Raw genomic sequence first — 110,355 nt, 5'->3', positions numbered from 1 at the left:
CTGGCCGTTGGAGGGGCCGGATGCAATGGGAAACGCGATTCGGGAAACATGGTTAACGCCGGCGGATCGTGGGAAATCGGAACGTCGGTATTGCGTCGGTATTCGGGTGGTGCGCCGACGGTGCGGATTTTCGCGATCTGGCGCGTTAACAGGGCGGGCGTTGCAAAAGCCTTGAGAAGGCTTTTGCCAAGACTTTTCTGAAAAGTCTTGGCGCGGATGGCGGGGCCGGGTTCTACGGCTTGCTCCTTGGAACGCTGGCACCTATAACGCCCCCCATCATGACCCGCTTTGCGATCATCATTCGAATTACATGCCCGGCGCTCTGAGACAGACGAGCCGCCGGGATCATAGGCGTATGGACCACCGCGCCGCCCCCACCCAGAGATTGAAATGCCAGTGACAAAGGACGTCACAGATGTGTTCTGACACACCCGATTACAAAGACACGCTGAACCTGCCCCAGACCGATTTCCCGATGCGCGCGGGTCTGCCCAAGCGCGAGCCCGAGTGGCTGGAGCGGTGGAATGGGCTGGGGGTTTACGACCGCCTGCGCGAGAAGGCGACAGCCGAGACGCGCCAGCCGTTCACCCTGCACGATGGCCCCCCTTACGCCAACGGGCACCTGCATATCGGCCACGCGCTGAACAAGATCCTGAAGGACATGGTGGTTCGCTCCCAGCAGATGATGGGGCGCGATGCGCGCTATATCCCCGGCTGGGACTGTCACGGCCTGCCGATCGAGTGGAAGATCGAGGAGCAGTACCGCAAGAAGGGCCAGAACAAGGACGCGGTGGATATCGTCGATTTCCGCGCTGAGTGCCGCAAGTTCGCGGAAGGCTGGATCGACATCCAGCGGGATGAGTTCAAGCGGCTGGGCGTGACCGGCAAGTGGGAGAAGCCTTATCTGACGATGGATTTCCGCGCCGAGCGGATCATCGCGGAGGAGTTCCAGAAGTTCCTGATGAACGGCACGCTGTACCAGGGCTCGAAGCCGGTGATGTGGTCGCCGGTGGAGAAGACCGCGCTGGCCGAGGCGGAGGTGGAGTACCACGACAAGGAGAGCTTTACGGTTTGGGTGAAGTTCGCCGTGGCCGAAGGCGATCTCGAAGGTGCGCATGTGGTCATCTGGACCACGACGCCCTGGACCATGCCGTCGAACAAGGCGGTAGTTTATGGTGAGGATATCTCTTATGGCCTTTACGAGGTCACGGGAACGCCGGACGAGTGCTGGGCCAATGTGGGCGACAAATTCATCTTGGCCGACAAGCTGGCCGGGGACGTGATGGGTCGGGCGCGGCTGAATGACGACCAGTGGAGCCGTGTGCGCGACGTGAGCGCCGACGAGTTGGCTGGTCTGAGCCTTAAGCATCCGTTGCACGGCGCTGAGGGGTCGAATGGCGAGTGGGACGATCTGCGTGATTTCCGCGCGGCCGATTTCGTGACCGACGAGGAAGGCACCGGGTTCGTGCATTGCGCGCCCAGCCACGGGATGGAGGAGTACGAGCTTTACCGTGGCCTCGGGATGCTGGACCAGGTCATCACCTATAACGTGATGGACGATGGCGGTTTCCGTGCCGACCTGCCGTTCTTTGGCGGGACTTATATCCTTGACCGCAAGGGCAAGGAGGGCAACGCCAACAAGACGATCATCGACAAGCTGGTCGAGGTGGGTGGCCTGCTGGCGCGGGGCAAGATCAAGCACTCCTACCCGCATTCCTGGCGCTCGAAGGCGCCGGTGATCTATCGCAACACGCCGCAATGGTTCGCCGCGATCGATCGCGAGGTTGGCGACGGGCAGGACAAGAGCGGCACGACGATCCGCCAGCGGGCGCTGACCGAGATCGACAAGGTGCAGTGGACGCCCAAGACCGGGCGCAACCGTCTGTATTCCATGATGGAATCGCGGCCGGACTGGGTCTTGTCGCGGCAGAGGGCGTGGGGTGTGCCGCTGACCTGTTTCGTCAGGAAAGGCGCGATGCCCACCGACGAAGGCTTTCTGCTGCGGGATGAGGCGGTCAACGCACGGATTCTGGAGGCGTTCGAGGCCGAAGGCGCGGATGCGTGGTACAAGGAGGGCGCGAAGGAGCGGTTCCTGGGCAATGACTACGATCCGAACGAGTGGGAGAAGGTCGACGACATTCTCGACGTCTGGTTCGACTCCGGCTCGACCCATGCGTTCGTTCTGCGCGACCGCGAAGACGGGTCCGAGGACGGTATGGCGGATCTGTACCTTGAGGGCACCGACCAGCACCGGGGTTGGTTCCATTCGTCCATGCTGCAATCCTGCGGCACGACGGGGCACGCGCCCTATCGCGGCGTGCTGACCCACGGGTTCACGCTGGACGAGAAGGGCAACAAGATGTCCAAGTCGCTCGGCAACACGATCGTGCCGGACGAGGTGGTCAAGCAATACGGTGCCGATATTCTGCGGCTGTGGGTGGCGCAGACCGATTACACCAATGATCAGCGGATCGGGCCGGAGATCCTGAAAGGGACCGCCGACAGCTATCGCCGGTTGCGCAACACGATGCGCTTCCTGCTGGGGGCTTTGAGCCATTTCAGCGACGCGGATCGGGTGGAGCCCGAGGACATGCCCGAGCTGGAACGCTGGGTGCTGCACCGGCTGGCGGAGCTGGATCACCGGGTGCGCACGGGCTATGCCGCCTATGATTTCCAGGGGGTGTTCCAGGCGCTTTTCAACTTCGCGACGGTGGAGTTGAGCGCGTTCTACTTCGATATCCGCAAGGATGCGCTGTATTGCGACGGGGACACGCCCCGGCGGCGGGCGGCGCGGACGGTGATGGATATCCTGTTCCATCGCCTGACCACGTGGCTGGCGCCGGTGCTGGTGTTCACCATGGAGGAGGTCTGGCTGGAGCGGTTCCCGGGCGACGAGAGCTCGGTGCACCTGGTGGATATTCCCGAGACGCCGAAGGAATGGCTGAACGAGCCGCTGGCGGCGAAATGGGCCACGGTGCGGCAGGCGCGGCGCGTGGTGACGGCGGCGCTGGAAGTGCAGCGGACCGACAAGGTGATCGGGGCGTCGCTGGAAGCGGCACCCGTGGTGCATGTGCAGGATTCCGAGGCGCTGGAGGTGCTGAAATCGGTCAATTTCGACGATATCTGCATCACGTCCGATATCCGGCTGACCGACGATCCCAGCCCGGCGGAGGCGTACCGCCTGCCCGAGGTGGACGGTATTACCGTGGTCTTCGAGCGCGCGGAAGGCGAGAAATGCCAGCGCTGCTGGAAGATCCTGCCGGATGTGGGGACGCACACGCATCCGGGTGTCTGTGCGCGGTGTAACGAGGCGTTGGGGTGACGGTGGGGTGAAACCCCACCCTACGGCCATGACGGATGACGAGATCGCCGATGTGCTTATGCGGCTGGCGCGGGAGCGTGGAGCGGGTAAGACGTTTTGCCCGTCCGAGGCGGCGCGGGCGCTGTCCGAGGATTGGCGAGATTTGATGCCGCGGGTGCGTGCCGTGGCGGCAGGGCTGCCGCTGGTGGCGACGCAGAAAGGTCAGGCCGTTGATCCGTTGGAGGCCAAGGGGCCGATCCGGCTGGGTTTGGCCGAAGGAGAGACGTGATGCCACCCATCCAGACGATTTCGACCGGCTTTGTCGTGGCCATGGTCGGGTTCTTCAGTTCCTTTCCCATCGTGTTGCAGGGGCTGGCCGCGGTTGGCGCGAGCGATGCGCAGGCGGCCTCCGGCCTGATGGCGGCGGCGCTGGCGATGGGGCTGGCGGGGATCGTTCTGAGCCTGTGGACGAAGATGCCGGCCTCGGTGGCGTGGTCGACGCCGGGGGCGGCGTTGTTGGCGGTGACGGCACCGGTAGAGGCTGGGTTCGCAGGCGCGGTGGCCGGGTTTCTGGTGGCGGGCGCGCTGACCGTGATTTCAGGGCTTTGGCGGCCTCTGGGACGGTTGGCGGCGGGAATACCCGCGCCGCTGGCACAGGCAATGCTGGGGGGCGTGCTGATGCCGCTGGTTGTCGTGCCGGTGCTGGCGGTGGCCGAGACGCCACTGGTGATCGGACCGATCCTGGCGACGTGGTTCGTGCTGGGCCGGATCAACAAGCTGTTGGCGGTGCCGGGGGCGGTCGTGGCGGCGGGGATCACGGTGCTGGCTTATGGGGACCTTGGCGCGTTTGACGCCGGGGGCTGGGTGACGGCGCCGGTCTTTGTGATGCCGGAGTTCTCGCTGGCAGCCGTGGTGGGGATCGGACTGCCGCTTTATGTGGTTACGATGGCGACGCAGAACGTGCCGGGGCTGGCGGTGATGCGGGCGCATGGATACGCGCCGGAACCGGGGCCGTTGTTGAGTGTCGTGGGCGGGTTCAGCGTGCTGTCGGCCCCGGGAGGCGCGCCGCAGACCTGCCTTGCGGCGATCACCGCGGCGATGTGCGCCGACGAGGACAGCCACCCGGACCCCGCGAAGCGCTATTGGTCGGCGGTGATGGCGGGGGTCTTTTACTGCATTCTGGGCGTTTTTGCCTGGGTAATCACGACCTTCGCAGGCCTTGCGCCGCCGATGGTGATGGCGAGCGTCGCGGGGGTGGCCCTGTTAGGCGTCTTCGCCAATTCCACCGCCGCCGCGCTGGAGGATGCGGAGTATCGCGAGGCGGCGGTGATCACGTTTGTAGTCACGGCCTCGGGCGTGACGGTGTTCGGGCTGGGCGGGGCCGTGTGGGGGCTGTTGGCCGGGGGGCTGGTGCAGGTCGTGAAGTGGGTGAAGGGGTAGGCCGAGGAGTGGCGCGCGGGTTTTCACCCACCCTACGCGAAGCCGTGTGGGGGCTGTTCGCCGGGGGCTGGTGCAGGTGGTGAAGGTCGCGCGGACAGGGCGCACCCGCTAGGACAAGGCGAAACGTGTGCGTGACCGCTTTGCGGACAAAGCCGCCGATCACGACGGAGGCGAGCGGCAGCCCCTGGGGTGGCGATCCGACGGCAACTATGAAGCACTTGATGCTTGCCAAACACGTCCTCAGAATGATCGTTGCGCCCAGCCTCAGCCAAATCGCCAGCCCAAGGGAGGGGCTGACGATGGCCGGGCCGCTTCGCGGCTGTTAACCGGCTGGGGGCTCGATACCAGTGTCTTACATGGGCTCGATCCCGGCATTCGTTGCAGTAGGGACGAATGTCGGCAGTGCGGACGAGACGGACGTCAGCCTCACAAGCCGCGTGATTGCCAGACCGCGGGATGGCGTTCCAACGGGTCTTCAATGCGCTTTATGGCAGCCATGTCCGCAAGACTTTCAATCGAAGCACCAACGTCACCCAATCGCCAGCCCGGGGGGCGGTCTGGCGATCGCGCGGCGGCCTCCGGCCTTGATTCCGCGCGACACGTGTCTTTCTTCACGTCGGATATGCCGGACATGAAAGACGTTTGATCTACAGCCCCGACGCGGAGACAGGCCGCAGGCCCCGAACCACCGTCGGATTGCCGCGCCGCGGCCCGTCGATGGCGCTCGGGGCTATGGATCACACTTGAGCACTCAGGGCTCGAAGCCGCCCTTGTGGACCTTGCGCTTCGGCTAGTCCCTCCAAGTCGGGTGGAAGCGGCCACCCGGGGACAGGGTGAAGATCTCGCAGCCCTCCGCCGTGACGCCGATGGAATGTTCGAACTGGGCCGAGAGCGAGCGGTCGCGGGTCACCGCCGTCCAGTCGTCGGAGAGTACCTTGGTTTCGGGGCGGCCGAGGTTCACCATCGGCTCGATGGTGAAGAACATGCCTTCCTCGAGCGTCGGTCCGGTGCCTTCGCGGCCGTAATGCAGCACGTTGGGCGGCGCGTGGAACACCCGGCCGAGGCCGTGGCCGCAGAAATCGCGTACCACGCTCATGCGGTGACCTTCGACGAAGCTTTGGATGGCATGGCCGATATCGCCGAAGGTGTTGCCGGGCTTGACCGCCTCGATTCCCTTCATCAGGCTGTCATGGGTGACCTCGATCAGGCGCTCGATCTTGCGATTGCGCTTGCCCGCGACATACATGCGCGAGGTGTCGCCGTACCAGCCGTCGACGATCACGGTGACGTCGATGTTCAGGATATCGCCATCCTTGAGCTTCTTGTCGCCGGGGATGCCGTGGCAGACCACGTGATTGACGCTGATGCAGCTGGCGTGCTGGTAGCCCTTGTAACCGATGGTGGCGGATTTCGCGCCGGCCTCGGTAACCTTGTCCTCGATGAACTTGTCCAGAACGGCGGTGGTCTGGCCCACCTCCACCAGGTCGGCTACCTCGTCCAATATCTCGGCGGCCAGCGCACCGGCCTTGTGCATACCGGCGAAATCCGCCCTCTCGTGGATGCGGATGCCGTCGCGGGTCAGTCTGCCTCGGTGCTGTTCGTTCACGTCTGGGTCCATGTCAGCCTTGTATTTCGAGTGTATGTAGGCTGAAACCCGGCCAAGGACCAGAGGGGCGGCTTATCGCAGGGGCAAACTGCGTCGAATTTCGACCTCTTCGGGCGTGATTGCACAATCATAGGCCAGAACCTCGACCCCCGCGAGGCGGGCCATCAGCAGCGCCTCGGCATAGACGTGGTCTATGTCGGCGGCCACGGTCAGCCGCGTGCAGTCGGTGCGCTGGACGAGGTAGAAGAGCACTGCGCGGTGGCCGGACGTAGCCATGTCTGCCAGCTCTCGCAGGTGTTTGGCGCCGCGGGCGGTGACGCTGTCGGGGAACTCCGCAAGGCCCTTTTCGCGGCTGAGCGTGACGGATTTGACCTCGACATAGGCATCGGGCAGGTCCGGGCCGCGCAAAAGGAAGTCGATCCGGCTGTTTTGCCCGTATTTCTGTTCGGGCAGGACGGTGTCGTAGGCGGCAAGCTCGGGGATGTCGCCGGCGGTCAGCGCGGCCTTGAGGGCCTTGTTGGGCAGGCCGGTGTCGACGCCGGTGAAATGACCGTGCCCATGATCGACCAGCCGCCAGCCGTATTTCAGCTTTTTCTTCGGATCGTCGTTGGGTTCGACCCAGATGCGCGTGTCCGGATCGGCCAGCCCCATCATCGAGCCGGGATTGGCGCAATGGGCCGTGACCTCGCGCCCGTCCTCGAGCCTGATATCGGCGAGGAAGCGTTTGTAGCGGCGGATCAGCGTGGCCGGTTCAAGAGGGGTTTGAAAGCGCATCCGCCATGCCTATACCGGAGCAAGACCTGCCGCAAGGAGAGCCGCCATGCCCAACCCAACCGCCGCGATGCTGGTGATCGGTGACGAGATCCTGTCGGGCCGCACGCGCGATGCCAACATGCATCATCTGGCCGGGCGGCTGACCGAGCACGGGATCGACCTGAAGGAGGTGCGCGTGGTGGCGGACGATCCGCGTGCCATCCAGGAGGCGGTCAAGGCGCTGGCGGGAGCGTATGATCACCTGTTCACCTCGGGCGGGATCGGACCCACCCATGACGATATCACCGCCGAAAATGTGGCGGCGGCCTTTGGCCTTCCCATCGGGGTGCGCGACGATGCGCGGGCCATCCTGGAGGCGCACTACGAGAAGCAGGGGCTGGAGATCAACGAGGCGCGGCTGCGCATGGCGCGGGTGCCGGAGGGTGCCACGCTGATCGATAACCCGGTGAGCGGGGCGCCGGGGTTCACCCTGGAGAACGTGCACGTGATGGCCGGCGTGCCCAAGATCTTCGAGGCGATGGTGGAAGGGCTTTTGCCGACGCTGACGGGCGGGCAGCCGGTGGTGTCGCAGACCCTGCGCGTGGAGCGCGGCGAGGGCGATATCGCGGGGCCGTTGGGGGCATTGGCGGAGCGGTACGACGCGCTGTCCTTCGGGTCGTACCCGTTCATCGTGAACGGGCGCTTCGGCGTGAACGTGGTGATCCGGGGACAGGACGAGGCGGAGGTGACGCGCGCGATGCAGGACCTGGAAAAGGCGTTTCCGGCATGAGCGGGCTGCCGGATGCCAAGAGGCTTTACGCGGTGACCGAGGCCACGTGGCCCGCCGCCGCGATGCATGAGGCGGGACCGTGGACCCTGCGCGACGGCAGGGGCGGGGGCAAGCGGGTGTCGGCGACGACGCTGCGCGAGCCGGGCACGCCGGTCAGCCGCGAGGCGCTGCCCGAGGCCGAAGGCATGATGCGCGAGATGGGGCAGAACCTGTTGTTCATGATCCGGCATGGCGACGAGTCGCTGGATGCGATGCTGCGGGCCGCGGGGTATGACGTGATCGACCCCGTGAACATGTATGTCTGCCCGGTCGATACGCTGACGGGCGAGGACCCGCCGCCGGTGACAACCTTCGATCTGTGGGAGCCGATGGCGATCCAGCTGGATATCTGGGACGAGGGCGGCATCGGCCCGGCGCGGGTGGACGTGATGCGCCGGGTCGAGGGGCCCAAGACCTCGCTGTTCGGACGGACCGCGAACCGGCCCGCCGCCACCGGGTTCGTCGCCATATCGGACGGTGTGGCGATGATCCACGCGCTGGAGGTGCGGCAAGGTGAGCGGCGCGGCGGGCAGGGGCGGCACCTGACGCATCACGCCGCGCATTGGGCCGCGGCGCAGGGGGCCACGCATCTGAGCGTGCTGTGCACCATCGCCAACGACGCGGCCAACGCGCTCTACTCTTCCCTCGGGATGACGCTTGTGGGACAGTATCATTACCGCATCAAGAAGGATGGCCGCACCGCATGAGCCACGACAATCTGCCCACCGCCCTGAACCTGCCGATGGCGGACCCGCTGCCCGACGACACGAAGAAATATTTCGATGTCTGCCAGGACAAGCTGGGCATGATCCCGAACGTGCTGCGGGCCTATGCGTTCGATATCGAGAAGCTGAATGCTTTCACCGCCATGTATAACGAGCTGATGCTGGGCGAGAGTGGCCTGAGCAAGCTGGAGCGCGAGATGATCGCGGTGGTGGTCAGCTCGATCAACCGCTGCTGGTATTGCCAGGTGGCGCATGGTGCCGCCGTGCGGGCGCTGTCGGGCGACCCGGCCCTGGGCGAGGCGATGGTGATGAACTGGCGGGCCGCCGGGTTGGATGCGCGGCAGACGGCGATGCTGGAATTTGCCGAGAAGGTCACGAAGGCCAGCGCCGAGACGGTCGAGGCGGACCGGCAGGCGCTGCGCGATGCGGGCTTTTCCGAGCGCGATATCTGGGACATCGCCGCCGTGGTGGGGTTCTTCAGCATGTCGAACCGGATGGCCAGTGCCGCGGGCATGAAGCCCAACGCCGAATACCACGGCCAGGCCCGCTGATCGGTGGGGCGGCGGGCAACCTCGGTCGGTCTGATCTTGGGTCTCGGGGCCGCGGCGGAGGCCGGGGCGCTGGAGCTGAGCCTGCCCGCGGGGGCCACGCTGACCGGCGAGGTGCGCCGGGCCGCCGAAGCCTATCTTGTGCCGACGGACGTCTATTCGGACGGGCAGATCCCGGCGATCGACGCGGAGGGGTTCTTGCTGCAACAGGCGTGGCGGCTAGATGCGCCGGGGCTGACCAGCCTGCAATTGCAGCGCCCCTTGCGGCGACAGGTCGTTGATGCGGGGTATTCGATCATGCTGGACTGCGCGGCGCGGGAATGCGGCGGGTTCGATTTCAGGTTCAACACCAGCATATTGCCCGCGCCGGACATGTTCGTGGACCTGCGCGACTATCGCTTCCTGTCTGCGCGCAAGGAGGGGGCGGGAGGCGTCATGGATTACGTGACCGTGCTGGTCAGCCAGGTGTCGGGCAGCGGCTACATCCAGGTGATCCGGCTGGCGCAGTCGGAGACGGCGACCGGAAGCCTGACCGCAGAGGAGGCGACGCCGCCGGAGGAGACGGTCACCACCGGCGGGATGCCCGCAGCGGAGACCGGACCGCTGGCGGAGCGGCTGACGCAGGTCGGGCACGCGGTCCTGTCGGATCTGGATTTCGAGACCGGGACGGTGTCGCTGGGGCCGGGGCCGCACCCGTCCTTGCAGGCGCTGGCAGCGTTCCTGCGAGAGGATCCGGAGCGGCGCGTGGCGCTGGTGGGGCATACCGACACGGTGGGCACGCTGGAGAACAACACCGCGCTGTCGCGGCGCCGGGCGGCGGCGGTGCTGGAGCGGCTGGTGTCGGAGTATGACATCCCGCGCAGGCAGCTTGCGGCGGAGGGAATGGGGTATCTTGCGCCCATCGCCTCGAACCTGACGGAAGAGGGGCGCGAGGCCAACCGGCGGGTGGAGGCGGTGTTGCTCAACACCGAGTGAGGCGCGGGGCCGAGAGGGCGGGATTTGAGTATTTTTGGCAAGACAAAGCCGGGAGCGGTTTACGAGGCCGGGATGGAGAGCCCGGTGGGACCGCTGCGGGTGACGAGCGACGGGACGTCGATTGTCGGTTTGAGCTGGGGGCGGGCCGGAGCGGAAGAGGCGCGGCCCGAACTGGAGGACGCCTGCGCGCAGCTGACGGCGTATTTCGAGGGCCGGTTGCAGGCGTTCGATCTGCCGCTGGCGCCCGAAGGCTCGGAGTTTCAGCGTGAGGTCTGTGCGGCGATGCTGGCGATCCCGTGGGGCGAGACGCGGGAATATGGCGATATCGCGAAGGCGCTGGGCGTGCCCGCGCAGGCGGTGGGCGGCGCGTGCGGCGGCAATTCGATCCCGGTGATCATCCCGTGTCACAGGGTGCTGGGCGCCGCTGGGCTGGGCGGCTATTCCGGCGCGGGCGGGATCGAGACCAAGGTCTGGCTGTTGCGCCACGAGGGGGCGGCGGGGCTGTTGATCTAGGCGTTGCGCTCGGGGATCAGCTGTTGCGCGATGCCCGCGAGGGTGAGGTAGACCGAGGTCACCACGAGGCCCCAGTGGGCCCAGCTTTCGGGGTGGAAATCGACCCAGGCGGCCCAGCCGGCGAAAAAGGTCCAGGCGACGATCATCGGCAGGGAAATCCAGCGCCAGCGTTCGGTGCGCACGGGGTGGATGAATTTCAGGGGCAGGAACATCGACACCGCCAGCAGCGTCACGATGGTCAGCGAGACCCAGAAATTGGGCTCGATCGCGAAAAGCACGAGCGCCAGCATGTTCCAGCAGCCGGGAAAGCCGGAAAACGAGTTGTCCTTGGTCTTCATCCGCGTGTCGGCGAAATAGAGCGCCGAGGCGAAGGTGATGATGATGATCGCGACCCAGCCGGTCCAGCCCGGCAGCAGGCCGAATTCAAAGAGCGCGAAGGCCGGGATGAAGACGTACGTAAGATAGTCGATGATCAGGTCGAGCAGCACGCCGTCAAACAGTGGAAAATTGTTTTTCACGTCGTATTTGCGCGCCAGCGGGCCGTCGATGCCATCGACCGCGAAGGCCACCACCAGCCACAGGAACATCAGCGACCATTTTTCTTGGATGGCGGCCAGCATCGCGAGCATGGCAAAAACCGCACCAGTGGCGGTCAGCAGATGCACGAGAAGGGCTTTCATACGCAGGCTCATGGCACCCGTGATGGGCGATCGGGGCGATGGATGCAATTGCTAATCCGGCACGGGCGGCAGACGCGGGCGGCCTGTGGCTTTGGTCCGACAGCGCGGCCGGGGGGCTTACCGCGCCTTGGGATGCGCCTGGTTGTAGACGTCCATCAGGCGGGCGGTGTCGATGGCGGTATAGGCCTGGGTGGTCGAGAGGGTGGCGTGGCCCAGCAGTTCCTGTATCGCGCGCAGGTCGCCGCCGGCGTTCAGCAGATGCGTGGCGAAGCTGTGGCGCATGGCGTGGGGTGTCGCGGTGGCGGGCAGGCCAAGCTGCATCCGGACGCTGGCCATCAGTTTCTGCACCGCGCGGGGCGAAAGCGCGCCGCCGCGCGCGCCGCGAAAGAGTGGCGCGTCGGGCTCGGTGGGATAGGGGCAGAGGTCGATGTAGCGGGCCAGCGCCGTGCGGGCGGGGGCGATGACCGGCACAATGCGTTCCTTGCCTCCCTTGCCGATGATCCGCAGGCTGTCGCCCACGGGCAGGGCGCGGCCCGTGAGGCCCAGCGCCTCGGAGATCCGTAGCCCGCAGCCGTAGAGCAGCGTGACGACCGCCTGGTCGCGGGCGGCTATCCACGTGGTGGGGTGCTGGGTCTCGGTCGTGTCGATGACCGCGCGCGCGGCGTCGGGCGAAAGTGGCCGGGGCAGCTTGCGCTGGAACTTGGGCGCGCGGGCGGCGAGGACTGCCGCCGGGTCTACGCCCTCGCGCTCGGCCAGCCAGCGGAAGAAGCTTTTGACGGCCGAAAGCTTGCGCGCAAGGCTGCGGGCGCCCACGTCGCGGCCCCGGGTGAAGGCCATCCAGGACCGCATGTCGGAGACGGTAAGCTTGGCCAATGCGCCGAGGCCCTGGGACGCGCCCTTATGTTCGGTCATGAAGGCCAAAAAGCCCGCGACGTCACGGGCGTAGGCGTCGAGCGTATGGGGGGACGCGCCGCGCAGGGACTTGTGATGATTGAGCCAGCCCTGAAGCGCGTCGCGGGCCGCGGCCGAGATCATGACAGCCAGCGGCGCATCGCCCGTTCGAAGATGCCCGCGAAGAAGGACAGAAGGTCGGTGCCCTGTTGCGGGCTGAACTGGTGCGGGTCCTCGGACCCCATGACCAGCAGGCCGGGCAGGCGGTTCTCGCCGAAATCGAGCAGGAGGCACGCCTCGGAGCGCATGAACTCGGCCTCGCGGCCATAAATGCGGGCGTCGCCCTCGTGGACCTGGCGCAGGGTGACCTGGCGCACGGGACCGGAGCGCCCGGCGCCGAGATATTGTTCGATGAAGCCGGGTTCGGCCACGGACAGGACATCGCCCAGGCGCTTGACGGCGGGGTCGTCGTCGTTCTGGACCGACTCCAGCACCAGTTTCACGCAATCGACACGCAGGATGGTGGCGACGTCGCCACCGAGATCGCGCAGGAAGTCCTCGAACTCGACCGGGTCGAGCATCCTCAGGATGGCCCGGTGCACCTGATTGGTGCCGGCGAGGTTTTCGTAGGCGGCGGCGATGACCGAGCGGTGGGTGTCTTCCAGCCGTTCCAGCCGCGCCTCGAGCCGGTCCATGGCGATGCCGCGCAGGTCGACGATATTGTTGCCCATCGCGCGTTCGTTGGCGGCGATGAGAGCGCGCATAAGGTCTTGATCTTCAAGGATGACATCGGGTTGCGCGATGATCTTGTCGCGCATCTGGTCGTTGATCTCGGGCTTGCTGCTCATGTCTGCCTCTGATTATTTTTAGCAAGCTTATCAGACGCGGCAGGGTCGTGCCGCAATAATTTTCTTGGAAAAGGTCGGATTTTTACGGATCGCGTGGCGCTTGGGTGCGCGGTAATCGGGCAGGTCCGCAGACTAGGTCAGTGGGTTGCTCCATTCTGGCGTCTGCTTTCGGAACACAGCGATCATTCGGTCTCGAGGCGAAATTTGAGAAACCTTGCGCCGTTGTAGTCGACTTGGCCGACGGGCCTGGCCCCCAGTCGGTCGAGCGCTGCCATTTTCTTTCGAGACGGCGGCAGCAGAAAGGTCACAAAGGGGATGCGTTGATCGGTTCGGGCGAAGGCGAGGGCCTGCTGCGTTATGCGCCGACCGAGGCCGAAAGCGTCCGGCTTCAGGACCAGTCCAAAATCCCACTCGGCGCCTTCTTTCTGAAAACCGCCCCAGCCGACATAGCGGTCGTTTTGCAGGATGGCCCAGTGCCCGAGGCCGTCACGGGCCCAGCACGCTTCCTTTGCTGCCACGAAGCGCGCCACGGTTGCGGCATTCCATGCGGTTGTCAGGAGGGGCATATGTTCCGCCATCCGCGGGTCGGACATGTGCCTCTCGATCTCGGTCGGCTCTATTTCAGGCAAACGGGCGAACGTGATCTCGCCGTTCAACCTGGTGTCTTTGGTGTCCATTTTTAAGGTGATTTTGTCCTGTGACCGCGCGCGGCGTGCGGGCCATTGCCACGTGTCAGGCCGCGCGCCGGTACGCGCGACCTTTGAAACCGTCCGTAACGGATCTGGCCCAAGCCGGCCGACCTTACAAAATCTTCTGCCCAGTTTTTTCCCAGTCCGCCAGGAAGGCTTCCAGCCCCTTGTCGGTCAGCGGGTGGGCGGCCATTTTCTTGATCACGTCCGGCGGGGCGGTCATCACGTCGGCGCCAATGAGGGCCGATTGGGTGGCGTGGTTCACCGTGCGGATCGAGGCGGCGAGAATCTGGGTCTCGTAGCCGTAGTTGTCATAGATCGTGCGGATGTCGCCAATCAGGTCCATGCCGTCGAGGTTGATGTCGTCGAGCCGCCCGATGAAGGGCGAGATGAACGTGGCCCCCGCCTTGGCCGCCAGCAGCGCCTGATTGGCGGAAAAGCAGAGCGTGACGTTGACCATGTTGCCTTCGCCCGCGAGCACTTTGCAGGCTTTCAGCCCGTCCCAGGTGAGCGGGACCTTGACGGCGATGTTGTCGGCGATCTCGGCGAGTTTGCGGCCCTCCTCGATCATCTGGTCGGCCTCGACGGCCACGACCTCGGCCGACACGGGGCCTTCGACGATGCCGCAGATTTCCTTGGTCACTTCGAGGATGTCGCGGCCCGACTTGAGGATCAGCGAGGGGTTGGTGGTGACGCCGTCGACCATGCCCAGCTCGTTCAGTTCCTTGATGGCGTCGACGTCGGCGGTGTCTACGAAGAATTTCATCTCGAAAGGCCCTCTCATGGCCGCGTTGGGGTTTCCTGTCGGATGCTTTACCTCATAAGGTATGCGCCCGAAACCCCTGTCCCGGGCCTGACCCGGGACCTCGTGACGAAGGTCGCCGTTCTTGACGTATTCCGGTGCAAGTTTTTTCGAGACCGGCCAGTTGGTGGGCGTTCTGACGACGCAGCCGCTGGGCCGGGTGCTGGATTACAAGGCGCCGGAAGGGGGGTGCCACCTGGGGGCGTTCGTCGAGGTGCCGTTGGGGCCGCGCAAGGTGCTGGGCGTGGTCTGGGGCGCGGGGGCCGGGGATTATGAACTCAGCAAGGTGCGGTCGGTCATCAGGGTGCTGGATGCGGCGCCGATGCGCGAGGAATTGCAGGCGTTCATCCAGAAGGCCGCCGATTACACGCTGACGCCGCTGCCCGCGATGCTGCGGCTGGCGACGCGGGCGCCGGGGCTGGGCGATCCGCCGTCGATGCAGAAGATCTATCGACTGGGCGAGGGGCGGCCGGACCGCGACACCGAGGCGCGGCGCAAGGTGATCGCGGTGCTGGAGGAGTATGGCGGGCTTGGGTTCACCCTCAAAGAAGTGAGCGACATGGCCGGTGTGACGTCCTCGGTCGTGAAGGGGCTGGTGAAGCAGGGTGTAGTCCGCGAGGAAGATACGCCGCGCGATGCGCCCTTCCCACGGCTCGATCCGGGGCGTCCGGGGGCGGAATTGACCGAGGATCAGGCGGTGGCGGCAGAGGCGCTGCGGGCGGGGCTGCGGGAAGGCGTGTTCGGCACGACGCTGCTGCGGGGTGTCACGGGATCGGGGAAAACGGAGGTGTACCTGGAGGCGGTGGCGGAATGCATCGCGCAAGGGCGGCAGGCGCTGGTGCTGTTGCCGGAGATCGCGCTGACCTCCGAGTTCCTGACGCGGGTGCAGGCGCGGTTCGGGGTGAAGCCCGCCGAGTGGCATTCGGGCGTGACCATGACCGAGCGGCGGCGCATTTGGAAAATGGTTGGACAGGGGCAATGCCAACTGGTTGTGGGCGCGCGTTCGGCGCTGTTCCTGCCGATTCAGGACCTGGGCCTGATCGTCGTCGATGAGGAGCACGACACCTCCTACAAGCAGGAAGATGGCGTACTGTACAATGCGCGCGACATGGCGGTGTTGCGCGGCAGCCTGTGTTCCGCGCAGGTTGTGCTGGCCTCGGCGACGCCCAGCCTGGAGACATGGGCCAACGCGGAGGCCGGCAAGTACAGGCGGCTGGACCTGACCTCGCGCTTTGGGCCGGCGGTGATGCCGGACTTGCGCGCGATCGACATGCGCGACGAACGGCTGGCCAGCAATGCGTGGGTTTCACCCACCCTACGGGCCGCGGTCGAGGCGCGGCTGGCGCGGGGCGAACAGTCGCTCTTGTTCCTCAATCGGCGGGGCTATGCGCCGGTGACGATCTGCCGGGCCTGCGGGCATCAGGTGGGGTGCGACCATTGCGACGCGCGGATGGTGGAGCACCGGTTCCTGAAGCGGCTGGTCTGTCATCAGTGCGGCGAGACGAAGCCCATGCCCGAGGCCTGCCCGGCCTGCGAAGTGGAAGGCAAGCTGGCCGCCGTTGGGCCGGGGGTGGAACGCATGGCGGAAGAAGCGGTGGCGCTTTTCCCTCAGGCGCGGGTGGCGACGCTGTCGTCGGACATGTTCGGATCGGCGCGCGCTTTGAAGGCGCAGATCGAGGAGATCGCGGCGGGCGGGGCGGACATTATTGTGGGCACGCAGCTGGTGGCGAAGGGGCATAATTTTCCCAACCTCACATTGGTCGGCGTGATCGACGCCGATCTGGGTTTGCAGGGGTCGGACCTGCGTGCGGCGGAACGGACGTTTCAGTTGATGCGGCAGGTGGCGGGCCGCGCGGGGCGGGCCGAGAAGGCCGGGGTCGCGCTTTTGCAGACCTTCCAGCCTGAGCATCCGGTGATCCGGGCGATTCTGACCGGCGACGAGGAAGGGTTCTGGCGCGCAGAGGCCGGGGAGCGGCAGCACGCGGGCGTGCCGCCTTTTGGCCGTATGGCGGGGATCATCCTGTCGTCGACGGACATGCAGGAGGCGTTCGATATCGGGAATGCACTCGCGCGCAACGATGCACCGATCCGGGCGGTGGGGGCGCAGGTCTTCGGCCCGGCGCCGGCGCCGGTTGCACGCATCCGCGGGCGGCACCGGGTCCGGCTGTTGGTCAAGGCACCGAAGGGCGTGGCGTTGCAGGGGGCGCTGGCGCAGTGGATCGCGCCGGTGAAGGGATCGACCCAGTTCCGGCTGGCGGTGGATATCGATCCGCAGAGTTTCATGTAGGCGTGGCGGAAGGTGGGGTGGAACCCCACCCTACGCGGTGCACGACCGACAGGAAAAGGGCCGCCCCGGTGGGGACGGCCCTCGTCGTTCGCAAGGCCCAGGCTTAGCCGGCGATCAGGCCCATTTGTTCGAGCTTCAGCACGACTTGGTGGGCGCAGTTGTCGACGTCGACATTCTCGGTCTCGACGCGCAGTTCGGGGTTTTCCGGCACGTCGTAGGGGTCGGAGATGCCGGTGAATTCCTTGATCTTGCCTTCGCGCGCCAGCTTGTAGAGGCCTTTGCGGTCGCGGCGTTCGCATTCCTCAATCGAGGTGGCGACGTGGATCTCGACGAAGGCGCCGAAGCTTTCGACGTCTTCGCGCACGGCGCGGCGGGTGGCGGCATAGGGCGCGATGGGGGCGCAGATGGCGATGCCGCCGTTCTTTGTGATTTCGCTTGCCACGTAGCCGATGCGGCGGATGTTGAGGTCACGGTGCTCTTTCGAGAAGCCGAGTTCGGAGCTGAGGTTCTTGCGGACGATGTCGCCGTCGAGCAGCGTCACCGGACGGCCGCCCATTTCCATCAGCTTGACCATCAGTGCGTTGGCGATGGTGGACTTGCCCGAGCCGGAGAAGCCGGTGAAGAACACGGTGAAGCCCTGCTTGGCCCGCGGCGGACGGGTGCGGCGCAGTTCCTTGACCACTTCGGGGAAGGAGAACCATTCGGGGATTTCCAGCCCTTCCTGCAGGCGGCGGCGCAGTTCGGTGCCCGAGATGTTGAGGATGGTGACGTTATCCTTGTCCTCGATCTCGTCCATCGGCTCGTACTGGGCGCGCTCCTGCACGTAGACCATGTGCTTGAAGTCGACCATTTCGATGCCGATCTCGTCCTGGTGTTCGCGGAAGAGGTCCTGGGCGTCGTAGGGCCCGTAGAAATCCTCGCCGGCCGAATTCTTGCCGGGGCCGGCGTGGTCGCGGCCGACGATGAAGTGGGTGCAGCCGTGGTTCTTGCGGATGATCCCGTGCCACACGGCCTCGCGCGGGCCGGCCATGCGCATGGCGAGGTTCAGCAGCGACATGTTGGTGGTGGAGGCCGGGTACTTGTCGAGCACCGCCTCGTAGCAGCGGACGCGGGTGAAGTGATCGACGTCGCCCGGCTTGGTCATGCCGACGATGGGGTGGATGAGCAGGTTGGCCTGCGCCTCTTTCGCGGCGCGGAAGGTCAGTTCCTGGTGCGCGCGGTGAAGCGGGTTGCGGGTCTGGAAGGCGACGACCTTGCGCCAGCCCATCTTGCGGAAGAAGGCGCGCAATTCGTTGGGCGTGTCGCGACGGGCGCGGAAATCGTAGTGCACGGGCTGCTGGATGCCGGTGACCGGACCGCCGAGATAGACGGGGCCCGCCGTGTTGTGCAGGTAGTTCACGGCCGGATGCGCGGAATCGTCGGCGCCGAAGACCTTTTCGGCCTCGTGCGATTTGTCGGGCGACCAGCGGTCGGTGATGGTCATGGTGGCAAGGATGACGCCTTCCTGGTCGCGCAGGGCGATGTCCTGGCCTGGTTCGATGCTGTCGGCGAAATCCTGGGAGACGTCGAGCGTGATGGGCATGGGCCAGAGCGTGCCGTCGGCCAAACGCATAGTGTCGACCACGGAATTGTAGTCTTCTTCGCCGAGGAAGCCCTTGAGCGGGTTGAAGCCGCCGTTCATCAGGAGTTCGAGGTCGCAGATCTGGCGAAGCGTGAGATCCCAGCTGACGAGATCTGCCGCTTCGACCTTCAGTTTCTGGGCGCTTTCGTAAGAGACGTAAAGTTCGGGGATGGGGGCGAGGTTGTTTTGCACTAGTCTGGTCCTGTGTTTGAGGGGGTCGAGCCCGCTTCGCGTGCCGGTCAGTTCGGCATGAAGCGCGTCGTATTCGGCGAACTTCCGGGCGAGGAAGTCGTCGGTGAGGCGCAGCATTTCAGCAGCACCCCGGGTGGTGAGCGCATAGGCGAAACGCTGGCGCTTGTCGGGGCCGGAGCGGTCGCCGACCTTGACGAAGCCGGCCTCGGTCGCCTGGCGGAGCAGGGCGTTGAGCCGGCCGAGGGACACGTCGAGCGCCGCCGCGAGCGTGCGCTGGGAGGCCTCGGACGACCGGTCCAGCTGCCGCAGAAGGCGGAAGAGCAGGTCCCGGTCGGGGAGGTTGGATTTGGCGTCAGGGGCGGACATGCGGCGACTCAAGGTGTGTTCACGCGTGAACAAATATGAGAGGTGGCTTGCCTTGTGAACCCCCTTTCGGGTCCGCGAGGTGAATGTTGCCGAAATGCCGTGAGCGAGGCGCGCCGACGCTATTGCGCGGCGGACATGGGTGCGGTGGCGGCTTGGGTCTGCCGAACTTCTTCGAACAGCCAGTCGCGGAAGGATCGGATCATCGGGTCGTCGGCGCGCGCCTCGGCCCAGGCGACCGAGTAGATCACGCTGGGAATGGTGTCGGTGTCGAAAAGCCGCACGAGGCGCCCGGAGGCCAGCGTGCCTTGCACCATCGCGTCGAAGGCCATTGCCACGCCGTGCCCCTGTTCGGCGGCAGTGGTGGCCAGTTCGCAATTGGGGAAGGTCGGGCCGGGCGGCAGGTCGGGCGCGCCAAGCCCGGCGGCGGCAAACCATTCCTGCCAAGAATCGTCGGTTTCGTCATACATCAGCCGCTGGCGCAGAAGGTCGCGGGGGTTGCGTACATTTTCGCGCTCTATCAGGTCCGGGTGACTCACCGGGTAGCGGCTTGAGGTCATCAGCGGCTCGGTATGGACACCGGGATGGCGCGCGTCGCGCCACTGGATCACCACGTCGCTGTCATTGGACGAAAAATCGATGTCGGGCGCGCCGTTTGAGACGCGCAGGCGGATGCGGTCGCCGAAGGATAGCCCGCCCAAGCGTGGCACCAGCCAGCGGGCGGCAAAGCCCGGAGTGCAGAGGACGCGCAGGGGCTTCTGGCCTGCGTCGCGCACCGAGCGGGTTGTGTCGTCGAGCACGTCCAGTAGGCCGGTCAGCTTGCCTGCATAGGCGCGGCCCGTGAGCGTCAGGTCCATCTGGTTGCCACTTCGTTCGAACAGCGCGGTGTCGAGATACTCTTCCAACGCGCGGATCTGGTGGCTGACGGCAGAGGGCGAAAGGCACAGCTCCTCGGCTGCGTGCTTGAAGCTTTTGTGGCGCGCGGCGGCCTCGAACGCCTTGACCGCGGCGAAGGGGGGCAGGTGCCGTCCCATGGCAGATGAAATTCCTTCATTGGCACATGAAAAATGGCCTTTTGCGCCGGGGCGCAGACGCAGCTTAGCATTTTCGGGACATCAAACCAAATTTCCAAAAGGAGGTTGCCATGCGCATCCTGTCCCGAGCCGGCCTGTGGTCGGCGCGTAATGGTCTTTTCTGCCTTGTTCTCAACGCATTTTGCGGCGGCGCCTGGGCGGCTGATCTGCTGGCCTGGCGCGAGGCGCAAGCGATGCCGGATCTGGTGGAGCATATGGAGGTCTGGCTGGACCGGCATACGGATTTGCCGCGACGGGCGGTGGCGCCGGAGATCCGGTTGACCTCGACGGCCACGGTGGCGCGACTGGCGCCGATGCGGGCCGCGTCGGACGCGTCGCATACGCGCGGGCTTTACGATCCCGACAGCGAAACGATCTGGCTGGTGCGGCCGTGGAATGCGAAGAATCCCTATGACGTGAGCGTGCTGTTGCACGAGCTGGTGCATCACCGGCAGGCGGTGCATGGGCATTGGTATTGCCCGGGCGCGCAGGAATTGCCGGCCTACCGGGCGCAGCAGGCGTGGTTGAACGCATTGGGGCTGGAACCGGACGTGAACTGGGTGGCGGTCGTTCTGGAGTCGGGATGCACGACGCGGGACATTCATCCGGAGTGAAGGGGCGCGCGTGGGTTTTCACCCACCCTACGAGGTCCCGGATCAGGTCCGGGACGGCTGGAGTGGGATCGCGCCGGTGGACGAGAATTCCCGGGGGTGGGGGCCAGTCCCCAATCACAGGTTCAAATGGGGGCCAGCCCCCAAACCCCCGGGATATTTAGGGCCAGAGGAAGACGGGGGCGGAAGGACAATGCGGCTCAGGCTTGCGGGGCGTAGGCCTCGGGGGCGGGGGCGTCCTCGGGCATCTCGGCGATGAACTTTTCCGCGTCGAGGGCGGCCATACAGCCCATGCCGGCGGAGGTCACCGCCTGGCGGTAGATGTGGTCGGTGAGGTCGCCCGCGGCGAAGAGGCCGGGTATCGAGGTGCGGGTGGAGCCGGCCTCGACCTTGACGTAGTCGCCGTGATGCATCTCGACCTTGCCCTTGACCAGTTCGCTGGCCGGCGCGTGGCCGATGGCGATGAAGACGCCCTTGCAGGGGATTTCTTGCGTCTCGCCGGTTTTGGTGTGTTTGACGCGGACGCCGGTGACGCCCTTGGGGTTGTCCTCGCCCAGCACCTCGTCAAGTTCATGGAACCACAGGGGCTCGATCTTGGGGTGCTTGAGCAGGCGGTCCTGCAGGATCTTCTCGGCGCGCAGCTCGTCGCGGCGGTGGATGAGCGTGACCTTGGAGGCGAAGTTGGTCAGGAACAGCGCCTCTTCCACGGCGGTGTTGCCGCCGCCCACCACGACGATCTCGTCACCGCGGTAGAAGAAGCCGTCGCAGGTGGCGCAGGCCGAGACGCCGAAGCCCTTGAACGCGTCCTCGGACGGCAGGCCGAGCCACTTGGCCCGGGCGCCGGTGGCGAGGATCACGGCGTCGGCGGTGTAGGTGGTCCCGGAATCGCCCTTGGCCGTGAAGGGGCGTGCATCGACGTCAAGCGACGAGATGATGTCGCCCACGATCTCGCAGCCCATGGCCTTGGCGTGGGCTTCCATGCGGACCATGAGGTCGGGGCCTTGTACCTCGGTATCGCCGGGCCAGTTCTCGACCTCGGTGGTGGTGGTCAGCTGGCCGCCGGGTTCGATGCCCTGTACCAGGATGGGGTCCAGCATGGCGCGGCTGGCATAGACCCCGGCGGTATAGCCTGCGGGCCCCGAGCCGATGATCAATACCCTGGTGTGACGTGTCTCGGCCATGTCCGATCCCCCTTGATCCGTGGAGCGGGGCATGAGACGCCCCGCGTGAGTCCGGACAGATATAACGGGGACGGGCGGGGGTGTGTAGCCCCGCAAGCCCGGTATGCAGGCACCGGGACGACATTTTCTTTCCCGAAAGGATGTTGCGCTGCGGCGAAACAATATTGCGCATTTTGGCGGCAATGGTATAACAATCGCGAAACGAACCGGAGGAACCGATGCCTGCGACCCGCCTTGACGACATCGACCGCATGATCCTGGCCGAATTGCAGGCGGACGGGCGGATGACCAACGTCGAACTGGCCCGCCGGGTGGGCATTTCCGCGCCGCCTTGCCTGCGCCGGGTGCGCACGCTGGAGGAGCAGGGGTACATCAAGGGCTATCACGCCGACGTGGATGCGCGCGAACTGGGATTCGAGGTGCAGGTCTTTGCCAGTGTCGGGCTGGTGAGCCAGGCCGAGGCGGACCTTAGCGCGTTCGAGGCGCGGTGCCGGGCATGGCCGCTGGTGCGGGAGTGCCACATGCTGAACGGCGAGGTGGATTTCATCCTGAAATGCGTGGCGCCGGATCTGAGCACCTTTCAGAGTTTCCTGACCGGCGAGTTGACGGCGGCGGAAAACGTGGCATCGGTGAAGACCTCGCTGGTCATTCGTGGGGCCAAGGACGAACCGGGCGTGCCGTTCGAGATATTGGAAGAGCGGCTGAGCCGGTCGGCGTGACGCGCGCCTAGAAGCCGCAGTAGTCGGAGCCGTAGTAGCGGTAGCGGAACGGGTTGCGGTCGAGCACCTCGATATCCTCGCGGTTCGACACGGCGATGACGGCGTTGTTGGCGCCCATCAGGCCGTGGCCCGCGTCCTGATAGATTTGTAGCAGTTGCGCCTCGGTCAGGACGCAGTCGTTGACCTCGAAGATGTAGCGGACGAAATCGTCCGGGTCGTTTTCGCGGGGCGGGGGGCGGTCGTTCGCGGCGGCGGTCTGGGCAAGCATCAGAATGGCAAGGCAGGTCAGGGGAAAATGGCGCATGTGGACACCTGTTTTGGCTCAATGAGCAAAGTTTGTGCCGTTTGCCGAGTCGCGGCAAGCGGGCTTGCCCGAGTTTAGTCGACCTTGAGCACGTGGTACATGTCTCGGGTCAGCAGGAGCTGGCCGTCGATGACCTCCCACAGGTGCATGTAGCGCCCGACGATGCGCTGTTCGCCCACCATGACGACGGTTTCGCCGATTTCGACCGCGCTGGTGTCGAAGGCGCGGATGTCGAAGGTCTTGAACTGCAGCTCGCGGGCGCCGGCGGCGAAGGCCTGGGCGTAGTGCCGGGTGATGGCCTCGCGTCCGAGGATCGAGGCCTGGCCGGGCGGCAGCAGGGCCGCGTCGGGGGCGTAGAACCCGGCGAGGCTTTCGGCATCCTGCGCGTTGTAGGTGGCGACGAAGGCGGTCATGCGGGCGATGACGGGATTATCCTGGGCCTGGGCCGGGCGTGTCAGGATCAGGGCGGCCGCGAGGGCGAGGCAGGTGGTGAGGCTGAGCGCGAAAAGGCGGGGCATGGGCAAAGGCTTTCCTTAGGAAATGGACCGGACGGTCAGGGCGTGCCGGAACGATAGCGGTGTTGCCCGGATCTGCGCAACGGGCGCGCATCCGAAGCGGCGTCAGAGGTGTTTCGTCAGTCCCGCGATCCAGGCTGGGGCGTCGCGGGCATCGACCACGGCCTCGCGGATCAGCCAGTCCATGTGGCCCGACAGCAGCTTCAATCGCGACTGTTCGCGGAAGGCGAGGTAGAAGCGGCCCACGTAGAGCACGCCCATGAGCGGCCCGAAGAGGGTGACGGGGGCGGAAAAGAGGTTGTGCGCGTCAAAGAAGTTGAGGCGCAGGGACGGAAAGAAGGTTTCGGCCTGTTCGGCAAGGTGGAGGATCTGTTCGCGCCGCGCGTCGCGGTCGAGCCCCTGCCAGTAGCCGGTGCCCTGGGCGAACGCCTCGAGCTCGTGCCGGGGCATGGCGATCTCATATTCGGTTGCCTCGTGCCGGAGCCAGTCGAGATTGTCCTGCATGGCACGCACGGCCTGGCCCGGCGTCTTGCCGAGGAAGGCGGCGTATTCCCAGCGCATGACCGCCTCGGTCTTGAGCATGTCGGGCAGGGTGGCGGGGACGTGGCGGATCTTGTAGCCGCTGGCCTCGCGGTGCCAGTCGAGCAGCTGGGCGTCGGCGGATGTGCGATCGGCCTCGGTCATGCTGAGGGCGGCCTCGATCACGTCGCCGGGGCGTTCGGGGCGGTCGGTGAGACCGAGCAGCCAGTCGGAACTGACCCCAAGCGCCTCGGCGCAGCCGGCGGCGAGATGGGCGTTGGGCATCCGGGCAGCCTCGGTATCGAGCAGTTGCGACACGGTGGAGCGGCTGACGCCGGTCTGACGGGCGAGCGCGCTGAGGTTGGTGCCGGTCATCGTCATGGCGCCGGTGAGCCGGTCGCGGAAAATCGTGGCGCGGGCCTGTTTGTTCATATTAGTGTCGTTTGTCATGTTTTATGGACATTCGTCAGGTTTGTTAAGCAAAAACGGAATACACGACAGGGTGCTGCGATGCTAGCTGATCGAGAGATGAAAATCGTGACGCGGGCAGGGAGCATAGGACATGGAAACGAGCAAACGCACGTTGGCCAAGGCGGCAACCTGGCAGGTGCTGGGCCTGATGGTGATGACGTTGATCGGGTTTTTCATGACCGGATCAGTGGCCGAGGGTGGCGCCTATGCGATGATCACGGCGACGATCGGATTCGTTACGTTCTTCGTGCACGAGCGGATCTGGGCCAGGATCGGCTGGGGTCGCGGCGGATGACCGGGCCAGCGGCGACGCCCGGCGTCAGGATGCCAGGCCCTGCAACGGCAGGCGGGGATGGCAGATGCTGCCGAAATCGGCGGGTTTCTTCACGTGCGGAAAAAGCGACAGGAAGAGTGCCAGCATGTTGGGACCCATGGCGCGCTCAAACCCGGGACCGGGATGGAAACTTTCGACCTCGATGCCCGAGGCGCGCAGGATGGCATGGTGGCGCAGGCAGAGGTGATAGACCGTCACGGGCCGGGGCGGCACCAGTTCGATCACGTTCATACCGTCGACAAGATCGCTGGCCGGGGTCAGCACGCGTTCACGTCCGAAGCTGTCGCGCAGACCGGGCGGGCGGCTGAGGATGCGCGCGCCGGGACCGGCGGTGAGGTTCGCCTCGGGTCGGCCCAGCCCGAACGTGTCGGGCATGATGCGGGTCAGGCGGCAGGCCGAATGGTCAAGGCCGGCGGCGGCGGGAACCAGCGTCATCGACCCGATCCAGAGCACGCGGGAGGGGCCGTGTTCGGCGGTGGAAACGCTCATGCCCGGTTCGAGATCCTGCACGGCGACCTGACCGTCAGGCGTATGCAGGAGCGTGCCGTGGGAAAAGGCGGAAAATGCGCTGTCGAAGATCGGGGTGGCCGGGGCGATCTGGTCGGTCCAGCCGGCGGTTCCGTCGGGGCGCAGATACGCCATCTGGAACTTGCGCATGGGCCGGGGCGACCGGGCGGCGGGAGGGACCTGTGCCGTGCCGGTGCGACCGTATGTGCCATCTGTGTTGCGCGCCACCGAGAGAGAGGTGGCGATGGTAGGGGTGCCCATCGTGCGATCCTTTTCAGGGTCATCACAACCGCGTCGGCCCCCACCGACAACGACAGAGGGATGGTCCGTCATCTGCGTTAATGGCTCGATAAAGGCAGAAGGGGCCAATTGTAGTCAAATTTTGGCGGGTATTGTCTGGCGCAACCGGACAATTTCCCGAGAATCAGGGATATTGTCTGTCAAGGCGGAACGGACCCGCCACAATTCGAATTAGAGACGTATTCGAATCAACAATGGCCACCTCCTGAAAAGAGGCGGCCATTGGTGGTGTCGGGGGATCGGGGTGTGGCGAGGATCAGGCGATGCGAAGCGCCGACGGCTTTGGTGCCACGCGGTTGGCATGGCGCACCCGGCGCGAGAAGGGCAGGTCGGGGGTGGCCTGCTGGCTCGTTTCGATCAGGGATTTCATCCAGCGCTTCTTCATGGTCTTTCCTCTCAACTCTTTTCTGCCTCGCCGCCTTGTGGGGCGTGTTGTTCTGATGACCTCATATTCCTCCCGGTTTTGGGCCATGGTTTGGCGGCGCGAAAAAAATTTCGAAAATTTTTGGGGTGGCGCGGACCGGAATGTGGTCTCTTCGTCCCAATCGTTTAGCCCCAGTAAAACAAGGTTAATCGAGGTTGGTGCTGCAGCAATCACTTGCGTGTCAGGGCGATTGTTTCCGGGATTGAGGCAATGTTGTGGGCGCAATTGCCCAGATCGCGACAGAATTTGCCTGCCGGGCGCGTTAGAGCCGGATGGCCGAGATCAAACGGCCATAATCGGCCTCGCCGTTATGGGTGGCGCGGCGGTAGGAAAAGAAGCGCTCGGCGTCGCTGTAGGTGCAATGGCGGGTCCATGTGGCGTCGCCCACGCCTGCGGCCCGCAAGCGGTGCAGGCCAAAGCCAGGCAGGTCGAAGTGGTACTTGCCGGGCTTGCCGTTGGTGAAGAAGCGGGTGTTGTCGGGGTTGTCGTCGGCGAAGCGTTCGAAGAATTCTTCGCCCACCTCGTAGGCGGGCTGGCTGATCGCGGGGCCGATCACGGCGGTGGTGTCGGCGCGGCTGGCGCCGAGGTCTTCCATCGCGTCGAGCGTTGATTCCAGCACGCCGTCGAAGGCCCCGCGCCAGCCGGCATGGGCGGCGCCGATGACCCCGGCCTTGCGGTCGGCGAAAAGGACGGGCTGGCAATCGGCAGTCAGGATCGCCAGCGCGAGGCCCGGCGTGGCGGTCACGATGGCGTCGGCCCTGGGCCGGGTGTCGGAGGGGCCCGTGGCCACGTGCACATCGGTGGAATGGGTCTGGTTGACGGTGATCAGGCGATCCTCGGCCACCTCCATGGCGCGGGCGACGCGGGCGCGGTTGATCGACACGATTTCGGACTGGTCGGACGAGCCCCGGCCGCAGTTCAGCCCGTGGAACACGCCCGAGGACGCCCCGCCCTTGCGGGTGAAGAAGCCGTGGGTGACAGGCGCGAGGCTGTCGTCGGTGAGGATTTCCAGTGTCATGGGTCCAGTCCGGGTGGGGGTGCGGCACCATCGGGATAGAGCGCCATCACCTTGAAGAGCGTCCCCATTTCATCGCGCCCGGTCAAGCGGTGAAACGCGGCATGGTGCGCCTCTAGCGTGGGGCCGCTCATTTGCGCGGCAAGCGCCTCGGCCCGTTGGGTGATGCCGAGGCGCGACAGGAACAGTGCCTGCGGTGTCAGGCGGGTGGTCTTGCAGGTGCCGTGCGCGGCGTCGGCCAGCGCCTCGAAATCGACATGGGCGGAGAGGTCGGCCGAGCCCGGCGCGGCCAGAATGTCGGCACGGTCATGGCCCTGCACGGCTTGCAACGTATCGCCAAGCGAGCGCCAGTCGCCGTAGTCGATGACGAGCGCCGCGCCGCCATGGGCCGCGATGCGGCGGGCCAGCGCATCGACGACGGGGGCGGCGGCGGGGCAGGTCTCGACGATGTCGCCTTGGGATGTGTCGTCGAGGCGATGATCGAGGGCCGGTTCGATACGCTTGGAATTGAGGCCGAGGGTCAGAGTGTCGTCAGAGACACCCACGACACGTTCGCACCAGCCGTCGCCCTGACGCTGGAACTGGCGGATGGGCAGCGCGTCGAAGAATTCGTTGGCGATTGAGAGCGTGGGCAGGTCGGGCAGCGTGCAGGCGCTGTCGTGCCAGGTGGGGGCATGGGAGGACAGGGTGTCGGCCTGCCGGGCGCGCAGGGCGGGGGAGGTTTCCACCAGGTGCGGTTGCAGCGCGTCGTGAAAGCCGGGTACGCCGCGCGTGGCGCGTAGGGCATCGGCCATCAGAGTGCCACGGCCGGGGCCGAATTCGACCAGCGACACGGGCGATGGCGCGCCCTGATCGAGCCAGGTCTGTGCAAGGCAGAGCCCGACGAGTTCGCCGAACATCTGACTGATTTCGGGCGCGGTGATGAAGTCGCCCGCCTTCCCGAACGGATCACGGGTGGCGTAATAGCCGTGCTGGGGGTGCATCAGGCACGCGGCCATGTAGGCGTCGAGGCGCATGGGTCCGGTCGCGGCGATCTCGGCCCGGAGGATTTCCGCCAGAGCGGTCATCCGGTGGCAGAGGCGCGGGCGTACTTGCGGTAGGCCAGCACCAGCGTGATCAACCCCATGGCGACCATCGGGATGCAGAGGATCTGGCCCATGGTCAGGCCGTAGCCGTTCACGTGCCACGCCAGGCCCAGCGGGTTGCCGGGGCTGACGAACTGCGCGTCGGGCTGGCGGACGAATTCGACGATGAACCGCCCGATGCCGTAGCCGGCGAAGAAGATGCCCGTGGCCGCACCGACGCGCTTCAGCAGGCCGCGGCGGAAGACGAGGTAGAGCAGGATCGCGCCGAGGATCAGCCCTTCCAGCGCGGCCTCGTAGAGTTGCGACGGGTGGCGGGCGCAGATGCCCACGGCGACACCCGCGCAATCCTGCGCCGCAGCCCCCGGGAAGATCACGCCCCAGGGCAGGTCGGTGGGACGGCCCCAGAGTTCAGCGTTGATGAAGTTGGCGATGCGGCCCAGGAGCAGGCCGACGGGGGTGACCGCGCAGAGGATGTCGGCGACGGTCAGCCAGCGGATGCCCTGCAGCTTTGAATATGTGATGCAGGCGATGATGACGCCCAGAAGCCCGCCGTGGAACGACATGCCGCCCTGCCAGATCAGCAGGATCTCGGCCGGGTTCTGCAGGTAATACATCGGCTGGTAAAAGAGCACGAACCCCAGCCGCCCGCCCAGAATGACGCCGAGGATGACCCAGGTGGCCAGATCCTCGACCTGTTTCACGGTCATGGGGGCCACATTGTCCTTCCACAGATGCGGACGGTTCACGGCCATCACGACCAGCCGCCAGCCGATCAGGATGCCCGCGATGTAGGACAGGGCGTACCAGCGCAAGGCGATCTCGAACCCGAAGACGGAGAACGAGAAAAGCTCGGACGAGATATCGGGGAAGGGGATCGCTGCTTTCATGAGCGCCTGTCTGCTGTTGGTGCGTGTCGAAGTCAACCTTGCCCCGACGCGGTTTGGTGCCCATATAGAGGTCAAGTGTAACGGAAGGTAGAGCGATATGCAGACGCGCAACAAGGTTCTGGACGATATCAGCCAACTGATGACGAACGCCATGGGCGTGGCGCAGGGCGCCAGGCAGGAGGCCGAGACGGCAATGTCGTCGATGGTGGACCGCTGGCTGACCGACCGCGATTTCGTCACCCGCGAGGAATTCGACGCGGTGCGCGCCATGGCGCAAAAGGCCCGCGAGGAGAACGAGGCGCTGAAGGCGCGGCTGGACGCGCTGGAGAAAGGCGCGAAGTAAACTCCTTTGAAGGGCTGGAGTATGTGGCGCGGTTCGGCAACGAGCCGCGCTTTTTCGTGTGGATGGGAAAACTTGGCCGCCCGCGCAGAAAACCGGATATAGGAACTCGGAAGGGCTGTGGGGAGAGGGATCATGCGCAGTTTAGTGGTATGGGCGGCAGGTGTCTTGATGGCAGTGCCGGTCGTTGCGCAGGAAGGCAGCGTCGACTGCCAGGCGGTGCTGAACGAAGTGCTGGCGGACCGGCCCACGGATTTCCAATCGTGCGTGGTTGAGATCGAGCCGGTTGATTTGCGCCAGTGCGACGCGCCGGAGACGGCGACCGGACGGCCAAGTAGCCATATCCTGCTGGCGATTGACGCCTCGGGCTCGATGGCGGGGCGCGTCGGGGGCGAGACCAAGATGGCGGCGGCCAAGCGCGAGGCGCTGGGGTTCCTGCGGGACATGCCGGAGGAAATGTCGGTGGGCCTGGTGGTTTATGGCCACAAGGGCAACAACGAGGAGTCCGGCAAGGCGGAATCTTGCGCCGCATCGGAGCTGGTGCACGGGTTCGATGCGCCGCGATCGGCGCTGCAAGCCAGCATCGGGGCGTTGGAGCCTGTAGGCTGGACACCGCTGGGCGGTGTGCTGGCTTACTCGGGCGAGGTGGTCGCGGGGCTGGAGCCGCTCAAGGAGGGCGATCTGGCGCCGGTGGTCTATCTGATTTCGGACGGGGAAGAGACCTGCGACGGGGATCCGGCTGCGCAGGCGGCGGCGCTGTACGAGGCCGGTGTGCGCACGACGGTCAACACCATCGGGTTCGATGTGGATGCCGAGACGGCGGCGCAGCTGGAGGCCATCGCCGAGGCGGCGGGCGGCACGTATTATCCCGCCGACGATGTGGCCGCGTTGCGCCGGCAGCTTGATGCGATCAAGGCGGCGGAGGCGTCACTGGCGCGGTACCAGAATTGCGTGAATGCCAATTTGGGCCGGATCGGGGTGCCCTATCAAAACGCGCGGGTCGCGCTGGCGGGATGCTATGCGCGGAACGATCCGATGAAGGCGAAAGCGGCGCTGATCAACCGCGCGCGCAAGGCCGAGCGTGATACGACGCCAGAGGCGGCGTGCGCGGAGATGCTGACGGCGCACGCGCTGGCGATGGAGTCGGACGACGGCTTCTTGAATCGGCAATTCAAGGCGTGGAGCGCAGAGGCGGATGCCACGATGGAGGCCTATCGCGAGGAGATGCGGCTGGACGCGGAGTAGGGGGCGGTCGTGGGTTTTCACCCACCCTACGCGGTTCCGAAGAACGTGATTGCCGGTAAGAGTCCGCGCGTCGGGTGGCTGGATTTCGGCACGATGCTGCTGATGTGCCGCGTGCCAGCGTGTTCGGGAAATCCGTATGGAACACGTGGCGCGGTCGTTGCATTTCCCCGGTACATTCACGCGGGCCAGACGCCCGCAAGATGGAAAGAGGAGAAGTCCTTATGAAGACGACGTTCACATCCGCACTGGCAATCGCTGCCTTGGCATCTGCACCTGTCATGACTTTCGCCGCGAGCGACGAGGCAAACAAGGTCAAGACTGAGAACGAAGCGAGCGTGACGGAACAGGTTGGTGATACTGTCTATGCCATCGGAGAAAGCACGACGGACACCGCGCAAGCCGGGTTCGATGCCATGGGTGGCGTGGCCGAAGACGCCTATGATGCCGCCAGCGACGTGACGGCGGAGCTGGATGCCGCGCTGACGGGCGATGCGAAGGTTTACACCACCGATGGTGAGCTGATCGGCACGTATAACGACGCGGATTCCCAAGGCAACATCGCGGTCGTCGATCTGGACGGCGAGATGGAGGGTGCTGACAATCGCGCCGTTGAGCGTGCAGGCATTCCGCTGAACGCGCTGATGGTGGGCGACGACGGTGTGACCGTCAACATGACCAAGGCCCAGTTCGAGACGGCGCTGAAAGCGAACGCACGGACAAGCTCGGGCGGTTAAGTCGCCGGATACAGGTTGAAATTCAATTCAATGGCTGCCTTCGGGCAGCCATTTTCATGTTGACGCGCCCGCCTTTGATCGATGTGACGCGGCTTCAAGCGTGAGGGATGTCGGCGGGATGACGCCAGTTTATCCGCACCCATCGCTTGATGAAATTTTCATGTCATCCACAACTTATTGCGGTTATCCCCAAGAAATAGCTTTACAGGTCGTAAATCCGCCCTCACCATATCTTGTAGGAAAAGCGGGAATGAACCCCTTTCCTAGAGCAGGCAGCTAGCGTTTGGGGCGCTGCCAGCCCCCGCTACAACACACGAGGTGGCGCCATGGCACTTTCCGAGCAGTACTTTTCAGAAGACCTTCATCCCATCGACATCGTCGAACACCTGGCCGAGCATCACGACTGGGATTTCGACCGGATCGGCGACGACCAGATCGCGATGGCGGTGGAAGGACAGTGGCGGACCTATTCGATCACGCTGGCCTGGTCGGCCTATGACGAGACGCTGCGCATGGTCTGTACCTTCGAGATGGAGCCGCCCGAGGACAAGCTGCCGGTGCTGTATCACGTGCTGAACGACGTCAATGACCAGTGCTGGGCCGGTGCGTTCACCTTCTGGGCCGAGCAGCAGCTGATGGTCTATCGCTATGGCCTGGTAATGGCGGGCGCGCAGGCGATCAGCCCCGAACAGATCGACACGCTGATCGGGGCCGCGGTGATGAGTGCCGAGCGGTTCTATCCGGCGCTGCAACTGGTGGTGTGGGGCGACCGCACGCCGAAGGAAGCGATGCAGATCGCAATTGGCGAGGCTTACGGCCGGGCCTGACCGCGCAACACGGCATAGTTATGCAATGCAAGATCGGGGGCGTGCCGCAGGGCGCGCCCTTTTTATGTTGTGAACCGCATCCGGGGCGGGCCGTCTTCTCGGTGCCATATTTATGCCGGATCGGGAAGGTTAACCTCTTGCACGTGGAAAGTGAGGCGTATCGAAGGAGGTGCGCGATGTCGTTTTTCCCGAGTGCGCTTGGCCTATTGGTCGGTGCCTGTTTCATTCTTGTCAGCGTCATTCCGGACGCGCTCGAGATCTCTCCCGTGCCGGTGCCACTGCGGGTCTTTATCTTCGCCATCGGCACGGCGCTGCTGGTATTTGCCGCAGGTGCCCTGCGACACGCTATCAGGGCACGCGAGGTGTTGGCAACGGACACGCCGCAGCGCGTTGTGGCCAGCGTGACCGTCGACAGCGGCTGTGACACCACGACCTACACGGTGCACACGACGATAGACGGTGAGGCGTGGGCTGTTCCGGCCTATTACGGCAAAGGCGTGGCGCGGCTGGAGGACGGAAGCGCGGGGGAGGTGCTGGCGTGGTGTGATCCGGTCTCGGGCGCGCCAGTGGCCTTTTCGGTGGATGGGCACATGGTGCGGACATATCCGCGTCCGTTGAAGCGGCTTTCAGGCGCCGCACAGGGTTGAGCCGCCAGCGCTTCTATGAGACGCGGGGGTGGTCCTGCAAATTTCGTTAACATCTCGGCGATAAAGCCCGGTGGTTGAGCATGTCGCCCGGTCTTTTGCGCGGGCTGTGGCCGAGGGGGCGATGCCGTATTGCAGGGCCGCAATACGGGGACTATCAACCCCGTGAAAGACAAGGAAAGAGGGGCGCACCGGAATGGATATGCAGCATGTGGCCGACAAGGGCCTGGTCCTGTTGGGCTGTGGCAAGATGGGGTCGGCGATGCTGGCCGGGTGGCTGGAGCGCGACTTGCCGCCTGCCTCGGTCTGGGTGATCGACCCCAAGCCGTCGGACTGGCTGAAAGGGACGGGCGTGCATCTGAACGCCGATCTGCCAGAACGTCCAGCCATCGTGCTGATCGCCGTCAAGCCGCAGATGATGGGCGAGGCGCTGCCCACTATCGCGGCGATGGGCGGCGGCGGGACGCTGTTCGTCTCGGTCGCCGCGGGCACGCCGATCGAGGCGTTCGAGGCGGCGTTCGGCAGCGACAGCCCGATCATCCGCGCCATGCCCAACACGCCTGCCGCCGTGGGCCGGGGCATCACGGCCATCGTCGGCAATGACGAAGTGAGCGGCGATCAGATGGACCTGGCCGAGGCGTTGTTGAAGGCCGTGGGACAGGTTGTGCGGCTGGAGGGCGAGCACCAGATGGACGCGGTCACGGGCGTGTCGGGGTCGGGGCCGGCGTATGTGTTTCACATGATCGAGTGCATGGCACAGGCGGGCGAGGCCGAGGGACTGTCGCCGGAGCTGGCGATGCAGCTGGCGCAGGCCACGGTCGCCGGTGCGGGCGCGCTGGCCGAGGCTGCGGACGAGACACCTGCGCAGCTGCGCGAGAACGTCACCAGCCCGAACGGCACCACGCAGGCGGGGCTGGAGGTGCTGATGGACGAGGACACCGGGCTGCCGCCCCTGATGAAGGCGACGGTGAAGGCCGCCGCCGACCGCTCGAAGGAGCTGCGCCGTGGCTGACGAGATCACGTTCGACGACTTTCTGAAGGTGGATATCCGGGTGGGCAAGATCACGCGGGCCGAACCTTTTCCGGAGGCGCGGAAACCCGCGATCAAGCTGTGGGTCGATTTCGGAGAGGAGCTGGGCGAGAAGAAAAGCTCGGCCCAGATCACCAAGCATTACAGCCCTGAGGGCCTTGTGGGTAAGCAGGTGATGGCTGTTGTGAACTTTCCGGCGCGCCAGATCGGGCCGGTCATGTCCGAGGTGCTGGTGCTGGGTGTCAGTGACGCGGACGGTGGAATCGTCCTGTTATCGCCGGATCTCGCTGTGCCTCTTGGAGGGCGGATGCATTGAAACGGGTCTATTTCACGCGGCCCCTGCCCGAAAGCGTGGCCGACATGGCGCGCGCGCATTTCGAGGTCGAGATGCGCGAAGAGAACACGCCGCTGAAGATCGGGCAGATGCGCGCGGCGCTGAACCTTTATGACGGCGTGCTGATGATGTTCGGCGACACGTTTTCGTCCGAGGTGTTCCGCGAGGCGCAGAACCCGCGCTGCAAGGTGCTGGCGAATTACGGCGTGGGGATCAACCATATCGACCTGGCGGCGGCGCGGTCGGCGGGGGTCCTGGTGACCAACGTGCCCGGTGCCGTCACCGAGGCCACGGCGGATATCGGCATGACGCTGATCATGATGAGCGCGCGGCGCGCGGGCGAGGGCGAGCGCATGGTCCGTGCGGGCAAGTGGCCCGGCTGGAACCCGACGCAACTGTTGGGGACGCATGTGACGGGCAAGACCGTGGGGATCATCGGCATGGGCCGGATCGGTGCGGCGATTGCGCAGCGCTGTCATTACGGGTTCGACATGGACGTGATCTATTGGTCGCGGAGCGAGAAGGAACTCAGCTTTCCGACCGAGCGGGTGAGAACGCTCGAAGAGCTTTTGGCGCGCGCCGATTTCGTTGTGGTTGCCCTGCCTGTCAGCCCTAACACGCATCATCTGATCGACGCAGAGGCGCTGGCATTGATGTCCCGCCACGCGCATTTGATCAACATCGCGCGGGGTGACATCGTGGACGAGGCGGCGCTGATCGCCGCGCTTCAGGAAGGCCGGATCGCCGGCGCGGGCCTTGATGTCTACGAGAACGAACCGGAGGTGCCCGAGGCGCTGAAGGCGCTGGAGAATGTGGTGCTGCTGCCGCATATGGGCACCTCGACGCTGGAGGTGCGCGAGAAAATGGGGCGCGTGGCGGTGGAGAACCTGCGCGCGGCGCTGGCCGGGGAGACGCCGCCGAACCTGGTGAATTGACGGGGCCGGCGAGTGGTGGGGTGAAACCCCACCCTACGGCAGACGAACAATTCGGTTCATGAGGCGACTTGGGCGGGAACGGGTGACCGCGGGCAGAGCGGATGCGTATCCGCAAACGCCGGTGCGACGCCTGCGGCCGTTCGCACAGCCAGTGTATCGCCGCGTTTCGCTTGACCTTGCGGCAGGGTTCTGGCGTGGTGGCCGCCACGTCGAGGGAGAGAGACATGTTCAAGCCTGCGATTACCGGCACGGGTGTTTTCACGCCGGAAGAGACCATCACCAATGATGAGCTGGTCGTGGCGTTCAACGCCTATGCCGAGCGGTTCAACGCCGAGAACGCGGACGCCATCGCGGCGGGCGAGGTGGAGCCCAAGGCGCCGTCCTCAACGGAGTTCATCGTCAATGCCTCGGGCATCGAGCAGCGCTACGTAATGGACAAGTCCGGCGTGCTGGACCCTGACGTGATGCACCCAAGGCTGCGCGAGCGGTCGAACGACGAGCCGGGCATCATGGCGGAAATGGCGCTGGATGCCTGCGGCAAGGCGCTGGCGCAGGCGGGGCGCGAGGCGGGCGAAGTCGATCTGATCATCTGTGCCGCCAGCAACCACGAGCGGCCTTATCCGGCGGTGGCCATCGAGATTCAGCAGTTGCTGGGCGCGCAGGGCTTTGCCTTTGACATGAACGTGGCCTGTTCGTCGGCCACGTTCGGCATTCAGGCGGCGGCCGACATGGTGCGGTCGGGCAGCGTGCGCTGTGCCATCGTTGTCAGCCCCGAGATCTGTTCGGGCCACCTGGAGTGGCGCGACCGGGATTGTCATTTCATCTTCGGGGACGTGTGTACGGCAGTGGTGATCGAGCGGGCCGAGGACGCCAAAGGCGCGCATTTCATCGTGCAGTCGACCCGTTGTGCCACGCAGTTTTCCAACAACATCCGAAACAACAACGGCTTTCTGCGGCGCACTCGCGACCCGGAGTTGCACGACCGGCGCGACATGCAGTTCGTGCAGGAGGGACGCAAGGTGTTCAAGGAAGTGCTGCCGCTTGTCAGCGCGCATATCGCGCAGCATTTGGCGGACGAGGGTGTGGAGGCGGATCGTCTGAATCGCCTGTGGTTGCATCAGGCGAACAAGACGATGAACGATTTCATCGGGCGCAAGGTGATGGGGCGGGTGCCGGAGGCGGACGAGCAGCCGAATATCCTTCAGGATTATGCGAATACGTCGTCCGCGGGGTCGATCATCGCGTTTTCGAAATACTCCGACGACTTGCAGCCGGGCGATACCGGGCTGATCTGTTCGTTCGGTGCCGGGTATTCAGTGGGTTCGGTACTGGTCGAGCGGGCCTAGACTTCGGGTGCGTCCGGTCTTGGGATCACGCCCTGGTCGCGGGGATCTGCCTCGGGGCTCCATTCCGGATCCTGGCGTTTGATCCGCTGCGAGATCATGTAGCTGGTGGGCCAGGCGAGCAGGAAGCCCGCGACAGCGCCGATAGCGACAGTCCAGACGGAATAATACCCCAGCGAAAAGCCGGCAATCACGATGGCGCCGGTGATGAAACTGCCGCTGAGAAGCGTGAGGTAGAGGGACAGGCGGTCCATGTCGGTCTCCTTTGCGTTACGTTGGGGAAACGTGCAGGTAGCAGGCCGGGTTCCCTCTGCCGGGCCGCGCGCGTCATTCGGCGCAGGTGGAGCCGGGGCCGGAGGCGTATGACCAGTCGACGGCGCAGCCTGCGTTGTCGAAGGCGAATATCTGGGCGTTCTCATCCTCCGTCGAGAAGGGCAGCGCGGGTTCCACCGTCACGCGCAGCCATGTCTGCACGGTGTCGGGGGTGACGCACCAGTCGAAATGCGGTTCTTGCACCGCGTTCCAGCCGCGGGCGCGGGCAACGCCGGTGATGTCGGCGGCGCGCACGCAATCGGTGTCGGGCAGGTCGGCCAGGAACGCCTGCCGCGCCTCGGTATGAGCGGCGGTGGTGTCAACGGGGGGAACCAGGTCGAGTGTCTTGACCGCGTAGACAAGATACCCTGCGACGACAAGAAACACGACGCCAAGACCGAAAGCGATATATTTGATCGAGTTATACATTCCGGAACGTATCACCCGTAGCCTCGCGCCAGTGGCGGCGGCAGAGGCTTTGATATGTCTCGTTTCCGCCAATTTGGATCTGGGCGCCGTCCGTCACCACGTTTCCCTGCGCGTCGCGGCGCACGACCATGGTGGCCTTCTTGCCGCAATGGCAGATGGTGCGGACCTCGCGCATCTCGTCGGCCAGCGCCAGAAGGGTGGCGGAGCCGGGAAAGAGATGACCGCGGAAATCGACGCGCAGGCCGTAGCACATGACTGGCACGCCCAGGTCATCGACAACGCGGGCGAGTTGCCAGACCTGTGGCTCGGTCAGGAACTGCGCCTCATCGACAAAGATGCAGGCCAGCGGGCCCGTGGCCAGGAGCGCGTCAAGGCGCGCGAACAGATCGTCGTCGACGGTGAAGGTGTCGGCTTCGGCCCCGATGCCGATACGCGAGCCGATCCGCGCGGGCCCGGCGCGATCATCGAGCGCGGCGGTCAGCAGGTGGGTGTTCATGCCACGTTCGCGGTAGTTATGACTGGCCTGCAACAACAGCGTGGACTTGCCGGCATTCATTGTCGAGTAATGGAAATAGAGCTTGGCCATGGGCTGAGTTATCCGCATGAAAGGCGCGGGATCAAGCCTGCCGCAAGGTACGTGACATCCGGGAACGTAAGGTTTTCCACCATTGCGGCGCCGACAGGCAACCCGGATAACGGCCCGAAGAAGGGAACGCGTGCGATGTCGAAGGCTGGATCATACCTCAAGAAACACACCGAGGCGCTGGTCAAGGACGTGGGCGTCGAGCCTGCGTGCACACTGACCGGCAAATCCAAGGCGACGTTGGGGCGCTATTATTCGGATCATGACGAACATGCCGACCGGTTCATGCCGGTCGACGCGGTGGCCGCGCTGGAGGCGGCGGCGTCCTATCCGCACGTGACCGCCGCGCTGGCGGAGCTGAACGGCACGCAGCTGAGCTTTGACGACGCAAGGCGCAACGACAGCGGCACGGGCGGTGTCAACGCGGACGTGATCGCGTTGTCACAGCGGTTCGCGATGCTGATGGCGGAGTATCATCAATCGATCGGGGACGGAGTGATTTCGGCCGCAGAGGCCAGGCGTTTGCTGAAGGAGACTCTGGCGCTTCAACAGGTGCTGGTCGACATCAAGCTGCACCTGGAAGACGGGTCTCATTAAGTGGCGCTTCAGCCGGTCGTGTCCGCCACCCGGTCCCACACGGTTTCGGCGGCAGTGGCGCCGATGAAGTGGCCGCCTTCGATGGTGGTGACTTTGCCGGCAAGGGTGGCGGGCAATTGGGCGGACATCTCGGCCGATGACAGCATCGGGTCGTCGCGCCCGTGCAGGATGGACATCGGCATTTTCAACGCCTGCATCTCTTGGTGGACACTGCGGAAGTCGAAGCCGAAATCGGCGGCCACGCCGCGCAGCGAACTGGTGTAGATGTCCGAGAACATCGCATAGCTGCTGTCGCCATTGGCGAAGGGCCGTTCAAGCACCGCGTGATCGCTGGCGTTGCCGCCGAAAAGCTGGATCAGTGCGGCGCGGCAGGTCTTTTCGCTGAGATAGTATTTCTTGAAACGCCAGGTCACGGCCTTGAAGAGCCGCGAATTGGTCACGAGACCACGGACCGCGTCGAAGAAGCCGCCAAGTTTGCCCTCGCGCAGGGTTTCGGCCTGAAGCAAGGTCGGCGAGACGAGGGTCAGCGCGGTCACGTCACCTGGCGCCTCGTAGGCAAGGCGCACAGCGGCACGGGCGCCGGTGGAATTGCCCAGCACGGCGCAGGGGTGACCGATATATTCGCGGATCAGCCCGTGGGCGTCGTCGACCCACTGACGCAGAAGATCGTCCTGTCCGAATAGCGACGAGGTGGGCCGGATTTCAAGATAGCCCTCGCGGATCGGCGTGATCACCCGCAGCCCCAGCTGGGCCAGGTGCGGGGAAGCGTCGCGCATCAGCAGGGCGAAAAGCACGCCGTGGCATAAAAGCACCGGCGTGCCTGTGGCGGGGCCGAACTCGACGAAGTTGACCAGCCGCCCGCCCGACAGGCGGCGCGACAGAAGGCGCGCATCCTGCGACAGGTAGCGGGCGAAGAAGGGTTCGACAAAGCCGGCATGGCTGGCCTCGCCTTCGGAGATCGAGATGAAGTGGACCATCTGGCCCAGCAGCTTGGTGATCAGCTCGCGCTGGCCCGAACACATCAACTTGCCGCAGGCGTTCTTGAGATGGGCGCGCTTGGTCTCGTACGACAGTGCGTCGAGATCGGCCGCGGCGCGCAGGCTGGCGCCGCCGATCACCTGGAACACGGTGCGGATCTCGGCCTGGGTCAGCCCGCTTTCGTCGTTGAAGATGTCGAGGAACTCGGAAAAGAGCAGCTGGGTGACGGCGAACCCGCGCAGCCGGCGCTTGCCCACCGAATCGCGGTTGGAGGGCGTGATCGGCACGTACCAGAACAGCATCTGTGCCTTTGCGTTCCACGAGATCTGGCCCGCCGCAAGCCCGTGCCGTGCCACGTTGTCCAAGATTGCTGCCACCGCCGGGTTGTCGGTGCCGGCTGGCAGAATGCGCGTGGAATGGTCGGTAATGCTGGACAATCCGCCACGCAGGGGCTTGCCGGACATATCGAAGTCTGCCCACGCCAGATCATCCTCGATGGCGGCTTCGGCGACCTTGAGACGTTTGGCGACATAGTCGCGCGCTTCGCGGGCCTTGTCCCGCGGCAATATCGAAAACACCGACGCGAGGTCGGCGTCATAATCCCCAACTGGCATGGTCTTCCCCAAAACCAGCCCTGACCTTATCGGGCCGTGACGGTGCCAAGATACCCAATTGGGTGATGTGCGCCTAGTCAGATTCTGTGAGCCTTGGGCTTTGAGATGGTCAGCGGGGCGTTGGGTATGGAATCATTGGGGAAAATCGCGGCACGGCTGCTGGGGGCACTGGTGCTGTGCGTCGGGATCTGGCTGGTCCCGATGCCTGCGGCCGCGCAGGAGTTGCCCCCGCTCGAAGGATATTACGTCGTCGAGAACGGTCAGGCGGTCGGGCCGCTGCCGGCCTCGGAGATAGAGGCGCGGGTTCGCGACGGGCGTCTGTCGGAACGCTCGCTGGTGTGGCGACAGGGCATGAACGACTGGGAGGAGGCCCGCTTCAGGCCGGACCTGGGGCCGCTTATCGGCTCGCCCAGAGCCGCCGAGGCCGACCCGGCCTTCAACGTGCGGGATTTTGGGACGTACCTTCAGGGCAGTTGGACAAGCGACCCCGCCCAGACCGATATACCGGATATGGGACAGGCCAGCGTCGTCAACACCATCGCCTTCGGCGCCGACGGAACGTTCAGGTCGCTGACAAAGATGAGCACGGTTCCGGGGGCGCCGCAGCCGATGTCGGTGAATGTCGAGGGCACCGGAACCTACACGCTGAGCGGCGCGAATGGCGAGACGGTGACGATCAGCTTTCTTGGCACGTCGCTGACCAAGATCGAGGGGCAGCCCGGCAACGGTTTTCCCGACCAGTTGCAGTTCGACGCCACGATCAAGGCGATGGACCAGAGCACGTTCATTGAGGACGGCAGCACTTATCGAAAGGCGGCGCAATGACACGGTCTTGTGAAATCGAGCAGAAGACCTATTCGGTGCGCCATCATGGCGCACGTCTTGTTCTGGCTCTTGCGACGACACTGATGCTGTTGGGCTGGGGCGGGCCCGGTGCCGCGCAGCAAATGACAGCGGACGGACTTTACGTGGTCGAGAACGGTCAGTCGGTGGGGCCCTTGACCCATACCGAAGTTCAGCAGCGCGTCCGCGACAAAAGACTAACCCGCGAGACCATGGTGTGGATGCCGGGCATGGCAGATTGGCGCCCGGCCCGGACGTTGAAGGAAGTGGCGCAGATCTTCAGCGACATGGAGCAGGCGCCGCCGCCGCCGCCCCAGCGCGACTATGTCGCCTTTCTCGAGGGCGATTGGGAAAGCGGACCGAAACAGCAGACGGTCGAGGGCGTCGGGCTGGGCACGATGACGCTGCGGATGACCTTCAACAAGCTGGGATCGTTCGATCTGTTGCAGCGGTTCGACGTGCCGACATCGGGTGGCATGTTCAGCGCCAAGACGACCGGCAAGGGCAGCTTCGAGGTGACGAAACCGACGCCCCAGAGCTTTGACCTGGAATTGTCGGGCACCAGCGAGACGACGTCGAACCACCCTCAGGGCAGTGTGCCGGAAATCGGCAACATCTTTCGCCGTGTGACCATCAAGGTGATAGACGAGAACACGATCGACGATAACGGCACGATCTTGCGGCGGTCGAATTTCTGAAGGGTATCGAAACGCAACTGATTGGGGATTGCGATGACGAAAACGGATTTCCTGCGGCCGATGCGGGCGCATATAGTGGCTGTGATTGTCGGCCTGGCACTGGCGCTGGCGCTGACCGTGCCTGCGGGCATGGCGGAGGCGCAAAGCTCGTCCTCGGTCACGGTGAACGGTGTGAAGATCACCATCACCGGGGGCGGCTCGCAAAGCATATCGACCACGTCGAGCGGTGCGGAGATCGTGATCGACGGGCGCGAAATCGTCATCGACGGCACGACGATTTCGCTGGACGGGTCGTCGGTCGACAGCGGTGAATTCGAGGAGGTCGAGATCATCGTCGAGGGCAACACCACCCGGATCGTGGTCGACGGCCGGGAGGTGATCACCAGCACACGCTCGGGCGCGCCTTCGAATGACGGCGACGGAGAATTGAGCGAAGCGGCCAAGCTGAACAACCTCGGCGTGGCCTATTACCGCGGCGACGGGGTCGAGCAGAGTTTCGAGAAGGCGATCGAGTATTACGAACAGGCCATGGCGCTGGGCAGTACGATCGCCGCCGACAACCTGGCCAACATGTTCTGGTACGGGGTCGAGGGCATCCCCGAGGACGAGCCGCGGGCAGTGGGCTATGCCAAGGTGGCGGTCGAGGACGACCATCCGAACTCTGTATACATCATGGGGATCGCCTATCTTCAGGCGATCACGGTCGAAAAGGACGTTGATCTGGCGCTGGAGCTTCTGAACCGCGCGGGGGACGAAGAGCGCACCGATGCGCTGAACCAGCTGGGCGTGGAATATGCGCGCGGCGAGCACGTGCCCAAGGACGATGCCAAGGCGGCAGCTTATTACCTGCGTGCCGCGGACCTGGGAAACCGCGTATCGCAGTCCAACTATGCCTGGTTCCGCTGGCAGGGCCGCGGCGGCGAGAAAGATGCCGCCGAAGCGCTGCGCTATGCGCTGATGTCGGCCGAGCAGGGCAACACCAGCGCAACCTACCTGGCTGGCGTGATCTACTATCACGGCGGCGAGGGTGTGGAGGTGAACATGGCCGAGGCCGCACGGATGTTCGAGGTCGCCGCGCTGGACGGCCACCCGACTGCGGCCTTCAACCTGGGTGTGATGTATCGCGATGGCGACGGGGTGGAAAAGAGCCTCGACCGGGCGATCGAGTGGATGCAGGTGGCGCTGGACCGCGGGCACGAGGATGCTGCGGGCGAGCTTGAGCGGTTGAAGAAAAGCCGCGGCGAGGCGCAGCCCCCACAAGAGGCAATTTGGTGGTTCGCCGAGGGCCAGCAGCAGGTCGGGCCGATGACGCTGAATGACCTTCGTGCCGAGATGGCGGCAGGTCGGGTCGGAGACCAGACGCTGGTGTGGCGCAAGGGCATGACGGACTGGGCCATGGCCGGCAGCATCGGGGAACTGGCGCAGTAGCGCGGGCCGCGTTATGACGGGGCGAGTATAGGCAGAGGAGCCCCGTCATGACAGATATCATCCGCCACCACACCGCCGCCCGCATGAGCCAGATCGTGATCCACGGCGAGACGATCTATCTCGCCGGCCAGGTGGGCAATCGCGGCGACAGCGTGGCCGACCAGACCCGCACTTGTCTTGAGAAGGTCGAGGCGCTGTTGGGCGAGGCGGGGTCTGATGCGACGCGGATCCTGCAATGCACGATCTGGCTGTCCGACATGGCCGATTTCGCCGAGATGAACGAGGTGTGGGACAGCTGGGTTCCCGAAGGTCATGCGCCCGCAAGAGCCTGCGGCGAGGCGAAGCTGGCGCATCCCGAGTTGAAGGTGGAACTGCTGGTCACGGCTGCGGTGCGCCCGCGCGACGGCAAGTGACTTAAAGGAGTGGCTGCGCCAACCAGGTTTGGTTGATTTGGGGGGCAGCCCCCAAACTCAGTTAAGATTGGGGGCCAGCCCCCAAACCCCCGGATATTTATGGCCAGAGGAAAGGCACGATGGACGCTGCCCGGGGGCTGCGTTATCAGCGCATCAGGTTTTGAAAGAAGGATCTCCGATGTCTGGTCATGGCGCGCCTGTTCCTATGCAATCCAGCCTGTCGTCTGGCCTGAAAGGCGAGGCGCATGTGCCGGGCGACAAGTCGATCTCGCATCGTAGTCTTATATTGGGCGCGCTCAGCGTCGGCGAGACCGTGGTGACCGGCCTGCTGGAAGGCGAGGACGTGCTGGATACGGCCAGGGCCATGCGGGCCATGGGCGCGAAAGTGGCGCGCGACGCCGATGGCGTGTGGCGCGTGCATGGCGTGGGTGTCGGCGGGTTTGCCGAGCCTGGTCAGGTGATCGACTGCGGCAATTCGGGCACGGGCGTGCGGCTGATCATGGGGGCGATGGCGACATCGCCCATCACCGCGACGTTTACCGGCGATGCCAGCCTGAACGGGCGGCCCATGGCGCGGGTGACCGACCCTCTGGCGCTCTTCGGCGCGCGCGCCGTGGGGCGCGCGGGCGGGCGGTTGCCGATGACCATCGTCGGCGCGCGCGAGCCGGTGCCGGTGCGTTACGTGGTGCCGGTGCCGTCGGCACAGGTGAAGTCGGCCGTGCTTTTGGCGGGGCTGAACGCACCGGGGCAGACCGTGGTGATCGAGCGCGAGGCGACGCGCGATCATACGGAGCGGATGCTGGCCGGGTTTGGGGCCGAGATCTCGACCGAGGTCACCGAGGAGGGCCGGGTCATCACACTGACCGGGCAGCCCGAATTGACACCCCAGACCATTGTCGTGCCGCGCGACCCGTCGAGCGCGGCTTTCCCGGTCTGCGCGGCGTTGATAACCGAAGGGTCGGACGTGCTGGTGCCCAATATCGGGCTGAACCCGACGCGTGCGGGGCTTTTCACCACGCTGCGCGAGATGGGTGCGGACCTGACCTATGAGAACGAGCGCGAGGAAGGCGGCGAGCCGGTGGCGGACCTGCGGGCGCGGTTTTCGCCGGACATGCAAGGCATCGAGGTACCGCCCGAGCGCGCGGCGAGCATGATCGACGAATACCCGGTGTTGTCGGTCGTTGCGGCCTGCGCGACGGGGCGGACGGTGATGCGCGGGGTCAAGGAACTGCGCGTCAAGGAAAGCGACCGGATTGACGCGATGGCCGCGGGACTGCGTGCCTGTGGCGTGACGGTCGAGGACGGCGAGGATTGGTGGATCGTCGAAGGGATGGGCGCGGGCGGCGTGCCGGGCGGGGCGACCTGTGCCAGCCATCTGGACCACCGGATCGCGATGTCTTTTCTGGTGCTGGGTCTGGCCAGCCGGGATCCTGTGACGGTGGATGATGGCGGGCCGATCGCCACCTCCTTTCCGGTATTCGAGGCGCTGATGGCGGGTCTGGGCGCGGAGATGCGGCGGGTTTGAGTGCGGGCCCAAGATTATTCGTACGAATAATCTTGGGCGGCCAAAATTCGTATGAATTTGCGGGGTCGCGGGCGTGCCAAATTCTGCCGGTCGCAGGCTTTCGGCGGCGCGGGAAAGCGGTATGGTGCCGCTGGGACGTGCTTTGGCCAAAGGCGATGCAAGATGAACGAGACTGATCCACTGGTGGTATTCACGCCCTCGGGCAAGCGCGGGCGGTTCCCGAAAGGCACACCGGTGCTGACCGCGGCGCGCCAGCTGGGCGTCGACCTCGATTCGGTCTGTGGCGGGCGGGGTATCTGTTCCAAGTGCCAGATCACGCCCGGCTATGGCGAGTTTTCCAAGCATGGCGTGACGGTGCGTGAGGGCGCGCTGTCTGAGTGGAACGCGGTTGAGGAGCGCTATGACCAGAAGCGCGGGCTGAAGGCCGGGCGGCGGCTGGGCTGTCAGGCGCAGGTGATGAGCGACATCGTGATCGACGTGCCGCCCGAGAGCCAGGTCCACAAACAGGTGGTGCGCAAGGCGGCCTCGGCCCGGGTGATCCAGATGGATCCGGCGACGCGGCTTTACTTCGTCGAGGTGGACGAGCCGGACATGCACGAGCCCACCGGCGATCTGGAACGGCTGGAACGGGCGCTGCGCGAGCAGTGGGAGATCGCCGAGATCACAGCCGACCTTACGCTTCTGGCCAAGCTTCAGCCGGTGCTGCGCAAAGGCAAGTTCCGGGTGACGGTGGCCTTGCACAAGTCGCACCTGGACCCGGTGCCGCGGGTGATCGAGATCTGGCCGGGGCTGCATGAAAGCGGCCTATACGGGCTGGCGATCGATCTTGGGTCGACCACGGTGGCGGCGCATCTGACCGACCTGGAAAGCGGCGAGGTCAAGGCGTCGTCGGGTATCATGAATCCGCAGATCCGGTTCGGCGAAGACCTGATGAGCCGGGTGAGTTACGCCATGATGAACCCCGGCGGCGACCAGGAGATGACCCGCGCGGTGCGCGAGGCGATCAACACGCTGGCCGAGGAGATTGCCAAGGAAGCCGAGATCGACCCGAGCCTGATCGTCGAGACGGTGTTCGTGTGCAACCCGGTGATGCACCACCTGCTTCTGGGGATCGACCCGGTGGAACTGGGGCAAGCGCCCTTTGCGCTGGCCACGTCGGACAGCATGGCGCTGGAGGCACGGGAACTGGAGTTGAGCGCGATCAACACGCGGGCGCGGGTCTACGTGCTGCCCTGCATCGCGGGGCATGTGGGTGCGGATTGTGCCGCCGTGGCCTTGAGCGAGGAGCCGGGGAAATCCGAAGACCTGGCGCTGATCGTGGATGTGGGCACGAATGCCGAGATCCTCTTGGGCGACAAGAGCCGGGTGCTGGCCTGCTCCTCGCCCACCGGACCGGCCTTCGAGGGCGCGCAGATTTCCAGCGGGCAGCGGGCCGCGCCGGGGGCGATCGAGGCCATCCGGATCGACCCGGAGACGAAAGAGCCGCGCTTTCGCGTGATCGGATCGGACAAGTGGTCGGACGAAGAGGGCTTTGCCGAGGAGGTGGGGCCAGGCGGCATCACCGGCATCTGCGGCTCGGGCATCATCGAGGCGGTGGCCGAGCTGCGCATGGCGGGACTGATGGATGAAAGCGGGCTGATCGGATCCGCCGAGGCGACCGGGACGGCGCGGATGGTGCCGGAAGGGCGGACGCATTCCTACCTGGTGCATGACGCGACGGCCGAGGGCGGGCCGCGGATTACCGTGACGCAAGGCGATATCCGGGCGATCCAGCTGGCGAAGTCGGCGCTTTACGCCGGCGCGCGGCTGCTGATGGACCAGCGCGGCGTGGACAAGGTGGACCGCGTGGTGCTGGCCGGGGCCTTCGGTGCGCATATCAGCGCGAAACATGCGATGGTGCTTGGGATGATCCCGGACGTGCCGCTGGACAAGGTCACGAGCGCGGGCAACGCCGCAGGCACGGGCGCGCGCATCGCGCTGTGCAATGTGGGCGCAAGGCGGGAAATCGAGCGGGTGGTGCGCGAGATCACCAAGGTGGAAACCGCGATCGAGCCGAAATTCCAAGAGCATTTCGTGGCCGCCAACGCCATTCCGCACAAGACCGATCCGTTCCTGGAACTGGCCAAGGTGGCGCCGCTGCCGAACCCGTCGTTCAACACCGGCGGCGGAGACGAGGGCGGACGGCGCCGGCGGCGGCGGGGCTGAACCGACGGTCGACAATGGGATTGCGCGGCACCGGGTGATTGCGCAAAGTGGAGCCAAAGCGCCGGCGCGCCCGACGTGGCGGCGTGTTTCGTCCTTTCCTGCCCAGCGTGGCGCAACCGATTGATCTGGCCGATATGACACCGAAATCTCTTCTGTTTCCCCTTGTCCTTGCAACCGCCGCTACAGCCTTGCCGGCAATGGCCTGCCCGGGCCCCGAAGCGCTGGACACCGGCGTGGTGTTCGAGACCCGCGACGGGATGATCGAGACGCACCGGCGCTTTGCCCCGGAGCAGATCCTGATCCAAGCCGAGTTTCCCGACGGCTCGGGCTCGATCCTGGAGACGCGCCACGGGCTTTACCTGGCCAGTTCGACGCCGATCGAGGACGGGGTCGTGAAGGTCGGCCAGAAGGATGTCTTTGCCAGCTACGCCGACCTGGAGAAATGGGATGAACCGCGTCCGGATGCAGCATGGAGTAACGACAGCAGCGGCGGCGGGACGGCGAAATCGGGGCCGCTGACGACGATCAAGCTGGGGCCATGCGCCTACCCGGCCTTCGAGATCGACCTGACCTTCAACGATGACCCGACCTATACCGAGCGCTATCATTACCTGCCGAAAATGGGGATTGGCCTGTTGGTGGCCAGCACGTCGGACGGAGACGAGGAGACTTACACCTATACCGAGGTGCGGGCCGCCGAATGAACCGGCGCGGCGCCGAATCTGTCTTGACCGGACAGGACCGGCGTCATACCTAGACGGTCGCGCAGGCGGGTATGATGTAATGGTAGCCTGTCAGCTTCCCAAGCTGAACGCGCGGGTTCGATTCCCGCTACCCGCTCCAAGCTTCATCCCCGCATGATGCCCGAAAGACCGCCGCGCCTGCTAGCGCGTGTAGGCGTTCTGAACGGACGCTGCGGCATCGGTCGTGGCATGGCCGTGGTCGATGGTCAGGAACATTCCCGCCGACATCAGAAAGCCCGCCAGCAGGATCACCTCGGCAAAGGGCAGGCCGGACAACAGCCCCCGACCCCAGGCGCGGCGCACGCAGGTGCGCGCGCGCGGCTTCGGTGCGGGAGGACTGAGGCGGATTTCGGAAGTATCGTCAGGTTGATCGTTACACATGGTTTTGGCAGCATCCGGTATTACAAGCCCGCTTTGCGCGTCAAAGATGCCAGCAATAGGGAGGTTTTGCCTTTTTCTTGCCGTACTGGGCTGTTTTGGCCGATAAAGCCGGGCGGAATGCGGAAACAGAGTGTTCGCGGGCGGATCACGCGCAGCGGACGGAACAAGGCAGGGTAAGAGATGGGTTTCACGGTGGCGATCGACGGGCCGGCGGCGGCGGGCAAGGGCACGGTGGCACGCGCGGTGGCCGAGAGGTTCGGTTTCGCGCATCTGGACACCGGGCTGTTATACCGTGCAACGGGACGGCGGACGCTGGACGGGACCGAGCCTGTCGAGGCGGCACGCGCACTGACGGCCGAAGACCTTCAGGCGGACGACCTGCGATCTGCCGAAGTGGGGCAGGCCGCCAGCCGGGTGGCCGCGGTGCCCGAGGTGCGTGCCGCGCTGGTGGAGTTCCAGAGGGCCTTCGCGGCGCGGTCCGGTGGCGCGGTGCTGGACGGGCGGGACATCGGCACGGTGATCTGCCCCGAGGCGAACGTGAAGCTCTTCGTGACGGCAAGCGACGACGTGCGGGCGCAACGGCGGCTGGAAGAGCTGGTGGGCAAAGGTGCCGACACTACATATGACGAAGTTCTGGCCGACCTGCGCCAGCGCGACGAACGCGACTCGGCGCGGGCCACGGCACCGCTGAAACCCGCGCCGGACGCGATTTTGCTGGACACGACGACCTTGTCGATAGACCGCGCCGTCGAAGCCGCCTGCGCCGAGGTGGCGCGGGTGCGCGCGGCGTCATGACCGCAAAAATCACCTTTCATCGGGGCGGCGGCTGGATGGATATCTTTCGCGCCTACCGCCTGATGGTGACGGGCGAGGAGGTGGGGCGTATCAAGCGTCACAGCCGGCTTACGGTCGAGGTAACGCCGACCCAGCACATGTTGCGGGCCAGCATCGATTGGTGCGGCAGCAATTTGCTATACGTGGACCTGTCGGACGGCGGGTCGGTGGAGGTTGACGTCTTCAACCCCAACGGGCCGTTCCGCGGGCAAGGCAAGATGATACGCACGCCGGGCGAGTACCTGGAACTGCGGCTGCGCGAGGACGGGCCGGAGAGCGAGCAAAAGCAGGATACCCCTTGATTGTCATGGCCGCGCGGGCTATAGCGCCCTTCGTCGACAAGGCGGAACCGCCGCAGAGCATTGAGAGCGAGCAGGGTCGGGAATACCGGCCCTCTTTGTTTTGCGTTCCTGGCGGACCCGTCTGACCAACGAAACCTTGAAGACCGGCGGAGACAACCGCGCGGCCGGACACAACGAAACGTTAGGATTGAAACGCCACATGGCTCAAAACGCATCGATGGAGGAATTCGAGGCCCTCCTTAATGAAAGCCTCGAAATGGACACCCCCCAAGAGGGAACGGTTGTCAAAGGCAAGGTCATCGCTGTTGAAGCGGGACAAGCCATCATCGACGTCGGTTACAAGATGGAAGGCCGCGTCGAGCTCAAGGAATTCGCAAATCCCGGTGAAGCGCCCGAAATCGAAGTGGGCGACGAGGTCGAGGTGTTCCTGCGTTCGGCAGAGAACGCCCGTGGCGAAGCTGTCATTTCCCGTGAAATGGCCCGCCGCGAGGAAGCCTGGGACCGCCTGGAGAAAGCATACGCGGACGACGCCCGTGTCGAAGGCGCGATCTTTGGCCGTGTCAAAGGCGGCTTTACCGTCGATCTGGGCGGTGCCGTGGCCTTCCTGCCCGGCTCTCAGGTTGATGTGCGCCCTGTGCGCGACGCCGGCCCGCTGATGGGTCTCAAGCAGCCCTTCCAGATCCTGAAAATGGACCGTCGCCGCGGTAACATCGTTGTCAGCCGCCGCGCCATTCTGGAAGAGAGCCGCGCCGAGCAGCGCGCCGAGGTCATCGGCAACCTTTCCGAAGGTCAGGCCGTGGACGGCGTGGTCAAGAACATCACCGAATACGGGGCCTTCGTGGACCTGGGCGGTGTCGACGGCCTGCTGCACGTCACCGACATGGCATGGCGCCGTGTCAACCACCCCTCCGAGATCCTGAACATCGGCGAGACCGTCAAGGTCCAGGTGATCAAGATCAACAAGGAAACCCACCGTATTTCGCTGGGCATGAAGCAGCTGCAGGACGATCCGTGGGATCTGGTGGCCGCCAAGTACCCGCTGGAATCAGTGCATACCGGCCGTGTCACGAACATCACCGATTACGGTGCCTTCGTTGAGCTGGAGCCCGGTGTCGAGGGCCTCGTGCACGTCTCGGAAATGTCCTGGACCAAGAAGAACGTCCATCCCGGCAAGATCGTGTCCACGTCCCAGGAAGTCGAGGTCATGGTGCTGGAGATCGACCAGGCCAAGCGCCGCGTGTCTCTGGGCCTCAAGCAGACCATGCGCAACCCGTGGGAAGTGTTCGCGGAAACGCACCCCGAGGGCACCGAGGTCGAGGGCGAAGTCAAGAACATCACCGAGTTCGGCCTGTTCATCGGTCTCGATGGCGACATCGACGGCATGGTGCACCTTTCGGACATCAGCTGGGACGAGCGTGGCGAAGACGCGATCCAGAACTACAAGAAGGGCGATGTGGTCCAGGCCGTCGTCTCGGAAGTGGATGTGGAGAAAGAGCGCATTTCGCTGTCGATCAAGAACCTGGGCGGCGACAAGTTCGCCGAGGCCGTGGGCGGCGTGAAGCGCGGCTCGATCATCACCGTCGAGGTCACCTCGATCGAGGATGGCGGCATCGAGGTGGAATACGAAGGCATGAAATCCTTCATCCGTCGCTCGGACTTGTCGCGTGACCGTTCTGAGCAGCGCCCCGAGCGGTTCTCGGTCGGTGACAAGGTCGATGTGCGCGTGACCAATGTCGACGGAAAGACCCGCCGTCTGGGCCTGTCGATCAAGGCGCGCGAGATCGCCGAAGAGAAAGAAGCCGTGCAACAGTATGGCAGCTCGGATTCGGGCGCCTCGCTGGGTGATATCCTTGGCGCCGCGCTGAAAGGCGACGACGACAAGTAAGCCGGAGCCGGCTTGCAGATTGGAAAGGCCCCGCTGCGATGCGGGGCCTTTTTTCTTTGGCGCGCCGGGCCGATATGTCGGGCTAGGATACAAGGTCCTCGCTCAGCACCTTGCCGGCCATACGGGCGGTGGTGCGCAGCCGTTCGGCGTCGTGGCCCTCGCGGGCGCTGGAGGAGAGGCCGGCCATGACGGTGACGACGAAGTCGGTCACGCGGTCTGCCGCCTGCGGGTGGCGGCGGGCGACGAAGGCGCGAATCCTGTCCTCGGCGCCGTGATAGAAGGCGCAGGCCGCCGCGCGCGCTTCGGCGTCGTCGCAGCGCCGGCCCTCCAGCACCAGACAGCCGGGTGCATCGGGATTGGCGCCGTATTGGTGTGCGGCCTCTTCCAGCAGGTCCGTCAGGCAATCCGCTACCCGTCGGTCGTCCCGCAGAAGATCGGTCAGCGCGATGGCACCGTTTTCGGCATAGCGGTCCAGCACGCGGGCATAGAGCCCGATCTTGTTGCCGAAAGCGGCGTAGAAACTGGGCGGCTTGATCCCGATGGCACGGGTCAGGTCAGCCACGCTGACGGCGTCATAGCCGCGGGCGTGGAACAGGTTCTGCGCGGTAGCGACGGCCTTGTCCGGGTTGAAACGGCGGGGCCGCCCGCGTGTTTGGTCTTTTTTTGTATCGTTCATTACATAAATACCTTGAACCGGTGGTCCAAGTATTTATGTAGCTCTCGTTACATTAAACATCAAGGAGGGGCAGATGCCCACATTCAAAGGAAAATCCGTACTGGTCCTCGGCGGCAGCCGCGGTATCGGAGCGGCCATCGTGAGACGCTTTGCCGGGGACGGCGCCGATGTGACGTTCACCTATGCCGGATCGCGCGATGCGGCCGAGAAGTTGGCCGAGGAAACCGGCAGCACCGCGGTTCAGACCGACAGTGCCGACCGCGACGCGGTGATCGCGCGGGTGCGTGACAGCAGCCCGATCGACGTGCTGGTGGTCAATTCCGGCATCGCGATCTTCGGGGATGCGCTGGAGCAGGACCCCGATGAGGTGGAGCGGCTGTTGCGGATCAATGTGCATGCGCCCTATCACGCGGCGGTAGAGGCGGCACGGCAGATGCCCGAGGGCGGGCGGATCATCGTGATCGGGTCGGTCAACGGGGACCGGATGCCGATCTCGGGAATGGCGTCATATGCCGTTAGCAAGTCTGCTCTTCAGGGGCTGGCGCGGGGGTTAGCGCGCGATTTCGGGCCGCGCGGGATAACCGTGAATGTCGTTCAGCCGGGGCCGATCGACACCGATGCCAACCCGGCGGACGGGCCGATGAAAGACCTGATGCACAGCTTCATGGCGATCAAGCGTCACGGCACCGCCGACGAGGTGGCCGGCATGGTTGGCTGGCTGGCCGGACCAGAAGCGGGTTTCGTGACGGGCGCTATGCACACGATCGACGGCGCTTTCGGCGCGTGACGCGCGAAAGTCATCGGCAAGGCAGGGCGCAGTCCGTCCTGCCGGGCCAAACGCGCGCGGTACCGCCCGGTGGCGATGCCTATCCGGGGCACGTCGGATGGGCATCCCTAGGCCGGCCCGGGTGGCGCCGAATCAATCTACGGAGGTCCGCACGATGCCCGGACAGAGGGGCGCCGGGCTCGCCACTCGGATAGGAAAAGAGCCGCGCGTGGTGAAGCGTCGCCGGAATTCGCGGTGATTTTCCGAGTTTATCCGGTAGGTTGCAGTTTCTAATTGCGCTTTTTCTATCTATAGTCGTTAAAGTCGATACGCTGCGCGAACCAAGAACAACGCCGGGGGGAACCGATGATACGGTCGGAATTAATCCAGAAGATCGCCGACGAGAATCCACATCTGTATCAGCGCGACGTTGAGCGCATCGTGAACACCATTTTCAACGAGATCACCAATGCCATGGCCGAAGGCAACCGCGTCGAGCTGCGCGGGTTCGGCGCGTTCTCGGTCAAGAAGCGCGATGCGCGGACCGGGCGCAACCCCCGCACCGGCGAGTCGGTGCAGGTCGAGGAAAAACATGTGCCGTTCTTCAAGGCGGGAAAGCTCTTGCGTGAACGGCTGAACGGGAAATCCTGATGCGTTACATCCGCTATGCCTCTATCGCCATCTTCGCGCTGGCTCTCATTCTGATCGCCCTGGCCAACCGGCAGGTTGTCGAGGTTCAGATCCTGCCAAGCGAACTGGGCGGGATGGCAGCCGTAAACCCATCGTACCAGTTGCCGCTGTTTCTGGTGATGTTCGGCGGGATCCTTGCCGGTCTGGTGATCGGGTTCATCTGGGAATGGATCCGCGAGGCGAAGGAACGTGCGGCGGCGGCCCGGCAGGCGCGCGAGATGCAGCGCCTGCGCGCCGAGGTGCGGCGTCTGAAAGGCGAGCGCAACAAGGATCAGGACGAGGTGCTTGCGCTTCTGGACGAGGCCAGCTAACCGGCTGCGTCATGGCGCAGGACATTCGGATCAAGATGTGCGGGCTGACCCGGCCCGAGGATACCCCCGCCGCGGTTGCGGCAGGGGCGGCCTATGTGGGCTTCGTGTTTTTCCCACCATCGCCCCGCTATGTAAGCCCTGAACTGGCACGCGAGATGGCGCTGGCGGTGCCGCCGGGCGTGGCCAAGGTGGCGCTGGTGGTCGATGCGGATGACGCCTTGCTGGACGAATTGACCAACCGCGTGCCGCTGGACATGTTGCAGTTGCATGGACAGGAGAGCCCCGAACGGGTGGCCGAGATCAAGGCCCGCTATGGCTTGCCCGTCATGAAGGTGGTGGGCGTGCGCGAGGCTAGCGACCTTGAGGCCATCGACCGTTACGCCGGGGTGGCCGACCAGATCCTGCTGGATGCCAAACCTCCGAAGGATGCAACCCGCCCCGGGGGGAATGCCGAGAGTTTTGACTGGAGCCTGATTGCGGGGCGCGAGTGGAACGTGCCGTGGATGCTGGCCGGGGGCCTGACCGTGGAGAACGTGGCCGAGGCGATCCGGGTGACGGGGACGCGGCAGCTCGATCTGTCCTCGGCGCTGGAAAGCGCGCCGGGGGTGAAGGACCACGGAAAGATGCGCGCCTTTGCCGATGCGGCGCGGGCGTGATCCGGTTTCGTGAGGCCGGAGAGCCGGATGTCGCCGCCGTGGTGGCGCTTTTAAGCGATGATATGCTGGGGCAGGGGCGCGAAGGGGCCGACCTCGCGCACTACGAGGCGGCTTTTGCCCGGATGCAAAGCGAGGGCAACAACCAGCTGATCGTGGGCGAAGACGATGCGGGACGGATCGTCGCCAGTTACCAGATCACCTTCATCAGCGGGCTTTCGCTGCGCGCCGCACGCCGGGCGCAGGTGGAAAGCGTGCGCGTGGCTGGCCACTTGCGCGGGCAGGGCGTGGGTGAGGCGATGTTCGAGGACGCCAAGGCGCGAGCGAGGGCGGCGGGCTGCACGCTGATGCAGCTGACGATGAACACGGGCCGAAAAGATGCCAACCGCTTCTACGAGCGTCTCGGCTTTGTCGCGTCGCATACCGGGTTCAAGATGCCACTTGATTGACGCCTCGGCCCGCTTTGCCCAAGCTGAGGCAAAGGAGAGACGCATGAACCATCAAGATCTGGACGACGTTTACGGCGCGAAGAGCGCAGATGAATCGAGGGCGATCTATGACACGTGGTCAACCTCCTACGATGCGGACTGCCTGAGCAAAGGGTTCCGATTGCCCGCGCTGGGGGCCGGGCTGTTGGGGCGGTACCTGGGCGACGCGGACGCGCCGGTGCTGGACGCGTGCTGTGGCACCGGGTTGGTGGGAGAGACGCTGCGGCTGATGGGATATGACCGGATCGTCGGCTGCGACCTGTCGCCGGACATGCTGAAGTTCGCCGACCGGACCGGGGCCTACGAACGGCTGGAAGAGGCCGATACCGGCGTGGGATTGCCGTTCGACGACGACGCCTTCGCGGGATTTGTCTGCGTCGGGGCGTTCGGGCCGGGCCATGCGCCGCCGGTGACTCTGGATCATCTGGCGCGGGTCACGCGGCCCGGCGGCATTGGTGTGTTCAACCTGCTGGATGCCACATGGGAGGAGCAAGGCTTTCCACCGGTCCTGGACAATCTTGTCGCGTCGGGCGCGTGGGAGGTGATTTATACCACGCCGTCCTTTCGGCCCTTCCTGCTGGCGGAGCCGGACTTGCTGAGCACCGGCTATGTCGTGCGAGTGAGGTGAGCGCCCGAGAATATTCGTACGAATATTCTTGGGGCCGCGTGTCGCAGAGGAATGCGCTGGAAACCGGCGGGCCCGTGGCCTATTGAGGCGCTAAAGCGTTTCGCGATAAACCTGAAATACAGCTTACCCGCGAAACGCAGCACAACAGCCAATCGTTGCACGCGTTTCGCCTTTCGCTGATGGCTCAGGTTAATGGCGAAACGCTTTAGCAAACAGGGATGATGACCATGAACGATCTCTTCAACTCCTTCATGACCGGCCCCGACGAAAAAGGGCGTTTCGGAGAATTCGGCGGGCGCTTCGTGTCCGAGACGCTGATGCCGCTGATCCTGGAACTGGAAGAGCAGTACGAGAACGCCAAGACCGACCAGAGCTTCTGGGACGAGATGGATTTCCTGTGGAAGCATTATGTCGGCCGGCCAAGCCCGATGTACCATGCCGAGGGTCTGACCGAGCGGCTGGGCGGTGCCAAGATCTACATGAAGCGCGACGAGCTGAACCACACCGGTGCGCACAAGATCAACAACGTGCTGGGGCAGATCCTGCTGGCGCGGCGCATGGGCAAGACGCGCATCATCGCCGAAACCGGCGCGGGCCAGCACGGCGTGGCCACGGCGACGGTCTGTGCCAAGTTCGGGCTGAAATGCGTGGTCTACATGGGCGCGCATGACGTCGAACGGCAGCGGCCCAACGTGTTCCGCATGAAGCTGCTGGGCGCCGAGGTGATCCCGGTCACCAGCGGGCGTGGAACGCTGAAGGACGCGATGAACGATGCGCTGCGCGACTGGGTGACCAATGTGCGCGATACTTTCTACTGCATCGGCACGGTGGCGGGGCCGCACCCCTATCCGGCGATGGTGCGCGATTTCCAGTCGATCATCGGCAAGGAGGCCAAGGAACAGCTGCAGGAGGCCGAGGGCCGTCTGCCCGACACGATCATCGCGGCCATTGGCGGCGGGTCGAACGCGATGGGGCTGTTTTACCCGTTCCTGGACGACAAGGACGTGAACATCATCGGAGTCGAGGCCGGTGGCAAGGGCGTAAACGAGAAGATGGAGCATTGCGCGTCACTGACCGGCGGGCGACCCGGGGTGTTGCATGGCAACCGGACCTACCTGTTGCAGGACGATGACGGGCAGATCCTGGAAGGCTACTCGATTTCCGCCGGACTGGATTATCCGGGAATCGGACCCGAGCATTCCTGGCTGCACGAGATCGGGCGCGCGAAGTACGTGTCGATCACTGACAAGGAAGCGCTGGAAGCGTTCAAGCTGTGCTGCGAAGCGGAAGGGATCATTCCGGCGTTGGAGCCGTGTCACGCGCTGGCGCATGTGATGAAAATCGCGCCCGACCTGCCGAAAGATCACATCCTGTGCATGAACATGTGCGGGCGGGGCGACAAGGACATCTTTACCGTCGCGCGGCACCTGGGCTTCGAGATGGGCGAGGGCGACTAGGGCGCCACTCGTCCGGGGGGTGGCGTGAGGACGGTCAATCGTCGTCCTCGTCGGCCTCATCCTCCTGGCCATTGTCATCCTTGGACGTCTCCCGGTCTTTGATGCGGTCGTCGTCCGTTTGGTCCTCTTCGTCGTCGTTCTCGCCGACATCTTCACGGTCTTCGTTGCCGTCTTCACGAAGTGAATCGTCGAAAAGAAAACCGGCCGCGTTGAGTTGGATCTGATCCGAGGTCATGGGCCGTTTCGGGTCGGATGCGCCGGTGTCGTCGGCCATGACCGCACTGGAAAGCATGATAGCGGTAGCGGAGAAAGCAAATATGCGGCGCATTCGAAACCCCTTCGCTTACTGGTATTGACGCGCCGACGGGCGCGGCATCATTTCATTGAGATAGCGTTGGGCGGATGCAGAGCAAGTCGGCGGCAGGGGCGCACGCGGTTGTGGCGAGAGATTGCCACGTGCCGGGCGCGGCCGCGAGAGCGCATGGCGAGGCGTGCGAAAAAACGCGCCAGACCGTTTGGTCCGGCGCGCTATCAACATGTCGTGCACCACGCTGACTCTGATCAGCTTACACGAGCGAGTAGTAATAGATCACGACGGGAACCGTCGTTTCGTCGCTCGCGCTTTGCGCGGCGCTGTCGCTGGTATCGCTGCTGCCCGAGGCATCGGCACTGTCGCTATCCACATTTTGGCTTTCGGACGTGCCTGCGGTCATGTCCAGCGCCTTGGTTCCGGCGCCGCGGTATTCTTGCGGTGACAGAGCGCCCGAACCGTCGGCATCCATCGCGTCGAAGCGCTTCTGAAGAGCCTTGTCGCTCCAGTCCTTGTCGACCTCGCCCTCATACTCCGCTTGGGTGACCACGCCGTCACCATTTCCGTCGTACATCTGGAACCGCTCAACGGCCGTCTTGGCAAAGCGCTCTGCGTCGTCGGTATCCTCGGCAATAGCTGACTTCATGTCAGAGTCGCCGCTCTTCCAGATCTTGTTGGTCGTGTTCTGCCATTCGTCGACCGTCATCTCCGATTTATCGCCGGCGCCAAGATCGGCCCAATCACGCGACGTGCCGTCGGTCTGCGACGTGTCCATCGCGGCCTGCTGCTTTTCCTGTGCGTTGCCGATGCAGTTGACGATTTCCTCGCGGTCGACCGAGCCGTCCTTGTTGAGGTCGAGCGCCGCAAATTCGGCGTCGCGTGCCTCCTTGATTTCCTGCTCGCTCATGAAGCCGTCCTTGTTCTGGTCGGCGGGCATGAACGCGGTTTCGCAAAAGGCGGGCATGTCGGTTTCGCCCTCACTTTGCTGGGCCAGCGCGGGGCCGGCCGTGGCCAACGCGGCGGATGTCAGGATGGTTGTCGTCAGGGTCTTCATGTTGCGTCTCCTTTCGTTTTTGCAAACGGTCGGGAGGACGGTGTGGCGTCTCTCCTCCGATTTTGACGTCTCGGAGTCAGAACGTGTCTTGGCGGTGTGAGTTCCTTATTTTTCAACGGTCGCAGCTCCGGATGTCGCCCGGCCGTCAGTGCATCGGCTGATCTTGAGAGGCGCGACCGGACCCTGTGATGCGTGGCAGTGCGCCGGACAAACCGTCTTAGGACGTTGCGTCCGAGGCGTGCTCTTTGAGGATGTCGATGGTCACGATGTCGAGCGCGCGGGCGTGGGTGGCCTCGAGCCGTACCTGGGGAGCGCAGCCTTCGTCATGGGCTTGCAGGAAGCGGCCCGCGCAGAGGCACCAGTGGTCGCCGGGCTTGAGCCCCGCAAAGCCGAATTCGGGGCGCGGTGTGGAGAGGTCGTTGCCCACATATTTGGAGTAGGCGAGGAATTCGGCGGTCATCAGGGCGCAGACCGTGTGGCTGCCCTGATCCTCGGCGCAGGTGTTGCAGCGCCCGTCGCGGAAAAAGCCGGTCATGGGCGCGGTTGAGCAGCTTTCGAGCTTGCCGCCCAGCACGTTGACGGAGGTGTCCATTTCGATAGCCATGCGATGCTCCCTTAACCGGTTGGGCATATCCTGCACGTGCCGTGCCCGCGGGGCAAGGGAGGCGGGGTGTCGCGGGTTCAGAGGGCCTCGGCGATCTGCCGGAACATGGCAATGTTGGCGTCATTGACGCCCGGCTCGCGAAAGGCGCGGTCGGCGGCGGTGGTGACGATGACCACATCGCGGCCCTGGTCGATATAGATGTACTGCCCGTAGATGCCGCGCGCCATGAACTGGCCCGGTTCAGCGCCTTGGGGGATCCACCATTGGTAGCCGTAGCCGATCCGGCCCGGCTCGGTGGGTGCGCTGGGTTGCGTGGAGGCGGAGATCCAGCCGGCGGGCACGACCTGCTGGCCGCCCAACTGTCCGTTCTGTTCGATCATCAGGCCAAAGCGGGCGTAGTCGCGGGTGGTGAGGTTGAGACCGCCGAGGACGAAGGCGACGCCTTCGCCGTCGGTGATGTAGTAGGGATCGGACTCGAGCCCCAGGGGCGCGATGATTTTTTCCGACATGAGCGAGGGGATGTCGCGCCCGGTGGCGCCGCGGATGATCATGCCAAGGACATGCGTGTCGATGGAGACATATTGCCAGCGCTCGCCGGGGGGCGTGTCGCGGGCGTCCAGCCCGGCGGCGAAGCCGTCCATCGTGCCGCCCAGGGCCAGCACGCGGCCCATGCGGTTGATGTCGGAATCGTAGTCCAGGTAATCCTCGTCGAAGCGCACACCGCTGGTCATTTGCAGCACGTTGCGGATGGTCGCGCCGTCATAGGCGCTGCCGCTCAGCAAGGGGGCGTATCGCGTGACCGGATCGTCGAGCGAGGCGATCTGGCCCTCGTCCACCACTACGCCCATGAGCGCGGAGAGAAAGGATTTGGCCACGGACCAGCTGATCCTGCGGTCGTCGGGTCCGGTGCCGAGGTGATAGCTTTCGTGAACGATCTGGCCCTGGTGCAGCACCAGAAGCGAGGTGACGGCGCGGTCTTCGATCCAGTCTTGGGTGCCTTGGGGCAGGGTCATCGCGTCGCCCTGCGGCAGGGGCATGACGGGCGCGTCGCCACGTGGCACGGGCGTGTGCAAAAAGGCGCGGTCCATGTTCGAGAAGTTCTCGACGATATGCTCGGCCTCGAAGAGCGTGTTGACCGCCATGAGCCGAGCGATTTCCTCGCGCTTCCAGACGCCAATGGCGATGGCGACGATGGCCAGCACGGCCACGATCCGGAGTGCCCATTTCAGGATGCCGCGCATGATATGATCCTCCCTGCGGATCACGAAACCATCCAGCGTTGAAACCGGCAAGGAAAACGCAGCGTTACCGGAACTTGTCGATCAGCTTTTGCAACGGGCTGCGGTCCTCGGTGTCGTCAGGCGCGGGGGGATCGTCGGGCTTTGGTGCCGGACGTTCGTTCCCCTGCGGTTTCTCTGCGGACTTCGAGGAACGAGCGGGCGCGGTGCGCAGGGAGACGGCATTCAGAAACTTGTCGTTGCGGCCTGCCGCAAGCTCTGGCGCGCCGTCGGAGAGGCCGCGGACAAGCTCGTCGAGCCACTCGCCATCGGCCTTGGCGAAATCCTGAAGCACGTAGTGCGACACCAGGTCCTTGCGGCCCGGATGGCCGATGCCGAGGCGGACGCGGCCGTAATCCTCGCCGATATGGGCGTGGATGGACCGCAGGCCGTTGTGCCCCGCATGACCGCCGCCCTGTTTGACGCGGCATTTGCCGGGAGCAAGGTCCAACTCGTCGTGGAAGACGATGACATCCGACGGGTCAAGCTTGTAGAAGCGCATAGCCTCGCCCACAGACTGGCCGGACTTGTTCATGAAAGTTTCGGGCTTGAGCAGCAGCACTTTTTCGGAGCCAAGTTTGCCTTCGGTCAGCTGACCCTGAAACTTGGAGCGCCACGGCGCGAAGCCGTGATCAGCGGCGATGCGGTCAAGCGCCATGAACCCGATATTGTGGCGGTTCTTCTCATATTTTCCGCCCGGATTTCCCAGGCCCACGAAAAGCAACATTGCCGATCACCCGTTCTTTGGTGAGGATGGTCTACGCGGCGGGGCGCGCTGAATCAACACGAGAGCGGCAGGGACGGGTAGGACAAGATGGGCGAATACGCGGTGAACGGGGTCACGCTGGTGGTGTCCGACGACATGCTGAATGAGCGCGTGGCGGGCAAGCTGGAGACCGGCACCTATGAGGCGCACGAGGCCCATGCGGCGCAGATGCGGCTGCGCGAGGGGATGCGGGTGCTGGAGCTGGGCGCGGGTGTGGGGTATATTGCCTCGATCTGTGCGGGCGTGGCCGGCGCTGCGAACGTGGTCACGGTTGAGGCCAACCCCGCGATGCTGCCCGTGATCCGCGCCAACCTTGATCGCAACGGGCATCAGGCGACACGGCTGATCCACGGGGCGGTGACAGGCGAAACGTCGGGCGAAGAGATCGCGTTCGATCCCAAGAAGGTGTTCTGGGCCGGGCGGATCGCGGACGAGGAGACTGACCCGGAAAAGCTGGTGACTGTGCCTATGCTGCCGCTTGCGGGCTTGTTGCAGGAGCACCGGCCTCACCTGGTGATCATGGACGTCGAAGGCGCCGAGCGGCATTTGTTCGACGCGCCCTGGCCCGAGCATGTGCGCGCGGTGATGATGGAGCTGCACCCAAACCAATATCCCGACCGGGTGATCAAGCAGATCGTGGATTGCATGTCGGACTCGAACCTGACCTACGATCCCGGTCCGTCGCGGGGACGGATCCTGTGTTTCCGCCGCTTGCGGCACGGCTAGCCTGCACGCGTCGTGGCAAAGAAAAACGCGAGGGCCGGGACCCTCGCGTTGATGATTTTGCAAAGCGGAGGAAGAGCTTAGTCTTCGCCGCCTTCCGCTTCTTCGACACTGTCCGGACCGGCTTCTTGCTCGGTTGCCGGAACTTCGTCGGCTGCGACGTCCTCGTCTTCTTCTTCCTCGGCGTCGGATTTCAGGGCCGAAGGCGCCGCGATGTTGCAGATCACGAAGTCACGGTCGATCGTCGGTTTCGCGCCCTCGGGCAGCTGAACCTGGCTGATGGTGATCGTGTCGCCGATGTTTTCCATCAGGCTGAGGTCGACGGTGATGCTCTCGGGGATGTCGCCGGCGGTCACCACCAGTTCGATCTCGTTGCGGATCACGGTCAGAACACCGGTTTTCAGCGCCTCGCACTCTTCCTCGTTGATGAACTCGACGGGGATGAAGAGGTTGATCTTGGTGGTGCGGCGCAGGCGCATCAGGTCGAAGTGGGTCGGAAGGTCCTTGACCACGTCGCGCTGAACGTCGCGGCAGATCACGCGGACGTCATCGTGTCCGTCAACCTTGAGGTTGAACAGCGTCGACTTGAACCGGCCCTGCTTCAGCCGCTTCAACAGGACGTTGAACGGAATGTTGACGGGCAGCGGTTCGACGTCGCCCCCGAATACGATCCCCGGAACCATGCCGTCGCGGCGTGCAGCACGAGCGGCGCCCTTGCCCGTCCCCGTGCGTTCCTGGGCGTGAAGATCAGGAATTTCTCCAGCCATGTGTGTTCTCCATATGCAAAGGCGGGGCTCCTCCAAGGCTGTAGCCCCGCGTGAAGCCGTCCCTGTAGAGGATTAAGGGCGGCTTGAAAAGCCCAAATATGCAAGGTTTTGCGGGATTCAGAGGATCAGGTGTGCGCGTTCCCGGCGGGTGGCGTCACGCGACCCCAGGAGACGCCTTTGAGCAGCGACGGGTCGAGCCGGTCGCCGTGCAGGACGCTGACGTCGCCGGTGGCTTCCATCACAACGGCGCGGACCTGGTCGGGCTCAAGCGCATTGGCCTCGCGCAGCTTGGCGCGGATGTCGGCGCGGGTGACGCGGGCGAGGCGCAGGTTGTCGTCGAGGATGCGGCCCTCGTGCATCAGGATGATGGGCCGTGTGTCCACCAAGTGTTCCACGGCGCGAAAGTGCACTCGCAGGGCCGAGATGGCAAAGCGCAGGGCGAAGAGTGCCGCCAGGGCGATGATGCCCGGCAGGAAACGGCTGGAGGTGGTCATCAGCGTGGCCACGACCGAGCCGCTGGCGAGTGTCAGCGCGAAGTCGAAGCTGGACATCTTGGAGAAAGAGCGCAGCCCGTTGACGCGTGCCAGCAGGATGATGACGGCGACCGCCACGACGGTTTGCAGGATGGTATCGGGCATGTCGGAAATCGCTCCTTGGTCGTGCGGTGATGCGACACGCGCGAAACATGCACAGACGCTTTTCCCGCTGGCGTGGCCGCCTTACAACGTGCGGACGGGCGGCGATGTTCCGTTGCTGTCGAAATGGCTGCCGGTTCAGGTCTGATGTGCGGCTTTGCTGCCCTACGCCAGGGGCTGGCTTGCATTGCCGATGGAAATCGGAGAAGGGTTGACGCAAGGACGCGGGGGATAACGTATGCCGCCGCGAGACAGAGAGGATGTAGAGACTTTGACGCCGGAACTTCGCTATTCAGACAAGTACCGCAGGATATTCGCGGAGATCGTGCCAAGGTTTCAATTGCTGGAGATCGACCCGATCTTCAAGGAGATCGGATATGCGCCGGAAACCCCGCTGACCGTCGTGGACGTCGGTGCCAATGGCGGCATCTGGAGCCTCGCCCTGTTGCATCATTCTGGACCATGGGTCGACAAGATACACATGTTCGAGCCGATGGAGGGCAACCTTGCCGCGATCCGCGATGTCATGAAGGACGGGCTTTATGGCGAACATGCCGACAAGCTGGTGATCAACGAATACGCGCTGTCCGAAAGCAAAGGATCGGTGGAGATCCATTTCGAAAGCGACGTGACGGGGCTGGCCTCGATCGACAGTGCGACCGCGCATTTCCCGATGCGGAACATCCAGTTGGAGCGCACCCGCGCGATCCAGACGGACCGGTTGGACACCTATTGCGCCGAGAATGGGATCGAGACGATCGACATTCTGAAGATCGACGTGGAAGGGCATGAGTTGTCGGTGCTGAAGGGTGCCGAGAACCTGCTGCGCGAGAAACGCATCCGCGCGGTGGCCTATGAGATCGGTCCGCACCAGATGGCGCGGCGGGACTTCTACAAGGATTTCTTCGAATTTTTCAACCAGTACGGCTATACGAACCTGCGGTATCGGGAGCCCGGTTGGAAAGCGCTGCCGATCCCCGAGTACCGGTCGTCGCTGGAGCAGTTTGACAACGTGTGCATGAGAATGGCGACGTGCCTGGATGGACGCCAGGAAACCCCGATCAAGGAGAGCGCGCGCAGCTGGCCGGAGCCGATGAAAGGACGCTGATCACGCCTGCCAGTCGCCGGAAAAATCCTTTGGGATCATAAGGATATCCCGGTCCACCTTGGTGATGTCCGTATGGCCGCAGAAGGCCATGGACACATCAAGCTCCTTGTGGATGCACTGGAGCGCCTTGGTCACTCCCTCTTGCCCCATGGCGCCAAGGCCATAGACATAGGCGCGGCCGATATAGGTGCCTTTTGCGCCGAGGGCGATGGCCTTGAGCACATCCTGGCCCGAGCGGATGCCGCTGTCGAAATGGACCTCGATCTTGTCGCCCACGGCATCCATGATCTGGGGCAGGGCTCGGATGGCGGAAAGCGCGCCGTCGAGTTGCCGGCCGCCATGGTTCGACACGACGATGGCGTCGGCGCCGACGTTCAGCGCCTCGCGGGCATCGCGGGGGTCGATGATGCCCTTGATGATGAGCGGGCCGTCCCACATCTTGCGGAACTCGCGGATACGGTCCCAGTTGAGCGCCTCGTCAAACGCCTCGGCGGTCCATGAACTGAGCGAGGACGGGTCAGAGACCCCCTTGGCGTGGCCGACGATATTGCCGAAGAAACGCCGTTTGGTGCCTAGCATTCCAAGGCCCCACTGCACCTTGGTCATCATGTCGGCAATGGACTTAACAGTTAGTTTAGGCGGAGCACTGAGGCCGTTCTTGAGGTCCTTGTGGCGCTGGCCCAGCACTTGCAGGTCGACGGTGATGACCGCCGCCGAGCAGTTGGCGGCCTTGGCGCGGTCAAACAGGCGCTGCATAAAATCGTTATCTTTCAGGGTGTAAACCTGAAACCAGAACGGCTTTTCCGTGTGGGCGGCCACATCCTCGATCGAGCAGATGGACATCGTCGAAAGCGTGTAGGGCACGCCGAATTTCTCGGCGGCGCGGGCGGCCTTGATCTCGCCATCGGCGTGCTGCATCCCGGTCAGGCCCACGGGGGCGAGCGCCACGGGCATCGAGACGTCCTGACCGATCATCCGGGTCGCCGTCGAGCGGTTCGACATGTCCACGGCGATGCGCTGGCGCAGGTATATGTCACTGAAATCGCTGGTGTTCTCGCGGAAGGTCTGTTCCGTCCAACTGCCCGATTCCGCGTAGTCGTAGAACATCTTGGGCACGCGGCGGCGGTAGATCTTTTTCAGGTCGTCGATATTGGTGATGACGGGCATGGGCAAAGGCTCGGGCTTTGGTCAGGTTTGTTGACCAGTAGCCGGGATCGGCGCCCGAGTCCATGCGGCGCACCGTCCTGCGCGGGAGAGGTTAACGGCGCCGGGGAGGGGCGGCAGCAGGGGGGTGACATGCGTGCACCCCGCGTGCACCGGGCGTGCACCGCCGCAGTGCGGCGAAACTGTTGCGCGAAAGGCTTAACGCGCCGCGCGGCGGGACGGCACCTCAGGCGGAATGCGCGCCGTCGGCGAGACCCTTGACGAAGTCGAGCACCTGCGCCGGGCTGTCGCCGTCGGCCAGCTTGCCGACGATGGCCGAGCCCACGACGCAGCCATCGGCGACCGAGGCGATCTCGCGGCTGGACTCGGGCGTGCGGATGCCGAAGCCGACGACGATGGGCAGGTCGGTCTGCGACTTGATGCGTTTCACCTCGGGGCCGACATCCGCGGCCTCGGCCGCCGCCGCCCCGGTGATGCCGGTGATCGAGACGTAATAGACGAAGCCCGAGGTGTTGGTCAGCACCTTTGGCAGGCGCTTGTCATCGGTGGTGGGGGTGGCGAGGCGGATGAAGTTGAGCCCGGCCTTCTGCGCGGGGATGCACAGCTCGTCGTCTTCCTCGGGCGGCAGGTCCACGACGATCAGCCCGTCGATGCCGGCCTCTTTGGCGTCTTTCAGAAACGTCTCGACGCCGCGATTGTAGATCGGGTTGTAGTAGCCCATCAGCACGATGGGCGTGGTGTCGTCGCCCTTGCGGAATTCGGCGGCCATGTCGAGCGTGCGTTGTAGGGTCATCCCGCCTTCGAGCGCGCGCTGGCCGGCGAGCTGGATCGTGGGCCCGTCGGCCATGGGGTCGGTGAAGGGCAGGCCCAGTTCGATGATGTCGACGCCCGCGGCGGGCAGCCCCTTGACCACCTCGAGCGAGGTGTCGAAATCGGGGTCGCCGGCCATGACGTAGGCCACGAAGGCCTTTTTGCCCGCCTGGCGCAGTTCCTCGAATTTGGCGTCGATCCGTGTCATGTCGCGTTCCCGTCCTGATGTTCCGGCATGGTTTGGCGAATACGGCGCGGAAATGCAATGGGATGTGCGGGTGGGACGCGCCTGAAATGCGTATCGGGTCCGGGAAAAGCAGGGGCGTTGCGCTGAGCGCGGCTTGGGCATAGAAGGCGCCGGAACGAGGCAAAGAGGTGCATCATGGGCTTCAAGATGGGAATCGTGGGGCTGCCCAACGTGGGCAAGTCGACGCTGTTCAACGCGCTGACCCGGACGGCGGCGGCGCAGGCGGCGAATTTTCCGTTCTGCACGATCGAGCCCAATGTGGGCGAGGTGGCGGTGCCGGATGCGCGGCTGGACAAGCTGGCGGCAATTGCGCAGTCGAAGCAGATCATCCCGACGCGCATGACTTTTGTCGATATCGCGGGCCTGGTGAAGGGCGCCAGCAAGGGTGAGGGGCTGGGCAACCAGTTTTTGGCCAATATCCGCGAGACGGATGCGATTGCCCATGTGCTGCGCTGTTTCGAGGATGGCGACGTGACGCATGTCGAGGGCCGCGTGAACCCGGTGGAGGACGCCGAGGTGATCGAGACCGAGCTGATGCTGGCCGACCTGGAAAGCATCGAGAAGCGGCGCGCGGGGCTGGTGCGCAAGCTGAAGGGCAACGACAAGGAGGCGGTGCAGGCCGACCGCCTGCTGGCGGCGGCGCAGGCGATGCTGGAAGAAGGCAAGCCCGCGCGGCTGGTCGAGGTGGATGCCGAGGACGCCAAGGCGTGGAAGAACCTGCAGCTGCTGACCTCGAAGCCGATCCTGTATGTGTGCAACGTCGACGAGGCCAACGCGGCGGACGGGAACGATCATTCCGCCGCCGTGGCGAAGATGGCCGAGCAACAGGGCGCGGCGCATGTGATCATCTCTGCCCAGATCGAGGAAGAGATCAGCCAACTGGACGCCGAGGAAGCCGAGATGTTCCTGGAGGAAATGGGGCTGGAGGAGGCGGGTCTCGACCGGCTGATCCGGGCGGGGTACGATCTGTTGCATCTGGAGACGTACTTTACCGTGGGCCCCAAGGAGGCGCGGGCCTGGACCATTCGCACCGGCACGGCAGCGCCGCAGGCGGCGGGCGTCATCCACGGGGATTTCGAGAAGGGGTTCATCCGGGCCGAGACGATCGCTTACGACGATTTCGTCAGCTTGGGCGGCGAGCAGGCGGCGAAGGAAGCGGGCAAGATGCGGGCCGAGGGTAAAAGCTATATCGTCAAGGATGGCGATGTGCTGCACTTCTTGTTCAACACCTGAGGCGTCAGCGGCGCCCCGGTGGCAGTGCACGCTTTGACGTGACACGTCTGCGCGCCGAGCGGGAATGGGCTTTTCGCACCGGAGCCTGGTCGTGTACCGATTGGCGGGCATGTATTGAACCGAGAGAAGGTTTTTCGCCAAGCGGGCAGAATGGCCTTGTAATTCGTAGGTTTGCTTGGATATACGCGTCGGCGGAGACGTGGCCGAGTGGTCGAAGGCGCTCCCCTGCTAAGGGAGTAGGCCCGGAAGGGTCTCGAGGGTTCGAATCCCTTCGTCTCCGCCATTTATCACCACATATAGTGAAGCATTTTTCGCATAAGCTCTTGTTTTGACCGAGGTTTGACCTCGTCTGTACTGCGCAACGTTCTGGATTCGGGGCGGTTTGTTACAGAAGTTGCTTCATGTCGAAAGCTGACGTGAAATGCAGCAGCAGGAAGATGACGTCACCCTGCGCAGCCGGATTTCAATTGCCTGCTCTGCGACAGCCTGCGCTCTTGAGCGTTCGCATTCGTATCCGTTTGCGCCTTCTGTATCTCGGCTGAAGCATCGCGCAGCGTCCGCCCCGTTGGTGTCGCGCATCCGACTGGGGGAATTGGTGCCGCGCGGCTTTCCGACAAAGATATCCGGGCCACCGCAAGGGTTTTGGCGGTGCGAACGGACTGCTCAATCCTTGGGCCATTGGGCGACGCGGCGATGGCGCGTGACCGGCCCGTGCGGATTGCTATGGATAAACTGAACGGAAGGGTCTAGTAAGCAGGCCATATCGCATCGCGGCAAGCATTCGCCATCGGGGGTCGAAACGCATGATGAACCGTTCCATCTTAGCCATCGCGGCCCTGCTGCTGGGTCTGGCCGTGTCGAGCCTGACCGCGGAACGCGCGGTGTCTCAGCAGGCGCAGGAGCCGGTGCCTGTCGTCGTTGTCACATTGCAGGAGCAGACGGTGACGCTGACCTCGACGCTGCCCGGACGGGTTGCAGCTTCGGCGGAGGCCGAGGTGCGGCCGCAGGTGAATGGGATCATCACCGAACGGCTGTTTCGCGAAGGCGGCTTTGTCGAGGAGGGGGACGCGCTTTACCGCATCGATTCCGCCACCTATTCCGCCGCCGTCGAACAGGCGCAGGCCGCGGTGACGCAGGCCCGCGTGCAGCTGGATGCGGCGGAGGTCGAGGCCGAACGCCTGGTGGAGCTGCGCGAGCGCAACGTGACCAGCGAGCGGGCCTTTGACGAGGCCAAGGCGGTGCGCGACACCGCCGCGGCGGCGGTCGAGGTGGCCGAGGCGCAGTTGCGGTCAGCCGAGATCGAGCTGGAACGCACCACGATCCGGGCGCGCCTGTCGGGCGAGATCGGCCTTGCGCGGACCAGTCCGGGCGCGCTGGTGACGGCCAGTCAGGCCGAACCCTTGGCGGTGATCCGGGATATCGACCCGGTTTACGTTGACGTGACACAGTCGGCCGCCGATCTGCTGCGGTGGACCCGTGGGCAGACCGAGGACCAGCTGAGCAATGCCGATACCACGGTGCGTCTGACGCTGGCGGACGGGTCGGATTTCGAGGAGACGGGCACGATCACCGCCGCGGAGCCGAATGTCGATCCACAGACTGGCGTGGTGGTGTTGCGGATGCAGTTCGACAATCCCGACCGCCTGCTCTTGCCGGGGATGTACGTGCAGGTCGAGCTGCCGGTGGGCACCGCCGAGAACGTTCTGTTGGTGCCACAGGAAGCGGTACTGCGCGACCGGCGCGGACGCCCCATCACCTGGGTCGTGACCGCCGAAAATGTCGTCGAGGAGCGCCAGGTGACCATCCTGCAGGACCGCGGGTCCGACTGGGTGGTCGGCGGCGGGTTGCAGGACGGCGAGCGGGTGGTTGTCGCCGGGTTCCAGAAAACCGGGGTCGGCGCGACCGTCGCCCCGGAGGAGCGCGAGACGCCCCAGGCCGAGGCGACCGACGACGCGAATGAAGACTCCGCCGAGGCGGACGACCAGAAATCCCCATAAGGATCCACTGCGATGGCGCGCTTTTTCATTGATCGCCCGGTCTTTGCCTGGGTCATCGCGATCCTGATCATGGGGGTCGGGGTGCTGGCGATCCGCATTCTGCCGATTGCGCAGTACCCGGAAATCGCGCCGCCCTCGGTGACGATCAGCGCGAGTTATCCCGGCGCCTCGGCCGAGACGGTCGCCAACACGGTGACGCAGGTGATCGAACAACAGATGACCGGGCTGGACGGGTTGCGGTATTTCTCGTCCAACTCGACATCGGCGGGGCAGTCGAGCATCACGCTGACCTTCGAGACCGGCACGGATGCCGACATTGCGCAGGTGCAGGTGCAGAACAAGCTGTCGCGCGCCACGCCGCTGTTGCCGGAAACGGTGCAGCGGCAGGGCGTGACGGTCGAGAAATCCTCGGCAGGGTTCCTGATGGTGATCGGGATGATCTCGCGCGGAGACGGGTTCGACCAGGTGGACCTGTCGGATTACATGGTCACCAACCTGGTCGACGAGCTGAGCCGGGTCGAGGGGGTCGGATCGGTCCAAGTGTTCGGCGCGCAATACGCCATGCGGATCTGGCTGGATCCGTCCAAGCTTGCCGCCTTTGAATTGACGCCTGCGGACGTGGTGAACGCCGTGTCGGCGCAGAACGCCCAGATTTCGGCGGGGGCGTTCGGGTCGCGGCCCACGGTCGAAGGGCAGCAGCTGAATGCCACGATCACCGCGCAGTCGCTTTTGAGCACACCTGAGGATTTCCGGCAGATCGTGCTGCGGGCCGAAACCGATGGTGGGCTGGTGCTGCTGGACGATGTGGCGCGTGTCGAGATCGGTGCCGAGAATTATGCCACCATCGCGCGCTTCAACCAGGATCCGGCGGCGGGCCTTGCCGTCAGCCTGGCGCCGGGGGCCAACGCGCTGGACACCGCCGAGGCGGTGAAGGCGCGGATGGCCGAATTCGCCGAGTTCTTTCCTGAAGGCGTGGAATACGTCATCCCCTATGACACGACGCCGTTCGTGCTGATCTCGATCGAGGAAGTGATCAAGACGCTGTTCGAAGCGATCCTGCTGGTGTTCCTAGTGATGTTCCTGTTCATGCAGAACCTGCGTGCGACGCTGATCCCGACGCTGGCGGTGCCGGTGGTCCTGCTGGGCACGTTCGGCGTTCTGGCGGCTGCGGGGTTTACCATTAACACGCTGACGATGCTGGCCATGGTGCTGGCGATCGGCCTCTTGGTCGACGACGCTATCGTGGTGGTCGAAAATGTCGAGCGGATCATGGAGGAAGAAGGCCTGCCCCCGCGCGAGGCGACCTACAAGTCCATGGGGCAGATCACCGGCGCGCTGATCGGGATCGCGCTGGTGCTGTCGGCGGTGTTCGTGCCGATGGCGTTCTTTCCCGGCTCGACCGGGGTGATCTACAAGCAGTTCGCGATTACCATCGTGTCGGCGATGGCGCTGTCGGTGGTGGTCGCGCTGACCCTGACGCCGGCGCTGTGCGCGACGATCCTGAAGCACAAGGACCGCGACAAGAAAAAGGGCGCCTTCGGCTGGTTCAACCGCGGGTTCGATGCGGTGCTGGGCCGGTATTCCCGCACCGTCGCCTGGAGCGTCAAACGTCCGGTCCGGGTGGGGATCGTCTATCTGGCGCTGGCCGTGGCGATGGCCTTTCTGTTCACGCGCACGCCGACCGCGTTTCTGCCAGACGAGGACCAGGGCATCCTGTTCACGCTGATCCAGACACCGACCGGCGCCACGGCCGAGCGGACGCTGGACGTGCTGGAACAGGTCGAGGACTATTACCTGACTCAGGAAACCGACACGGTGAATTCGATGTTCGGGGTCGTCGGGTTCAGCTTTGCCGGGCAAGGCCAGAATATGGGCATCGCCTTTGTCCAGCTGAAGGACTGGGACGAGCGCAAATCGCCCGGGCAAAGCGTGCAGGCGTTGGCCGGGCGCGCCTTTGGCGCGCTGAGCGGCATACGCGACGCGATGGTGTTTCCGATCGTGCCGCCCTCGGTGATCGAGCTGGGCAACGTGTCGGGCTTTGACGTGTACCTTCAGGCGCGCGGGGGGCAGAGCCACGAGGAGTTGTTGCAGGCGCGAAACCAGTTGCTGGGGCTGGCCGCGCAAAGCGAGCTGATTGCGTCGGCCCGGCCCAACGGGCTTGAGGACGCGTCGCAGTTCAACCTGGATATCGACTGGCGCAAGGCGGGCGCGATGGGCGTGACGGCCAACGACGTGGGCCAGTTGCTGACCGTGGCCTGGGCGGGGTCCTACGTGAACGACTTTATCGACCAGGGCCGGATCAAGCGCGTCTATGTGCAGGGGGACGCGCCCGATCGCGCCAATCCGTCGGACATCGACAAGTGGCGGGTGCGCAACGCCAGCGGCGGGCTGGTGCCGTTCTCGAATTTCGCGAAAGGGTCGTGGAATTACGGGCCGCAGGGCCTGTATCGGTTCAACGGTGTGCCGTCGATGCAATTGCAGGGCGCACCGGCCCCCGGCGTGTCGACCGGGGCCGCGATGGCCGAAATGGAGCGGCTGGCCGAAGAGCTGCCGCCGGGGTTCGCGCTGTCGTGGACCGGCCTGTCGCTGGAGGAGCGGCAATCGGGCAACCAAGCGCCGTTGCTCTATGCGCTGTCGCTGGCGGCGGTGTTTTTGTCGCTGGCCGCTTTGTATGAAAGCTGGTCGATCCCGTTCGCGGTCATGCTGGCGATGCCGATCGGCGTCGTGGGCGCCTTGTCGGCGGCCTATTTCGGAGGGTTCGACAACGGTGTCTTCTTCCAGGTCGGACTGCTGACGGTGATCGGCCTGACCGGCAAGAACGCGATTCTGATCGTGGAATTCGCGCGCGACAGGCATGTCGCGGGAGAGCGCGTCATCGACGCGGTTGTCGAGGCGGCGCGGCAACGCTTTCGCCCGATCATCATGACCTCGATGGCGTTCTCGTTGGGCGTGCTGCCGCTGGTGCTGAGTTCCGGCGCGGGGTCCGGCGGGCGCAACGCGATCGGTTCGGGCGTCCTGGGCGGGACGATATCCGGCACGGTGCTGGGTGTCATTTTCGTGCCGCTGTTCTTCGTCATCGTGACACGGCTGTTTCGGTTCGGGCGCAAGACCGACAAGGACGCCAAAGCCGGATAGGGGCTTTGGTGCCCTCGGCTGGCGGCGATTGACAGGCGCGGGCGTGGCGTGCGCCCGAATTTTGGCCCAACGAATGCCTTGGGACACGGAATCCGGCGCGGTGCCCCGGTGTGCCGATTGCAACTTGGGCCATGCTGGCGCAGGGTGCTGAAAACACCCCGAACGGAGATGTCCCATGTTGCAGACCAAACCTGCCGGCACCCCCAATATCGCTCACTGGAAAGAGCGGGTCGAGCTGGCCGCTGCGTTCCGCTGGACCGCGCGGCTGAACATGCACGAGGCCGTCGCGAACCATTTCAGCCTGTCGGTCAATGACGACGGCACGCAGTTTCTGATGAACCCCAACCAGGTGCATTTCAGCCGGGTCAAGGCATCGGACCTGCTGTTGATCGACGCGAATGACCCCGAAACGCTCGACCGGCCCGGCGCGCCCGACCCGACCGCGTGGGGTCTGCATGGCGGGGTGCATCGGGCCTGTCCGCATCACCGCTGCCTGATGCATGTGCATTCGATCCATGCCACGGTGCTGGCCAGCTTGGCCGACAGCCGTCTGCCGCCCATTGACCAGAACTGCGCCACGTTCTTCAACCGTTATGTGATCGACGACGGCTATGGCGGGCTGGCGTTCGAGGACGAGGGAGACCGCTGTGCCGCGATGCTGGGGGATCCGTCGAAGAAGGTGATGATCATGGGCAATCACGGCATCCTGGTGATGGGTGATACGGTCGCGGATTGCTTCAACCGGATGTATTATTTCGAGCGCGCGGCGGAGACGTATATCCGGGCGTTGCAGACGGGCCAGCCGCTGCGGGTTCTGTCGGACGAGGTGGCCGAAAAGACCGCGCGCGAGATGGAAGACTATCCGGGGCAGGGCGACCGGCACCTGGCGGAACTGATGGCGATTCTCGATGCGGAAGGGTCGGATTACGCCGCGTGAGGCGGGGTGGGCCAAATCTTTTGCAGAAAAGATTTGGCAAAAGCTTTGACAAAGCTTTTGCCGTCAGGCGCGGCCGGCCTCGGACGACAGGGTGACGGCACTGACGCCCAGCTTTTGCAGAGCGGATTCCCACTTGCTGCCGTCGGCGTGGGAGAACACGATCTCCTTGTCGGCCTCGACCGTCAGCCAGGCGTTCTGGGACAACTCGGCCTCCAGCTGGCCGGGGCCCCAGCCGGCATAGCCCAGCGCCACGATATTGCGCAGGGGGCCGCGGCCCAGGGCGAGGTCTTCGAGGATGTCCATTGTCGCGGTCATGGCGAAGTCTTCGTTCACATCGAGCGTCGAGATCGCCGAATGATAGCCGTAATCATGCAGCACGAAACCGCGGCCATGTTCCACCGGGCCGCCGAAATGCACCGGCAGGTTGGTCATGTCGCGACCTTGCGCGATGTCGAGCTGTTCCAGCAGGTCCGCGAGACGCAGATCGTCGGCGCGCTTGTTGACGATCAGGCCCATGGCGCCTTCGGGGGAATGGGCGCAGATGAACACCACGGACTGGGCGAAGCGGTCGTCGCCCATGGCCGGCATGGCAATCAGCAGTTTTCCCGTCAGGTCGATGTCGCTCAAGGCGGTCCTCGATGGATTGGTTGCAGAGCCCATGATGGGGGTCGCGGCGGCTGTGTGCAACCATCGTGGCTTGAGAGTGGCGGGATTTCTCGCTTCAATGTGAATTGGCAAAGACGACGAAACCCGCCATGAGAGGCGTCATGCGAAAGATAATCACCCTTTTGAAAGCCGCCCTGGTCGCGGTCTGTGCCGCGCCGGTCGCGGCGCAGGGTACCGCCGACATGGTGCGGGTCGACGTGCTGCCGGGATGGCGGGCGGCGGATGGCAGCCATTATGCCGGGTTGCGGCTGGACCTGGCGCCGGGATGGAAGACCTATTGGCGCAGTCCGGGCGAGGCCGGTGTGCCGCCGCTGTTCAACTGGCGGGGGTCGCGCAACCTTTCAGGCGTCGACGTGATCTGGCCCGCGCCCAAGCCGGTGCCGCAGTTCGGGTTCATGACCATCGGCTACGACCATGACGTGGTGGTGCCGCTGCGCATCCGCCCCAAGGCGGGCGGGCGCGATGTGCGGCTGGAAGGCCAGTTGGAGATCGGGGTGTGCAAGGATATCTGCGTGCCGGTCAGCGTGAACGTGGCGCAGATCCTGCCCCATGCTGCGAAAAAGCCGGATCCGGCTATCGTGGCGGCCTTGACCGAGCGCCCCTATGGCGCCGACGAGGCCGGGGTGCGCAGCGTGGCCTGCCAGCTGTCACCGGTCGCGGGTGGTGTGCAGCTGACGGCGACGATCCGGATGCCGAAGCTGGGCGTCGGGGAATACGCGGTGGTCGAATCAAGCGATCCCAGTGTCTGGGTCTCGCCGCCCGAGACCACGCGCCAGGGCGACAGCCTGATCGCGCGGACGGTGTTGAGCCATGTGGACGGGCGGTCCTTTGCGGTTGATCGAAGGGGGCTGCGCTTTACCGTGCTGAGCCGGGGCGGTGCCGTGGATATTCAGGGCTGCTCGGCGGGCTGACGCCGCATGGCGTGGCGGATCGCGACCACGGCGTAGAGCAGTATCACGATCAGAAGACTTCCCAACACGAAGAGCAGCAGGGCCGACGGCATAGGCTCGGCGACGGCCAGGGCCGAGAGCGGTTCGGGCAAGCGGCCGGTGATGGCGGCTGTGCCCAGTGTGGCGGCGAAGAGGATCGCGATGGCCACCCCGCCTGCCAGCATGACGCCGCGCAATTCCCCGGGCCTGGAGCGCAGGGCGCGGCGCAGGGAGGTGGTCTGGCGCGCGACGTCGGACTGGATGGCGATGATCGCGGGCACCAGCAGCAGAACAAGCACCATGCCGAAGGCCAGGCCGTAGACCAGCGTGATCACAGTCGGCTTGATGAACTGCGCCTGCGTGGATTGCTCGAAAAGAAGCGGGGCGAGGCCCAGCACCGTGGTGAGCGTCGTTAACATAACGGGGCGCAGGCGGTCGACGGCGCCTTCGATGATGGCCGGGACGATGCCACGTTCCTTGGCGTAGTCGTCGATGGTGGTCACCAGGACGATAGAGTCGTTGATGATGATGCCGGTCATGCCCAGAAGCCCCACCACGGTGAACATCGACAGAGGCACGTCCCAGTAGGCGTGGCCGTATATGGTGCCGACAAGACCGAAGGGGATGATCGACATCACCACGACGGGACGGGTCCAACTGGCGAAGACCCAGGCGAGGACGAGGTAGATGCCGGTCAGCGTCAGGATCAGGCCGAGGCGGGCGTCGTTCAGGAACTCGTTTTCCTGTTCGGCGAGGCCGCCCAATTGCCATTCGACCTGATGGACGCTGGCGATGCGGGGCAGGATCTCGGTTTCCAGCGCGGTGCTGATCTCGGCGGCGCGGGCGGGGTCATCCTCGGAAATATCGCCGGTGACATTGATGTGGCGGATACCGTTTTCGCGTCGGATGGTGGAAAAGCCCACGCGTTCGGTCACGCTGACGATATCGGCGAGGGGCACGTAGGCGCCGGTGGGCGCGCGGATCTGCATGCGTTCGAGGAAGTCGGCGGTGAGTTCTGATTCCGGCACCTCGACGCGGATCTCGGCGCTGCGGGCGCTGTCGGGATAGGTCGCGGCCTCGATCCCGTTGAGGCGGTGGCGCAGGACGCTGCCCATGCCGTCGATGGTGAAGCCGAGCGCCTGACCTTGCGGCGTGAGTTCGAGGATCAGTTCCTGCTTGTCATAGGCCAGGTTGTCCTCGACCGCCGACACCTCGGGATAGTCGAGCAGCGCGGATTTTAGCGCCTCGGAGGCGTCTTTCAGTGTCTCGGCACTCGCGCCGTAGAATTCGACGTCGAGCGCGTCGCCGCCCGGGCCGGAGCGCCAGCCGCGAAAACTGAGTTCCTCGGTCAGGGGGTGGCGGGGGACGGCGTCCTGCAACTCGGCCACGAAGGCGAAGGAGGAATAGGGGCGCAGGTCGGGGTCTATGAGTTCGATGGAGATGCCGCCAAGCTGGTCGGGTTCCTTGGTGTCGGCCCCGGCAAGGCCGCCGCCGGAATTGCCGCCGATCTGGGCGATGGCGAACTTGATGGGGTTGGCGCCGTAGCGGTCCTCGTAGTCTTCCCCGAGGTCTTCGACGGCAGTCTGGATCTGGCGCATCATGGCCAGCGTGTCGTCGCGCGTGGCGCCGGGGGCCATGGAGAAGTTGCCGGTCACGCTGCCGCGTTCGGGAGCGTTGAAGAAGCGCCATTGCACGTCGCCCTTGATGAAGAGCGCGGCCTGCGAGGCCAAAAGCACGATAATGCCGGCCAGCACCGGGTAGCGGGCGCGGATGACCAGCGCCATGAAGGGCCGGAAGGCGCGTTCGCGCAGCCAGACGAAGCCGCGGTTCACGGTCCGGGAGGGCCAGTCGTACCAGTGTTCCTTGTCCGCGTGGGCCAGTGCGTGGGACATGTGGTGTGGCAGGATCAGAAAGCATTCCACCAGCGATGCCGTCAGCACGACAATCACGGTGAAGGGAATGTCGATGATCAGATCGCCGAAGCGTCCGCCGATGGCGACAAGCCCGAAAAAGGCGATGAGCGTGGTGAGCGTGGCGGAAAAGACCGGCAGGGCCATGCGCCGGGCGGCGCGTTCGGCGGCCTGCACGGGATTTTCGCGGTACTTGCGCACTCGCGCGTCGGCATGTTCGCCCACGACGATTGCGTCGTCGACGACGATGCCCAGCGTGATGATCAGCGCGAAAAGCGAGATCATGTTGATGGTCAGCCCGGCCGCATACATCAATGCTATGGCCGCCAGCATCGCCACGGGGATGCCCGCCGCAACCCAGAAGGCTGTGCGGGCGTTGAGGAACAGGAACAGCAGTGAGACCACCAGCGCCAGCCCGGTCAGGCCGTTTTCCATGAGCATGTCGAGGCGGCCCGAGATGGCCTCGGAGCGCGTGTTGATAAGCGTTAATTCCGTGCCTTCGGGCAGGGTCGCTTCCATCCGGGCGGCGATGTCCTCGACCTGGGCCTGGATGGCGAGGGCGTCGCCATTGGCGGAGCGATCGACGCGGATTTGAAGCGCTGGGTTGTCACCGACGAAGTACTGGCGTTCGCGGTCGATGCCTTCGACGCGCACATCCGCCACATCGCCGATGGTCAGCTTCGATCCGTCGGGATTGGAGCGCAGGATCAGCGCCTCGATCTGGTCGGTCGCGCGTTTCTCGGTGCCGACGCGGACGCGGGTGGCGCCGCCGGTGACGTCGCCCGCCGGGTCGGTATCAGCCTCTGCAGCGATCACGGCGGCGATCTCGGCCATGGTGATGTCGTAGGCGATCAGATTGGTGGTGGGCACTTCGACGATGGTGTGCGGGGCGGCGACACCCTGAAGCGTGGTGCGGGTGACGCCGGCGTCGTAGAGGCGGGTTACCAGCTCGTCGGCGAATTGCCCAAGCTGCGGCGTGGCGACGGGGCCGGTGAGGACGATATCGGTGACGCGATCGGTCCAGGAGCCACGGGTGACGCGGGGTTCCTCTGCCTCTTCGGGCAGATCGGTGATGCTGTCGACAGCGGCCGAGACTTCGTCGGCGGCGCGGCCCATGTCCCAGCCGGGCTCGAATTCCAGCTGGATGCTGGCGGTGTTCTCGCGCGAGGTCGCCTGCGAGGTTTCCACGCCTTCGACGGCCAGAAGCGCGGGTTCGAGCACCTGCACGATGCCGGCGTCGATATCCTCGGCGCTGGCGCCGTGCCAGAGTACGGAGACGCTAACCTCGTCGATGACGACATCGGGGAAGAACTGGGCCTGCATCCGCGGGGCGGCGGCGAGGCCGAGGACCACGAGAACCACGAGCAGCAGGTTCGCCGCCGTGGGGTGACGGGTGAAATAGGACAGGATGCCGCCGGCGCGGTCGGACAGGTCGCGGACCATAAGTTAGCTGCCCATGCGGCGTTCGAGCCGTTCGACGGTTTGCGCCGGGACTTCGGGCTGTTCAAGCTGGCCCAGCAGGCGGGTCTTCATCGCGGCGGGAATGTCCGGGCTGTCCTCGACAAAGCGGCGCAGGCGGGCCCGGCGGTCTTCGGAAAGTTCGAGCATCTGGGCGGTGTCGTCGGCCTGGGGCGCGTTGCCCAGGGGGCGGACCTTGAGGCCGGGGCCCAAGAGCGGGCTGCGCTCGGTCACGACTTCCAGGCCATCGAGGCTGTCGCCCGAAACGAGGATGTCGTTGCCCTGGCGGCGGACCAGCGTGACGGGGACGGCGCGCAAGCGGTCCTCGGCCGTCAGCGCCAGCACGGTGCCGTCCGAGCCAAGTGCGGTGGCGGGCAGGCGGACGAGGTTGTCGAGCGGGGGTTCCTCGATCAGGACCGTGACGAAGTCGCGGGGCTTTAGGCCTTGGGGGTCGTCGATGCGGGCATAGACGAGACGCCCGGTCTGGCCTTCCTCAACCCCGGCGCTGTCGCGGGTGATGCGGCCGGTGGTTTCCATTTCCAGCCCGAAGACATCGAGCCGGATGCGGACAGGGGCGAGGATCAGATCGCCGTTTTCATCCAGCAGGCGGCGGTGCTGGGCGGTGGAGACGCGGAAGGCCACGTCGAGAGCGGTGGTGTCGATGAGGTCGGCCAGCTTCTCGTTGGCCGAGACCAGCCGGCCCTCGACCACGCTGACGGCTTGCAGCGTGCCGGTGAAGGGGGCGGTGATGGTGGTCTCGTCCAGCGCCTTTTGCGCCTCGGCCAGCGCGATGCGGCTGCGCGACAGGCGGGTCTGGGCCTGGTCGACGCGGGCCTCGGCGGTGGCTTCGGCCTGGCGGCGGGTCAGGACGGCCTGTTCGGCGCTGGCGGCGTCGAGTTCGGCGAGTTCCACGGCGGCGGCGGTGCCGACGCCGCGTTCTTCGAGGTCAAGCTGGCGGTCGAGGGCGCGCTTGCGCAGCTCGGCCTGCGACTGTGCCGCGGCAAGCTCGTCTCGGGCGAGGTTTAGGCCACGTTCGGCCTCGCGCACCTCGGCCTTGGCATCGGTCAGGTCGGCGCGGGCCAGATCGAGCGCGAATTGCGCATCCGACGGGTCGATCCGGGCCAGAACCTGTCCGTCACGGACGCGGCCGCCATCCTCGAAGAGCGCGGTCAGTTCGGTGACGCGCCCGGGGGTGTCGGAGCGGATTTCCAGCGTGCGGCGGCTTTCGACCTCGCCATAGGCGGTCAGGACGGGCGTTTGCGTGCCCGGTTCGGCGGTGACGGTGTTGACGGCAAAGACGCGTTCGCGCCGCTCGGGCGCCTCGGTTTCGGCGCTCATGCGTTCCTGCACGGCGGAGAACACGATTTGCCCGGCATAGGCAAAGAGGCCCACTGTCAGGGACAGCAGGAACAATCCGGTCAGGCTGTGGCGCAGGAACCGCATTCAGATCAACCTTTTAAGCCACTTGGCGCGGGGCAGTCATACCATAAAGATAGACGCCCGCGGCAAGGTTTCATGGGGCTGATACGCGGCCAAAGGTCACTTCCGTCGCAAATGTTCGTCCAGACGTGGCATTATTTCGACGAAATTGCAGGGGCTGTGGCGGTAATCGAACTGGTAGGACAGGATTTCGTCCCATGCATCCTTGCAGGCGCCGGGGCTGCCGGGCAGGGCGAAAAGATAGGTGCCGTTCGCCACGCCGCCCGTGGCGCGGGATTGCACGGCGGAGGTGCCGATCTTTTTCATCGACACGATGGTGAAGACCGTGCCGAACGCGTCGATTTCCTTTTCATAGACGTCCCTGTGCGCCTCGACCGTGACGTCGCGGCCCGTGAGGCCGGTGCCGCCGGTTGAGATTACCACGTCGATTTCGGGGCTGGCGATCCATTCGCGCAACTGTTCGGTGATCTGGTCGCGCTCGTCGCGGACGACCATGCGGTCGGCGAGGATGTGGCCCGCCGCCTCGATCCGGTCTACCAGCACGGCGCCCGAGCGGTCCTGGCTGAGGTCACGGCTGTCGGAGACGGTCAGCACGGCGATGCGGACCGGGATGAATTCCTTGGTGTCGTCGATCTTGGACATGGTGTTGGGGCGTGCTTTCAGGAACCGGGAGTGATGTCGAACCAGTTGGGGCGCGGGCCGAGATTGACCACCCTGGTCGCGCCTATCATGCCCGTCTTGCCCCAGCTGTCGTGGATGTGGCCACAGACGGCCAGTTGCGGCTGGATCCGGGCGATGGCGTCGCGGATCGCCGTGGACCCGACGGAGAGGTCATTCGAGGTGAGGTCGGCCACGCCCTTGGGCGGGGAATGCAGCACCAGGATGTCGGCCATTTCACAGTGCGAGAGCAGAGCCGCGGCCGCGTCCTCGTCCAGATCGCAGGACCATGAGCCGAAGGGCGTGGTCGGCACGCCGTAGCCCAGGCCGAACACGGTCAGGTCGTCCCATGTGGTCGCCTCGCCATGCAGAACGGTCATGTTGGGCAGCGCTGCGGCGCGCAACTCTTCCGCGCTTTCGGCATTGCCGGGGACGGCGATTATGGGCGCGGTGATGCCCGACAGCATTTCCATCGCCTCGTCCAGTCCGGCGCGGTGATTGCAGAAATCGCCCGCGCCGATGACGAGGTCAGCTTCGGCGCTGGCAGCTACTAGTTCGGCAGCTCGGGCGCGTGCCATATGGAGGTCGGAGAAGGCGAGGATCTTCATGTGTTTCCTTCGAGGCGGGCCTGAAGGTCGAGCAGGTCGGCCCAGGCTGCGCGTTTCTCATGCGGTTTGCGCAGCAGATATGCGGGATGGAACATCGGCAGAGCGGGTTTTCCAAAGGCTTGGGTCCACTGGCCGCGCAGGCGGGTGATGCCGCGTTGGCCCAAGGCCGCCTGGCAGCTGATATTGCCCATGAGCACGATCACCTCGGGGTCGGCCAGTTGCACGTGGCGTTCCACGAAGGGCAGCATCATGGCGATTTCCTGCGGGTTCGGATCGCGGTTCTGCGGCGGGCGCCAGGGCAGGATGTTGGTGATGTAGGCGCCGGTCGCGGGGTCGTCGTTCTGTCGTGACAGGCCGATGGCGGCCAGCATCCTGTCCAGAAGCTGCCCGGCGCGGCCGACGAAGGGTTTGCCCTGCTGGTCCTCGTCGCGGCCCGGGGCCTCGCCGATGATCATCAGGCGGGCCGAGGGGTGGCCGTCGGAGAACACCAGATTGCGCGCGCCGCGTTTCAGATCGCAGTGCTCGAACGCCGCGAGGGCGGATTTGAGCGCGTCGAGGGAGCCTGCGTCGGCGGCGGCGAACCCGGCCTCGGCGACAGTGTCGGCCTCGAGCGTCTTGGCGGGGATCGGGGGCGCTGCGTCGGGTTTTTTGGCCGGTACCAGCCGCTCTGGCGCCTCGTAGCGGTTCACGGGTGTGTCGCCGATCGCCTCGGTCGCGCCAAGGTCGATCTGCCAATCGAGCAGGGCAAGGACGGTGTGCGAATCCAAGGGGGCGGTCATGGGGCGGAGGTTAGCGTGTGTAGCGGGAAGGGGGAAGGTGGGTTGCTGGTCGGGCCGGATCGCCTGGGTTGCGGGGTGTGGCCAAGTGGTGGAACAGGTGGGGTGAAACCCCACCCTACGCGTCCGGTCATGCGGGTGGTGGGGTGAACCCCACCCTACGCTTGCCCCACGCGCCGGGCTTTCCTATAAGCGCGCAGGTATTTGACGACGGAGCGGTGGCATGGCTTTTCAACACGCGCATCTTCTGGGGATCGAGCCCCTGGCGCCGTCGGATATTTCCACCATCCTCGATCTGTCGGACCGGTACGTGGACCTGAACCGACGCGATCAGAAACACAGCGACGCGCTGGCGGGGCTGACGCAGATCAACATGTTCTTTGAAAACTCCACCCGGACGCAGGCCAGTTTCGAACTGGCGGGCAAGCGGTTGGGGGCGGACGTGATGAACATGGCGATGCAGGCCAGTTCGATCAAGAAGGGCGAGACGCTGATCGACACGGCGATGACGCTGAACGCCATGCATCCCGACCTGCTGGTGGTGCGGCATCCGCAGTCGGGGGCGGTGGACCTGCTGTCGCAGAAGGTCAACTGCGCGGTGCTGAATGCGGGCGACGGGCGGCATGAGCATCCCACGCAGGCGCTGTTGGATGCACTGACGATACGGCGCGCCAAGGGCCGGCTGCATCGGTTGAGCATCGCGATTTGCGGGGATATCGCGCATTCCCGCGTGGCGCGGTCGAACATCATCCTTTTGGGCAAGATGGAAAACCGCGTGCGGCTGGTGGGGCCGTCGACCCTGATGCCGGCGGGGATTTCCGAATTCGGCGTCGAGGTGTTCGAGGACATGCGCGAGGGGTTGCGCGACGTCGACGTGGTGATGATGCTGCGCCTGCAACGCGAGCGGATGGATGGCGGGTTCATTCCCAGCGAGCGGGAATATTACCACCGCTACGGCCTGGATGCCGAGAAGCTGGGCCACGCCAAGGCGGATGCCATCGTGATGCATCCCGGGCCGATGAACCGGGGCGTGGAGATCGACGGCGAGATCGCGGACGACATCAATCGCAGCGTGATCCAGGAGCAGGTCGAGATGGGCGTCGCCGTACGCATGGCCGCGATGGACCTGCTGGCGCGGAACCTGAGGGCGAAACCCAAGGAGGTGATGGCATGAGCGACCGGATCGAGATCCGTGAAAGCGAGAGCGGCGTTGTGCGCGTCTTTGACGTGGACCTGACCCGCGCGGAGGCCGAAGCGTTCAACCGTCGCAACGGCAGCTGGCCGCTGAAGGACGCGCTGGGAGCAGAGAGCCTTGATCCGCATTATGTCGACATGATGCAAATCGAGGACCTGGAAGGGTATGGCCTGAGCCAGTATCTGGAGCAGGGGATGGGCGTGTCGTCGCACGATCTGGAAGATGCGCATGTGCAGATCGAGGGCCTGAAAGGCACGGTGCTGGTCGTGGGATCGGGGGCGTTCGGAGGCGAGGCACAGGTGCTGACACCCCGCGCGCCGCTGCGGCTGGTGGCGACGTTCAACGAGGACAAGGCGCCGGTGCAGTTCGATCCGCTGCCGAGTGCAGGGGCGCAGGTGGCGCCCGCAACGGAAGACGACGACACGCCCGAGCCCAAGAAGAAATCGGATGCGGCGATGTCGGGCCGGGTGGCGATGATCGCTCTGCTGGTCCTGTTCGTGCTGACCGCTATCGTGGTGTGGGTGGCCGCGTGAGCGACGCCGTTTCCGTGATGGTGCCGCAGGCGGAGCTGGGACCTGACAAGCGCGCGCGGATGGTGGAGGCGCGGCCATGACCACCCCACGGGACGAGTGGGAAGGTATTCTTGCCCCCGGTGAAAAGGTGTTGTGGCAGGGGCGGCCCGATCCGGGCATCACGTTCCGGGCCGCAAATGCCGTGGCGCTGGTGTTCGGCTTGTTCTTCGCGGGGTTTGCGCTGTTCTGGATGGTGATGGCGGCGCAGGCGGGTGGCCTGTTCTGGATGTTCGGCCTGATCCATTTCTCAGTCGGGCTGGGGATCGCCTTTGGCGGGATCTTCTGGGAGCCTTGGAAACGGCGGCACACGTGGTACACGCTGACCGACAGGCGGGCCTTTATCGCGCGGGATCTGCCGTTGCAGGGGCGGACGCTGAAAAGCTATCCGATCACGGAGCAGACGCGGCTGGAGTGCCGCGAAGGCTCGCCCGGGTCGATCATGTTCGACCACGAGATGCGGCGGCGCAAGAACGGGCATTACCGCGTCGACATCGGGTTCGAGCGGATCGCGGAGGCCGAGACGGTGCTGCGTCTGATGCGGCAGGTTCAGGAAAGGCAGAGTGCATGACGACGGTGCTGTTTCAGAACGCCCGGCTGGTCGATCCAGAGGCGGGAGAGGTGACCGAGGGCTGGCTGCTGGTCGAGGAGGGCCGCATTGCCGCCCGTGGACGCGAAGATGCTCCGAGCAAGGCAGGTGAGCGGGTCGATTGTGGTGGCAAGTTCCTGGCGCCGGGCATAGTGGATCTGGGCGTCAAGGTCTGCGAGCCGGGCGAGCGGCACAAGGAAAGTTATCGCAGCGCCGGGGCGGCGGCGGCTGCGGGAGGCGTGACGACGATGATCACCCGGCCCGACACGGCTCCGGCGATCGACAGCCCCGAGACGCTGGAATTCGTTGCGCGCCGCGCCAACGAGGCGGCGCCGGTGAATGTGCTGCCCATGGCGGCGCTGACCAAGGGGCGCGAGGGGCGAGAGATGACCGAGATCGGGTTCCTGATGGATGCCGGTGCGGTGGCCTTTACCGATTGCGATCACGTGGTGGCCGACAACAAGGTGCTGAGCCGGGCGCTGACCTATGCGCGCAGCCTGGGCGCGCTGGTGATCGGGCATGTGCAGGATCCGGGGCTGAGCGCCGGGGCGGCGGCGACAAGCGGCAAGTTCGCCTCGTTACGCGGTTTGCCGGGGGTGGGCACGGTGGCCGAGCGCATGGGGCTGGAGCGCGACCTTGCGCTGGTCGAGGCGACGGGCGCCAAATATCACATCGACCAGGTGACCACCGCCGTCAGCCTGCCGGCGCTGGAGCGCGCGCGCGCGGCGGGGCTGGACGTGACGGCGGGCACGTCGATCCATCACCTGACGCTGAACGAGCTGGACGTGGCGGACTATCGCACCTTCTTCAAGGTCAAGCCGCCGCTGCGGTCCGAGGACGACCGCCGCGCCATGGTCGAGGCCGTGCGGGACGGCAGCATCGACATCATCGGGTCGATGCACACACCGCAGGACGAGGAGTCCAAGCGCCTGCCCTTCGAGGAGGCGGCGAGCGGGGCTGTTGCGCTGGAAACCCTGCTGCCGGCGGCGTTGCGGCTCTACCATTCGGGAGAACTTGGCCTGCCTTGCCTGTTCCGGGCGCTGGCGTTGAACCCGGCCAAGCGGCTGGGGCTGGAAGCGGGGCGCCTTGCCGAGGGGGCCCCGGCGGACCTGGTTCTTTTTGACGCCGATGTGCCGTTCGTTCTGGACCGCTGGACGCTGCGCTCGAAATCGAAAAATACGCCGTTTGACGGGCAACGCTTGCAGGGTAGGGTCCTTGCGACCTATGTTTCCGGGACTGTGGTTTACGAGAACTTAAATGCCTGATTTACAGTCCAGTTTGACCGTTCTCGCCTTGTGGGGCGTCATTGGGTACCTGATGGGGTCGATCCCGTTCGGGATGGTGGTGGCCCGTGTTCTGGGCCTGGGCAACCTTCGCAACATCGGGTCGGGCAATATCGGGGCCACCAACGTGTTACGCACTGGTAACAAGCTGGGAGCGGCGGCGACGCTGATCCTGGACGGTGGCAAGGGCGCTGTCGCCGTGCTGCTGGCGCGGGCGATGGCTGGCGAGGATGCCGCGCAACTGGCCGGGCTCGCCGCCTTTGCAGGGCATTGCTATCCGGTATGGCTGGCGTTTCGCGGCGGCAAGGGGGTGGCCACGTTCCTGGGCATCATGCTGGCGCTGGCCTGGCCGGTGGGGATCGCGTGCTGCCTGAGCTGGCTGGTGGCGGCGGCGGCGACGCGGATTTCCAGCATGGCGGCGATCTATATGGCGGCGCTGTCGACGATCTGGATGGTGTTCCTGGGATACCGGGAACTGTTCGTGCTGGGCATCGTCCTGACGCTGTTCATCTTTTTGCGGCACGCCGCCAATATCCGGCGGCTGCGGGACGGGACGGAGCCGAAGATCGGGCAGAAGTGATAAGCGCCGCGCGAGGTGCTGCTAGCACCCGGTTGTTTCCAATGAAGTCCATCGCAGTCAGGCAGCGCTTGACTTTTCCGTTTTTTCTGATATTTCTGTCACAACAGAAATTAATGGAATCACGCCATGGAGCTTTCACCCGCCACGCAGAACTTCATCCTTCACTGGGGGGAGATGGGCGCGAAATGGGGTGTCAACCGCTCGGTCGCGCAGATTCACGCGTTGCTGCACGTCATGCCGGACCCGATGACGGCAGAGGACATTAGCGAGACGTTGAACCTTGCGCGGTCGAACGTGTCGAACGGCCTCAAGGAATTGCAGGCCTGGAAGCTGGTGAAGGTCAGCCGGCAACTGGGCGACCGGCGGGATCATTTTACATCCGTTCGGGACATGTTCGACCTTGTCACCGTGGTGATCGAGGGACGACGGGAGCGGGAATACGCGCCGACCCTGGCCGCGCTGAAGGCGGTGGCCGAGGAGGCGGAGACCGATGGCACGCCCAAGAAGGTGCGCGGACGTATCCGCGAGACGTTGGAGACGATGCAGCTCTTCGACGACTGGTACCGCGACGTGTCGCGCCTGCCGCGTGCGGTGCAGCTGAGCGCGGTGAAGCTGGGCGCGCGGGTCGCGAAGTTCCTGCCGAAAGGCAAATCGGGATAAAAAATTTGGCTGGATATTTCACTCATGACAGAAATAACTGCAAACATAAAAATTCGAGAGACCTACGTTGTTGATCCCGTGGCGTTCTTTTTCGCGTTGATCGGCGCACCGCTGGCGGTGGCCGCCGGGGGCTTCTGGGCCTTGGGCATCCCGGTCTTCGCGGTGGTGCTGGGCGGGCCGTTCTATCTGGCGATCGGGGTGCCGGTGCTGCTATGGGACCTGGGCCGCAGGCCGCCGGAACCCTTGCGCATCGCGGGGCTGGCGCTGGTCAGCTATGGCGTGCCGGCGGGCCTCTTCCTGCTGTACCTGCGTGTGACCGGCGGCGAGAGCGCGGCGGAAGGATTCGTCATATTAGCCGGGTTCGGCCTGATCTTTGCCCCGCTCTGGGGCGGCGTTTTCGGCATCTTTTATCGCAATTTCCGGCGCGAGTTCTACGCGCGCCCCATCTGAAGGAGACATGACATGATGGTATTTCTACTGAGTTTCATCGGGCTGGCATTGGCCGCATTGGCGGTGTTGACCCGGATGATCCTGCTGATCGGGTCGATGCAACGGGACTGTCCCGAGACCGGCCCTGCGGCGCGGCTGGTGGCGGTGACCGTGGCCACGGGGTTCTGCGCCATCGGCGCGGGCGGTGTGCTGCTGATCGCGGCGGCGTTCCCGTTTCTGGCGCAGGCGCCGGTGGTGGCGTTCTTCGTCGGGTTGGGGCTGGCGGTGCTGTGCCTGGGCCTGGGGTTTTCGCACGCGGTCAATACGCTGCGGCTGACGCTTTACAGGTCCAAGGTGCTTGCCGATAGCTGAGGCGGGTTCGGACAGACGGGAAAGGCCGCCCTGGTCGGGGCGGCCTTTTCTGTTTGCGCGGTAAGCCCCGGGTCAAGCCCGGGGCGGGCGCGCTTATCAGTAGCTAAATTCTTCGTAGATCCGGGTCAGGTCGCCGTTCCAGGCGCCGTGATAGCGGTCGAGCAGTTCGTCGGCGGGCACACGGCCGGACTCGACGCTTTCCTGAAGCGCGTTGAGAAAATGGGTTTCGTCCGGGACCATGCCACCGGCGCCGGGGCGGGCGCGGGCCTTGAGGCCGGCCTCGGCGATGGACAGCACCTCGCGCGCGAGATCGTGCATCGAGATGTCGCCGACCTTGGCATCGAGCGCCTCGACGCTGGCGGCGACGCGCAAAGCCTCGCGGGTTTCGGCGTGCCAGCCCTTGGCCACGTCCCAGGCGGCATCGAGCGCGGACTGGTCGTACATCAGACCCACCCAGAACGCGGGCAGGGCGCAGAGCCGCCGCCATGGGCCACCGTCGGCGCCGCGCATTTCCATGAATTTCTTGATCCGCGCCTCGGGAAAGATCGTCGTCAGGTGATCGGCCCAGTCGCTGAGCGTGGGGGTCTCGCCGGGCAGCGCGGGCAGTTCGCCCTTGAGGAAATCGCGGAAGGACTGGCCGAGCGCGTCGATGTAGCGCCCGTCGCGGTAGACGAAATACATCGGAACATCGAGCGCGTATTGGGCGTAGCGCTCGAAGCCGAAGCCGTCCTCGAACACGAAGGGCAACATGCCGGTGCGGTCGGCGTCGAGGTCGCGCCAGACGCGGGCGCGCCAGGACTTGTGGCCGTTCGGTTTGCCGTCGAGGAAAGGGGAATTTGCGAACAGCGCGGTGGCTACGGGTTGCAGAGCCAGCGCCACGCGCAGTTTCTGCACCATGTCGGCCTCGGACGCGAAATCGAGGTTGACCTGCACGGTGCAGGTGCGGCGCATCATGGTCTGGCCCATCGTGCCGACCTTCTGCATGTACGCATCCATCAGCTTGTAGCGGCCCTTGGGCATCATCGGCATGTCGTCGTGCCGCCAGATCGGTGCCGCACCAAGGCCGATGAAGCCGACGCCGACCTTGTCGGCCACGTCCTTGACCTCGGCCAGGTGGACGTTCACCTCGTCGCAGGTGTGGTGGATGGTCTCGACCGGGGCGCCGGAGAGTTCGAGCTGACCGCCGGGTTCGAGGCTGACATTGGCGCCGTCCTTTTCCAGGCCAATGAGGTTGTCGCCTTCCATGACAGGGGACCAGCCGTGCTTGTCACGCAGGCCTTCCAGAACGGCGCGCACGCTGCGCTCGCCGTCATAGGGAATGGGTTTGAGCGTGTCCTTGCAATAGCCGAACTTCTCATGCTCGGTGCCGATGCGCCAGGCGTCGCGCGGTTTGCAGCCGCTTTCGAGATAGCCGGCCAGCTGGGCCTCGGACTCGATCGGGCCGCCGCCGGATTGGGGGATGGACATAGAGACTTTTCCTGCGTTGCGCGCGAACTTGGGGGAGAGGCTTGGCCCGAATGAGCGGGGGTGTCAATGCAGCCGATTGGAGTATGTGGACCAGACGGTGACGATGTCGCGATCTTGTGACGAGAGCGCGGCGAGCATCTTCTGCACGCGCAGGCCGGGCAGGGTGGCAAAGGCGTCAAAGAGCGTGTCGGCCCCCTGTGCGGTGGTCGGGATCATCAGTGCGGGTTGACCGGGTTGATGCAGGCCCCAGTGCGCGGGCTTGGCGGCGTGATCGAGCGTGAGTCGGGACATCTCGGCCAGATCCACCGTTCCGCCGGTGAGCGGGCCGAAATAGGTGACGCGGCCCTCGTCCACCTGCACGATGCCGGGCCCGCCGGTGGCGCGGCGGAAGCGGGCGCGTTGCAGGCCGACGAAACCCAGAGCCGCGCCGATGGGCAGAAGGGCGTAGCCGACCCACGACAGGATGCCGATAAAGCCGAGCGACCACCACGCGCCAAGGGCGATGACGCCCGCGCCGATAAGCACTTCGCGCCAGCGGGTGAGGCCGGCTGCGGCTTCGGGGCGGATGAAGCTCATGTCCAGTCTCCGAAGCGCTGTTGCCAGACGGTCATGGCGGCCACGGCGGCGGTGTCGGCGCGCAGGATGCGCGGACCGAGGGCGGTGGGATGCGCGAAGGGCAAGGCGTGCAGGCGCGCGCGCTCGGCGTCGGAAAAGCCGCCCTCGGGTCCGATGAGGATAGCCCAAGGGTTAGCTCGTTCGTCCGTATGAACGGCCTCGCGTTCGCCGGCGAGGGCTTCATCGCAGAACATCAGCTTACGTTCCTCGGGCCAGTCGGCAAGCAGGCGATCGAGCTTATGCAGGTCCGTCACTTCGGGGACGTAAGTGCCGCCGCATTGCTCGGCCGCCTCGACGGCGTGGGCCTGAAGGCGGTCCTGTCGGATGCGTTCGGAATTGGTGAAGTCGGTCTGCACGGGGATGATGCGGGCGGCACCCATCTCGGCGGCTTTCTCGACGATGAAATCGGTGCGGGCCTTCTTGATCGGGGCAAAGAGCAGCCAGAGATCGGGCGGGTTTTGTTGGGGCCGGGTCTGGTCCTCGACCAGCAATTCACCGCTGCGCTTGGATGCCTGCGCGACCGTCGCGCGCCATTCGCCATCGTGCCCGTTGAAGAGCAGCACGGCGTCGCCCGTGCCCTGCCGCATGACCCCGAAGAGGTAATGCGCGTGGTCGCGGTCCAGAGGAACCGTTTGCCCTTGTCCCAGCGGGTGCTCTACATAAAGCCTGATCTTTGCAGTCGACATGGGGCCAACATATGACCGGACCGAACCAGACGCCAGATGCGACCGGCGAGGTGGCCGATGCCGTCAAGGGCAACTGGGTGGACCGCTCGGCCCCGGCCTGGAGCCGACCCTATTTGCGGCTGAGCCGGGCGGACCGCCCCATCGGGACGTGGCTGCTGTTGTTGCCCTGCTGGTGGGGGCTGCTGCTGTCGATGCTGCATGACGGGCGGGCCACGTGGCACGACCTGTGGATTTTCACGGGTTGCGGGATCGGGGCGTTCCTGATGCGCGGGGCGGGGTGCACGTGGAACGACATCACTGACCGGCATATTGACGGGTCGGTGTCGCGCACAGCGTCGCGGCCGATCCCGTCAGGGCAGGTCAGCGTGATGCAGGCGCTGGCCTGGCTGGTGGCGCAGGCGCTGGTGGCGTTCTGCATCCTGCTGACGTTCAACATGGCGGCGATCATCCTCGGGATCATCTCGCTGGCGCCGGTGTGTATCTACCCCTTTGCCAAGCGGTTCACGTGGTGGCCGCAGATATTCCTGGGCCTTGCGTTCAACTGGGGGGCCCTGCTGGCGTGGACGGCGCATAGCGGGCGGCTGGAATGGCCGGCCGTGGTGCTGTATTTGGCCGGGATTGCGTGGACGCTTTTCTATGACACGGTTTATGCCCAGCAGGACGCCGAGGACGATGCGCTGATCGGGGTGAAGTCCACCGCGCGGCTGTTCGCGGAGCGCACGCCCACCTGGTTGCAAAGGTTTCTGATCGGGGCGGTCAGCCTGATGGCCATAGCGGTGATCGGCGCGGCCGTGGGCGGCTCGGCGCTGGCCGTTCTGGTGGCACTGATCGGTCCATGGGCGTTTGGCTGGCATTTGTTCTGGCAGCTCAGGCAGTTCGACATGCAGGACGATCCGACGCTCTTGCGATTGTTCAGGTCGAACCGGGATGCGGGCATGCTGCCCCTGCCGTTTTTCGCCGCAGCCCTGTTCGTTTGATTGCACTTGAGGGCCGTGGCGCATAAATAGGCCGGGTGGTAAACAACGGCGAGCCTTGGGTTCATGCGCCTTTCCTCCATTTTCGCCATTCTTGGGACGTTTTTTCTGGCCTTCGTGCTGTGCCTTTTCGCGGCGCGATTCTCGGTCCAGGTGATCGAGGAAGGCTCGCGCAATGCGGTGCGGGACACGCTGGACGAACGCGGCATGACCTGGACGGAAGTGGACGCAGACGGGTTGCAGGTGTTTCTTGCGGGCACCGCGCCGTCCGAGGCCACACGGTTCCGGGCGCTGTCGATCGCGGGCAGCGTTGTGGAATCGGCGCGGATCATCGACCAGATGCTGGTGGCCGACAGTGCCGACATCGCGCCGCCGCGATTCTCGGTCGAGATCCTGAGCAATGACAGCGGGCTGTCGCTGATCGGGTTGATCCCGGCGGCCACCGACCGTGACAAACTGATCGCGGACGTGGCCGAGAACGCGCCGGGCAAAGAAGTCACGGACCTTCTGGAAACCGCCGATTATCCGCGACCGGATACTTGGGAAGATGCGCTTGGCTACGCCGTGGGCATTCTGGAGCGGATGCCACGCACCAAGATCTCGGTCGAGGCGCGGCGGGTCAGCGTGGTGGCCATGGCCGACAGCGACGAGCACAAGCGCAACCTGGAAACACAGCTGGCGCGGCGGGTGCCCGACGGTGTGCGCCTGTCACTCGACATCTCGGCGCCGCGTCCGGTGATCACGCCGTTCACCTTGCGCTATCTGCTGGAGGATGGCGAGGGCAGCTTTGACGCCTGCGCGGCCGATACCGAAGCCGCGAAGGACCGTATCCTCGCCGCCGCCGGTCAGGCCGGTTTGCAGCAAAAAGCGCAGTGCACGCTGGCGCTGGGCGTGCCGTCGCCGCAATGGGGCCGCGCGGCCGAGCTGGCAATCGGGGCGCTGGGCGAGTTGGGCGGCGGCAGCGTGACGTTTTCGGACGCCGATATCGCGCTGGTGGCCGCCGAGGGTACGGACGAAAAGCTTTATGACACCGTGATCGGGCGGCTGGAGACCAGCCTGCCGGACGTCTTCGCTTTGAAGGCCGTGCTGCCCAAGCCCAAGGATGCCGCCGAGGAGGCGCCGCCGGAATTCGTCGCCACGCTGTCGCCCGAGGGGCTGGTGCAGATACGCGGCCGGGTCGAAAGCGCGCAGGCGCGGGAGATGGTCGACAGTTTCGCCAAGGCCAAGTTCAGCTCGGACGTTGTAAGCACCACGGCACGGGTGGCCGAGAACCTGCCGGCGGACTGGACGGTGCGGGTGCTGACCGGGCTGGAGGCGCTGGCCTATCTGTCCAACGGCGCCGTGACGGTGGGGCCGGACGACATCACCGTGTCGGGGCTGACCGGGCAGGAGGCGGCGAGCGCGGAGATATCGGCGATGTTCGCCGCCAAGCTTGGCGAGGCGGCGGAGTTCGACATCGACGTGGCCTATCGCGAAGAGCTGGACCCCGTGGCGAGCAAGCCGACGCCCGAGGAATGCGAGGCGCGGATCGCCGACGTGCAGGCCGAGAACAAGATCACCTTCGAGCCGGGCGAGACCGACGTTGATGCCAACGGCGCCGAGATCATGGACCGGATCGCCGAGATCCTGAAAGCCTGCGGCGAGATCCGCATGGAGATCCAGGGCCATACCGACAGCCAGGGCCGCGAGGTGATGAACCAGCAGCTGAGCCAGGCGCGGGCGCAGTCGGTGCTGAACGAATTGCGCAACCGGCGGGTGCTGACCTCGGCCATCCGGGCCAAGGGCTATGGCGAAAGCGACCCCATCGCCGACAATGACAGCGAGGAAGGCCGCGAGGCCAACCGGAGGATCGAATTCCGTGTCATCCGTCCGGAACCGATCGAGGAAGAGCAAACAACGCTTGAAGCGCTGGAAGAAGAAGGGCTAAACGAGACCGATGCGGCGGATGGGGACGCCGAGCAGGAATCTGGGACGGATGAACAGAACTGAATTTATCATAGCCACGGCGATAGTCCTGTTCGTGGCGTTCTGCATGGGGTGGTTCGCCAATTGGCTGGTCCACCGGTTCATCCGGGTCTCGGGGTCGGATGTGGGCGAGCTGGAACGCATGGCGCAGGAGTTGCACGAGGCCGAGGAAACCCGCGATCAGGCGATCACCTATCTGCAACAGCGCGAGGCGGAGCTGACCAACCAGCTGAGCCAGACCGAAGCGGAATTGTCGGCGACCATGGACGGTTTGCGCGAGGCACGGCACGAGGCCGAGGAGCTGCGCAACGAACTGGAGAGAAGCCGCGTCTGAGGCGTGATGGCGCCGGGTCGATCCGGAAGGGTTCACGATAGCGTAGGGCACTGTTTCGCAGAGCGACCGCTTGGCGTAACCTGCGGCCAGTGCGGGGCGGGCCCCGATGCATTGAGGAGCCGTAACACTTGTTCCTGTCGTTGAAACGCCTAGCTTGCCCTATCGTTAAGTCCGGTTGGGCCGCGCGTCGCTTTGCCCGGCGCTGCGCGCGATGATCAGCCGAGCTTTCGCATGATACGACGTTCCCTTCCCGTGGCCGTGGTGGCGATCCTTGTATCGCTCTTCCTGCATATTGCGGGCTTTGGCTGGCGGCAGGTTCTGGACACTTCCGAGGCGCCCCAAGTCCCGCAGGAGGCGCCGCCGCTGCCCGAGACAGGGCCGAGTTTCGAGGATCTGGCCGAAACGCTGCCCGAGCCGCCCGCGCCGGAGCCGGCCCAGGCGCCCGAGCCGCCGGACACGATCCAGGCCGATGACATGCCGACCTCCGAGGCGCTGGTGGCGTCGGACACCCCCGAGAACGTGACCGCCCCCGACGGCCCCGCGGCCGACACGTCAAGTCCCGACGAAGGCGCGGGCCCTGCGGCCGAGGACGCGGCAGAGGAACGCGGCGAGGACAGCAGCACGTCGGATATCGCCATGATCGCGCCCGACGCGCCCGAGGCTACGCCGCAGCCGCCGGACGGTGCCCCGGATGCCGCGCCCGAGCCTGCGACAGAGACTGCCGAGACCGAGACGCCGCAAGACCCCGAGACGGTCACGCCAGAGACCGACGAGGCGGCACTGGCTCCCACGCCAGAGGCACCCGACAACGTGATTGCGGCGGAGGAACCGGACCTGGCGGCCTCGGCTGTCACCCGGTCGCTGCGCCCGCCGGCGACCCGGCCCACCGCCGAAGAGCTTGGCGTGCCGGATCAGCCGCCGGCACAGGCCAGCCGCGCACCGACCTACGAGTCGCCGCTGACCGCCTATAAGCGCGACGGCACCGATTTGACCGCGCTGGGGCGCATCGGCAACGCCAATCCGGGCGATTTCGGCGGCTCGGGCGGGCAGGGCAACGCGGGCACGACGAACTATGCCGGGCGGGTTCTGATGCAACTGAACCGCGGCCCTCGGGTCGACAACCAGGCAAAGGGGATGGCGCGGGTCTATTTCCAGATCAACACGGATGGATCGCTGGGCTGGATACGCATTCTGGACAGTTCCGGCGCGTCGGGGATCCGCGACGCCGCCCAGGCGCAGGTGCGCAGCGCCGCCCCTTTCCCCCGCCCCCCGAGCGGACAGCCCGAGACGCTGGTGTTCGTCTATCGCAACCGCTGAGGGGCCGGACCTTTCGCCGCCTGCTGCTCGCTCAAGGCGTCCAGCATAGAAGACCGGGCATGAAAATTCGTACGAATTTTCAGCCTCGGATTATTCGTACGAATAATCTGAGGCGCGGCGCCGGGTCAATTGGTGGCTTTCAAAGCTTTTTTCTTGATCTTCTCGGCCTTCTTGACGGCCTTGGTCTTGATCGACTTAGCCTTGGCTTTCAGCTTGCTGGCGCGCTTTTTTGCCTTGGCCTTGGTCTTGCCGGATTTCTTCTTGGCTTTTTCTTCGGCCTTGGCCGCTTTCTTTTCGGCCTTCTTGGCCTTTTTCTTTGCTTTCGCCTCGATCTCTTCGGCGGCCTTCTCCGCCTTTTTCATGTCCGCCTTGGACGGCGCGGCCTTTGGCTTTTTGTCTTTCTTCCGTGCGTCTTTCTTGCCGGTTATTTCCGTCGTGGATGTCTTCGATCGTTTCGTACCTTTGGAGGGTTTTTCCGCGCTGGCAGGCGCGGCCGGAGAGGTCGGCGCAGGCGTGGGCGATGTGAGATGTTTGGCGCGTGCGATCAGGACGGGCGCGGTACCTGCGCCGATGCCGCGAACGGACAGGATGTCGTCCGGTTTTGCCTGTGCCAGTGCCTCGGCGTCGGAAATACCGGCGGCGGTAAGCTGTGCGGCCAGGCCGGGTCCGATGCCGGTGACGCGGGTGAGGTCGGTCATTTTGATGCTCCGTGAGTGTTAGACGAACATGTGTCGAGCGGAGGGATACATTGTATATACAAATTTCGCAAGGGATCTGATAGTAACCATCGCGTCGGGCGGCGCGCGCGTGAGGTCGTCAGGCCTTCGAAAAACCTACGATCGCCTGAACGAGGCAGTCGAGGCTGTCGGTTTGCGGTGTGCCGGGGGGCAGCGCGTGGGCCATCAGCGAAAGCTCGGTGCAGGCGATCAGCAGGTGATCTGCGCCGCCCGCAGTCATCTCGGCCGCGATATGCCCCAGACGCGGCGACAGGGTGTCGAGCGCCTCGCCTGCCTTGACCGCTCGGATGATGGACAAGAGCGCATCCTCGTCTTCGGCCCACAAAGGGGTGAGATCCCGCGCCGCGAATGCAGCCTCGAACACGCCGGCCTTGCGCGTGGCCGGGGAGGCGAGCATTCCGACCGTGCGCGCCCCCTCGGTGGAGAGATGCCCGGCGGTCAAGTCGATCATGTTCAGAAACGGCAGGCTGGTGGCGTGGGTCACCGCGACGGCGTAGTGATGCGCGGTGTTGCAGGGCATCGCGAGCGCCTGAGCGCCGGCGCGTTCAAGATCCTGCGCCATGGAGATCAGAACCGGCATGGGATCGGCGCCGCCGCCCTCGATCAATGCCTTGATCCGAGACGGCACCTGCGAGTTCTGGTGCACGATCAGGGGGATATGGTCGGCATCGTCCTGCGCCGGGACGGCGGCAAGCACCTTTTGCATGAGCAGGATGGTGGCCTCTGGCCCCATCCCGCCCAGGATTCCGACCGGTTTCATCGCGGCCTTACTTCGGCACGTCGAAGCAATGGCTGTAGCCGGTCAAGCCGATGGCTCCGCCGGTATGCAGGAAGACGATGCGCTCGCCTTTCTTGAAGTGGCCCTTGCGGCAGAGGTCGATGAGGCCGGCGGCGCCCTTGGCCGAATAGACAGGGTCGAGCAGGATCGCCTCGGTTTTCGCGAAGAGGTCGATAGCTTCCAGCGTGTCCTCGGCGGGGATGCCGTAGCCGGGACCGACGTAATCGGTGTTGGCGACCACGTCCTCGCGCGCGACCACGCCGGGGCAGCCCAGCTTTTCGGCGGTCTTGACGGCGAGGTTGTAGACGTTTTCCTCTTGCTTGGGTTTAGGCGCGCGGACGCCGATGCCCAGAAGCGGGATCTGAGCGTTCATCGCCTTGAGGCCCGTAATCAGGCCCGCCTGTGTGCCGGCCGAGCCGGTGGCGTGGACGATATGATCGACGTTGAGACCCATCGTTACGAACTGGTGCAGCATTTCGAAGGCGCAGTTGACGTATCCAAGCGCGCCGGTGGCATTGGAGCCGCCGCCGGGGATGGTGTAGACCTTCTTGCCCTCTTCGCGAAATTTATCGGCCACCGCTTCCATCTCGGCGTTCATGTCGAGGTCGGGGCCGCGATGTTCCATCGTTGCACCGTGCAGGTGATCCAGGAGAACGTTGCCGTTATATTTGTAGTTGTCGTAATTGTAGCCGGTCCGGTCCTCGAGCAGGATGTGACAGGCAAGGCCCAGCTTGGCCGCCGCGGCCGCGGTCTGGCGGGCGTGGTTCGACTGCGTGGCACCTTGCGTCATGACCATCTCGGCGCCCTGCTCCTGCGCCTCGGCCATCAGGAATTCCAGCTTGCGCGTCTTGTTCCCCCCCGTCGAGAGCCCGGTGCAGTCGTCCCGCTTGATCCAGATCTCGGGCCCGCCGAGCGCCTCGGAAAGGCGCGGCATGGGTTCGAGCGGAGTGGCGAGATGCGCAAGGCGCACGCGGGGAAACTTGGCGAGGTTCATCTGGGTCTTATCCTTTGGAATTTGCGGTGAGTTTGGCAGGTCGCGCCAGTTTGTCCAGCCGGATGTCGGCGGCCAGCGCGTGGCCTTCCATCCGTTCGGCGCGGCTGATGGCGGCGGTGGCGCGGGCGAGATCGGCGACCGCGTCGTCCGACACGGTCTGCCAGGTCACGGTCTTGAGGAACTTGTGCACGCTGAGACCGCCGGTATAGCGGGCCGCACCGGACGTGGGCAGCACGTGATTGGGGCCCGATGCCTTGTCGCCGAAGCTGACGGTGGTGTTCTCGCCCAGGAAAAGCGAGCCGTAGGCGGTGAGCCGCTCGCGCCACCAGTCGAGGTTTTGGGCCATGACCTGGAGGTGTTCGGGCGCCTTGGCATCGGCATAGTGCGCCATGTCCTCGGGCGTGTCGCACAGCACGATTTCGGCGAGGTCGGCCCAGGCGCGGGTGGCGGCGGCGCGGTTCGGTCCTGGAAGCGTCTCGATCAGTTCCGGCACGCGGGACATGACCGTATCCGCCAGCGTGCGGTCGGTGGTGGCCAGCCAGACGGGGCTGTTCGCGCCATGCTCGGCCTGGCTGACCAGATCGACGGCGACGACCTCCGCATCGGCGGTGTGGTCGGCTAGGATAAGGCTGTCGGTCGGACCGGCGAACATGTCGATGCCGATGGGGCCGAACAACTGGCGCTTGGCCTCGGCCACATAGGCGTTGCCGGGGCCGACGAGGATGTCCGCGGCGGGCGCCCCGAACATGCCAAAGGCCATGGCGGCGATGCCCTGTACCCCGCCGATGCACAGGATGCGCGTGGCGCCGGCGAGGTGCATGGCATAGAGCATCGCATCGGGAATGCCGGCGGCGCCATTCGGCGGCGAGCAGGCGGTGATGTCGGGCACGCCGGCCTCGCGCGCGGTGGATATGGACATCAGCGCCGAGGCGATATGGGTGTAACGCCCGCCGGGGACATAGCAGCCGGCGGCCTGCACGGGGATCTGGCGCTGGCCGGCGATCAGGCCGGGGCGCAGCTCGATCTGCATGTCCTGCGCGGTGGCGCGCTGTGCGGCGGCAAAGCGCGAGATGTTGTCATGCGCCCAGCGGATATGATCACGCAGGTCTTGCGGGACGCGGGCGATGGCGGCCTCGATGGTGGCGCCGGGCACGGCGATCTCGCCGGTCCAGCCGTCAAGCTGGCGGGCATATTCCAGGGCGGTCTGGGCGCCGCCGGTCCGAAGCCGGCCGAGCATGACCTGAACGGTGTCGGCGATATCTGCGGCGGTCTGGGGGGGCTGGCCGGGGGCGGTCTTGAGATGGGTGAAGGTCATGGCACGTCTCCTGTCCCTATCCCGATTGCGCCGATTGTGGCGATCAGGCAAGGGGCGCGACCGTTGCAGGCCCCTGTTTTTCCAAGGCCGGAAGGGCGTTTTCGGGAAAGGCGAAACTGCGACCGGGGTCAGAGATTATTCGTACGAATAATCTTGGGCGCGAAAATTCGTATGAATTTTCGGATCAGGCCAAGCGGCCGCGCAGCATGGCGTAATGCAGGGGGATCGAGGGGATGAAGAACAACAGCCACCATCCCATGCCGAACGCGATCAGCATTCCGGGAATCCACAGGATCGACAGCACCAGGCCGATGCCGCCCGTGATTGTCATCGCCAGATGTTGCGGGGCCAGCCGCAGCATCAAGAGGTGCAAGAGCTTGCCGCCGTCCAGGGGCTGCACCGGCAAAAGATTGAAAATGGCCAGAAAGCCGTTGATACTGGCGAAAAGACCGAGATATTCGGCAAGCCGGGCCTGCGGCGAGGACAGTATGAGCGTCGGGTCGGTGTAGGCGGATGCATTCGCAAAGACATTGGTCCACAGTGCGTCCGACGCCAGCGACGCCAACGCCCAGAGCACCAGGTTCACGATCGGTCCCATCGCCACGATCACTTCCTGCTGAGGCGCAGTCGCCGAGCGGGCGCGTTCGCAGAACCCGCCGCCGCCATAGAGCATGACCCGGCGGACCGGCACGCCTTGAACCAGGCAGGCCCAGGCGTGGCCCATCTCGTGCAAAATGATCGAGGCCATCAGCATGACGACGAAGGCAGCTGTCCATGCGATGTCACCGCTGCCCGTATAGGCGAAGAAGGCCAACAGCAGGAAAATCGAGCCGCCGATCTGTACCGGAATGCCGAAGGGTCCGCGGAATTCGAAAACGGGGTTGGTATCCTGGAACACAGTCTTTTTCCTTGTGCCGCTATCTGGCAGTCGTCGTCGGGGGCTGAACGGTTTCAATGAAGTTGGTAAGGGCTAATATGAGCAGAACTAAGGCATCCGGCGCGGAGGTGACAGAAAGGCCATGACGAAGATCGTGATCCTGACCGGGGCCGGGATATCCGCTGAAAGCGGCCTGGGAACGTTCCGCGACGAGGACGGCCTGTGGGCGCAGCACCGGATCGAGGACGTGGCGACGCCAGAAGGGTTTGCCCGCAACCCCGCTCTGGTTCAGGCGTTCTACAATGCGCGCCGGGCGCAGGCGGCAGAGGCGCGCCCCAACCCCGCGCATGTGGCGCTGGCGCGGCTGGAGGCCGAACACGAGGGCGAGGTGCTGGTGATCACGCAGAACGTTGATGGCCTGCACGAAGCCGCCGGAAGCCGCAACGTGCTGCACATGCACGGCCAATTGGATCGCGCACTTTGCCACGCCTGTGGCCACCGCTGGCCCGCGCCGGACGAGATGCGGATCGAGGATGCCTGCCCCGACTGCGGGCGATGCCAGACACGGCCCGATGTCGTATGGTTCGGCGAGATCCCCTATGGCATGGACCGGATCGACCCGGCTTTGGTTGAGGCGGATATCTTTGCCGCGATCGGCACTTCGGGGAACGTCTATCCGGCGGCGGCCTATGGTCAGCACGCACGGCGGATGGGCGCGCATACGGTGGAACTGAACCTGGAGGTGTCCACCGCGTCGCGCGACTTTGCAGAGCATCGCCGTGGACCGGCCAGCGAGGTGGTGCCGCTTTGGGTCGAAGAGATTCTGAAGGGATGAATCGGCTGCGCCCGCCCGGCCCTCTGTGGAATGGGAGGCGGGCGAGCGTTGGCCGGGCGCTTTGCTCAGCCGCCGAGCTGGCTGGAAAATTCCACCACGATCGGGTCGAAGCTGATGTTGCGGATCGACGTGTCGCCATGGGGGTTCTGGTCGGTCGAGATGTCGTCGCCCGTGGTGTCGCTGAGATAGGTGACGGCATTCAGATACCCCGGCAGGTCGCGCTGGGTCAGGATCAGGCCGCCATCCTCGGCCGGGCCGATGGTGGCACAGCCGATGGGCGCACAGCCGGGTACGGACCGCAGGCGCGTGGTGACCACGGGGTCGGTGATGATGCGGCTGACGAAACGAGCCCCGTCAGATGGTTGCCACCGCCAGACCTCGGTTGGCGCGGTGCGGATCGAGGTGGCGGTGCCGTCGCCCCCGTCCTCGCGGGCCGAGAAGATAACCGATGCGAAGACGGCGCGTCCGTTCCGGCCAATGGTCAGTTCTGTGCCCAGGGTCATGATTGGGCCGTTGCCGTCGAAGTCTCGGTCGGCGCCGGAACGGGCGACAGTGGGTACGATGTCAGCGGTCAGGTCGCGCAGAACGATGGTGCCCTCTTCGGCGAAAGCGGCGGGGATGGCGGTGGAGATCGCAAGGAATGTCAGGGCGAAAAGGCGTTTCATGGGAATGGCTCCTGTGAAGGTTGATGGATATGCGTCGGTTCAAACGGCGCAGGGGTTCAACCGTGCTTTCCTTTCCCGCTGACGCCGGGCAGGGTGGCGGCAGCACAGGAGGGTAGTCATGCCAGGACATATCGACCCGACGAAAGAGCGGTTCGCCCTGTTTCGCGAGATGGACCGGCCGGGACCGGTGCACATGCTGAACCTGATACGGTTGCGGCCAGTCGCTGCCTATGAGGACGGCACGCAGGCGACTGGGGCCGAGGCCTATGCGGCCTATGGGCGGGACAGTACGCCGGTGCTGCGCGACCTGGGCGGGCGCATAGTCTGGGCAGGTCAGCCTGAACTGATGCTGATCGGCCCGGCGGACGAGGCCTGGGACATCGCGTTCATCGCCGAGTATCCCAGCGTTGCGGCGTTTGTGGGGATGTTGCGCGATCCCGAATACCGCAAGGCCGTGCGGCATCGGCAGGCGGCGGTCGCGGACTCGCGCCTGATCCGGATGCGGCCGGGGGTTCCCGGTGTCGGGTTTGGGGACATGACGCTGGTGGAGGGCTGAGGATGTTGCAAGGTGAACGGGCATGAGGCGCGCGGTTGTCTTCGATCTGGACGGGACGCTGATCGACAGCGCGCCGGACATTCATGCTGCCGCCAACACGGTGCTGGAGCGTCGCGATATCGCGCCCTTCACGCTGGCCGAGGCGCGCGGTTTCGTGGGTCACGGCGCGGCGGTTTTCGTGGAGCGATGCCTGTCGGCGCGCGGGTTGTCCGAGGATGCGGCATTGCAGGCGCAGGTTCTGGAGGAGTTCCTGGAGCTTTACGAAGGCGCGGTTCACCAGACACGGCCGTACCCGGGCGTCGCGGCGTGCCTTGATGCGCTGGTTGCCGAGGGGCTGGACCTGGCCGTTTGCACCAACAAGCCGGAAGGGGCGACCGCTGCGGTTCTGGCGCATCTGGGGCTGGACCGGTATTTTGACGTCGTGGTCGGGGGCGATACCTTTGCGGTACGCAAACCCGATCCTGCGCCGCTGCGCGAGATCATCGCGTGCCTCGGGGCGGTTGGAGCTGCATATGTAGGCGACAGCGAAGTCGACGCTGAAACCGCCGCGCGGGCCGAGGTGCCCTTTGCGCTTTACACCGAAGGGTATCGCCAGACGCCTGTGGAAGAGTTGCCCCATGACGCGCGGTTCGAGGCCTTCGACGATCTGCCCGCAATCGTGCGGCGGTTGCTTGCTGCTGGCTGAGCGCTTTCAATTCGTGTCGGCGCTGCTAGGCTGTGGTGACGCGGGACGCGTTTTGAGAGAGCAAGCGAAGAAGATGCGAGAACAATCGATGGCATTGCGTGTCAGAGGCCTGCGCCGCTGTTCGCGCCGGCTGAGTCTTGACGCGTGCAGGATCGACGCCGAGACCCGGCGCCGCGGGGGCGGGGCATGAGCGCGGACCTGACGGCACGATTGCTGGCCGAGGTGACGGCGCGGCGCGAGGACCTGGTGGCGCTGACGCAGGCGTTGATCCGCATCCCGACGCTGAACCCGCCCGGTAAGCTGTATCGCGAGATCTGCGACCTGCTGGACCGGCGGTTGCTGAAATCCGGCTTTCACACCGAACTGATCAGAGCCGAGGGCGCGGTGGGTGACAGTGATCGGCACCCGCGCTGGAACATCGTGGCGCGGCGCGAGGGCAGCGGCCCGGGGCAATGCGTGCACTTTAACAGCCATATCGACGTGGTCGAGGTGGGCCACGGCTGGACGGTCGATCCGTTCGGTGGAGAGGTGAAGGACGGCCGCGTCTATGGCCGGGGCGCCTGCGACATGAAAGGCGGGTTGGCGGCCAGTATCGTGGCCGCCGAGGCCTTTATCGCGGTCTGTCCCGACTATGCCGGTGCCATCGAGATCAGCGGCACGGCGGACGAGGAATCGGGCGGGTTCGGCGGTGTCGCCTATCTGGCCGAGAAGGGATATTTCAGCCCCGACCGGGTGCAGCACGTGATCATCCCCGAGCCGCTGAACAAGGATCGCATTTGCCTGGGGCATCGCGGCGTGTGGTGGGCCGAGATCGAGACGCTGGGCGAGATCGCCCATGGCTCGATGCCGTTTCTTGGCGATTGCGCGGTGCGGCACATGGGGGCGGTCGTGGCCGAGATGGAAAAAAGCCTGTTCCCGGCGCTGGCGCAAAAGCGCACGGACATGCCGGTGGTGCCGGACGGGGCCAAGCAGTCGACGCTGAACATCAATTCGATTCATGGCGGCGAGCCAGAGCAGGACATGGAGTATACCGGCCTGCCCAGCCCCTGCGTGCCCGACCGGTGCCGGATGGTGATCGACCGGCGGTTCCTGATCGAAGAGGATATCGGCGAGGTCGAGCAGGAGGTGCGCGACGTGCTGGAGCGGGTGCGCGCGGGCCGGGCCGGGTTCGACTATACGATCAAGGGGATCCATAGCGTCGAGCCCACGATGACAGAGCGCGACGCGCCGGTGGTGGGCGCTGTGGCGGGCGCGGTCGAAACGGTGTTCGGACGCGCGGCAGAGTACGTGGTCAGCCCCGGCACCTATGACCAGAAGCATATCGACCGGATCGGGCGGCTGAAGAACTGCATCGCCTATGGGCCGGGGATCCTGGACCTGGCGCACAAGCCGGATGAATATGTCGGCATCGGCGACATGGTGGAAAGCGCGCAGGTGATGGCGCTGGCGCTGCATGGGTTGTTGAAAGCGTAGGGTGGGTGAAAACCCACGCCGCGCGAGCATTGCCAATAGAGGTCACTTGATTTCCCGCCGGTTCGACGCAGTTCGAGGAGATGATCCAACAGGAGGACACTCATGAGACATTTCGTATTGGCCGCGGTGGCGGCACTTGCAGCCGGGCCGCTGGCGGCAGGCGAGCTTGCAACGGATGACGAGATCACGGCGGCGATTTCCGGCAACACCGTTCAGGGTGACATGTCAGACGGGACGGCTTATACCGAGTTCTATGACACCGACGGCACGATCCGCGGGGCCGATTACACCGGGAAATGGAACGTGTCGGACGACCAGATGTGCTTTGACTACGGCGAAGGCGAGAATTGCTGGGGCGTGGCGCTGGACGGAGAGAATGTCAGCTGGATGAACGGTGACACGGCGGACGGTACGGGCACGATTCTGGAAGGCAATCCCAACGAGTACTGACAAGGGTTGCCGCCTGCCGCGTAAAGGCGGCGCGGGACTTCAGACCGCGATATTGTCGATCAGCCGGACGCCCGCCAGATGCGCCGCCGCGAACAGCCGCGCGGGCTGGGCGGTGTCCGAGACGCTGCGCAGGTCGGACTGGGCGCGCAAGTCGAGATAATCCACCTTGGTGAAGCCGGCCTTGAGCAGGCGGGTTGTTGCGGCCTCGCGCAGCGGGGCGAACGCCTCGCCGCGGGAGAGGCCGGCGGCGATTTCTTCCATTTCCTCGTGCAGGCGGGGCGCCGTGGTGCGGGCCCTGTCGGACAGCAGCAGGTTGCGCGAGCTGAGCGCCAGCCCGTCGATGTCGCGGATCGTGGGGCAGCCATGCACGGTGACGCCAAGATCCAGGTCGGCGGCGAGGCGACGCACCACGAGAAGCTGCTGAAAGTCTTTTTCGCCGAAGAATGCGTCGGTGGCAGAGGTCTGGGTGAAAAGCTTGGTCACCACGGTGGCGACCCCGTCGAAATGGCCCGGACGGTGGGCACCGTCCATCACGTCGGTCAGGCCCGAGACCGACACGGTGGTGGCGAAACCGTCCGGATAGACCTGATCGCCGTCCGGCACCCAGAGCGCGTCGATATCGAAGCGGGCAACCTTTCTTGCGTCGTCCGTTTCGGTGCGGGGGTAGTTGGCCAGATCCTCGGGGTTGTTGAACTGCTTGGGGTTCACGAAGATCGTCAGGATAACGTGATCGCAGGTCTTTTTCGCGGCGGCCACCAGCGACAGGTGACCGTCATGCAGCGCACCCATGGTGGGCACCACGCCGATACGCGCCCCGGCCCGCAGCCATGGCGCGGTCATGGCGCGAAGCTCGTCCAGATGCCGCAGGATCGGCGCGGTCATTTTGCCGGCGCCTTGTCGGCGAAGACATGCTCTTCGGCCGGAAAGGCGCGGGCGCGGACCTCTTCGGCATAGGTGGCGATGGCCTTTTCCGCGTCTTCGCCCAGATGGGCGTAGCGCTTGACGAATTTCGGTTTGAAGGCGGTGAAAAGGCCCAGCATGTCGTAATGCACCAGGATCTGGCCGTCGCAGCCTGCCGAGGCGCCGATGCCGATGGTCGGGATCGGTATTTCCTCGGTGATCTCGTCCGAAAGGGTCGCGGGAAGCTTTTCAAGAACCACCGAGAAAGCGCCGGCATCCGCCACTGCGCGGGCGTCGCGTAGGACCTGGCCCGCGCTGGCGTCACGGCCCTGAACCTTGTAGCCGCCCAGCGTGTTGACCGATTGCGGCGTCAGTCCGATATGCGCCATGACCGGCACGCCGCGCGCCACGAGAAAGGCGATGGTCTCGGCCATGTGCACGCCGCCCTCGAGCTTGACCGCGGCGCAGCCTGTTTCAGCCATCATGCGCGAGGCGTTGCGAAAGGCCTGTGCCGGGCTTTCCTCGTAAGAGCCGAAGGGCATGTCGACGACCAGCATCGCGGAGGTGAGGCCGCGAGCCACTGCCCGACTGTGCATGATCATCATCTCCATGGTCACGCCCAGAGTGTTGTTCATGCCGTGCAGGACCATGCCGACGCTGTCGCCCACCAGCACGAAATCGCAATGGGTATCCATCAGCTGGGCCATCGGCGTTGTGTAGGCTGTCAGCGACACGATCGGCGTGCCGCCTTTCATGGCGCGGATGTCGTCGGGCAGCGGGGCTGACTTGCGGGCTGTTGCGCTCATGGGACGCTCCGGCATTGGCTTTGTGCGAAATGACCTAACAGTTAAGTGACAGCGAATCCAGCATCGAAGCACAAGGGAGCAAGGCCTTGATATCCCCGCGAATTGCGCGATAGGTGCCGGCCAACGGGCGGCACTGCCGCGGCAATTCGGGGCATTGGGTCCGGAAGGGGCTTTCAAACCGCCGGAGAATCCTTAGGTTGGCCGCAGGTGACGGTGCCATGCCCCGATCACGCCTTGCCGCCCCGGATAGGAGACATCTCTTGCGCTTTCTTGCCGTTCTCGCATGGCTGATCCTGGCTTGCACCGGACTTGCCGCAGCCCAGGAAAAGAACACGGGTTCCGAGCGGCAAGAGGTCATCCGGCTGTTGGGACAGCTGCCCGATATCGCGCCCATCCGCGAGGATTTGCGTCTGCTGGGGTTCAGTGGCGAGAACCTGGAGCTGGCGGTGTCGCAGGCGGAACTCTTCTATCGTGATCCGGTGATCGCCGGCTATGTCGCGGACCAGATTATCGCGGCCTTCGAGGATCCGACCGCCGTTCGGGTGTCGGACGGGCTGATGTGGCCGTTGATCGAACGCGGGCTGGGTCATCTGCCGACGCGGGATCTGAAATTCTATTACACCGTCGAGCGCAAGATCATGGAAACGCTGACGATTCGGCAATGCGGCATGGCGGTGAGCAACCGGATGCGCCCCGCACGGTTTGCCGAACTGACCTCTCGCGTGGCGGCGCGGCTGAACACCGAGGCGTTGCAAAAGTATTACCGCATCCAGGCCAAGGCCGCCCGGATCGGAGCGCGGCGTGCGCCGGTCAGGTTGGGCGATACGGCCACGCAACGGGTCGAGGAGCGCATCCAGGCCAGCATGACCCGCAGCATTCAGGCCACCGACCGGGCCGGGGACCTGATGGTGGCGATGATGAACCTTGACCAGGCCAGCAACACCGAGGCCTGCGCCATCGGGCGGCTGTTCATGAACACCGTTCTGCAATTCGAGGGCCGTGCCCTGCGTGACACGCTGGTGTATATGAGCCGGTCGTGACCGAGGCGCTCAGGATCGGCAACCGGGCGGCAAGGCGGCTTTGGCTGCATGGCAACGGGCTGGCCGATGCGCCGGGCGGGCCGGTGGACGTGATGGACATGATCGGACGTCTGGGGTTCGTGCAGATCGACACGATCCGCAACGTCACCCGCGCCCATCACCACATCCTGTGGAGCCGCAACCGGAACTATCGCGAGCGGCAGTTATGGCCGCTACTGAAGAACCGGCAGCTGTTCGAGCATTTCACGCATGACGCGTCACTGATACCGATGGAGGTGCTGCCGTACTGGCAGCGGCAGTTCCGGCGGCTGGGCGAAAAGGTGTCCCGGGCCGACTGGTACCGGTCGGGGCTGGGGCAGGATGAGATCCGCCGTATCCGCGCGCGGATCGCGCAGGAGGGTCCACTTTCGACCCACGCGTTCGACACCAAGGCGGAAAGCCGCGAGATGTGGGCGCGCCCGCCGCACAAGAAGGCGCTGGACCAGATGTGGTACGCCGGTGAACTGGCGACCTGTCACCGCGAGAACTTCATAAAGTTCTACGATCTGGGCGAGCGGGTGTTCCCCGAAGACCTGCGCCAGTGCCCGGGCGAGGAGATTGCGGCCGACTGGTTGTGCGACGCGGCGCTCGACCGGCTGGGCATGGCGACCGTGGGCGAGGTGCAGCGGTTCTGGGACGCGATGACCGCGCCCGAGGCAAAGGCCTGGTCCGAGCGTCGCCGGTTGGTGCCGCTTGAAGTCGAAGGTGTGGACGGCACGTGGCGCCAGGCGTGGGGTGTGGCGGATATCGAGGCGCGGCTGGCGGCGGCGGAGGCCGTGTCGTCTCATCTGCGGTTGCTCAACCCGTTCGACCCTGCGATCCGCGACCGGGTGCGGATGGAACGGTTGTTCGGGTTTGCGTATCGCAACGAGATGTTCGTGCCGAAGGACCAGAGGATCTGGGGATACTACGTCTACCCCCTGCTGGAGGGCGACCGGTTCGTCGGGCGGTTGGAGCTGAAGGCCGACCGGGCGGCGGGTTGGATGCAGGTGACCGGCTTCTGGCCCGAGCCGCGGGTCAAGTGGACAGCTGGGCGGCTGGCCAAGCTGGAGCGCGAATTGGACCGCTTTGCCCGGCTGGCCGGGATCCAGGACGTGGGATGGAGCGTGCCGCGCCCTGTTTGAGCCGGCAGATAGGGGTTGCGCCGCTGGCGAAGGCAGGGTGCCATGCGCCCCAAGTAGGCAAGGGAGGTTTCGGATGCGATTGCATGGAAAAACGGCGTTGGTGACCGGCGGGGCCAGCGGCTTTGGGGCGGGGATCGTGCGCAAGTTCATCACCGAGGGCGCGCAGGTGATGATCGCCGACCTGAACGGTCCCGGCGCGATGGCCCTGGCAGAGGAACTGGGTGCTGCGGCCTGTCCGGTGGACGTGGCGGACCCGGCCAGCATGAAGGCGCTGACGCTGGCCACGGAAATGACCTTCGGCCTGCCCGACATAGTGGTGAACAATGCCGGGGTCACCCATCTGCCGGCACCGGCGGAGGAGGTCACCGAAGAGGATTTCGACCGGGTCTTCGCGGTCAATTGCAAGTCGGTCTACCTTGCGGCGCAGAATTTCGTGCCGGGGATGAAAGCGCGGGGCTCGGGCGTGTTCCTGAACGTCGCCTCCACTGCCGGGGTCAGCCCAAGGCCCAGGCTTAACTGGTACAACGCCTCGAAAGGCTGGATGATCACTGCGACCAGGGCACTGGCGGTGGAACTGGCGCCCGAAGGCATAAGGGTGAACGCGCTGAACCCTGTGGCGGGTGAGACGCCGCTTTTGAAGTCCTTCATGGGCGAGGACACGCCCGAGATGCGCGCCAAGTTCCTGAGCACGATCCCGCTGGGGCGGTTTTCGACGCCCGAGGACATGGGCAATGCCGCGGCGTTCCTGTGCAGTGACGAGGCGAGCATGATCACCGGCGTCTGTATGGAGGTGGATGGCGGGCGCTGCATCTGAGCGGGGGCATTTTCCGGGCGGAAAATGGAATAGAAAATGCGTATTTTCTATTCCGGAATTTGCGCAAATTCCGGGCGCGCCCGACGGCATAGGGCCTGTTCATTTCAAGCGCGAGGCATTACGGACGTGGCAAAGACAGGATTGCGGGGGCACAGCCCATGAAAACAGCACTGATTACCGGCGTGACGGGGCAGGACGGAGCGTACCTGTCGGAGCATCTTTTGGCCGAAGGTTACGAGGTGCACGGCATCAAGCGTCGCACGTCGCTGTTCAACACGGCGCGCATCGACCATTTGTTCGAGGGCGAGCCGGGCAAATCAGGCCAGTTCCAGCTGCATCACGGCGACATGACCGACAGTTCCTCGCTGACGCGTATCCTTCAGGCCGTACGCCCGGACGAGGTTTACAACCTTGCCGCGCAAAGCCACGTGGCGGTGAGTTTTGAAGAGCCCGAATACACCGCCAATTCGGACGCGATGGGCGCGCTGCGCCTGCTGGAGGCGATCCGGTTCCTGGGCCTGGGCGACAAGACGCGGTTCTACCAGGCGTCAACCTCCGAGCTTTACGGTCTGGTGCAGGAGACCCCGCAGCGCGAGACGACGCCGTTCTACCCGCGCAGCCCCTACGCGGTGGCGAAGCTCTATGCCTACTGGATCACAGTGAATTACCGCGAGGCCTATGACATCTATGCCTGCAACGGAATTCTCTTCAATCACGAGAGCCCCATTCGCGGCGAGACCTTCGTGACGCGCAAGATCACCCGGGCGCTGGCGCGGATCAAGCTGGGCACGCAGGACGAGCTGCGGCTGGGCAACATGGATGCGCTGCGCGACTGGGGCCATGCGCGCGATTACGTCAAGATGATGCACCTGATGTTGCAGCAGGACAAACCCGAGGATTACGTCATCGCCACCGGCCAGCAATATTCGGTGCGTGAGTTCGTGAAGCGTGCAGCCGACGTGCTGGGCATGAGCGTGACCTTCGAGGGCGAGGGCGTCGACGAGGTGGGCCGTGACGAGACCGGCCGCGTGATCGTGCGGGTCGATCCGATGTATTTCCGGCCGGCCGAGGTGGAGACCCTTCTGGGCGACGCCAGCAAGGCCCGCCAACAGCTGGGCTGGACGCCCGAGACGCCGTTCGAG

General features: G+C 65.0%; 117 protein-coding genes and 2 tRNA genes (1 of these 119 running past the window's edge). 69 read left to right on the top strand and 50 right to left on the bottom strand.

Translation table 11 applies throughout. The features are described from left to right. The first annotated feature begins 415 nt into the window (after positions 1-415). The 3 genes from ileS to XM53_RS08550 are packed head-to-tail and all read left to right on the top strand — an operon-like array spanning position 416 to position 4,741. Positions 416-3,322, top strand: coding sequence for an isoleucine--tRNA ligase (gene ileS / locus XM53_RS08560; protein ID WP_057792283.1), 2,907 nt, complete (start codon positions 416-418; stop codon positions 3,320-3,322). A gap of 28 nt (positions 3,323-3,350) precedes the next feature. Beyond that, the gene (locus XM53_RS08555; RefSeq protein WP_057792281.1) at positions 3,351-3,590 is read left to right on the top strand and encodes a DUF3253 domain-containing protein; all 240 of its coding nucleotides are present in this window, start codon (positions 3,351-3,353) and stop codon (positions 3,588-3,590) included. Next, entirely contained in the window at positions 3,590-4,741 is a 1,152-nt protein-coding gene (locus tag XM53_RS08550; RefSeq protein WP_057792279.1) for a benzoate/H(+) symporter BenE family transporter, read from the top strand. The genes XM53_RS08555 and XM53_RS08550 overlap by 1 nt, the downstream gene beginning before the upstream one ends. Positions 4,742-5,531: 790 nt before the next feature. On the opposite strand, the gene map is transcribed toward XM53_RS08550, so the two are convergent. After that, complete coding sequence (gene map, locus XM53_RS08540; protein WP_236544442.1) at positions 5,532-6,347, bottom strand: type I methionyl aminopeptidase; 816 nt, start codon at positions 6,345-6,347, stop codon at positions 5,532-5,534. 72 nt (positions 6,348-6,419) lie between these two features. Further along, a complete protein-coding gene (gene sfsA / locus XM53_RS08535) occupies positions 6,420-7,121 on the bottom strand; it encodes a DNA/RNA nuclease SfsA (protein WP_057792273.1) in 702 nt (233 codons plus the stop codon). 46 nt (positions 7,122-7,167) lie between these two features. Here sfsA and XM53_RS08530 point away from each other — a divergent pair, with 46 nt between their 5' ends. The 5 genes from XM53_RS08530 to XM53_RS08510 are packed head-to-tail and all read left to right on the top strand — an operon-like array spanning position 7,168 to position 10,690. After that, the gene (locus tag XM53_RS08530) at positions 7,168-7,890 is read left to right on the top strand and encodes a competence/damage-inducible protein A (protein WP_057792271.1); all 723 of its coding nucleotides are present in this window, start codon (positions 7,168-7,170) and stop codon (positions 7,888-7,890) included. Continuing rightward, positions 7,887-8,636, top strand: coding sequence for a GNAT family N-acetyltransferase (locus XM53_RS08525; protein WP_057792269.1), 750 nt, complete (start codon positions 7,887-7,889; stop codon positions 8,634-8,636). The genes XM53_RS08530 and XM53_RS08525 overlap by 4 nt, the downstream gene beginning before the upstream one ends. Next, a complete protein-coding gene (locus tag XM53_RS08520; RefSeq protein WP_057792267.1) occupies positions 8,633-9,205 on the top strand; it encodes a peroxidase-related enzyme in 573 nt (190 codons plus the stop codon). The genes XM53_RS08525 and XM53_RS08520 overlap by 4 nt, the downstream gene beginning before the upstream one ends. 3 nt (positions 9,206-9,208) lie before the next feature. Continuing rightward, complete coding sequence (locus XM53_RS08515; RefSeq protein ID WP_236544441.1) at positions 9,209-10,177, top strand: OmpA family protein; 969 nt, start codon at positions 9,209-9,211, stop codon at positions 10,175-10,177. A 24-nt stretch (positions 10,178-10,201) separates the two neighbouring features. After that, positions 10,202-10,690, top strand: a complete 489-nt coding sequence (locus XM53_RS08510) for a methylated-DNA--[protein]-cysteine S-methyltransferase (RefSeq protein WP_268873918.1) — start codon at positions 10,202-10,204, stop codon at positions 10,688-10,690. On the opposite strand, the gene XM53_RS08505 is transcribed toward XM53_RS08510, so the two are convergent. The 5 genes from XM53_RS08505 to fsa form a co-directional block, all read right to left on the bottom strand. Next, positions 10,687-11,382 (bottom strand): CDP-alcohol phosphatidyltransferase family protein, encoded by a 696-nt coding sequence (locus XM53_RS08505; protein WP_057792263.1) that lies wholly within the window; start codon positions 11,380-11,382, stop codon positions 10,687-10,689. The two genes, XM53_RS08510 and XM53_RS08505, sit on opposite strands and share 4 nt — an antisense overlap. A gap of 105 nt (positions 11,383-11,487) precedes the next feature. After that, positions 11,488-12,405: a tyrosine recombinase XerC gene (locus tag XM53_RS08500; RefSeq protein ID WP_057792261.1), complete on the bottom strand. Its 918-nt coding sequence runs from the start codon at positions 12,403-12,405 to the stop codon at positions 11,488-11,490. Beyond that, positions 12,402-13,109, bottom strand: coding sequence for a DUF484 family protein (locus tag XM53_RS08495; RefSeq protein ID WP_057792259.1), 708 nt, complete (start codon positions 13,107-13,109; stop codon positions 12,402-12,404). Before XM53_RS08495 ends, XM53_RS08500 begins: the two co-directional genes overlap by 4 nt. Positions 13,110-13,291: 182 nt before the next feature. Beyond that, on the bottom strand, positions 13,292-13,786 hold the full coding sequence (locus XM53_RS08490) for a GNAT family N-acetyltransferase (RefSeq protein ID WP_057792257.1): 495 nt from the start codon (positions 13,784-13,786) through the stop codon (positions 13,292-13,294). 124 nt (positions 13,787-13,910) lie between these two features. Further along, entirely contained in the window at positions 13,911-14,564 is a 654-nt protein-coding gene (fsa, locus tag XM53_RS08485; protein WP_057792256.1) for a fructose-6-phosphate aldolase, read from the bottom strand. Between the two features lie 121 nt (positions 14,565-14,685). On the opposite strand from fsa, the gene XM53_RS08480 reads away from it, so the two are divergent. Continuing rightward, positions 14,686-16,887 (top strand): primosomal protein N', encoded by a 2,202-nt coding sequence (locus XM53_RS08480; RefSeq protein ID WP_057792254.1) that lies wholly within the window; start codon positions 14,686-14,688, stop codon positions 16,885-16,887. Between the two features lie 103 nt (positions 16,888-16,990). On the opposite strand, the gene XM53_RS08475 is transcribed toward XM53_RS08480, so the two are convergent. Together XM53_RS08475 and XM53_RS08470 are read right to left on the bottom strand one after the other, a co-directional pair. Further along, complete coding sequence (locus tag XM53_RS08475) at positions 16,991-19,066, bottom strand: bifunctional sulfate adenylyltransferase/adenylylsulfate kinase (RefSeq protein WP_057792251.1); 2,076 nt, start codon at positions 19,064-19,066, stop codon at positions 16,991-16,993. A gap of 119 nt (positions 19,067-19,185) precedes the next feature. Continuing rightward, entirely contained in the window at positions 19,186-20,097 is a 912-nt protein-coding gene (locus XM53_RS08470; RefSeq protein ID WP_057792249.1) for a LysR substrate-binding domain-containing protein, read from the bottom strand. A 110-nt stretch (positions 20,098-20,207) separates the two neighbouring features. Here XM53_RS08470 and XM53_RS22990 point away from each other — a divergent pair, with 110 nt between their 5' ends. Then, the gene (locus tag XM53_RS22990) at positions 20,208-20,750 is read left to right on the top strand and encodes a DUF6647 family protein (RefSeq protein ID WP_057792247.1); all 543 of its coding nucleotides are present in this window, start codon (positions 20,208-20,210) and stop codon (positions 20,748-20,750) included. A gap of 197 nt (positions 20,751-20,947) precedes the next feature. On the opposite strand, the gene trxB is transcribed toward XM53_RS22990, so the two are convergent. Beyond that, complete coding sequence (gene trxB / locus XM53_RS08460) at positions 20,948-21,928, bottom strand: thioredoxin-disulfide reductase (protein WP_057792245.1); 981 nt, start codon at positions 21,926-21,928, stop codon at positions 20,948-20,950. Positions 21,929-22,146: 218 nt separating this feature from the next. Between trxB and XM53_RS08455 the strand changes: the two genes are divergently transcribed. Further along, the gene (locus XM53_RS08455) at positions 22,147-22,647 is read left to right on the top strand and encodes an Lrp/AsnC family transcriptional regulator (protein WP_057792243.1); all 501 of its coding nucleotides are present in this window, start codon (positions 22,147-22,149) and stop codon (positions 22,645-22,647) included. 7 nt (positions 22,648-22,654) lie between these two features. On the opposite strand, the gene XM53_RS08450 is transcribed toward XM53_RS08455, so the two are convergent. The 3 genes from XM53_RS08450 to XM53_RS08440 form a co-directional block, all read right to left on the bottom strand. Continuing rightward, positions 22,655-22,951, bottom strand: coding sequence for a hypothetical protein (locus XM53_RS08450; protein ID WP_057792241.1), 297 nt, complete (start codon positions 22,949-22,951; stop codon positions 22,655-22,657). Between the two features lie 74 nt (positions 22,952-23,025). Next, positions 23,026-23,469: a YybH family protein gene (locus tag XM53_RS08445; protein ID WP_057792239.1), complete on the bottom strand. Its 444-nt coding sequence runs from the start codon at positions 23,467-23,469 to the stop codon at positions 23,026-23,028. Positions 23,470-23,571: 102 nt separating this feature from the next. Next, on the bottom strand, positions 23,572-24,417 hold the full coding sequence (locus tag XM53_RS08440) for a helix-turn-helix domain-containing protein (RefSeq protein WP_057792237.1): 846 nt from the start codon (positions 24,415-24,417) through the stop codon (positions 23,572-23,574). 130 nt (positions 24,418-24,547) lie between these two features. Here XM53_RS08440 and XM53_RS08435 point away from each other — a divergent pair, with 130 nt between their 5' ends. After that, the gene (locus XM53_RS08435) at positions 24,548-24,751 is read left to right on the top strand and encodes a DUF2061 domain-containing protein (protein WP_057792235.1); all 204 of its coding nucleotides are present in this window, start codon (positions 24,548-24,550) and stop codon (positions 24,749-24,751) included. 24 nt (positions 24,752-24,775) lie between these two features. Here the strand turns inward: XM53_RS08435 and XM53_RS08430 are convergent, their stop codons facing one another. The 5 genes from XM53_RS08430 to lgt all read right to left on the bottom strand — a co-directional run bounded on the left by XM53_RS08430 (position 24,776) and on the right by lgt (position 29,008). Continuing rightward, positions 24,776-25,558 carry a Hint domain-containing protein gene (locus XM53_RS08430; protein ID WP_057792233.1) on the bottom strand — a complete coding sequence of 261 codons (783 nt, stop codon included), beginning with the start codon at positions 25,556-25,558 and terminating at the stop codon, positions 24,776-24,778. 295 nt (positions 25,559-25,853) lie between these two features. Beyond that, positions 25,854-25,982 carry a hypothetical protein gene (locus XM53_RS23900; RefSeq protein WP_268873917.1) on the bottom strand — a complete coding sequence of 43 codons (129 nt, stop codon included), beginning with the start codon at positions 25,980-25,982 and terminating at the stop codon, positions 25,854-25,856. A 301-nt stretch (positions 25,983-26,283) separates the two neighbouring features. Continuing rightward, entirely contained in the window at positions 26,284-27,039 is a 756-nt protein-coding gene (gene pgeF / locus XM53_RS08425; RefSeq protein WP_057792231.1) for a peptidoglycan editing factor PgeF, read from the bottom strand. Beyond that, positions 27,036-28,103: a class I SAM-dependent methyltransferase gene (locus tag XM53_RS08420; RefSeq protein ID WP_057792229.1), complete on the bottom strand. Its 1,068-nt coding sequence runs from the start codon at positions 28,101-28,103 to the stop codon at positions 27,036-27,038. Before XM53_RS08420 ends, pgeF begins: the two co-directional genes overlap by 4 nt. Beyond that, positions 28,100-29,008, bottom strand: coding sequence for a prolipoprotein diacylglyceryl transferase (lgt, locus tag XM53_RS08415; protein WP_057792228.1), 909 nt, complete (start codon positions 29,006-29,008; stop codon positions 28,100-28,102). Before lgt ends, XM53_RS08420 begins: the two co-directional genes overlap by 4 nt. A 97-nt stretch (positions 29,009-29,105) precedes the next feature. Here lgt and XM53_RS08410 point away from each other — a divergent pair, with 97 nt between their 5' ends. The 9 genes from XM53_RS08410 to XM53_RS08370 all read left to right on the top strand — a co-directional run bounded on the left by XM53_RS08410 (position 29,106) and on the right by XM53_RS08370 (position 36,443). Next, a complete protein-coding gene (locus tag XM53_RS08410) occupies positions 29,106-29,351 on the top strand; it encodes an accessory factor UbiK family protein (protein WP_057792226.1) in 246 nt (81 codons plus the stop codon). Positions 29,352-29,519: 168 nt separating this feature from the next. After that, positions 29,520-30,593 carry a VWA domain-containing protein gene (locus XM53_RS08405; protein WP_057792224.1) on the top strand — a complete coding sequence of 358 codons (1,074 nt, stop codon included), beginning with the start codon at positions 29,520-29,522 and terminating at the stop codon, positions 30,591-30,593. A 221-nt stretch (positions 30,594-30,814) separates the two neighbouring features. Continuing rightward, positions 30,815-31,327 (top strand): hypothetical protein, encoded by a 513-nt coding sequence (locus XM53_RS08400; RefSeq protein ID WP_057792222.1) that lies wholly within the window; start codon positions 30,815-30,817, stop codon positions 31,325-31,327. A 326-nt stretch (positions 31,328-31,653) separates the two neighbouring features. After that, on the top strand, positions 31,654-32,154 hold the full coding sequence (locus tag XM53_RS08395; protein ID WP_057792220.1) for a type III secretion system chaperone family protein: 501 nt from the start codon (positions 31,654-31,656) through the stop codon (positions 32,152-32,154). Between the two features lie 176 nt (positions 32,155-32,330). Next, a complete protein-coding gene (locus XM53_RS08390; RefSeq protein ID WP_057792218.1) occupies positions 32,331-32,801 on the top strand; it encodes a hypothetical protein in 471 nt (156 codons plus the stop codon). 193 nt (positions 32,802-32,994) lie between these two features. Then, positions 32,995-33,810: a pyrroline-5-carboxylate reductase gene (proC, locus tag XM53_RS08385; protein WP_057792216.1), complete on the top strand. Its 816-nt coding sequence runs from the start codon at positions 32,995-32,997 to the stop codon at positions 33,808-33,810. Then, positions 33,803-34,144 (top strand): tRNA-binding protein, encoded by a 342-nt coding sequence (locus XM53_RS08380; protein ID WP_057792214.1) that lies wholly within the window; start codon positions 33,803-33,805, stop codon positions 34,142-34,144. Before proC ends, XM53_RS08380 begins: the two co-directional genes overlap by 8 nt. Next, positions 34,141-35,097, top strand: a complete 957-nt coding sequence (locus XM53_RS08375) for a 2-hydroxyacid dehydrogenase (RefSeq protein WP_057792212.1) — start codon at positions 34,141-34,143, stop codon at positions 35,095-35,097. Before XM53_RS08380 ends, XM53_RS08375 begins: the two co-directional genes overlap by 4 nt. Before the next feature lie 224 nt (positions 35,098-35,321). Then, positions 35,322-36,443 carry a beta-ketoacyl-ACP synthase III gene (locus tag XM53_RS08370; RefSeq protein ID WP_057792210.1) on the top strand — a complete coding sequence of 374 codons (1,122 nt, stop codon included), beginning with the start codon at positions 35,322-35,324 and terminating at the stop codon, positions 36,441-36,443. Here the strand turns inward: XM53_RS08370 and XM53_RS08365 are convergent. The 3 genes from XM53_RS08365 to XM53_RS08355 all read right to left on the bottom strand — a co-directional run bounded on the left by XM53_RS08365 (position 36,440) and on the right by XM53_RS08355 (position 37,767). Beyond that, positions 36,440-36,694: a hypothetical protein gene (locus XM53_RS08365; protein ID WP_057792208.1), complete on the bottom strand. Its 255-nt coding sequence runs from the start codon at positions 36,692-36,694 to the stop codon at positions 36,440-36,442. The genes XM53_RS08370 and XM53_RS08365 overlap by 4 nt on opposite strands. A 73-nt stretch (positions 36,695-36,767) precedes the next feature. Then, the gene (locus XM53_RS08360; protein ID WP_057792206.1) at positions 36,768-37,181 is read right to left on the bottom strand and encodes a hypothetical protein; all 414 of its coding nucleotides are present in this window, start codon (positions 37,179-37,181) and stop codon (positions 36,768-36,770) included. Beyond that, entirely contained in the window at positions 37,174-37,767 is a 594-nt protein-coding gene (locus XM53_RS08355) for a thymidine kinase (RefSeq protein WP_057792204.1), read from the bottom strand. Before XM53_RS08355 ends, XM53_RS08360 begins: the two co-directional genes overlap by 8 nt. Before the next feature lie 135 nt (positions 37,768-37,902). Here XM53_RS08355 and XM53_RS08350 point away from each other — a divergent pair, with 135 nt between their 5' ends. Further along, a complete protein-coding gene (locus tag XM53_RS08350) occupies positions 37,903-38,361 on the top strand; it encodes a hypothetical protein (protein ID WP_057792202.1) in 459 nt (152 codons plus the stop codon). An 8-nt stretch (positions 38,362-38,369) separates the two neighbouring features. Here the strand turns inward: XM53_RS08350 and XM53_RS08345 are convergent, their stop codons facing one another. Then, the gene (locus tag XM53_RS08345; protein WP_057792200.1) at positions 38,370-39,953 is read right to left on the bottom strand and encodes an alpha/beta fold hydrolase; all 1,584 of its coding nucleotides are present in this window, start codon (positions 39,951-39,953) and stop codon (positions 38,370-38,372) included. A gap of 126 nt (positions 39,954-40,079) precedes the next feature. Between XM53_RS08345 and XM53_RS08340 the strand changes: the two genes are divergently transcribed. The 8 genes from XM53_RS08340 (at position 40,080) to XM53_RS08305 (ending at position 47,908) form a co-directional block, all read left to right on the top strand. Beyond that, a complete protein-coding gene (locus XM53_RS08340; RefSeq protein ID WP_057792198.1) occupies positions 40,080-40,778 on the top strand; it encodes a DUF4339 domain-containing protein in 699 nt (232 codons plus the stop codon). Further along, positions 40,775-41,494 carry a DUF4339 domain-containing protein gene (locus XM53_RS08335; protein ID WP_057792196.1) on the top strand — a complete coding sequence of 240 codons (720 nt, stop codon included), beginning with the start codon at positions 40,775-40,777 and terminating at the stop codon, positions 41,492-41,494. Before XM53_RS08340 ends, XM53_RS08335 begins: the two co-directional genes overlap by 4 nt. Before the next feature lie 33 nt (positions 41,495-41,527). Next, the gene (locus XM53_RS08330) at positions 41,528-42,922 is read left to right on the top strand and encodes a GYF domain-containing protein (RefSeq protein ID WP_057792194.1); all 1,395 of its coding nucleotides are present in this window, start codon (positions 41,528-41,530) and stop codon (positions 42,920-42,922) included. Between the two features lie 47 nt (positions 42,923-42,969). Next, complete coding sequence (locus tag XM53_RS08325) at positions 42,970-43,335, top strand: RidA family protein (RefSeq protein ID WP_057792192.1); 366 nt, start codon at positions 42,970-42,972, stop codon at positions 43,333-43,335. A 178-nt stretch (positions 43,336-43,513) separates the two neighbouring features. Then, positions 43,514-44,860, top strand: a complete 1,347-nt coding sequence (gene aroA, locus XM53_RS08320) for a 3-phosphoshikimate 1-carboxyvinyltransferase (protein WP_057792190.1) — start codon at positions 43,514-43,516, stop codon at positions 44,858-44,860. Positions 44,861-45,022: 162 nt separating this feature from the next. Continuing rightward, positions 45,023-47,065 (top strand): ASKHA domain-containing protein, encoded by a 2,043-nt coding sequence (locus tag XM53_RS08315; protein ID WP_057792188.1) that lies wholly within the window; start codon positions 45,023-45,025, stop codon positions 47,063-47,065. Positions 47,066-47,199: 134 nt separating this feature from the next. After that, entirely contained in the window at positions 47,200-47,769 is a 570-nt protein-coding gene (locus XM53_RS08310) for a hypothetical protein (RefSeq protein WP_236544440.1), read from the top strand. Between the two features lie 65 nt (positions 47,770-47,834). Next, positions 47,835-47,908, top strand: a tRNA-Gly gene (locus XM53_RS08305). Positions 47,909-47,949: 41 nt separating this feature from the next. On the opposite strand, the gene XM53_RS08300 is transcribed toward XM53_RS08305, so the two are convergent. Next, positions 47,950-48,189, bottom strand: coding sequence for a hypothetical protein (locus XM53_RS08300; protein WP_057792184.1), 240 nt, complete (start codon positions 48,187-48,189; stop codon positions 47,950-47,952). Positions 48,190-48,369: 180 nt separating this feature from the next. On the opposite strand from XM53_RS08300, the gene cmk reads away from it, so the two are divergent. From cmk to rpsA, 3 genes are all read left to right on the top strand, one after another. Beyond that, positions 48,370-48,984: a (d)CMP kinase gene (gene cmk / locus XM53_RS08295; protein ID WP_057792182.1), complete on the top strand. Its 615-nt coding sequence runs from the start codon at positions 48,370-48,372 to the stop codon at positions 48,982-48,984. Further along, complete coding sequence (locus XM53_RS08290; RefSeq protein ID WP_057792180.1) at positions 48,981-49,325, top strand: hypothetical protein; 345 nt, start codon at positions 48,981-48,983, stop codon at positions 49,323-49,325. Before cmk ends, XM53_RS08290 begins: the two co-directional genes overlap by 4 nt. A gap of 199 nt (positions 49,326-49,524) precedes the next feature. Further along, positions 49,525-51,210, top strand: coding sequence for a 30S ribosomal protein S1 (rpsA, locus tag XM53_RS08285; RefSeq protein WP_057792177.1), 1,686 nt, complete (start codon positions 49,525-49,527; stop codon positions 51,208-51,210). A gap of 82 nt (positions 51,211-51,292) precedes the next feature. Here the strand turns inward: rpsA and XM53_RS08280 are convergent, their stop codons facing one another. Continuing rightward, positions 51,293-51,886, bottom strand: coding sequence for a TetR/AcrR family transcriptional regulator (locus XM53_RS08280; protein ID WP_057792175.1), 594 nt, complete (start codon positions 51,884-51,886; stop codon positions 51,293-51,295). A 73-nt stretch (positions 51,887-51,959) separates the two neighbouring features. On the opposite strand from XM53_RS08280, the gene bdcA reads away from it, so the two are divergent. From bdcA to trpB, 7 genes are all read left to right on the top strand, one after another. Beyond that, on the top strand, positions 51,960-52,673 hold the full coding sequence (gene bdcA / locus XM53_RS08275; RefSeq protein WP_057792173.1) for an SDR family oxidoreductase: 714 nt from the start codon (positions 51,960-51,962) through the stop codon (positions 52,671-52,673). A gap of 345 nt (positions 52,674-53,018) precedes the next feature. Beyond that, positions 53,019-53,303 carry an integration host factor subunit beta gene (ihfB, locus tag XM53_RS08270; RefSeq protein ID WP_057792171.1) on the top strand — a complete coding sequence of 95 codons (285 nt, stop codon included), beginning with the start codon at positions 53,019-53,021 and terminating at the stop codon, positions 53,301-53,303. After that, positions 53,303-53,653, top strand: a complete 351-nt coding sequence (locus tag XM53_RS08265) for a lipopolysaccharide assembly protein LapA domain-containing protein (protein WP_057792169.1) — start codon at positions 53,303-53,305, stop codon at positions 53,651-53,653. The genes ihfB and XM53_RS08265 overlap by 1 nt, the downstream gene beginning before the upstream one ends. Positions 53,654-53,664: 11 nt before the next feature. Continuing rightward, entirely contained in the window at positions 53,665-54,309 is a 645-nt protein-coding gene (locus XM53_RS08260; RefSeq protein WP_057792167.1) for a phosphoribosylanthranilate isomerase, read from the top strand. Further along, a complete protein-coding gene (locus XM53_RS08255) occupies positions 54,306-54,755 on the top strand; it encodes a GNAT family N-acetyltransferase (RefSeq protein WP_057792165.1) in 450 nt (149 codons plus the stop codon). Before XM53_RS08260 ends, XM53_RS08255 begins: the two co-directional genes overlap by 4 nt. 43 nt (positions 54,756-54,798) lie before the next feature. Then, the gene (locus XM53_RS08250) at positions 54,799-55,422 is read left to right on the top strand and encodes a class I SAM-dependent DNA methyltransferase (RefSeq protein ID WP_057792163.1); all 624 of its coding nucleotides are present in this window, start codon (positions 54,799-54,801) and stop codon (positions 55,420-55,422) included. Positions 55,423-55,649: 227 nt separating this feature from the next. After that, complete coding sequence (trpB, locus tag XM53_RS08245) at positions 55,650-56,879, top strand: tryptophan synthase subunit beta (protein WP_057792416.1); 1,230 nt, start codon at positions 55,650-55,652, stop codon at positions 56,877-56,879. A 34-nt stretch (positions 56,880-56,913) separates the two neighbouring features. On the opposite strand, the gene XM53_RS08240 is transcribed toward trpB, so the two are convergent. The 5 genes from XM53_RS08240 to pth all read right to left on the bottom strand — a co-directional run bounded on the left by XM53_RS08240 (position 56,914) and on the right by pth (position 60,851). Continuing rightward, positions 56,914-57,207: a hypothetical protein gene (locus XM53_RS08240; protein WP_057792161.1), complete on the bottom strand. Its 294-nt coding sequence runs from the start codon at positions 57,205-57,207 to the stop codon at positions 56,914-56,916. Between the two features lie 238 nt (positions 57,208-57,445). Then, positions 57,446-58,243: an EF-hand domain-containing protein gene (locus XM53_RS08235; RefSeq protein WP_057792159.1), complete on the bottom strand. Its 798-nt coding sequence runs from the start codon at positions 58,241-58,243 to the stop codon at positions 57,446-57,448. Between the two features lie 217 nt (positions 58,244-58,460). Further along, entirely contained in the window at positions 58,461-58,847 is a 387-nt protein-coding gene (locus tag XM53_RS08230; RefSeq protein ID WP_408006054.1) for a DUF2237 family protein, read from the bottom strand. A gap of 77 nt (positions 58,848-58,924) precedes the next feature. Then, complete coding sequence (locus XM53_RS08225; RefSeq protein ID WP_057792156.1) at positions 58,925-60,088, bottom strand: serine hydrolase domain-containing protein; 1,164 nt, start codon at positions 60,086-60,088, stop codon at positions 58,925-58,927. A gap of 64 nt (positions 60,089-60,152) precedes the next feature. Then, positions 60,153-60,851 carry an aminoacyl-tRNA hydrolase gene (gene pth / locus XM53_RS08220; protein ID WP_057792154.1) on the bottom strand — a complete coding sequence of 233 codons (699 nt, stop codon included), beginning with the start codon at positions 60,849-60,851 and terminating at the stop codon, positions 60,153-60,155. An 87-nt stretch (positions 60,852-60,938) separates the two neighbouring features. Here pth and XM53_RS08215 point away from each other — a divergent pair, with 87 nt between their 5' ends. Next, positions 60,939-61,616: an FkbM family methyltransferase gene (locus tag XM53_RS08215; RefSeq protein WP_057792151.1), complete on the top strand. Its 678-nt coding sequence runs from the start codon at positions 60,939-60,941 to the stop codon at positions 61,614-61,616. 77 nt (positions 61,617-61,693) lie between these two features. Here the strand turns inward: XM53_RS08215 and XM53_RS08210 are convergent, their stop codons facing one another. Continuing rightward, the gene (locus XM53_RS08210; protein WP_057792149.1) at positions 61,694-62,380 is read right to left on the bottom strand and encodes a 50S ribosomal protein L25/general stress protein Ctc; all 687 of its coding nucleotides are present in this window, start codon (positions 62,378-62,380) and stop codon (positions 61,694-61,696) included. Positions 62,381-62,505: 125 nt separating this feature from the next. Beyond that, a complete protein-coding gene (locus XM53_RS08205; protein ID WP_057792147.1) occupies positions 62,506-63,018 on the bottom strand; it encodes a DUF421 domain-containing protein in 513 nt (170 codons plus the stop codon). Positions 63,019-63,286: 268 nt separating this feature from the next. On the opposite strand from XM53_RS08205, the gene XM53_RS08200 reads away from it, so the two are divergent. Next, positions 63,287-64,123, top strand: a complete 837-nt coding sequence (locus XM53_RS08200; RefSeq protein ID WP_057792145.1) for an FkbM family methyltransferase — start codon at positions 63,287-63,289, stop codon at positions 64,121-64,123. Here the strand turns inward: XM53_RS08200 and XM53_RS08195 are convergent, their stop codons facing one another. Together XM53_RS08195 and trpA are read right to left on the bottom strand one after the other, a co-directional pair. Then, complete coding sequence (locus XM53_RS08195; RefSeq protein WP_057792143.1) at positions 64,124-65,290, bottom strand: alpha-hydroxy acid oxidase; 1,167 nt, start codon at positions 65,288-65,290, stop codon at positions 64,124-64,126. A 223-nt stretch (positions 65,291-65,513) separates the two neighbouring features. Continuing rightward, entirely contained in the window at positions 65,514-66,305 is a 792-nt protein-coding gene (trpA, locus tag XM53_RS08190) for a tryptophan synthase subunit alpha (RefSeq protein WP_057792141.1), read from the bottom strand. A 174-nt stretch (positions 66,306-66,479) separates the two neighbouring features. On the opposite strand from trpA, the gene ychF reads away from it, so the two are divergent. The 5 genes from ychF to XM53_RS08165 all read left to right on the top strand — a co-directional run bounded on the left by ychF (position 66,480) and on the right by XM53_RS08165 (position 73,646). Further along, a complete protein-coding gene (ychF, locus tag XM53_RS08185; protein WP_057792139.1) occupies positions 66,480-67,577 on the top strand; it encodes a redox-regulated ATPase YchF in 1,098 nt (365 codons plus the stop codon). A gap of 193 nt (positions 67,578-67,770) precedes the next feature. Next, positions 67,771-67,860, top strand: a tRNA-Ser gene (locus XM53_RS08180). 520 nt (positions 67,861-68,380) lie between these two features. After that, the gene (locus tag XM53_RS08175) at positions 68,381-69,574 is read left to right on the top strand and encodes an efflux RND transporter periplasmic adaptor subunit (protein WP_236544439.1); all 1,194 of its coding nucleotides are present in this window, start codon (positions 68,381-68,383) and stop codon (positions 69,572-69,574) included. Positions 69,575-69,586: 12 nt separating this feature from the next. Next, on the top strand, positions 69,587-72,709 hold the full coding sequence (locus XM53_RS08170) for an efflux RND transporter permease subunit (protein WP_057792136.1): 3,123 nt from the start codon (positions 69,587-69,589) through the stop codon (positions 72,707-72,709). A 175-nt stretch (positions 72,710-72,884) separates the two neighbouring features. Then, a complete protein-coding gene (locus XM53_RS08165; protein WP_057792134.1) occupies positions 72,885-73,646 on the top strand; it encodes a class II aldolase and adducin N-terminal domain-containing protein in 762 nt (253 codons plus the stop codon). A gap of 63 nt (positions 73,647-73,709) precedes the next feature. On the opposite strand, the gene XM53_RS08160 is transcribed toward XM53_RS08165, so the two are convergent. Next, complete coding sequence (locus tag XM53_RS08160) at positions 73,710-74,264, bottom strand: YqgE/AlgH family protein (protein WP_057792410.1); 555 nt, start codon at positions 74,262-74,264, stop codon at positions 73,710-73,712. 149 nt (positions 74,265-74,413) lie between these two features. On the opposite strand from XM53_RS08160, the gene XM53_RS08155 reads away from it, so the two are divergent. Continuing rightward, a complete protein-coding gene (locus tag XM53_RS08155) occupies positions 74,414-75,223 on the top strand; it encodes a protein-disulfide reductase DsbD domain-containing protein (protein ID WP_057792131.1) in 810 nt (269 codons plus the stop codon). On the opposite strand, the gene XM53_RS08150 is transcribed toward XM53_RS08155, so the two are convergent. The 5 genes from XM53_RS08150 to XM53_RS08130 form a co-directional block, all read right to left on the bottom strand. Next, complete coding sequence (locus XM53_RS08150) at positions 75,202-78,594, bottom strand: efflux RND transporter permease subunit (RefSeq protein ID WP_057792129.1); 3,393 nt, start codon at positions 78,592-78,594, stop codon at positions 75,202-75,204. The two genes, XM53_RS08155 and XM53_RS08150, sit on opposite strands and share 22 nt — an antisense overlap. A gap of 3 nt (positions 78,595-78,597) precedes the next feature. Continuing rightward, positions 78,598-80,052, bottom strand: a complete 1,455-nt coding sequence (locus tag XM53_RS08145) for an efflux RND transporter periplasmic adaptor subunit (protein WP_057792127.1) — start codon at positions 80,050-80,052, stop codon at positions 78,598-78,600. Between the two features lie 96 nt (positions 80,053-80,148). Next, positions 80,149-80,691 (bottom strand): molybdenum cofactor biosynthesis protein B, encoded by a 543-nt coding sequence (gene moaB / locus XM53_RS08140; RefSeq protein WP_057792125.1) that lies wholly within the window; start codon positions 80,689-80,691, stop codon positions 80,149-80,151. Positions 80,692-80,708: 17 nt separating this feature from the next. Then, on the bottom strand, positions 80,709-81,314 hold the full coding sequence (locus tag XM53_RS08135) for a metallophosphoesterase family protein (RefSeq protein ID WP_057792123.1): 606 nt from the start codon (positions 81,312-81,314) through the stop codon (positions 80,709-80,711). Next, the gene (locus XM53_RS08130) at positions 81,311-82,093 is read right to left on the bottom strand and encodes a uracil-DNA glycosylase (protein WP_057792121.1); all 783 of its coding nucleotides are present in this window, start codon (positions 82,091-82,093) and stop codon (positions 81,311-81,313) included. The genes XM53_RS08135 and XM53_RS08130 overlap by 4 nt, the downstream gene beginning before the upstream one ends. Before the next feature lie 220 nt (positions 82,094-82,313). On the opposite strand from XM53_RS08130, the gene XM53_RS08125 reads away from it, so the two are divergent. From XM53_RS08125 to XM53_RS08090, 8 genes are all read left to right on the top strand, one after another. Further along, positions 82,314-83,264 (top strand): aspartate carbamoyltransferase catalytic subunit, encoded by a 951-nt coding sequence (locus tag XM53_RS08125; protein ID WP_057792119.1) that lies wholly within the window; start codon positions 82,314-82,316, stop codon positions 83,262-83,264. Then, positions 83,261-83,818: a hypothetical protein gene (locus tag XM53_RS08120; RefSeq protein WP_057792118.1), complete on the top strand. Its 558-nt coding sequence runs from the start codon at positions 83,261-83,263 to the stop codon at positions 83,816-83,818. The genes XM53_RS08125 and XM53_RS08120 overlap by 4 nt, the downstream gene beginning before the upstream one ends. Before the next feature lie 76 nt (positions 83,819-83,894). Then, on the top strand, positions 83,895-84,425 hold the full coding sequence (locus XM53_RS08115; RefSeq protein WP_057792116.1) for a hypothetical protein: 531 nt from the start codon (positions 83,895-83,897) through the stop codon (positions 84,423-84,425). Then, the gene (gene pyrC / locus XM53_RS08110; protein WP_057792114.1) at positions 84,422-85,708 is read left to right on the top strand and encodes a dihydroorotase; all 1,287 of its coding nucleotides are present in this window, start codon (positions 84,422-84,424) and stop codon (positions 85,706-85,708) included. Before XM53_RS08115 ends, pyrC begins: the two co-directional genes overlap by 4 nt. Next, on the top strand, positions 85,701-86,306 hold the full coding sequence (plsY, locus tag XM53_RS08105) for a glycerol-3-phosphate 1-O-acyltransferase PlsY (RefSeq protein ID WP_057792112.1): 606 nt from the start codon (positions 85,701-85,703) through the stop codon (positions 86,304-86,306). Before pyrC ends, plsY begins: the two co-directional genes overlap by 8 nt. 126 nt (positions 86,307-86,432) lie before the next feature. Beyond that, positions 86,433-86,966: a GbsR/MarR family transcriptional regulator gene (locus tag XM53_RS08100; RefSeq protein WP_057792110.1), complete on the top strand. Its 534-nt coding sequence runs from the start codon at positions 86,433-86,435 to the stop codon at positions 86,964-86,966. Between the two features lie 24 nt (positions 86,967-86,990). Then, positions 86,991-87,416, top strand: a complete 426-nt coding sequence (locus XM53_RS08095) for a hypothetical protein (RefSeq protein WP_144435488.1) — start codon at positions 86,991-86,993, stop codon at positions 87,414-87,416. Positions 87,417-87,428: 12 nt separating this feature from the next. After that, the gene (locus XM53_RS08090) at positions 87,429-87,767 is read left to right on the top strand and encodes a hypothetical protein (RefSeq protein WP_057792107.1); all 339 of its coding nucleotides are present in this window, start codon (positions 87,429-87,431) and stop codon (positions 87,765-87,767) included. Between the two features lie 96 nt (positions 87,768-87,863). Here the strand turns inward: XM53_RS08090 and XM53_RS08085 are convergent, their stop codons facing one another. The 3 genes from XM53_RS08085 to XM53_RS08075 all read right to left on the bottom strand — a co-directional run bounded on the left by XM53_RS08085 (position 87,864) and on the right by XM53_RS08075 (position 90,535). Then, entirely contained in the window at positions 87,864-89,234 is a 1,371-nt protein-coding gene (locus XM53_RS08085) for a glutamate--cysteine ligase (protein WP_057792105.1), read from the bottom strand. A gap of 63 nt (positions 89,235-89,297) precedes the next feature. Next, positions 89,298-89,810 (bottom strand): hypothetical protein, encoded by a 513-nt coding sequence (locus tag XM53_RS08080; protein ID WP_057792103.1) that lies wholly within the window; start codon positions 89,808-89,810, stop codon positions 89,298-89,300. Further along, on the bottom strand, positions 89,807-90,535 hold the full coding sequence (locus XM53_RS08075; RefSeq protein WP_057792100.1) for a 16S rRNA (uracil(1498)-N(3))-methyltransferase: 729 nt from the start codon (positions 90,533-90,535) through the stop codon (positions 89,807-89,809). Before XM53_RS08075 ends, XM53_RS08080 begins: the two co-directional genes overlap by 4 nt. A gap of 11 nt (positions 90,536-90,546) precedes the next feature. Between XM53_RS08075 and ubiA the strand changes: the two genes are divergently transcribed. The 4 genes from ubiA (at position 90,547) to XM53_RS08055 (ending at position 95,125) form a co-directional block, all read left to right on the top strand. Then, complete coding sequence (ubiA, locus tag XM53_RS08070; protein WP_057792098.1) at positions 90,547-91,512, top strand: 4-hydroxybenzoate octaprenyltransferase; 966 nt, start codon at positions 90,547-90,549, stop codon at positions 91,510-91,512. 63 nt (positions 91,513-91,575) lie between these two features. Then, a complete protein-coding gene (locus tag XM53_RS08065; protein WP_057792097.1) occupies positions 91,576-93,498 on the top strand; it encodes an OmpA family protein in 1,923 nt (640 codons plus the stop codon). Then, positions 93,485-93,808 (top strand): hypothetical protein, encoded by a 324-nt coding sequence (locus XM53_RS08060; RefSeq protein ID WP_057792095.1) that lies wholly within the window; start codon positions 93,485-93,487, stop codon positions 93,806-93,808. The genes XM53_RS08065 and XM53_RS08060 overlap by 14 nt, the downstream gene beginning before the upstream one ends. A 231-nt stretch (positions 93,809-94,039) precedes the next feature. Then, entirely contained in the window at positions 94,040-95,125 is a 1,086-nt protein-coding gene (locus tag XM53_RS08055) for an energy transducer TonB family protein (RefSeq protein WP_144435487.1), read from the top strand. Positions 95,126-95,250: 125 nt separating this feature from the next. Here the strand turns inward: XM53_RS08055 and XM53_RS08050 are convergent, their stop codons facing one another. The 5 genes from XM53_RS08050 to XM53_RS08030 form a co-directional block, all read right to left on the bottom strand. Then, on the bottom strand, positions 95,251-95,823 hold the full coding sequence (locus XM53_RS08050; RefSeq protein ID WP_057792091.1) for a helix-hairpin-helix domain-containing protein: 573 nt from the start codon (positions 95,821-95,823) through the stop codon (positions 95,251-95,253). Positions 95,824-95,941: 118 nt separating this feature from the next. After that, positions 95,942-96,622, bottom strand: coding sequence for a cysteate racemase (gene cuyB / locus XM53_RS08045; protein ID WP_057792089.1), 681 nt, complete (start codon positions 96,620-96,622; stop codon positions 95,942-95,944). A gap of 7 nt (positions 96,623-96,629) precedes the next feature. Further along, on the bottom strand, positions 96,630-97,634 hold the full coding sequence (gene cuyA, locus XM53_RS08040) for a D-cysteate sulfo-lyase (protein WP_057792087.1): 1,005 nt from the start codon (positions 97,632-97,634) through the stop codon (positions 96,630-96,632). A 7-nt stretch (positions 97,635-97,641) separates the two neighbouring features. Further along, positions 97,642-98,949 carry a histidinol dehydrogenase gene (gene hisD, locus XM53_RS08035; RefSeq protein ID WP_057792085.1) on the bottom strand — a complete coding sequence of 436 codons (1,308 nt, stop codon included), beginning with the start codon at positions 98,947-98,949 and terminating at the stop codon, positions 97,642-97,644. Between the two features lie 184 nt (positions 98,950-99,133). Next, complete coding sequence (locus XM53_RS08030) at positions 99,134-99,847, bottom strand: site-2 protease family protein (RefSeq protein WP_057792083.1); 714 nt, start codon at positions 99,845-99,847, stop codon at positions 99,134-99,136. A gap of 121 nt (positions 99,848-99,968) precedes the next feature. Between XM53_RS08030 and XM53_RS08025 the strand changes: the two genes are divergently transcribed. Beyond that, complete coding sequence (locus tag XM53_RS08025; protein ID WP_057792081.1) at positions 99,969-100,661, top strand: NAD-dependent deacylase; 693 nt, start codon at positions 99,969-99,971, stop codon at positions 100,659-100,661. A gap of 65 nt (positions 100,662-100,726) precedes the next feature. Here XM53_RS08025 and XM53_RS08020 read toward each other — a convergent pair whose 3' ends face one another. Next, a complete protein-coding gene (locus tag XM53_RS08020) occupies positions 100,727-101,326 on the bottom strand; it encodes a hypothetical protein (RefSeq protein ID WP_057792080.1) in 600 nt (199 codons plus the stop codon). A gap of 118 nt (positions 101,327-101,444) precedes the next feature. On the opposite strand from XM53_RS08020, the gene XM53_RS08015 reads away from it, so the two are divergent. The 4 genes from XM53_RS08015 (at position 101,445) to XM53_RS08000 (ending at position 104,490) form a co-directional block, all read left to right on the top strand. Continuing rightward, a complete protein-coding gene (locus XM53_RS08015) occupies positions 101,445-101,882 on the top strand; it encodes a DUF1330 domain-containing protein (RefSeq protein WP_057792078.1) in 438 nt (145 codons plus the stop codon). 22 nt (positions 101,883-101,904) lie between these two features. Beyond that, positions 101,905-102,567: a phosphoglycolate phosphatase gene (gph, locus tag XM53_RS08010; RefSeq protein WP_057792075.1), complete on the top strand. Its 663-nt coding sequence runs from the start codon at positions 101,905-101,907 to the stop codon at positions 102,565-102,567. A 186-nt stretch (positions 102,568-102,753) separates the two neighbouring features. Continuing rightward, positions 102,754-104,040, top strand: a complete 1,287-nt coding sequence (locus XM53_RS08005) for an acetylornithine deacetylase/succinyl-diaminopimelate desuccinylase family protein (protein WP_057792073.1) — start codon at positions 102,754-102,756, stop codon at positions 104,038-104,040. 102 nt (positions 104,041-104,142) lie between these two features. Next, complete coding sequence (locus XM53_RS08000; RefSeq protein ID WP_057792071.1) at positions 104,143-104,490, top strand: hypothetical protein; 348 nt, start codon at positions 104,143-104,145, stop codon at positions 104,488-104,490. 39 nt (positions 104,491-104,529) lie between these two features. Here XM53_RS08000 and panC read toward each other — a convergent pair whose 3' ends face one another. After that, on the bottom strand, positions 104,530-105,372 hold the full coding sequence (gene panC, locus XM53_RS07995; protein ID WP_057792069.1) for a pantoate--beta-alanine ligase: 843 nt from the start codon (positions 105,370-105,372) through the stop codon (positions 104,530-104,532). Next, the gene (panB, locus tag XM53_RS07990) at positions 105,369-106,196 is read right to left on the bottom strand and encodes a 3-methyl-2-oxobutanoate hydroxymethyltransferase (protein ID WP_057792067.1); all 828 of its coding nucleotides are present in this window, start codon (positions 106,194-106,196) and stop codon (positions 105,369-105,371) included. Before panB ends, panC begins: the two co-directional genes overlap by 4 nt. Positions 106,197-106,456: 260 nt before the next feature. Between panB and XM53_RS07985 the strand changes: the two genes are divergently transcribed. From XM53_RS07985 to gmd, 4 genes are all read left to right on the top strand, one after another. After that, the gene (locus XM53_RS07985) at positions 106,457-107,236 is read left to right on the top strand and encodes a hypothetical protein (RefSeq protein ID WP_057792065.1); all 780 of its coding nucleotides are present in this window, start codon (positions 106,457-106,459) and stop codon (positions 107,234-107,236) included. Continuing rightward, a complete protein-coding gene (locus XM53_RS07980) occupies positions 107,233-108,399 on the top strand; it encodes a winged helix-turn-helix domain-containing protein (RefSeq protein ID WP_057792063.1) in 1,167 nt (388 codons plus the stop codon). Before XM53_RS07985 ends, XM53_RS07980 begins: the two co-directional genes overlap by 4 nt. 73 nt (positions 108,400-108,472) lie before the next feature. Next, positions 108,473-109,213: a glucose 1-dehydrogenase gene (locus XM53_RS07975; protein WP_057792061.1), complete on the top strand. Its 741-nt coding sequence runs from the start codon at positions 108,473-108,475 to the stop codon at positions 109,211-109,213. Between the two features lie 158 nt (positions 109,214-109,371). Next, on the top strand, positions 109,372-110,355 hold the 5' portion of the coding sequence (gene gmd, locus XM53_RS07970; RefSeq protein WP_057792059.1) for a GDP-mannose 4,6-dehydratase. The gene runs 75 nt beyond the window's last position; the window shows 984 of its 1,059 coding nt (coding positions 1-984); it begins with the start codon at positions 109,372-109,374; its stop codon lies off the right edge, out of view.

Source organism: Roseovarius atlanticus (assembly GCF_001441615.1).
In the GTDB taxonomy this organism is placed as follows: Bacteria; Pseudomonadota; Alphaproteobacteria; order Rhodobacterales; family Rhodobacteraceae; genus Roseovarius; species Roseovarius atlanticus.
This window is presented reverse-complemented; position numbering and strand designations above follow the sequence as displayed.

Bases quoted from the DNA above. Each gene is read 5' to 3' on its own strand.
- XM53_RS08365 (WP_057792208.1), bottom strand. From the start codon at position 36,694: ATGGACCGCCTGTCCCTCTACCTCACGCTTCTCAGCGGCAGTTTCATC.
- ihfB (WP_057792171.1), top strand. From the start codon at position 53,019: ATGATACGGTCGGAATTAATCCAGAAGATCGCCGACGAGAATCCACAT.
- XM53_RS08325 (WP_057792192.1), top strand. From the start codon at position 42,970: ATGACAGATATCATCCGCCACCACACCGCCGCCCGCATGAGCCAGATC.
- XM53_RS08445 (WP_057792239.1), bottom strand. From the start codon at position 23,469: ATGCCCCGCCTTTTCGCGCTCAGCCTCACCACCTGCCTCGCCCTCGCG.
- XM53_RS08000 (WP_057792071.1), top strand. From the start codon at position 104,143: ATGAGACATTTCGTATTGGCCGCGGTGGCGGCACTTGCAGCCGGGCCG.
- XM53_RS08210 (WP_057792149.1), bottom strand. From the start codon at position 62,380: ATGGCTGGAGAAATTCCTGATCTTCACGCCCAGGAACGCACGGGGACG.
- XM53_RS08100 (WP_057792110.1), top strand. From the start codon at position 86,433: ATGGAGCTTTCACCCGCCACGCAGAACTTCATCCTTCACTGGGGGGAG.
- XM53_RS08115 (WP_057792116.1), top strand. From the start codon at position 83,895: ATGACCACCCCACGGGACGAGTGGGAAGGTATTCTTGCCCCCGGTGAA.
- trpA (WP_057792141.1), bottom strand. From the start codon at position 66,305: ATGACACGGATCGACGCCAAATTCGAGGAACTGCGCCAGGCGGGCAAA.
- XM53_RS08435 (WP_057792235.1), top strand. From the start codon at position 24,548: ATGGAAACGAGCAAACGCACGTTGGCCAAGGCGGCAACCTGGCAGGTG.
- pth (WP_057792154.1), bottom strand. From the start codon at position 60,851: ATGTTGCTTTTCGTGGGCCTGGGAAATCCGGGCGGAAAATATGAGAAG.
- XM53_RS08475 (WP_057792251.1), bottom strand. From the start codon at position 19,066: ATGTCCGCCCCTGACGCCAAATCCAACCTCCCCGACCGGGACCTGCTC.
- XM53_RS08410 (WP_057792226.1), top strand. From the start codon at position 29,106: ATGCAGACGCGCAACAAGGTTCTGGACGATATCAGCCAACTGATGACG.
- fsa (WP_057792256.1), bottom strand. From the start codon at position 14,564: ATGAAATTCTTCGTAGACACCGCCGACGTCGACGCCATCAAGGAACTG.
- XM53_RS08355 (WP_057792204.1), bottom strand. From the start codon at position 37,767: ATGGCCAAGCTCTATTTCCATTACTCGACAATGAATGCCGGCAAGTCC.
- cuyB (WP_057792089.1), bottom strand. From the start codon at position 96,622: ATGAAACCGGTCGGAATCCTGGGCGGGATGGGGCCAGAGGCCACCATC.
- ychF (WP_057792139.1), top strand. From the start codon at position 66,480: ATGGGCTTCAAGATGGGAATCGTGGGGCTGCCCAACGTGGGCAAGTCG.
- XM53_RS08505 (WP_057792263.1), bottom strand. From the start codon at position 11,382: ATGAGCCTGCGTATGAAAGCCCTTCTCGTGCATCTGCTGACCGCCACT.
- XM53_RS08555 (WP_057792281.1), top strand. From the start codon at position 3,351: ATGACGGATGACGAGATCGCCGATGTGCTTATGCGGCTGGCGCGGGAG.
- XM53_RS08150 (WP_057792129.1), bottom strand. From the start codon at position 78,594: ATGGTCCGCGACCTGTCCGACCGCGCCGGCGGCATCCTGTCCTATTTC.
- XM53_RS22990 (WP_057792247.1), top strand. From the start codon at position 20,208: ATGCGCATCCTGTCCCGAGCCGGCCTGTGGTCGGCGCGTAATGGTCTT.
- XM53_RS08230 (WP_408006054.1), bottom strand. From the start codon at position 58,847: ATGGCTATCGAAATGGACACCTCCGTCAACGTGCTGGGCGGCAAGCTC.
- XM53_RS08400 (WP_057792222.1), top strand. From the start codon at position 30,815: ATGAAGACGACGTTCACATCCGCACTGGCAATCGCTGCCTTGGCATCT.
- proC (WP_057792216.1), top strand. From the start codon at position 32,995: ATGGATATGCAGCATGTGGCCGACAAGGGCCTGGTCCTGTTGGGCTGT.
- XM53_RS08125 (WP_057792119.1), top strand. From the start codon at position 82,314: ATGGCTTTTCAACACGCGCATCTTCTGGGGATCGAGCCCCTGGCGCCG.
- bdcA (WP_057792173.1), top strand. From the start codon at position 51,960: ATGCCCACATTCAAAGGAAAATCCGTACTGGTCCTCGGCGGCAGCCGC.
- ileS (WP_057792283.1), top strand. From the start codon at position 416: ATGTGTTCTGACACACCCGATTACAAAGACACGCTGAACCTGCCCCAG.
- hisD (WP_057792085.1), bottom strand. From the start codon at position 98,949: ATGACCTTCACCCATCTCAAGACCGCCCCCGGCCAGCCCCCCCAGACC.
- pyrC (WP_057792114.1), top strand. From the start codon at position 84,422: ATGACGACGGTGCTGTTTCAGAACGCCCGGCTGGTCGATCCAGAGGCG.
- XM53_RS08330 (WP_057792194.1), top strand. From the start codon at position 41,528: ATGACGAAAACGGATTTCCTGCGGCCGATGCGGGCGCATATAGTGGCT.
- ubiA (WP_057792098.1), top strand. From the start codon at position 90,547: ATGACCGGACCGAACCAGACGCCAGATGCGACCGGCGAGGTGGCCGAT.
- XM53_RS08130 (WP_057792121.1), bottom strand. From the start codon at position 82,093: ATGACCGCCCCCTTGGATTCGCACACCGTCCTTGCCCTGCTCGATTGG.
- XM53_RS08370 (WP_057792210.1), top strand. From the start codon at position 35,322: ATGTTCAAGCCTGCGATTACCGGCACGGGTGTTTTCACGCCGGAAGAG.
- XM53_RS08075 (WP_057792100.1), bottom strand. From the start codon at position 90,535: ATGTCGACTGCAAAGATCAGGCTTTATGTAGAGCACCCGCTGGGACAA.
- XM53_RS08260 (WP_057792167.1), top strand. From the start codon at position 53,665: ATGGCGCAGGACATTCGGATCAAGATGTGCGGGCTGACCCGGCCCGAG.
- XM53_RS08335 (WP_057792196.1), top strand. From the start codon at position 40,775: ATGACACGGTCTTGTGAAATCGAGCAGAAGACCTATTCGGTGCGCCAT.
- XM53_RS08390 (WP_057792218.1), top strand. From the start codon at position 32,331: ATGTCGTTTTTCCCGAGTGCGCTTGGCCTATTGGTCGGTGCCTGTTTC.
- XM53_RS08495 (WP_057792259.1), bottom strand. From the start codon at position 13,109: ATGAGCAGCAAGCCCGAGATCAACGACCAGATGCGCGACAAGATCATC.
- panC (WP_057792069.1), bottom strand. From the start codon at position 105,372: ATGACCGCGCCGATCCTGCGGCATCTGGACGAGCTTCGCGCCATGACC.
- XM53_RS08085 (WP_057792105.1), bottom strand. From the start codon at position 89,234: ATGTCCATCCCCCAATCCGGCGGCGGCCCGATCGAGTCCGAGGCCCAG.
- XM53_RS08345 (WP_057792200.1), bottom strand. From the start codon at position 39,953: ATGCCAGTTGGGGATTATGACGCCGACCTCGCGTCGGTGTTTTCGATA.
- XM53_RS08280 (WP_057792175.1), bottom strand. From the start codon at position 51,886: ATGAACGATACAAAAAAAGACCAAACACGCGGGCGGCCCCGCCGTTTC.
- XM53_RS08310 (WP_236544440.1), top strand. From the start codon at position 47,200: ATGACACCGAAATCTCTTCTGTTTCCCCTTGTCCTTGCAACCGCCGCT.
- XM53_RS08240 (WP_057792161.1), bottom strand. From the start codon at position 57,207: ATGCGCCGCATATTTGCTTTCTCCGCTACCGCTATCATGCTTTCCAGT.
- trxB (WP_057792245.1), bottom strand. From the start codon at position 21,928: ATGGCCGAGACACGTCACACCAGGGTATTGATCATCGGCTCGGGGCCC.
- cuyA (WP_057792087.1), bottom strand. From the start codon at position 97,634: ATGAACCTCGCCAAGTTTCCCCGCGTGCGCCTTGCGCATCTCGCCACT.
- XM53_RS07975 (WP_057792061.1), top strand. From the start codon at position 108,473: ATGCGATTGCATGGAAAAACGGCGTTGGTGACCGGCGGGGCCAGCGGC.
- XM53_RS08490 (WP_057792257.1), bottom strand. From the start codon at position 13,786: ATGGACACCAAAGACACCAGGTTGAACGGCGAGATCACGTTCGCCCGT.
- XM53_RS08420 (WP_057792229.1), bottom strand. From the start codon at position 28,103: ATGACCGCTCTGGCGGAAATCCTCCGGGCCGAGATCGCCGCGACCGGA.
- cmk (WP_057792182.1), top strand. From the start codon at position 48,370: ATGGGTTTCACGGTGGCGATCGACGGGCCGGCGGCGGCGGGCAAGGGC.
- XM53_RS08315 (WP_057792188.1), top strand. From the start codon at position 45,023: ATGAACGAGACTGATCCACTGGTGGTATTCACGCCCTCGGGCAAGCGC.
- XM53_RS08215 (WP_057792151.1), top strand. From the start codon at position 60,939: ATGGGCGAATACGCGGTGAACGGGGTCACGCTGGTGGTGTCCGACGAC.
- XM53_RS08135 (WP_057792123.1), bottom strand. From the start codon at position 81,314: ATGAAGATCCTCGCCTTCTCCGACCTCCATATGGCACGCGCCCGAGCT.
- XM53_RS08175 (WP_236544439.1), top strand. From the start codon at position 68,381: ATGATGAACCGTTCCATCTTAGCCATCGCGGCCCTGCTGCTGGGTCTG.
- lgt (WP_057792228.1), bottom strand. From the start codon at position 29,008: ATGAAAGCAGCGATCCCCTTCCCCGATATCTCGTCCGAGCTTTTCTCG.
- XM53_RS08525 (WP_057792269.1), top strand. From the start codon at position 7,887: ATGAGCGGGCTGCCGGATGCCAAGAGGCTTTACGCGGTGACCGAGGCC.
- XM53_RS08050 (WP_057792091.1), bottom strand. From the start codon at position 95,823: ATGACCGACCTCACCCGCGTCACCGGCATCGGACCCGGCCTGGCCGCA.
- XM53_RS08360 (WP_057792206.1), bottom strand. From the start codon at position 37,181: ATGTATAACTCGATCAAATATATCGCTTTCGGTCTTGGCGTCGTGTTT.
- XM53_RS08205 (WP_057792147.1), bottom strand. From the start codon at position 63,018: ATGCCCGATACCATCCTGCAAACCGTCGTGGCGGTCGCCGTCATCATC.
- rpsA (WP_057792177.1), top strand. From the start codon at position 49,525: ATGGCTCAAAACGCATCGATGGAGGAATTCGAGGCCCTCCTTAATGAA.
- moaB (WP_057792125.1), bottom strand. From the start codon at position 80,691: ATGTCCAAGATCGACGACACCAAGGAATTCATCCCGGTCCGCATCGCC.
- sfsA (WP_057792273.1), bottom strand. From the start codon at position 7,121: ATGCGCTTTCAAACCCCTCTTGAACCGGCCACGCTGATCCGCCGCTAC.
- trpB (WP_057792416.1), top strand. From the start codon at position 55,650: ATGAACGATCTCTTCAACTCCTTCATGACCGGCCCCGACGAAAAAGGG.
- XM53_RS08430 (WP_057792233.1), bottom strand. From the start codon at position 25,558: ATGGGCACCCCTACCATCGCCACCTCTCTCTCGGTGGCGCGCAACACA.
- XM53_RS08165 (WP_057792134.1), top strand. From the start codon at position 72,885: ATGTTGCAGACCAAACCTGCCGGCACCCCCAATATCGCTCACTGGAAA.
- XM53_RS08145 (WP_057792127.1), bottom strand. From the start codon at position 80,052: ATGCGGTTCCTGCGCCACAGCCTGACCGGATTGTTCCTGCTGTCCCTG.
- plsY (WP_057792112.1), top strand. From the start codon at position 85,701: ATGCCTGATTTACAGTCCAGTTTGACCGTTCTCGCCTTGTGGGGCGTC.
- pgeF (WP_057792231.1), bottom strand. From the start codon at position 27,039: ATGACACTGGAAATCCTCACCGACGACAGCCTCGCGCCTGTCACCCAC.
- XM53_RS08470 (WP_057792249.1), bottom strand. From the start codon at position 20,097: ATGGGACGGCACCTGCCCCCCTTCGCCGCGGTCAAGGCGTTCGAGGCC.
- aroA (WP_057792190.1), top strand. From the start codon at position 43,514: ATGTCTGGTCATGGCGCGCCTGTTCCTATGCAATCCAGCCTGTCGTCT.
- XM53_RS08080 (WP_057792103.1), bottom strand. From the start codon at position 89,810: ATGAGCTTCATCCGCCCCGAAGCCGCAGCCGGCCTCACCCGCTGGCGC.
- XM53_RS08265 (WP_057792169.1), top strand. From the start codon at position 53,303: ATGCGTTACATCCGCTATGCCTCTATCGCCATCTTCGCGCTGGCTCTC.
- XM53_RS08300 (WP_057792184.1), bottom strand. From the start codon at position 48,189: ATGTGTAACGATCAACCTGACGATACTTCCGAAATCCGCCTCAGTCCT.
- XM53_RS08520 (WP_057792267.1), top strand. From the start codon at position 8,633: ATGAGCCACGACAATCTGCCCACCGCCCTGAACCTGCCGATGGCGGAC.
- XM53_RS08005 (WP_057792073.1), top strand. From the start codon at position 102,754: ATGAGCGCGGACCTGACGGCACGATTGCTGGCCGAGGTGACGGCGCGG.
- gph (WP_057792075.1), top strand. From the start codon at position 101,905: ATGAGGCGCGCGGTTGTCTTCGATCTGGACGGGACGCTGATCGACAGC.
- XM53_RS08405 (WP_057792224.1), top strand. From the start codon at position 29,520: ATGGCAGTGCCGGTCGTTGCGCAGGAAGGCAGCGTCGACTGCCAGGCG.
- XM53_RS08060 (WP_057792095.1), top strand. From the start codon at position 93,485: ATGAACAGAACTGAATTTATCATAGCCACGGCGATAGTCCTGTTCGTG.
- XM53_RS08155 (WP_057792131.1), top strand. From the start codon at position 74,414: ATGCGAAAGATAATCACCCTTTTGAAAGCCGCCCTGGTCGCGGTCTGT.
- XM53_RS08025 (WP_057792081.1), top strand. From the start codon at position 99,969: ATGACGAAGATCGTGATCCTGACCGGGGCCGGGATATCCGCTGAAAGC.
- XM53_RS08170 (WP_057792136.1), top strand. From the start codon at position 69,587: ATGGCGCGCTTTTTCATTGATCGCCCGGTCTTTGCCTGGGTCATCGCG.
- XM53_RS08235 (WP_057792159.1), bottom strand. From the start codon at position 58,243: ATGAAGACCCTGACGACAACCATCCTGACATCCGCCGCGTTGGCCACG.
- XM53_RS08440 (WP_057792237.1), bottom strand. From the start codon at position 24,417: ATGAACAAACAGGCCCGCGCCACGATTTTCCGCGACCGGCTCACCGGC.
- XM53_RS08340 (WP_057792198.1), top strand. From the start codon at position 40,080: ATGGAATCATTGGGGAAAATCGCGGCACGGCTGCTGGGGGCACTGGTG.
- XM53_RS08395 (WP_057792220.1), top strand. From the start codon at position 31,654: ATGGCACTTTCCGAGCAGTACTTTTCAGAAGACCTTCATCCCATCGAC.
- XM53_RS23900 (WP_268873917.1), bottom strand. From the start codon at position 25,982: ATGAAGAAGCGCTGGATGAAATCCCTGATCGAAACGAGCCAGCAGGCC.
- XM53_RS08250 (WP_057792163.1), top strand. From the start codon at position 54,799: ATGAACCATCAAGATCTGGACGACGTTTACGGCGCGAAGAGCGCAGAT.
- XM53_RS08015 (WP_057792078.1), top strand. From the start codon at position 101,445: ATGCCAGGACATATCGACCCGACGAAAGAGCGGTTCGCCCTGTTTCGC.
- XM53_RS08550 (WP_057792279.1), top strand. From the start codon at position 3,590: ATGCCACCCATCCAGACGATTTCGACCGGCTTTGTCGTGGCCATGGTC.
- XM53_RS08120 (WP_057792118.1), top strand. From the start codon at position 83,261: ATGAGCGACCGGATCGAGATCCGTGAAAGCGAGAGCGGCGTTGTGCGC.
- XM53_RS08455 (WP_057792243.1), top strand. From the start codon at position 22,147: ATGCCTGCGACCCGCCTTGACGACATCGACCGCATGATCCTGGCCGAA.
- XM53_RS08095 (WP_144435488.1), top strand. From the start codon at position 86,991: ATGACAGAAATAACTGCAAACATAAAAATTCGAGAGACCTACGTTGTT.
- panB (WP_057792067.1), bottom strand. From the start codon at position 106,196: ATGAGCGCAACAGCCCGCAAGTCAGCCCCGCTGCCCGACGACATCCGC.
- XM53_RS08090 (WP_057792107.1), top strand. From the start codon at position 87,429: ATGATGGTATTTCTACTGAGTTTCATCGGGCTGGCATTGGCCGCATTG.
- XM53_RS08290 (WP_057792180.1), top strand. From the start codon at position 48,981: ATGACCGCAAAAATCACCTTTCATCGGGGCGGCGGCTGGATGGATATC.
- XM53_RS08530 (WP_057792271.1), top strand. From the start codon at position 7,168: ATGCCCAACCCAACCGCCGCGATGCTGGTGATCGGTGACGAGATCCTG.
- XM53_RS08450 (WP_057792241.1), bottom strand. From the start codon at position 22,951: ATGCGCCATTTTCCCCTGACCTGCCTTGCCATTCTGATGCTTGCCCAG.
- XM53_RS08350 (WP_057792202.1), top strand. From the start codon at position 37,903: ATGTCGAAGGCTGGATCATACCTCAAGAAACACACCGAGGCGCTGGTC.
- XM53_RS08020 (WP_057792080.1), bottom strand. From the start codon at position 101,326: ATGAAACGCCTTTTCGCCCTGACATTCCTTGCGATCTCCACCGCCATC.
- XM53_RS08195 (WP_057792143.1), bottom strand. From the start codon at position 65,290: ATGCCCGTCATCACCAATATCGACGACCTGAAAAAGATCTACCGCCGC.
- XM53_RS08225 (WP_057792156.1), bottom strand. From the start codon at position 60,088: ATGCGCGGCATCCTGAAATGGGCACTCCGGATCGTGGCCGTGCTGGCC.
- XM53_RS08055 (WP_144435487.1), top strand. From the start codon at position 94,040: ATGATACGACGTTCCCTTCCCGTGGCCGTGGTGGCGATCCTTGTATCG.
- XM53_RS08065 (WP_057792097.1), top strand. From the start codon at position 91,576: ATGCGCCTTTCCTCCATTTTCGCCATTCTTGGGACGTTTTTTCTGGCC.
- XM53_RS08500 (WP_057792261.1), bottom strand. From the start codon at position 12,405: ATGATCTCGGCCGCGGCCCGCGACGCGCTTCAGGGCTGGCTCAATCAT.